At 37.0% G+C, this 115,343-nt stretch carries 105 protein-coding genes and 1 riboswitch (1 of these 106 only partly in view); of the genes, 59 read left to right on the top strand and 46 right to left on the bottom strand.

Annotation, left to right across the window (positions count from 1 at the left end; genetic code table 11):
* From pelA to CRO54_RS07605, 8 genes are all read left to right on the top strand, one after another.
* A protein-coding gene (gene pelA, locus CRO54_RS07640; protein WP_097130607.1) for a pectate lyase crosses the window boundary here: on the top strand, positions 1 to 670 show its 3' portion. The gene continues 362 nt to the left of window position 1, outside the view; 670 of the gene's 1,032 nt are visible here — the last part of the coding sequence; its start codon lies off the left edge, out of view; the stop codon is at positions 668 to 670.
* Between the two features lie 55 nt (positions 671 to 725).
* Positions 726 to 2,705, top strand: coding sequence for an alpha/beta hydrolase family protein (locus CRO54_RS07635; RefSeq protein WP_097130605.1), 1,980 nt, complete (start codon positions 726 to 728; stop codon positions 2,703 to 2,705).
* Positions 2,706 to 2,770: 65 nt separating this feature from the next.
* Positions 2,771 to 3,871, top strand: coding sequence for a hypothetical protein (locus CRO54_RS07630; RefSeq protein WP_097130603.1), 1,101 nt, complete (start codon positions 2,771 to 2,773; stop codon positions 3,869 to 3,871).
* 34 nt (positions 3,872 to 3,905) lie between these two features.
* On the top strand, positions 3,906 to 4,541 hold the full coding sequence (locus CRO54_RS07625) for a DUF4397 domain-containing protein (RefSeq protein ID WP_171047859.1): 636 nt from the start codon (positions 3,906 to 3,908) through the stop codon (positions 4,539 to 4,541).
* Positions 4,542 to 4,898: 357 nt separating this feature from the next.
* Positions 4,899 to 7,622, top strand: a complete 2,724-nt coding sequence (locus CRO54_RS07620; protein WP_097130598.1) for a DUF11 domain-containing protein — start codon at positions 4,899 to 4,901, stop codon at positions 7,620 to 7,622.
* Positions 7,623 to 7,662: 40 nt separating this feature from the next.
* The gene (locus CRO54_RS07615; protein ID WP_097130596.1) at positions 7,663 to 8,424 is read left to right on the top strand and encodes a hypothetical protein; all 762 of its coding nucleotides are present in this window, start codon (positions 7,663 to 7,665) and stop codon (positions 8,422 to 8,424) included.
* Between the two features lie 27 nt (positions 8,425 to 8,451).
* A complete protein-coding gene (locus CRO54_RS07610; RefSeq protein ID WP_097130594.1) occupies positions 8,452 to 9,375 on the top strand; it encodes a T9SS type B sorting domain-containing protein in 924 nt (307 codons plus the stop codon).
* 1 nt (position 9,376) lies between these two features.
* On the top strand, positions 9,377 to 10,360 hold the full coding sequence (locus tag CRO54_RS07605; RefSeq protein WP_097130592.1) for a PorP/SprF family type IX secretion system membrane protein: 984 nt from the start codon (positions 9,377 to 9,379) through the stop codon (positions 10,358 to 10,360).
* A 52-nt stretch (positions 10,361 to 10,412) separates the two neighbouring features.
* On the opposite strand, the gene CRO54_RS07600 is transcribed toward CRO54_RS07605, so the two are convergent.
* The gene (locus tag CRO54_RS07600; RefSeq protein ID WP_097130591.1) at positions 10,413 to 11,801 is read right to left on the bottom strand and encodes an MBL fold metallo-hydrolase RNA specificity domain-containing protein; all 1,389 of its coding nucleotides are present in this window, start codon (positions 11,799 to 11,801) and stop codon (positions 10,413 to 10,415) included.
* Positions 11,802 to 12,144: 343 nt separating this feature from the next.
* Here CRO54_RS07600 and CRO54_RS07595 point away from each other — a divergent pair, with 343 nt between their 5' ends.
* The 7 genes from CRO54_RS07595 (at position 12,145) to CRO54_RS07565 (ending at position 18,125) form a co-directional block, all read left to right on the top strand.
* The gene (locus CRO54_RS07595; RefSeq protein ID WP_097130588.1) at positions 12,145 to 12,624 is read left to right on the top strand and encodes a YMGG-like glycine zipper-containing protein; all 480 of its coding nucleotides are present in this window, start codon (positions 12,145 to 12,147) and stop codon (positions 12,622 to 12,624) included.
* A gap of 193 nt (positions 12,625 to 12,817) precedes the next feature.
* The gene (locus CRO54_RS07590; protein ID WP_097130586.1) at positions 12,818 to 13,195 is read left to right on the top strand and encodes a hypothetical protein; all 378 of its coding nucleotides are present in this window, start codon (positions 12,818 to 12,820) and stop codon (positions 13,193 to 13,195) included.
* Positions 13,186 to 14,037 carry a hypothetical protein gene (locus CRO54_RS07585; RefSeq protein WP_097130584.1) on the top strand — a complete coding sequence of 284 codons (852 nt, stop codon included), beginning with the start codon at positions 13,186 to 13,188 and terminating at the stop codon, positions 14,035 to 14,037. The genes CRO54_RS07590 and CRO54_RS07585 overlap by 10 nt, the downstream gene beginning before the upstream one ends.
* Positions 14,027 to 14,959 (top strand): tRNA (adenosine(37)-N6)-dimethylallyltransferase MiaA, encoded by a 933-nt coding sequence (gene miaA / locus CRO54_RS07580; RefSeq protein WP_097130582.1) that lies wholly within the window; start codon positions 14,027 to 14,029, stop codon positions 14,957 to 14,959. The genes CRO54_RS07585 and miaA overlap by 11 nt, the downstream gene beginning before the upstream one ends.
* Before the next feature lie 543 nt (positions 14,960 to 15,502).
* Complete coding sequence (locus CRO54_RS07575) at positions 15,503 to 16,027, top strand: hypothetical protein (RefSeq protein ID WP_097132304.1); 525 nt, start codon at positions 15,503 to 15,505, stop codon at positions 16,025 to 16,027.
* Between the two features lie 166 nt (positions 16,028 to 16,193).
* Positions 16,194 to 16,736: a DUF3347 domain-containing protein gene (locus CRO54_RS07570; RefSeq protein ID WP_097130580.1), complete on the top strand. Its 543-nt coding sequence runs from the start codon at positions 16,194 to 16,196 to the stop codon at positions 16,734 to 16,736.
* Positions 16,737 to 16,856: 120 nt separating this feature from the next.
* Complete coding sequence (locus CRO54_RS07565; protein WP_097130579.1) at positions 16,857 to 18,125, top strand: citrate synthase; 1,269 nt, start codon at positions 16,857 to 16,859, stop codon at positions 18,123 to 18,125.
* A gap of 186 nt (positions 18,126 to 18,311) precedes the next feature.
* On the opposite strand, the gene CRO54_RS07560 is transcribed toward CRO54_RS07565, so the two are convergent.
* From CRO54_RS07560 to CRO54_RS07540, 5 genes are all read right to left on the bottom strand, one after another.
* Positions 18,312 to 19,322, bottom strand: coding sequence for a hypothetical protein (locus CRO54_RS07560; protein ID WP_097130578.1), 1,011 nt, complete (start codon positions 19,320 to 19,322; stop codon positions 18,312 to 18,314).
* Between the two features lie 298 nt (positions 19,323 to 19,620).
* Entirely contained in the window at positions 19,621 to 20,178 is a 558-nt protein-coding gene (locus CRO54_RS07555; RefSeq protein WP_097130576.1) for a hypothetical protein, read from the bottom strand.
* 121 nt (positions 20,179 to 20,299) lie between these two features.
* Entirely contained in the window at positions 20,300 to 21,217 is a 918-nt protein-coding gene (locus CRO54_RS07550) for an EamA family transporter (protein WP_097130574.1), read from the bottom strand.
* 79 nt (positions 21,218 to 21,296) lie between these two features.
* On the bottom strand, positions 21,297 to 22,013 hold the full coding sequence (locus CRO54_RS07545) for a pyridoxine 5'-phosphate synthase (protein ID WP_097130571.1): 717 nt from the start codon (positions 22,011 to 22,013) through the stop codon (positions 21,297 to 21,299).
* Between the two features lie 135 nt (positions 22,014 to 22,148).
* Positions 22,149 to 22,502: a DUF6370 family protein gene (locus CRO54_RS07540; RefSeq protein ID WP_097130569.1), complete on the bottom strand. Its 354-nt coding sequence runs from the start codon at positions 22,500 to 22,502 to the stop codon at positions 22,149 to 22,151.
* A 149-nt stretch (positions 22,503 to 22,651) separates the two neighbouring features.
* Between CRO54_RS07540 and CRO54_RS07535 the strand changes: the two genes are divergently transcribed.
* Complete coding sequence (locus CRO54_RS07535; RefSeq protein ID WP_097130566.1) at positions 22,652 to 23,641, top strand: hypothetical protein; 990 nt, start codon at positions 22,652 to 22,654, stop codon at positions 23,639 to 23,641.
* Positions 23,642 to 24,038: 397 nt separating this feature from the next.
* Here the strand turns inward: CRO54_RS07535 and CRO54_RS07530 are convergent, their stop codons facing one another.
* The 6 genes from CRO54_RS07530 to CRO54_RS07505 all read right to left on the bottom strand — a co-directional run bounded on the left by CRO54_RS07530 (position 24,039) and on the right by CRO54_RS07505 (position 33,041).
* A complete protein-coding gene (locus CRO54_RS07530; RefSeq protein WP_097130564.1) occupies positions 24,039 to 27,167 on the bottom strand; it encodes an efflux RND transporter permease subunit in 3,129 nt (1,042 codons plus the stop codon).
* A gap of 111 nt (positions 27,168 to 27,278) precedes the next feature.
* On the bottom strand, positions 27,279 to 28,373 hold the full coding sequence (locus CRO54_RS07525) for an efflux RND transporter periplasmic adaptor subunit (protein WP_097130563.1): 1,095 nt from the start codon (positions 28,371 to 28,373) through the stop codon (positions 27,279 to 27,281).
* 3 nt (positions 28,374 to 28,376) lie between these two features.
* A complete protein-coding gene (locus CRO54_RS07520; RefSeq protein ID WP_097130561.1) occupies positions 28,377 to 29,636 on the bottom strand; it encodes a TolC family protein in 1,260 nt (419 codons plus the stop codon).
* Between the two features lie 482 nt (positions 29,637 to 30,118).
* Positions 30,119 to 30,433 carry an HPF/RaiA family ribosome-associated protein gene (locus CRO54_RS07515; RefSeq protein WP_097130559.1) on the bottom strand — a complete coding sequence of 105 codons (315 nt, stop codon included), beginning with the start codon at positions 30,431 to 30,433 and terminating at the stop codon, positions 30,119 to 30,121.
* A 297-nt stretch (positions 30,434 to 30,730) separates the two neighbouring features.
* Positions 30,731 to 32,092: a sensor histidine kinase gene (locus CRO54_RS07510; RefSeq protein ID WP_097132303.1), complete on the bottom strand. Its 1,362-nt coding sequence runs from the start codon at positions 32,090 to 32,092 to the stop codon at positions 30,731 to 30,733.
* 271 nt (positions 32,093 to 32,363) lie between these two features.
* Positions 32,364 to 33,041: a response regulator transcription factor gene (locus CRO54_RS07505; RefSeq protein ID WP_097130557.1), complete on the bottom strand. Its 678-nt coding sequence runs from the start codon at positions 33,039 to 33,041 to the stop codon at positions 32,364 to 32,366.
* Positions 33,042 to 33,436: 395 nt separating this feature from the next.
* Between CRO54_RS07505 and CRO54_RS07500 the strand changes: the two genes are divergently transcribed.
* Both CRO54_RS07500 and CRO54_RS07495 read left to right on the top strand, forming a co-directional pair.
* A complete protein-coding gene (locus CRO54_RS07500; protein WP_097130555.1) occupies positions 33,437 to 33,739 on the top strand; it encodes an ArsR/SmtB family transcription factor in 303 nt (100 codons plus the stop codon).
* Positions 33,740 to 33,748: 9 nt separating this feature from the next.
* Positions 33,749 to 34,777, top strand: a complete 1,029-nt coding sequence (locus tag CRO54_RS07495; protein ID WP_097130553.1) for an LLM class flavin-dependent oxidoreductase — start codon at positions 33,749 to 33,751, stop codon at positions 34,775 to 34,777.
* Between the two features lie 282 nt (positions 34,778 to 35,059).
* On the opposite strand, the gene CRO54_RS07490 is transcribed toward CRO54_RS07495, so the two are convergent.
* Positions 35,060 to 35,860: a DUF3667 domain-containing protein gene (locus CRO54_RS07490; protein WP_097130551.1), complete on the bottom strand. Its 801-nt coding sequence runs from the start codon at positions 35,858 to 35,860 to the stop codon at positions 35,060 to 35,062.
* Between the two features lie 24 nt (positions 35,861 to 35,884).
* Positions 35,885 to 36,133 (bottom strand): hypothetical protein, encoded by a 249-nt coding sequence (locus CRO54_RS07485; protein WP_097130549.1) that lies wholly within the window; start codon positions 36,131 to 36,133, stop codon positions 35,885 to 35,887.
* A gap of 268 nt (positions 36,134 to 36,401) precedes the next feature.
* Between CRO54_RS07485 and CRO54_RS07480 the strand changes: the two genes are divergently transcribed.
* From CRO54_RS07480 to CRO54_RS07465, 4 genes are all read left to right on the top strand, one after another.
* On the top strand, positions 36,402 to 36,584 hold the full coding sequence (locus tag CRO54_RS07480; protein WP_097130548.1) for a hypothetical protein: 183 nt from the start codon (positions 36,402 to 36,404) through the stop codon (positions 36,582 to 36,584).
* 277 nt (positions 36,585 to 36,861) lie between these two features.
* A complete protein-coding gene (locus CRO54_RS21180) occupies positions 36,862 to 37,038 on the top strand; it encodes a hypothetical protein (RefSeq protein ID WP_171047858.1) in 177 nt (58 codons plus the stop codon).
* Positions 37,039 to 37,179: 141 nt separating this feature from the next.
* Complete coding sequence (locus CRO54_RS07475; protein ID WP_097130546.1) at positions 37,180 to 37,812, top strand: N-acetylmuramoyl-L-alanine amidase; 633 nt, start codon at positions 37,180 to 37,182, stop codon at positions 37,810 to 37,812.
* Positions 37,813 to 38,851: 1,039 nt separating this feature from the next.
* Positions 38,852 to 39,658, top strand: a complete 807-nt coding sequence (locus CRO54_RS07465; RefSeq protein ID WP_097130542.1) for a carboxypeptidase-like regulatory domain-containing protein — start codon at positions 38,852 to 38,854, stop codon at positions 39,656 to 39,658.
* 179 nt (positions 39,659 to 39,837) lie between these two features.
* Here CRO54_RS07465 and CRO54_RS07460 read toward each other — a convergent pair whose 3' ends face one another.
* Positions 39,838 to 40,479, bottom strand: a complete 642-nt coding sequence (locus tag CRO54_RS07460) for a DUF6266 family protein (RefSeq protein WP_097130540.1) — start codon at positions 40,477 to 40,479, stop codon at positions 39,838 to 39,840.
* A 528-nt stretch (positions 40,480 to 41,007) separates the two neighbouring features.
* Here CRO54_RS07460 and CRO54_RS07455 point away from each other — a divergent pair.
* The 8 genes from CRO54_RS07455 (at position 41,008) to CRO54_RS07420 (ending at position 51,909) form a co-directional block, all read left to right on the top strand.
* Positions 41,008 to 41,259, top strand: a complete 252-nt coding sequence (locus CRO54_RS07455; protein WP_097130538.1) for a MerR family transcriptional regulator — start codon at positions 41,008 to 41,010, stop codon at positions 41,257 to 41,259.
* Between the two features lie 136 nt (positions 41,260 to 41,395).
* Positions 41,396 to 42,571, top strand: coding sequence for a PDDEXK-like family protein (locus CRO54_RS07450; RefSeq protein WP_097130536.1), 1,176 nt, complete (start codon positions 41,396 to 41,398; stop codon positions 42,569 to 42,571).
* Between the two features lie 51 nt (positions 42,572 to 42,622).
* Positions 42,623 to 44,077, top strand: coding sequence for a class I SAM-dependent DNA methyltransferase (locus tag CRO54_RS07445; RefSeq protein WP_097130533.1), 1,455 nt, complete (start codon positions 42,623 to 42,625; stop codon positions 44,075 to 44,077).
* Positions 44,074 to 45,282 carry a restriction endonuclease subunit S gene (locus CRO54_RS07440; protein WP_097130531.1) on the top strand — a complete coding sequence of 403 codons (1,209 nt, stop codon included), beginning with the start codon at positions 44,074 to 44,076 and terminating at the stop codon, positions 45,280 to 45,282. Before CRO54_RS07445 ends, CRO54_RS07440 begins: the two co-directional genes overlap by 4 nt.
* Positions 45,279 to 46,688 carry a KAP family P-loop NTPase fold protein gene (locus CRO54_RS07435; protein WP_097130529.1) on the top strand — a complete coding sequence of 470 codons (1,410 nt, stop codon included), beginning with the start codon at positions 45,279 to 45,281 and terminating at the stop codon, positions 46,686 to 46,688. The genes CRO54_RS07440 and CRO54_RS07435 overlap by 4 nt, the downstream gene beginning before the upstream one ends.
* Before the next feature lies 1 nt (position 46,689).
* Positions 46,690 to 49,173, top strand: coding sequence for an EcoAI/FtnUII family type I restriction enzme subunit R (hsdR, locus tag CRO54_RS07430; RefSeq protein ID WP_097130527.1), 2,484 nt, complete (start codon positions 46,690 to 46,692; stop codon positions 49,171 to 49,173).
* A 131-nt stretch (positions 49,174 to 49,304) separates the two neighbouring features.
* Positions 49,305 to 50,714, top strand: a complete 1,410-nt coding sequence (locus CRO54_RS07425; RefSeq protein WP_205943962.1) for a 3'-5' exonuclease — start codon at positions 49,305 to 49,307, stop codon at positions 50,712 to 50,714.
* 643 nt (positions 50,715 to 51,357) lie between these two features.
* Positions 51,358 to 51,909 (top strand): hypothetical protein, encoded by a 552-nt coding sequence (locus CRO54_RS07420; RefSeq protein WP_097130526.1) that lies wholly within the window; start codon positions 51,358 to 51,360, stop codon positions 51,907 to 51,909.
* A gap of 640 nt (positions 51,910 to 52,549) precedes the next feature.
* Here the strand turns inward: CRO54_RS07420 and CRO54_RS07415 are convergent.
* On the bottom strand, positions 52,550 to 53,902 hold the full coding sequence (locus tag CRO54_RS07415; RefSeq protein ID WP_138765780.1) for a hypothetical protein: 1,353 nt from the start codon (positions 53,900 to 53,902) through the stop codon (positions 52,550 to 52,552).
* 83 nt (positions 53,903 to 53,985) lie between these two features.
* A complete protein-coding gene (locus CRO54_RS07410) occupies positions 53,986 to 54,480 on the bottom strand; it encodes an SRPBCC family protein (protein WP_097130521.1) in 495 nt (164 codons plus the stop codon).
* A 198-nt stretch (positions 54,481 to 54,678) separates the two neighbouring features.
* On the opposite strand from CRO54_RS07410, the gene CRO54_RS07405 reads away from it, so the two are divergent.
* Both CRO54_RS07405 and CRO54_RS07400 read left to right on the top strand, forming a co-directional pair.
* A complete protein-coding gene (locus tag CRO54_RS07405) occupies positions 54,679 to 55,149 on the top strand; it encodes a DUF1572 family protein (RefSeq protein WP_097130519.1) in 471 nt (156 codons plus the stop codon).
* 485 nt (positions 55,150 to 55,634) lie between these two features.
* Positions 55,635 to 56,945, top strand: coding sequence for a glycine-rich protein (locus CRO54_RS07400; RefSeq protein WP_097130517.1), 1,311 nt, complete (start codon positions 55,635 to 55,637; stop codon positions 56,943 to 56,945).
* Between the two features lie 717 nt (positions 56,946 to 57,662).
* Here the strand turns inward: CRO54_RS07400 and CRO54_RS07395 are convergent.
* On the bottom strand, positions 57,663 to 58,865 hold the full coding sequence (locus CRO54_RS07395; RefSeq protein ID WP_097130515.1) for a serine hydrolase: 1,203 nt from the start codon (positions 58,863 to 58,865) through the stop codon (positions 57,663 to 57,665).
* A gap of 208 nt (positions 58,866 to 59,073) precedes the next feature.
* Positions 59,074 to 59,258: riboswitch (cobalamin riboswitch) on the top strand.
* Positions 59,259 to 59,428: 170 nt separating this feature from the next.
* Between CRO54_RS07395 and CRO54_RS07390 the strand changes: the two genes are divergently transcribed.
* From CRO54_RS07390 to CRO54_RS07375, 4 genes are all read left to right on the top strand, one after another.
* Positions 59,429 to 60,559: a YncE family protein gene (locus CRO54_RS07390; RefSeq protein WP_097130512.1), complete on the top strand. Its 1,131-nt coding sequence runs from the start codon at positions 59,429 to 59,431 to the stop codon at positions 60,557 to 60,559.
* A gap of 171 nt (positions 60,560 to 60,730) precedes the next feature.
* On the top strand, positions 60,731 to 61,855 hold the full coding sequence (locus CRO54_RS07385) for a PKD domain-containing protein (protein WP_097130510.1): 1,125 nt from the start codon (positions 60,731 to 60,733) through the stop codon (positions 61,853 to 61,855).
* A gap of 172 nt (positions 61,856 to 62,027) precedes the next feature.
* The gene (locus CRO54_RS07380) at positions 62,028 to 62,606 is read left to right on the top strand and encodes a DUF6580 family putative transport protein (protein WP_097130509.1); all 579 of its coding nucleotides are present in this window, start codon (positions 62,028 to 62,030) and stop codon (positions 62,604 to 62,606) included.
* Positions 62,607 to 62,999: 393 nt separating this feature from the next.
* On the top strand, positions 63,000 to 63,683 hold the full coding sequence (locus tag CRO54_RS07375; protein WP_097130506.1) for an SIR2 family NAD-dependent protein deacylase: 684 nt from the start codon (positions 63,000 to 63,002) through the stop codon (positions 63,681 to 63,683).
* A gap of 124 nt (positions 63,684 to 63,807) precedes the next feature.
* On the opposite strand, the gene CRO54_RS07370 is transcribed toward CRO54_RS07375, so the two are convergent.
* From CRO54_RS07370 to CRO54_RS07360, 3 genes are all read right to left on the bottom strand, one after another.
* Positions 63,808 to 64,425, bottom strand: coding sequence for an autotransporter outer membrane beta-barrel domain-containing protein (locus tag CRO54_RS07370; protein ID WP_097130503.1), 618 nt, complete (start codon positions 64,423 to 64,425; stop codon positions 63,808 to 63,810).
* Positions 64,426 to 64,481: 56 nt separating this feature from the next.
* Positions 64,482 to 65,144, bottom strand: a complete 663-nt coding sequence (locus tag CRO54_RS07365; RefSeq protein ID WP_097130501.1) for a YdeI/OmpD-associated family protein — start codon at positions 65,142 to 65,144, stop codon at positions 64,482 to 64,484.
* Between the two features lie 86 nt (positions 65,145 to 65,230).
* Positions 65,231 to 65,761, bottom strand: coding sequence for an RNA methyltransferase (locus CRO54_RS07360; protein ID WP_097130498.1), 531 nt, complete (start codon positions 65,759 to 65,761; stop codon positions 65,231 to 65,233).
* Between the two features lie 188 nt (positions 65,762 to 65,949).
* Here CRO54_RS07360 and CRO54_RS07355 point away from each other — a divergent pair, with 188 nt between their 5' ends.
* From CRO54_RS07355 to CRO54_RS07340, 4 genes are read left to right on the top strand one after another with little or no spacing between them, the layout of a single operon-like run.
* Positions 65,950 to 66,993 carry an aldose epimerase family protein gene (locus tag CRO54_RS07355; RefSeq protein ID WP_097130495.1) on the top strand — a complete coding sequence of 348 codons (1,044 nt, stop codon included), beginning with the start codon at positions 65,950 to 65,952 and terminating at the stop codon, positions 66,991 to 66,993.
* An 18-nt stretch (positions 66,994 to 67,011) separates the two neighbouring features.
* Positions 67,012 to 68,175 (top strand): glycosyltransferase family 87 protein, encoded by a 1,164-nt coding sequence (locus tag CRO54_RS07350; RefSeq protein WP_097130492.1) that lies wholly within the window; start codon positions 67,012 to 67,014, stop codon positions 68,173 to 68,175.
* A complete protein-coding gene (locus tag CRO54_RS07345; RefSeq protein WP_097130490.1) occupies positions 68,172 to 69,098 on the top strand; it encodes a glycosyltransferase family 2 protein in 927 nt (308 codons plus the stop codon). The genes CRO54_RS07350 and CRO54_RS07345 overlap by 4 nt, the downstream gene beginning before the upstream one ends.
* Positions 69,099 to 69,100: 2 nt before the next feature.
* Complete coding sequence (locus CRO54_RS07340; protein ID WP_097130487.1) at positions 69,101 to 69,877, top strand: polysaccharide deacetylase family protein; 777 nt, start codon at positions 69,101 to 69,103, stop codon at positions 69,875 to 69,877.
* Here the strand turns inward: CRO54_RS07340 and CRO54_RS07335 are convergent.
* The 5 genes from CRO54_RS07335 to ribD form a co-directional block, all read right to left on the bottom strand.
* Complete coding sequence (locus CRO54_RS07335; protein WP_097130484.1) at positions 69,867 to 70,361, bottom strand: GtrA family protein; 495 nt, start codon at positions 70,359 to 70,361, stop codon at positions 69,867 to 69,869. The two genes, CRO54_RS07340 and CRO54_RS07335, sit on opposite strands and share 11 nt — an antisense overlap.
* 4 nt (positions 70,362 to 70,365) lie before the next feature.
* Positions 70,366 to 71,238, bottom strand: coding sequence for a nucleoside phosphorylase (locus tag CRO54_RS07330; RefSeq protein ID WP_097130481.1), 873 nt, complete (start codon positions 71,236 to 71,238; stop codon positions 70,366 to 70,368).
* Positions 71,239 to 71,362: 124 nt separating this feature from the next.
* Positions 71,363 to 71,977, bottom strand: a complete 615-nt coding sequence (locus CRO54_RS07325) for an IMPACT family protein (RefSeq protein WP_097130479.1) — start codon at positions 71,975 to 71,977, stop codon at positions 71,363 to 71,365.
* Complete coding sequence (locus CRO54_RS07320) at positions 71,967 to 72,833, bottom strand: EamA family transporter (protein ID WP_097130476.1); 867 nt, start codon at positions 72,831 to 72,833, stop codon at positions 71,967 to 71,969. Before CRO54_RS07320 ends, CRO54_RS07325 begins: the two co-directional genes overlap by 11 nt.
* A 41-nt stretch (positions 72,834 to 72,874) precedes the next feature.
* The gene (gene ribD / locus CRO54_RS07315) at positions 72,875 to 73,918 is read right to left on the bottom strand and encodes a bifunctional diaminohydroxyphosphoribosylaminopyrimidine deaminase/5-amino-6-(5-phosphoribosylamino)uracil reductase RibD (RefSeq protein ID WP_097130472.1); all 1,044 of its coding nucleotides are present in this window, start codon (positions 73,916 to 73,918) and stop codon (positions 72,875 to 72,877) included.
* A gap of 250 nt (positions 73,919 to 74,168) precedes the next feature.
* Between ribD and prmC the strand changes: the two genes are divergently transcribed.
* Together prmC and CRO54_RS07305 are read left to right on the top strand one after the other, a co-directional pair.
* Positions 74,169 to 75,062, top strand: coding sequence for a peptide chain release factor N(5)-glutamine methyltransferase (prmC, locus tag CRO54_RS07310; protein WP_097130470.1), 894 nt, complete (start codon positions 74,169 to 74,171; stop codon positions 75,060 to 75,062).
* A gap of 92 nt (positions 75,063 to 75,154) precedes the next feature.
* On the top strand, positions 75,155 to 76,024 hold the full coding sequence (locus CRO54_RS07305) for an OmpA family protein (protein ID WP_420812682.1): 870 nt from the start codon (positions 75,155 to 75,157) through the stop codon (positions 76,022 to 76,024).
* Positions 76,025 to 76,074: 50 nt separating this feature from the next.
* Here the strand turns inward: CRO54_RS07305 and xerD are convergent, their stop codons facing one another.
* Complete coding sequence (gene xerD, locus CRO54_RS07300) at positions 76,075 to 76,974, bottom strand: site-specific tyrosine recombinase XerD (RefSeq protein ID WP_097130465.1); 900 nt, start codon at positions 76,972 to 76,974, stop codon at positions 76,075 to 76,077.
* A 139-nt stretch (positions 76,975 to 77,113) separates the two neighbouring features.
* On the opposite strand from xerD, the gene aroQ reads away from it, so the two are divergent.
* Both aroQ and CRO54_RS07290 read left to right on the top strand, forming a co-directional pair.
* Positions 77,114 to 77,530 carry a type II 3-dehydroquinate dehydratase gene (aroQ, locus tag CRO54_RS07295; RefSeq protein WP_097130463.1) on the top strand — a complete coding sequence of 139 codons (417 nt, stop codon included), beginning with the start codon at positions 77,114 to 77,116 and terminating at the stop codon, positions 77,528 to 77,530.
* 64 nt (positions 77,531 to 77,594) lie between these two features.
* Complete coding sequence (locus CRO54_RS07290; RefSeq protein ID WP_097130461.1) at positions 77,595 to 78,326, top strand: TlpA family protein disulfide reductase; 732 nt, start codon at positions 77,595 to 77,597, stop codon at positions 78,324 to 78,326.
* On the opposite strand, the gene CRO54_RS07285 is transcribed toward CRO54_RS07290, so the two are convergent.
* Both CRO54_RS07285 and CRO54_RS07280 read right to left on the bottom strand, forming a co-directional pair.
* Positions 78,321 to 79,340 carry a glycosyltransferase family 2 protein gene (locus tag CRO54_RS07285; protein ID WP_097130458.1) on the bottom strand — a complete coding sequence of 340 codons (1,020 nt, stop codon included), beginning with the start codon at positions 79,338 to 79,340 and terminating at the stop codon, positions 78,321 to 78,323. The genes CRO54_RS07290 and CRO54_RS07285 overlap by 6 nt on opposite strands.
* A gap of 31 nt (positions 79,341 to 79,371) precedes the next feature.
* Positions 79,372 to 80,241: a lysophospholipid acyltransferase family protein gene (locus CRO54_RS07280; RefSeq protein WP_097130456.1), complete on the bottom strand. Its 870-nt coding sequence runs from the start codon at positions 80,239 to 80,241 to the stop codon at positions 79,372 to 79,374.
* 37 nt (positions 80,242 to 80,278) lie between these two features.
* Here CRO54_RS07280 and CRO54_RS07275 point away from each other — a divergent pair, with 37 nt between their 5' ends.
* The 4 genes from CRO54_RS07275 to hemF all read left to right on the top strand — a co-directional run bounded on the left by CRO54_RS07275 (position 80,279) and on the right by hemF (position 84,652).
* Positions 80,279 to 80,881: a WbqC family protein gene (locus tag CRO54_RS07275; RefSeq protein ID WP_097130454.1), complete on the top strand. Its 603-nt coding sequence runs from the start codon at positions 80,279 to 80,281 to the stop codon at positions 80,879 to 80,881.
* Between the two features lie 65 nt (positions 80,882 to 80,946).
* The gene (gene corA, locus CRO54_RS07270) at positions 80,947 to 82,065 is read left to right on the top strand and encodes a magnesium/cobalt transporter CorA (protein WP_097130452.1); all 1,119 of its coding nucleotides are present in this window, start codon (positions 80,947 to 80,949) and stop codon (positions 82,063 to 82,065) included.
* 74 nt (positions 82,066 to 82,139) lie between these two features.
* Positions 82,140 to 83,366 carry an MFS transporter gene (locus CRO54_RS07265; protein ID WP_097130450.1) on the top strand — a complete coding sequence of 409 codons (1,227 nt, stop codon included), beginning with the start codon at positions 82,140 to 82,142 and terminating at the stop codon, positions 83,364 to 83,366.
* A gap of 389 nt (positions 83,367 to 83,755) precedes the next feature.
* Positions 83,756 to 84,652, top strand: a complete 897-nt coding sequence (gene hemF, locus CRO54_RS07260) for an oxygen-dependent coproporphyrinogen oxidase (RefSeq protein ID WP_097132301.1) — start codon at positions 83,756 to 83,758, stop codon at positions 84,650 to 84,652.
* A 53-nt stretch (positions 84,653 to 84,705) separates the two neighbouring features.
* On the opposite strand, the gene CRO54_RS07255 is transcribed toward hemF, so the two are convergent.
* On the bottom strand, positions 84,706 to 86,103 hold the full coding sequence (locus CRO54_RS07255; protein ID WP_097130448.1) for a sigma-54-dependent transcriptional regulator: 1,398 nt from the start codon (positions 86,101 to 86,103) through the stop codon (positions 84,706 to 84,708).
* Positions 86,104 to 86,255: 152 nt separating this feature from the next.
* Here CRO54_RS07255 and CRO54_RS07250 point away from each other — a divergent pair, with 152 nt between their 5' ends.
* From CRO54_RS07250 to pnp, 3 genes are all read left to right on the top strand, one after another.
* Positions 86,256 to 86,480 carry a hypothetical protein gene (locus CRO54_RS07250; RefSeq protein ID WP_097130446.1) on the top strand — a complete coding sequence of 75 codons (225 nt, stop codon included), beginning with the start codon at positions 86,256 to 86,258 and terminating at the stop codon, positions 86,478 to 86,480.
* A gap of 394 nt (positions 86,481 to 86,874) precedes the next feature.
* On the top strand, positions 86,875 to 87,159 hold the full coding sequence (gene rpsO, locus CRO54_RS07245; RefSeq protein WP_097130442.1) for a 30S ribosomal protein S15: 285 nt from the start codon (positions 86,875 to 86,877) through the stop codon (positions 87,157 to 87,159).
* Positions 87,160 to 87,273: 114 nt separating this feature from the next.
* Complete coding sequence (gene pnp / locus CRO54_RS07240) at positions 87,274 to 89,412, top strand: polyribonucleotide nucleotidyltransferase (protein WP_097130440.1); 2,139 nt, start codon at positions 87,274 to 87,276, stop codon at positions 89,410 to 89,412.
* Positions 89,413 to 89,579: 167 nt separating this feature from the next.
* On the opposite strand, the gene CRO54_RS07235 is transcribed toward pnp, so the two are convergent.
* From CRO54_RS07235 to CRO54_RS07175, 13 genes are all read right to left on the bottom strand, one after another.
* Positions 89,580 to 90,302, bottom strand: coding sequence for a LytR/AlgR family response regulator transcription factor (locus tag CRO54_RS07235; protein ID WP_097130437.1), 723 nt, complete (start codon positions 90,300 to 90,302; stop codon positions 89,580 to 89,582).
* Positions 90,303 to 90,382: 80 nt separating this feature from the next.
* Positions 90,383 to 91,027, bottom strand: a complete 645-nt coding sequence (locus CRO54_RS07230) for a hypothetical protein (RefSeq protein WP_097130435.1) — start codon at positions 91,025 to 91,027, stop codon at positions 90,383 to 90,385.
* 40 nt (positions 91,028 to 91,067) lie between these two features.
* On the bottom strand, positions 91,068 to 92,120 hold the full coding sequence (locus CRO54_RS07225; protein ID WP_097130433.1) for a cellulase family glycosylhydrolase: 1,053 nt from the start codon (positions 92,118 to 92,120) through the stop codon (positions 91,068 to 91,070).
* 4 nt (positions 92,121 to 92,124) lie between these two features.
* Positions 92,125 to 93,195, bottom strand: a complete 1,071-nt coding sequence (locus tag CRO54_RS07220) for an RCC1 domain-containing protein (protein WP_097130430.1) — start codon at positions 93,193 to 93,195, stop codon at positions 92,125 to 92,127.
* Positions 93,196 to 93,477: 282 nt separating this feature from the next.
* Positions 93,478 to 94,047 carry a hypothetical protein gene (locus CRO54_RS07215; protein WP_097130428.1) on the bottom strand — a complete coding sequence of 190 codons (570 nt, stop codon included), beginning with the start codon at positions 94,045 to 94,047 and terminating at the stop codon, positions 93,478 to 93,480.
* A 33-nt stretch (positions 94,048 to 94,080) separates the two neighbouring features.
* Positions 94,081 to 94,740 (bottom strand): hypothetical protein, encoded by a 660-nt coding sequence (locus CRO54_RS07210; RefSeq protein ID WP_097130426.1) that lies wholly within the window; start codon positions 94,738 to 94,740, stop codon positions 94,081 to 94,083.
* Between the two features lie 34 nt (positions 94,741 to 94,774).
* A complete protein-coding gene (locus CRO54_RS07205; RefSeq protein WP_097130424.1) occupies positions 94,775 to 95,377 on the bottom strand; it encodes a hypothetical protein in 603 nt (200 codons plus the stop codon).
* Positions 95,378 to 95,404: 27 nt separating this feature from the next.
* Complete coding sequence (locus CRO54_RS07200; protein ID WP_097130421.1) at positions 95,405 to 96,052, bottom strand: hypothetical protein; 648 nt, start codon at positions 96,050 to 96,052, stop codon at positions 95,405 to 95,407.
* A gap of 18 nt (positions 96,053 to 96,070) precedes the next feature.
* On the bottom strand, positions 96,071 to 96,706 hold the full coding sequence (locus CRO54_RS07195; protein WP_138765779.1) for a hypothetical protein: 636 nt from the start codon (positions 96,704 to 96,706) through the stop codon (positions 96,071 to 96,073).
* 38 nt (positions 96,707 to 96,744) lie between these two features.
* On the bottom strand, positions 96,745 to 97,407 hold the full coding sequence (locus CRO54_RS07190; protein WP_097130416.1) for a hypothetical protein: 663 nt from the start codon (positions 97,405 to 97,407) through the stop codon (positions 96,745 to 96,747).
* A gap of 29 nt (positions 97,408 to 97,436) precedes the next feature.
* Positions 97,437 to 98,183 (bottom strand): hypothetical protein, encoded by a 747-nt coding sequence (locus CRO54_RS07185; protein WP_097130413.1) that lies wholly within the window; start codon positions 98,181 to 98,183, stop codon positions 97,437 to 97,439.
* Between the two features lie 204 nt (positions 98,184 to 98,387).
* The gene (locus CRO54_RS07180; protein ID WP_138765778.1) at positions 98,388 to 99,047 is read right to left on the bottom strand and encodes a hypothetical protein; all 660 of its coding nucleotides are present in this window, start codon (positions 99,045 to 99,047) and stop codon (positions 98,388 to 98,390) included.
* A gap of 7 nt (positions 99,048 to 99,054) precedes the next feature.
* A complete protein-coding gene (locus CRO54_RS07175) occupies positions 99,055 to 100,071 on the bottom strand; it encodes a hypothetical protein (RefSeq protein ID WP_138765777.1) in 1,017 nt (338 codons plus the stop codon).
* A gap of 361 nt (positions 100,072 to 100,432) precedes the next feature.
* On the opposite strand from CRO54_RS07175, the gene CRO54_RS07170 reads away from it, so the two are divergent.
* The 6 genes from CRO54_RS07170 to CRO54_RS07145 all read left to right on the top strand — a co-directional run bounded on the left by CRO54_RS07170 (position 100,433) and on the right by CRO54_RS07145 (position 111,092).
* Positions 100,433 to 102,487 (top strand): tetratricopeptide repeat-containing sensor histidine kinase, encoded by a 2,055-nt coding sequence (locus CRO54_RS07170; protein ID WP_097130406.1) that lies wholly within the window; start codon positions 100,433 to 100,435, stop codon positions 102,485 to 102,487.
* 24 nt (positions 102,488 to 102,511) lie between these two features.
* Positions 102,512 to 105,628 carry a ligand-binding sensor domain-containing protein gene (locus CRO54_RS07165; protein WP_097130405.1) on the top strand — a complete coding sequence of 1,039 codons (3,117 nt, stop codon included), beginning with the start codon at positions 102,512 to 102,514 and terminating at the stop codon, positions 105,626 to 105,628.
* Positions 105,629 to 105,803: 175 nt separating this feature from the next.
* Positions 105,804 to 106,475 carry a ribulose-phosphate 3-epimerase gene (rpe, locus tag CRO54_RS07160; RefSeq protein ID WP_097130402.1) on the top strand — a complete coding sequence of 224 codons (672 nt, stop codon included), beginning with the start codon at positions 105,804 to 105,806 and terminating at the stop codon, positions 106,473 to 106,475.
* A gap of 5 nt (positions 106,476 to 106,480) precedes the next feature.
* Positions 106,481 to 108,919, top strand: coding sequence for a TonB-dependent receptor (locus CRO54_RS07155; protein WP_097130399.1), 2,439 nt, complete (start codon positions 106,481 to 106,483; stop codon positions 108,917 to 108,919).
* A gap of 151 nt (positions 108,920 to 109,070) precedes the next feature.
* Positions 109,071 to 110,138 (top strand): 3-phosphoserine/phosphohydroxythreonine transaminase, encoded by a 1,068-nt coding sequence (gene serC, locus CRO54_RS07150; protein WP_097130397.1) that lies wholly within the window; start codon positions 109,071 to 109,073, stop codon positions 110,136 to 110,138.
* 3 nt (positions 110,139 to 110,141) lie between these two features.
* The gene (locus tag CRO54_RS07145; protein ID WP_097130394.1) at positions 110,142 to 111,092 is read left to right on the top strand and encodes a D-2-hydroxyacid dehydrogenase; all 951 of its coding nucleotides are present in this window, start codon (positions 110,142 to 110,144) and stop codon (positions 111,090 to 111,092) included.
* Between the two features lie 126 nt (positions 111,093 to 111,218).
* Here the strand turns inward: CRO54_RS07145 and CRO54_RS21175 are convergent, their stop codons facing one another.
* The 3 genes from CRO54_RS21175 to CRO54_RS07135 form a co-directional block, all read right to left on the bottom strand.
* Positions 111,219 to 111,365, bottom strand: a complete 147-nt coding sequence (locus CRO54_RS21175) for a hypothetical protein (protein WP_171047857.1) — start codon at positions 111,363 to 111,365, stop codon at positions 111,219 to 111,221.
* 1 nt (position 111,366) lies between these two features.
* Entirely contained in the window at positions 111,367 to 111,912 is a 546-nt protein-coding gene (locus CRO54_RS07140; RefSeq protein ID WP_097130391.1) for a hypothetical protein, read from the bottom strand.
* 131 nt (positions 111,913 to 112,043) lie between these two features.
* On the bottom strand, positions 112,044 to 112,823 hold the full coding sequence (locus CRO54_RS07135; RefSeq protein WP_097130388.1) for an SAM hydrolase/SAM-dependent halogenase family protein: 780 nt from the start codon (positions 112,821 to 112,823) through the stop codon (positions 112,044 to 112,046).
* 104 nt (positions 112,824 to 112,927) lie between these two features.
* On the opposite strand from CRO54_RS07135, the gene CRO54_RS07130 reads away from it, so the two are divergent.
* Entirely contained in the window at positions 112,928 to 113,890 is a 963-nt protein-coding gene (locus CRO54_RS07130) for a PhoH family protein (RefSeq protein ID WP_097130386.1), read from the top strand.
* 448 nt (positions 113,891 to 114,338) lie between these two features.
* Positions 114,339 to 115,286 carry a phosphoribosylaminoimidazolesuccinocarboxamide synthase gene (locus CRO54_RS07120; protein WP_097130381.1) on the top strand — a complete coding sequence of 316 codons (948 nt, stop codon included), beginning with the start codon at positions 114,339 to 114,341 and terminating at the stop codon, positions 115,284 to 115,286.
* The last annotated feature ends 57 nt before the right edge of the window (positions 115,287 to 115,343 follow it).

Here is a 115,343-nt window from a genome sequence, read left to right as displayed (position 1 = left end):
TGCCAATGGCGGCTGGCCACAGTATTATCCTGATAAAAGTAGCTACAGGGCAGAAATTACCTATAACGATAATGCAATGATTAACGCATTGACTATCATGTTGAACATAGCTTATAGAACTAATGGTTTTGAGGCAGTTGATGCAAAATACATTCCTAAAGCTGCAGATGCAGTAAAAAGAGGTGTCGAATGTGTGTTAAAAACACAGTTTGTGCAAAATGGAAAATTAACCATTTGGGCAGCGCAGTACGATGAAAATAAGCTAATTCCTGCTAAGGCTAGAGCTTTCGAACCTGCTTCTTTAAGTACAGGCGAATCGGTTGGTGTAGTAAGATTTTTGATGAAGCTGAAAGATCCATCTGAAGAAATTAAGAATGCTATTAAAAATGCAGTTAATTGGTTTGAAGGTACGAAGATTGTTGGTCTGAAATATGATAAAATAGCAGAGAAGGATAAAGGTTTAGTTGCTGATGCGAATGCAGTTAGCTGGGCTCGATTCTATGATTTACAAACCAATAAGCCTATTTTTGGCGATCGTGACAACACAATAAAAGACAGGATTGAAGATGTGAGTCAAGAGCGTAGATATGGTTACGCTTGGTACGGTACTTTTGCACAGAATCTATTAGCAAAGGAATATCCGAAATGGTTAAAAGCGAATGGTGGCTAATATTTGAACTAAAACTTTAATGCCGTCATTTCGACGATAGGAGAAATCTAAGAACATGTTTAAGCAGGCTGCATTTTTCTTTTTGTTCTTGGGGTATTTTAGCGCCAATGCCCAAAAACAATACAACGTACTCGATTGGAAAACTGACGTAAGCTTAAACACTTACTTAGTGCAGCAAATGCACGAACAATACGGTCAGCGTAGAACAAATTTCAATGCAGCTTTAAAATCCAAGAAGCAAACCTTAGCCTATATCAAAACAGTAAGACAAAAAGCTAATGAAGTTTTTGGTAAGCTACCGAAAAAAGCAGCTTTAAATCCTCAAATAACTGGTATTGTTGAGCAAGATGGTTACCGTATTGAAAAAGTTATTTACCAGAGCTTCGAAAATCATCATGTAACCGCTAATCTTTATGTTCCTAATGGTAGCGGTAAATTTCCTGCTGTTCTTTTGTTCTGTGGACACGAAGATGTTTCAAAAGCCACCGAAAGCTATCAGAAGACAGCTATCCTCTTAGCAAAAAATGGTTTTGTAGTTTTTGTAATCGATCCAATTTCTCAAAGTGAACGAGTTCAATTAACAAACGAAAACGGAAAATCGTTAACTAGAGGCTCAACCACAGAACATACTTTACTCAACCTGTCGTCGAACTTAGTTGGCACCTCTGTTGCTGCTTACGAACTTTTCGATAACCAATGTGGTTTGGATTATTTGGTGACTAGAAAAGAAGTGGATGCGAACAAAATTGGCGTAACAGGAAATAGCGGTGGGGGCATGCAAACCATCTATTTTGCTGCTATCGATGATCGTGTGAAAGTAGTTGTACCATGTAGTTATTTAGCGAGTAGGGAAAATACTTTAGCGACTACAGGAGCTGCCGATGGTTGTGCGCAAATTCCGAATGAAGGTGCTCATTTATTAGAAATGAGCGATTATCTTATTGCTGCTGCGCCAAAACCTACGCTAGTTTTAGCTGGCCGCTACGATTTTATAGACTATAACGGAACCCAGCAGTCTTTTGATGATTTGAAGCGAGTTTATACCAGCTTAGGCGAACCTGAAAAAGTGTCGTTATTTACTTACGATGATGGTCATGGGATATCGAAACCTAAAAGAGAGAACGCGGTGCAGTGGTTTAGAAAGTGGCTTTATAACGATGATAGTGCTATAGTAGAGCCAGATTTAAAAGTACTGACAGACGGAGAATTATTTGCCACTGAAAAAAGTAAAGTGAATTTGAGTTTTCCAAACGAAATCACTGTTCAACAACATAACCGGAAACTATCTCAAGAGTACTTAAAAAATCGTGAGGATTTTGGGGGATTAACAATTGAAGCGAAACAGCAACATATCCGTAACTTATTAAACATTGATGTGAGCAATCAAAATATTTCATCAGAAAATGTTGGAGAAGTGAAGGGTAAATTCGCTCTTTTCCAAAAAGTTATTATCAGGAAGCAAAATGAAATTCCATTACCAGTTCTGGTTTATTATCCGCAAAAAGAGGTGAGAAAAGTAGTGATTTGGATAAGCGATGGGGGTAAGAATAAACTAGTAGATAGTGCTGCATTGATGCGAGAATACATCGATCAGCAAGATGTAGCTGTAGTTTTTGCTGATTTGCGTGGAACAGGGGAAACTGCTGATAAACCAGAACTTAACGATCCTAAATATTTCAGCAAAGATTATCGCAATGCGATGCTTGCACTGCATATCGGAAAGCCACTATTAGGGCAAAGAACCCAAGATATTCAAACGATTTTACAATTTATAGCTGCCGATCAAAAAATGAAACAGGCTAGTATAGAAGTAAACGCTAAAGGCAATTTAGGTTTAGTAGCTTTACATGCCGCTTTTCTAGATCATAAAATTTCATCAGTTAATCTTGATGATTGTATCGGCTCTTATAAAGAAATTTTGGAACAGCCTTTGGCAAAAGACAGATATGGTTTGGTGCTGCATGGTCAATTAGCCCATTACGACATTCCTGATCTAATACGTTGGATGACTAAGACTAAAGTCCAAATTAATTAAATTAAAAATAAATCGAGACTTTAGGTGCATAAAACAGTCTATAATTAAAAACAAATAAATTATAGATGACATTTACTCAATCGAAATTTAAACCAGCAATCTTTGCACTTGCAGGTTTGGCTATAATCGCCTTCTCATTCAAAAATGCTGAAAGAAAATCAGCAGATAAGTTATTTACCTACGAAGGCAAAACTTACAAACCAGGTGATACGGTTTTTGGTTTCAAGAATTATACAAAATTGGTAGTTGGTGATGATGATGCGCCGTTGTTGTTAGGTGTACCACATGATGGAGTAAATATTGGTAGTCCAGAAATTCCTGAAACTGGAACCACAGGTAGAGATATCAATACCTTGCCTTTGGCTTTCGAGATTGCAATGAATTTCAAATCAACTACTAAAAAAAGGGCTTGGATTGTAATCAATACCATTGGAAGAAAAAGGGTAGACCCAAATACTTTTCCAAACGAAGTGGATAAGAGGTATACCAACGAAGACGCAAAAAGTACGTATCTGAGCTATCACAGTCTTTTGGCTGCTGCTCGCGAAAGAATGGCAGAGGCGCAAAAAAATGGAAAAGGCGGGCTATTTCTAGATTTACATGGTCAGGCACACAGTTATCAAACGGCACAACCTTATATTTCCGTTAAAGGAAATGAATTGAGCAGTAAATTTATCGACCAAACAGAACTCGGCTATGGCTTAAGTGGTCACGCTATTTCACAGGGTGATGAATATTTAGATAAATTGGCTGATTCTTCTTCTATTGCAGCTATCGCTAAAGCAAACCCTAGTGTGCCATTTTCGCAATTAATTAGAGGTCCTCACAGCTTTGGTGGATTATTAGAAGCCGAAGGTGTAATCGCAGTTCCGGGGACTAGAATTAAAACCTTAGAGGTGAGCGAAGAGCTTTTCGGTATAGATGCTAAAGGAAATGCGAAAAAACGTCCTTATTTTAATGGAGGTTATTGCACACGCAAATATGGTACAGCGGTTTTGGGTAGTACAAAAGGATATCAAGATAATATTTCTTCAATTCAGGCAGAAACGCCAGGTATAACAGTGAGGAATAACGAAGCTATAAGAGAGATAGCAGGGGAAAGATTTAATAAAGCTATCGTGAACTACCTTAACAAATGGTACGGATATACTTATAAAGTTAGGTAATATGAGGCTGGCTGTAAAAAGGTTATGCTTATTAGTGCTTGCTTTAGTTATGTTCTCGGCTTGTAAAAAAGATCCACCAATATTAGAAGAGGGGATTGCTAAAGTTCGTTTTGTGAATGCATATATGAATGCCGATCCACAAGATTTTTATCAAGACCAGGAGAAACTAACTAATAACGCAATAGCTTATCTAGAATATAGTGATTATCTGACGGTGAAATCCGGACAGAGCGTAATATGGTCTAATAACGCGATAGAAAACAAAGCTACTGCCGCAGTTGATGGCATATTGTACAATGGTTATCAATACACTTTATTTTATTTTCAAACCAAAGATTCGAAACCTGCTATTGCCGGATATATTAATGAGGTTAAAACACCTGCGAGCGGTAAATTCAAGGTTAGATTTTTGAATCTGTCCACGTCTTTTAATGACAAGCCTTTAGTGATAACAGGTGCTAACACTACTGTTATTAACGCAGCCTTGAACTATGGTGATAATCCTATCTATACCGAGTTGCCAGTTAATAGCGAAATCAAGGTGGGTATAAAAGATAATAGCAACGTTACAATTCTAAATGTCAACGAATTTAAGGAAGCTAAATCGTATTCAATTTGGTTTGATACTACAGATGGCGTGAAAGTGAATTACCATGTAGTACAGCAATAATATTTGTAGTAAATAGATGTAGGCTAGGTCGTTGCAGTAAAATGCAACGACTTTTTTGTTGGGTAAAATTGGGGAATTGAAATGCTCGCTATAAATCTGTTTTAATGAAGTCTGTTGTTAAGTTTGTGTAAAAAAATCTACATAAATATTTGTTTTAATGTTGTTTTTAAATAAACTGTAGAAAAAATTTCACTGTGTGTGAAATAAAATATATTTTTGGGGAAGTCACTCCTATAGGTTTTAAAGCTTTGGCAGTAAAAATACAAACACAATAAAAGAATAGACACACAATTTGTTAAGATTTATACCTCTCGGAATAAAATACTTAAGCAATTCGTGCAGATGTTTTAGTTAGCTATGATAAAAAATGATGCGCTAAAATTTCCTGTAGATAAACAACGTGCTGTGCTGAGCAAATGCTTATGTGTAGTGAGAATTTTGATCTCTAAACTTTTTCAATTTAAACTTCCTTTTTATAACAATCTTGTTTTTGCATTCGGTTTTCTGCTATTGTTTTTTAGTAAAACAGTATTTGCCGAGGGAAGTAAAGATCTATACCCTGCCACTGCCCAAGGTAACAGAGCTTTTTTGTATGCTAATATAGACAATCAAAACTGGTTAGATAGATATCCTTTTAAAACTAGGGGTGCTCATTTTGTTTACGCAAAAAATGGAGAGGCTATTGCGGTAGCTTCAAGTGCTTATGGCTACCAGGGTGCTCAGATAGTAATAACACCACCAAATGGCCCATCAGTTATATATAATTATGATGGAAGTACAGGTCGTATTCAAAATCGAGCTCAAGAACTGCAGGGGCCTCGATGGAGTGGAGCTCCTGCAGCAGGCTATGCTCCTGTAGTTGTAAATGTCAATGCAGCTCAGGAAGGTATTTGGAGAGTAGAATTTTTGGCGCCAAGAGGTAATGGGAATAGTGATGATATCAGTGCCGCTGATGTAGCTGCTACTGCAAATTGGACGCAGCCAATGGCAAATACATCAAATCTTATCGCTGCTTGGGATGTGTCTGTAAGAAATGCTGCTAAAACTGCATGGTTAACCGGCCGTGTATACGCCAATGTTTTAAATCTGTCAATCAGTCCGAACTTTAGAGAGGAACGAGGTTTTTATGTAACAAATTACATTCTTACCGAAGATGGTAGGGCTTATAGGGTGCAAACCAACGGGAATAATGGTTGGGCTTTTACTTTTTTCTCTAATAATAACGGCTTTGCGGTTAATGGAGTTCCAACCTATAAAAGTTTAAATGCTTCAACAGTTGCCGCACTTTCGGGACTTCATGATCCCAGAACACTTGACGATCCATTAAATAAGACACATAAAATTTTTTATGGTAAGCCTAATCCAGACCTTCCGGAGACAGCAAATGCTTTTGTTACCACGGCCAATCAAACCATGTGGCTAAAGAAGGATGCCATTCTTCCAATTATTACCGATGTAAAGTTTATTGGTGTAGAAGGAACTGAAGGTAAAATTAGCCGTAAAGGTGCTAACATCAGCTTTAATTCCTCTACATCGGGAAGTTTCCAGATTGTAATTCCTATAGCAAGTGGCGCAAATCGTATTATTAACGGTGCGGCAGTACAGGGGTATAATGAGATTTTTTGGGACGGAAAAGATGGTAATGGTAATTTTTTGTCCGCTGGAGCTATCTCTCCATCAGTGCAAACTTTCCTAAGATCTGCAGAGGTGCATTTTCCTTATATCGACATGGAGATCAATCCTAATGGTATCATCATCGAGTTAACTGAAAATAATACGAATTATACTGTTGATCCAACTAAAACAAATCCGGCCGAATATAGCGATAAAGTCTATTGGGACGATTCTAGTATAGATAATGCTGGTAACGCTGGTAGAGGTAGCTCGAATCCATTTGTAAATTTAACTGGAATTAGTAGTAGATCAAATGGACATAAATTTGGAAGATATAGCACTAACACCAACGCTACCTATCACTTTGGTGATGCTAGGTCGATGGATACTTGGGCATATATAGAAAGTGATAGAAACATCCATTTGGTTAATATAGAGGTTTTAGAGGCGAACTTAAAAATAGAATCGATATCTCCAGATTTAAGCCAATATTTTTCGGGTAATAAAATTACTTACAACATTCGTGTTCAAAATGATGGCCCTTCGGCAGCTAATGGGTCGCGTTTGGCTATCAGTTTACCTGCAGGATTAACCATTGGTACTGTTACGCAAGCAAATGCTAGTACTGGCGTTACGGTGAGTAATACTGCAACTGTAGGGCAAACTTTCTCTGCCTTACTCAATCTGCCAAATCAAGGTGCTATCGATTTTTTAGTGGAAGCGACCTTTACGGGAAGTTTTAATCGAGTGTTCGACAATACCAAAGCGAGCATATTAAGACCTGCAGATTTAACTGATCCAGATGCTACTGGTAATAATGCTGCTGGACCCGTAGATGCAGATGAGGAATGTTTAAATGGCGCTACAACTGGTGTGGGCTTGTGTAATAACATCAAATACAATACAGTTAATGGCCAAGAGATATGCCAGGGTAGCAATATCACACCTATAATTTACACTTTATCTCCAGACGGTACTCAGTTTGAAAACTCAACACCTCTTCCCGATGGATTAAGTGCGCAAAATGCTGGAAATAACAGAACTGTAAGCGGAGCTTTATCTGCCTCGGGTATACAAACGTTTTTTATTAAAACACTGAACACAAAAAGAACGCAGACCAACGTAATTCTAAGGTCAAATGCTTTGCCAGATGCTACAGCCAACGGCCCGGTAAGTTTATGTGTAGATGCAACTGGTAATCCTGCCATAAGTTTCAAAGGATCTGGTAGTACTGTTTCTTACGAATTCAGCTACGCCATTAACAATGGTGCTGTGCAGACCGTAACCACACCAACTGGTTCAGATACTGCCACAATCGCAATTCCTGTAAATAATACTGGGGTATTTACCTATAAACTAATATCTGTTAAAGATTTGGCAACAGGCTGCAGCCAGACAAAAAATGTTGAGGTTGAGGTAACTATTTTCCCAAAACCTGCACAAGCACATATTCAGCTTATTCAATAAAGAAAATAAAAAAATTAAAGAACAATTAAATTAACAAAGAATGAAAACAACAATTACCCGCACTTTTTTAGCAACATTAGTTTTGTTGCTAAGCTTAACTTTCTCAAGTTACGCACAAACGTATTATAATCTTTATTTATGTGGTACCTCAACTGCAAAGCTCCACATGCCAGAAGAGACTACGCTTACAGCAAATTCTGGGGATGAAGTACATTGGTTTTTAGATGGAAATCCGGTAGGTTTACCAATTCCGTATACTGGCGCTAATAGTACTGACCTCACTGTGCCTGCAAGTTTACCAGTTGGCTTACATAATTATACTTCTGCTATTAAATCTAAAGATGGCTGTTTAGGTCCTCAATCTACTCCTTTTACCGTTTACAAATTGCCTAATAAAACCATAGCGCTAAGCGCACCAACTAATGCATCATATTGCGAAGGCAACGCTGGTTCTGCGGCTTCTTCGGTAATTACAGCTACGGCTACTCCTGATTCAGCATTACCAGACGGTGTGGGTTATACATATACTTGGTCGGCAACTCATAACGGTACGCCTGTAGTACCAATTACTAATATTGGTGCTTTAAGTGGTAATGCGCCTAATATCAATAACACGTTTACACTTAGTACAACTGTAATTGGTAGTTATGTTTTTAACGCTACAGTAACGTATGCTTTATTAGCAGGAAACACAGGTACATTAATGGCCAATAGCGCATGTGAAGCCTCTACAACAACTTCTCAGACTATTACAGTTATAGCTAAACCTAGTCAGCCTACAATTGTATTGGGAGCTAACTAAGCTGCTATTTAGGTTTTTACCTAAAGAATGGTTCTTCGTAGACTGATATATCTGATAGTGATACTTCTGCAGGTTAACCTTGCAAAGGCTCAAACCATACCTCATAGAGAGTTCGCTGGAACGCCCGTAACCCTTCGGTTGGCTAATCCAGATGCTAACTTTACTTATCAATGGTATAGGGATGGCCGTGCTTTGCCTGGGCAAACGAGTTCTACGCTGATCGTTACTGAAACTGGTAACTACCGAGTAATGGCAATTAATCAGGGAAACTGCGCTTCTGATTTGTCGGATGTGTTTTCTGTATTTTTTATGGATTCCGATTTGGAAGTAACTAAGAAATCTGACGCAAGAGCGGTTGGACCTAACGAGACTTTCGAGTACATCATTACGGCCATTAATCATGGAAATACAGATAATACGGCTGTTTTGGTGGAAGATGTACTGCCAAGTTCGCTTAGGTTTATTAGTGTAAATAAATCCGAAGAAGTAACTTACATCAACGGTGTTATTAAATGGAATATTCCATTGCTAGTTGTAAATGTACCACAAGAATTAAAAATACAAGTACAGGGCAAGATAGAAGGTTTAGTAGCTAATACTGCTAAAATTAGCAGCACTAGTGGCTTGTTAGATCCAATTCCAAGCAACAATCAAGATACTGACGAAAAAAACATTATTGGCAATATCAAAGTACCTAACGTAATTACTCCTAACGGCGATGGTAAAAACGATGTACTCAAGATAAAAGGAATAGAGCTCTATAAAGAAAATAGTTTTGCCATCTTCAACAGGTGGGGTAACGAAGTGTTTAGAAGTTCGGGTGGCTATCAAAACAACTGGAATGGCGACGGGTTAAGCGAAGGAACTTATTACTATGTGTTAAAATTAGTTTCTAGGGAAGGAATATCTAGTAGTGTAACAGGTTGGATTACTTTATTAAGAGATAAATAGGATGGAAAGAAGAAGTTGGTATATTATCTTTCTGTTAACGCTCACTGGCTTTGGCGGCTTTGCGCAACAAGATGCGCAATACAGTCAATATATATTCAATGCGGTTTATATCAATCCTGCATACGCGGGTTTTCGGGAGCGATTAAACTTCAATGCAACATATAGAAACCAGTGGACGGGCATAAACGGTGCGCCAAAGAGCTTCTCATTGGCCGTAGATGCGCTCATGCCTAACGAACGTGTAGGTTTGTCGCTAACGCTTGGTGCCGACCAATTGGGCGCTCAAAAGAACTTGTCTGCATTTGCTAATTATGCCTATCGCTTTCCTGTAGATGAAGATGAAACTTCCAAGCTGGCTTTCGGTTTGGGTGTGGGCTTCCAGCAGTTTGGTATCTATGGAGATATGCACGAACTAGGGGACGAGGGCGATAATTCACTGTCGCTAACTACCATGAGAAAGCTAGTGCCTGATGTACGTGCTGGAGTATTTTTTTCTACACCAAAGATGTATGTTGGAGCTTCGGTAAATAACCTTATTGGTAAGTATATTTTAGATAAGAAGAAGCTAGATTTCAATTTCCCAACGCCAGAACCACATTTCTACTTAACAGGTGGTGCTTTATTTCCAGTAGTAGAATATGAAATAGACTTTAAACCTGTATTTCTAATTAAGGATGATGCAGCTGGTCCAACAGTATTGGATTTAAATGCGTTCTTCTTATTCAAACAGAAGCTTTGGATTGGTGGTGGCTACAGGACAGGCATCAAACTTTACGATAAGCCTGCTGTAATCGGTAACGTAAGAAATCCTAATGCATTAATTGGCATGGCCGAATTTTTTGTGAATGATAACCTTAGGATAGGTTACTCTTACGACCATAGTTTGGGTGGTTTGGCAGGTTATAGCGGTTCTACCCATGAAATATCTGTCAGTTGGAATTTCTTGAACGAAAGAGAACGCCGTATCAATTTCTGTTATTTTTAACATTACATCAATAAGTTAGCGATCCAATCTTTAACTTATTGATGTTTTTCTTTTAAAGCTCATAGCCTACGCCGCGTTCTGGTATTTCAACTTCGTATCCTTCAGTTTCTAAAGCGGTCTTAAATGCCGAAAGACTATTGATTTCGCCATGCACCAAAAATACTTTCTTCAAACTATTTGATGACTGTTGTTTCACCACATCCATCAAGTCGTTGTGGTCGCCATGGCCACTCAGTAAATCTGTTTTAGCAATTTTGGCATAAACCATCAAATCTCTATTTCGTAAACGAACAATAGGGTCGCCACGCAAAAGTCTATCGCCTAAAGTTCCTTTGGCACAATATCCAATAAAGAGAATGGTGCAATAATAGTTTTGTATGTTGTAGTAAAGATGGTCCTGAATCCTACCGCCTTCCAACATTCCTGCAGAAGAAATAATAATGCAAGGGTCTAGGTAATTACTTACCGCTAAACTTTCCTGTTGTGTTTTTAAGTAGGTGAGGTTCTCAAATTCAAATTCATCGCCTTTGGCCTGATAAAAACTTTGTGCCTCTTCGTTTACATATTGGTGGTGTTTGCGATAGATATCTGTAGCATGGTTAGCTAACGGACTATCTACAAAAACTTCAACTGGAGGTAATAACCCTTTGCTAAAAATCTGGTTCAGTTTAAAAATAAGCGACTGTGTTCTACCGATACTAAAAGCAGGTATAATTAAACGCCCCGGGTTCTTAACGCAGGTTTCTTCAATTGTTTTAATCAATGTATCTTCCAACGAAGCATCTTTACTGTGGAAACGGCCGCCGTAAGTAGATTCACAAACCAGATAGTCTACTGGTGGCAAAGTATCTGGGTTTACCAAAACTGGATAGTTTTTCCTGCCAATATCGCCTGTAAAAGCAATTTTCTTTATGGTACCTTGGTCGTTAATAGTTAATATAGCTGCTGCGGCACCTAACAAATGTCCAACAGGCACAAACGTCAGTTCAATATCTCCATTAATTCTAAAAGACTTATGGAAACCAATAGTTACAAACCTATCTACGGTTTCCATTACATGTTTTTGCAGATACAAGGGCTGTGGTCCACTGTGATGTTTTTTCCTATTTCTAGGTTTCTTTTTTTGCTTACTCAAGAAAATATTAACCGAGTCGAACAATAATATTTCAGTTAAATCTGCCGTTGGTCCAGTGCAAAGAATTTGTCCATCATAACCCATTCTAATTAAAGTAGGTAAGTTGCCAGAATGGTCTATATGTGCATGGGTAAGTATAACGAGGTCAATGTTGCTTGGGTCAAAAGGGAAAAAAAGGTTCTGTTCCTGATGGTTTCCTTTCTCGTAATCCAGTCCGCAATCTATTAAGATGTTGTAGTTGTTGATTTGTAAAAGGTGCATGCTTCCGGTAACTTGTTGAGCAGCACCCCATATGGTTAATTTCATCTGTCGATATAAAAATTAAGTTTACAATATATGTTTTTGTATCCAATACCCGACAACACACGTGTATTTTTTTGTAGAATTTTTGCCTAGAGAATACTAGAAGATATTTTAGTTATCCACAAAGTTAAGTAGGAAATAATATTGGTTTTTTGATGTTATAGGCTGCTTTTTGTGATTTTAATGTGAATTAATAACTAAGCTAAAAAGTGTTGTTGTTTCGTTTGTAGTTTCGGTTTTGGCATAGTTTTTTACAATTATGGGTTGTTGAGATATTGAATAACGAAGCGACTATGATAAACTATTCCAGTGTAAATAGATAGCTTCTATAATTAAAACTAAGAATATGAAAAGGATATTAATGATAGCTGCAATTGGTGCAACAGTTTTGGCATCTTGCGGTAAAAGCGAAAAGCAAGTAGCTTTAGAGAAACAACAAGCATTAACAGCTTACAGAGATAGTATCAAATTAGATAGTTTTAAACGTGCTGCTGTTGAGACTGAGAAAAGAAAAGTAGAAGAACAACATCAGGCCGAGCTGACAGCAGCCAGACGTAGTGCCGCTAGGTCTTATAGCTCTGGCAATACGGTAACTTCAACAACTTCCTCTGGCGGTGTAACCAGTACACAAGCTAAGAAAAAAGGATGGAGTGATGCGGCAAAAGGTACTGCAATTGGTGCTGGTGTAGGTGCAATTGGTGGCGCTTTAATTGATAAAAAATCTGGAAGAGGTGCCATTATTGGTGGTTTGACAGGTGCAGGTGCTGGATATGTAATCGGTAGAGCCGAAGACAGAAAAAGTGGCCGTGTACAACCTAAGCAATAAACTCTATCATATATATAGTAACGCCCATGTCTCAGACATGGGCGTTTTTTGTTTGTAAATTTTTAACTTGAAATTAGTAATAGGAAATTAATCATTTCATCTGTGGCTAAATAAAACGAACATTTTCAAACTATGTGTGTTTTTTTAACAAAAACATTTACTTTGTGCATCAACTCATCTTAAATCTATAGCAATGAAAACAGATTTGATAGAAATTTTTCAAACCATTAGAGCCTCAATGCAGCCTTACGAAACGTTAGGGTTCAATTCTAGGATTAACTCTGATAAGGATTATGACCTTTGGAGCGATAAAAATGTGGTGCTCTTAGGTAAAAAACGAAATGAAATTTATTTCGCTGGCTTAAAGATTATGAAGAGTAGTGTCACACTTCATTTCATGCTCATTTATACCAATCCAGAAATGAAGGAATTGTTACATCCCGATTTGTTGAAGCTACTGAAAGGTAAATCATGCTTTCATTTCAAAAAACTGGATGAGGTGATGATGGAACACATTTCGCTTGCATTTGATATAGGTTATAAAGCATATAAACAAAACGAATGGGTATAAATCCGTTATTTCAGGAAGACTTCTTTTTACCTATTCAGGATAAATATCATGCGGTAGAAAACAGACATACGCATCCATTTTATATAGTTGCTATCAAAGGAACGGTCTACGTAAATTTAATTCCTTTAGGTTCTCCATTGCTACCACAGCAATTACTGTCATTACAAGTTGCTTATCAGCAGAAAGGTATTTTGTTAGTTCATTTGTGGGAAGACGTTTGGATAAATAAAAGGGAGCAGGTGTTGGGCAGGATTCATTCTTTTTGTGGTCAAAATAGAAGTTTGCATGGCAGAAAGGCGAAGGTGGTAGAAGTAGATGTGGCACAAGCTAAAAGCTTTTTAGAATCCCATCACTTACAGGGCTATATCAAAACAAAATACAGTTTGGGTTTAATGTTTGATGGCGAATTAGCTGCGGTAGCTTGTTTTGCGGCCTCTAGACCAATGAAAAGCAAAGGCGAACATTACAAATCTGCAGAGTTGGTGCGTTTCGCTACCAAAGCAGGTATCACCATTGTTGGCGGTTTGGGTAAACTAGTTAAACATTTTTTACAACTGGTTTCGGTAAATGATTTAATGACCTATGCCGACCGTGATTGGTCTTTAGGTAAAGGCTACGATAAATTAGGCTTTCATTTTTCTGGAACAACAGAGCCTACCGTATTCTATGTAGATACTATAACGATGAATAGGTATCAATCCCATCGTCTACCAAAAAAAATACTAACTGCCTTTAATGAGCAAAATATCTTAAATTTGGATGATTTTTTAACCCAGAACGGCTTCTTGAAAGTGTTCAATACGGGGAATCTCAAATATCATCTTTATACCAATGTCGGATAAGAATCTTTTGATTGTACTAGGCGCAACTGCAGTTGGAAAAACAAGGTTGGCTGTGCAGTTGGCTAAAGAATTTGATGGAGAAATCATCAGTGCAGATAGTAGGCAGGTTTTTAAGGGGATGGATATCGGTACAGGAAAAGATTTGTCTGAATATGAAATTGAAGGATTTCAGATCCCATACCATCTTATCGATATTAAACAAGCTGGCGAACGTTACCAAGTAAATGCTTTCAAAGAAGATTTTTATCAAGCCTTTCAAGTCATTACTCATCAACAGAAATTGCCGATTTTATGCGGCGGTACAGGCATGTACATTCATAGCCTGCTGCAAAATCATGAATTAACTGCAATTCCAGTAAATGAAGAACTGCGTAAGGAACTGTTGCCGCTCCATAAAGAAGGGTTAAGACAAAAACTAGAGAGCTTTCCTTTAGCACTTAGAAAACAAGCCGATGAAAGTTCTTCTAAACGATTAATCAGAGCGATTGAAATCGCATATTTCCTCAGTGAAAACGGTGATTTTACAGTTGAGGAAAGACCAGCTTTGAAACCTTTAGTCATTGGTCTATATAATGATGTAGACACACGTAGAAGGAAAATCATCTCACGATTAGAAGCACGCCTTGCTAACGGTTTAATAGAGGAAGTACAAAGTCTGCGATTAAAAGGTGTAAGCGAAGAAATGCTGGTGTTTTATGGCTTAGAATATAAATTTGTAATTGCTTATCTCAACAATGAAATTAATCTAGATACATTGAAAGAGCGTTTAGGTACCGCTATTTGTCAGTTCGCAAAAAGACAAATGACCTTCTTTAGAAAGATGGAAAAAGATGGTGTACTAATCAATTGGATTGAAGCAAAAGAAGAAAATGCATGGGTAGAAAGTGAAGCTTTAAAAATAGTAGAGCAGAATTTTTATTGAGAAACTGTTTAAATTTCAATGAAAATAAATACTTAGGCGGTTGGAGATACCCGCCTATAGTGAGCCTCTAGAGTTTGGTGTCCTCACCAAACTCAACCTGTCAAATATTTATTCCATTATTAAACAGTTTCTAAGTATTTCACATCTTTCAACATACTTGAGTATTATATTTTTAAAATAATCATGTTATAAACTTGTGCAATTGTAATAGGTTTGTGTAGTTTTTAGTACAGTTTTTAACTAAATCAATTCCTATTTTCTTGAATGTTTTTTTGTGTTTGTTTTAATATGTAATTGGTTGTTGTATAATGCTTTGTTTTGTGTTTTTGTACTTTTTGCTTTAAGTGTGGCATGTGGTTTGAATATTCAGTAGCAACTGGTTATTGTGAAAAATTGCAGTAAAAAGTTTAATGAATAATTAAAACATAATGAAAGCATCACTTGTTGATAGCATCATTACCATTAAAAAACAAAAACATAAACACAATGATATGGTCTACTAATGAGAGATTCATTATCATTAAAACACAAAAAGATAACACAATGAAAAACTATACTAAAATCTTGGCAAGTGCAGCAGCTGCAATAGCCTTGTTCGTAAGTACAAATGTCAATGCTCAAAATTCAGAGCCTACTAATCCATCTAGACAAAAACTAGGTATTGGTTTAAATATCGGTGCAGGAACGAAAGATGGCCTTGGGTTAGCAATTGGTGGAGATTTGCGTTATCAAATAGATATTGATAGACAACTATCTGTTCCAGTTTCTGCAGGTTATACTAATTTTTCTGTAAAAGATAATTACGGTGGTGGCAGTTTCGGCTATATTCCTGTTAAAGCAGGTTTAAAATATTTCTTTAGTAATTCTGGATCTGGAGCATATGCTATGGCAGAGGCCGGCGCTGGTTTTGGAACTAAAAGTGGAACTGGTACAGCTTTCGTTTATGCACCTACAGTAGGTTATTCTTGGAGTAACGGTCTAGATTTGGGCGCTAAATACGAAGGTTATTCAAATAACGGTAACATTGGTTATGCTGGTATTCGTTTAGCTTATGGTTTCAAACTATAATCGTATCGTTAACAAATTATAATCACAATATAATATTATTAGGCCTCGGTAATTTTATCGGGGCTTTTTTGTGGGTTTTAGAATTATAAATGCTATTTTGAGCACAAAACAGAACACACCTTTATTGGATTGTTTCCCAAATAGCAATCCTTAAAATAAAACACGTATGCAAGGGAAAAAATATATTGGCTTAATGGCAGTAGCATTCACGGCGTTAGTGGCATGTAACAGCAATAAGCAATCTACTGAAACAAAAGATACTACGGTTGTAGCCGCAGATACCTCACTGGTAAGTTCGCTAGCCTTTCAAGATGAAAAATTGCAGAATATTTACGCCGCCTATATCAAACTTAAAGATCAATTGGTAGCAACCAAATTAGAAACTGCAAAACCTGCAGCCACTGAACTAGCTACAGCTTTAAAAGGTTTTGAAGGTTGTGAGAATGCAGCTGCAATTGCTGGTAAAATTGCTGAAGCAAAAGATATTAAAGCACAAAGAGCTGCTTTCACAGATTTGAATGTAGAAATTATTCCTGTTTTTAAACATGCTGCATTAACTTCTGGAACTATTTACGTACAACATTGTCCAATGGCTAATAATGGTGATGGGGGAGATTGGCTTTCATCGGAAAAGAAAATCCAAAATCCATACTATGGAGATGAAATGATGGAGTGTGGAAGAGTAGCGGAAGAAATTGTGGCGAAATAGACGCTGAAACATTAGAATTCTATTAGAAAACGTAAAAAAGTGTAACAAGTGTATAATTGTTTCCGCTTAAATTTTAATAAAAGAAAATAACTACTTATAATTATATAAAATTTTAGATATATGTCAACTACTGCAGAAATTAAGATAGACGGACAGACTTACGAGTTCCCAATTATTACTGGAACTGAAGGAGAGAGAGCTATCGATATTTCCAAATTAAGAGATCTTACTGGTCACGTTACTTTAGATTTTGGATATAAGAATACAGGAGCTACAAAAAGCGCTATTACATTTTTAGACGGAGAAGAAGGTGTTTTAAAATATCGTGGTTATCCGATTGAAGAATTAGCTGAAAAAGCATCATTTTTAGAAGTTGCTTACTTATTGATCTATGGCGAACTACCTTCTAAAGAAACGGTAGAGAAATTCCAAAAGGATATCAGTATGCACACGCTGATCCACGAGGATATGAAGAAGTTTTTTGATGGTTATCCTTCAAAATCTCATCCAATGGCTCAATTGTCTTCATTAGTTTGTTCACTTTCTACCTTTTATCCAGAAAGTTTAGAAGCTAACCAATCAGAAGAACAAAAAAACGAAACTATCATTAAAATGCTAGCCAAAATGACAACCATTGTGGCTTTCATCTATAAAAAATCTTTGGGACATCCATTGATCTATCCTAAAAACAAATACGATTATATCACTAACTATCTTTGGATGACTTTCGGTCAGCGTACTGAAGATTTTGAACCAAATCCAGTAGTGGTTAGTGCAATGAATAAATTATTGATTCTTCACGCAGATCACGAGCAAAACTGTTCTACTTCTACCGTAAGAATCGTAGGTTCATCAGATTGTAACCTATATGCTTCTATCTCTGCAGGTATTTCTGCACTTTGGGGCCCGCTACACGGTGGTGCTAACCAAGCAGTAATCGAGATGTTAGAGCGCATTAAAGAAGATGGTGGTGATACCGATAAATGGATTGCAAAAGCAAAAGATAAAAATGATCCTTTCCGTATGATGGGCTTTGGTCACAGAGTTTACAAAAACTTTGATCCAAGAGCTAAAATCATTAAAAAGGCTTGTGATGATATCTTAGAAAGCTTAGGTATCAATGATCCAGTATTAGAAATTGCTAAAAAGTTAGAGCAAGCTGCACTAACAGATCAATACTTTATCGATCGTAAATTGTATCCAAACGTAGATTTCTACTCGGGTATCATTTACAGAGCTTTGGGTTTCCCTTCAGAAATGTTCACAGTTCTTTTCGCATTAGGTCGTCTGCCAGGATGGATCGCTCAATGGAAAGAAATGAGGGAAAATAAAGAGCCTATCGGCAGACCACGTCAAGTGTACGTTGGTGATGTAGATAAGCATTTGTAAACAAGTACTCTCTTTACAACCAAATATGTTAATGCTAAGCCGGTGGATTGCCGGCTTTTTTTGTGGGGCAAATTTTCTAATAATATTACAGGTATATTGAATAGTCTGCTTAAAAGTTATAAGATAACCAGATCGTTGCAAAAATTATGAAAAGAGAATTGAAAACTTGGCTTTTAGTTGTTAAGCTTAATCCAGCATAAAATAGATTCTGTAATACCCATACCCTGATACGTAGAATTCTTTTGAAGCTTCTGTTCTAGTTAAATTCTTTAGTTGGTTTGTATTAGTCAGGTTTCCATTGTGAACGGCAATCATACGATATGCTTTCAGCATTTTATCGTAAACGGCAGATATGATCGTTTTACCTGAATGCTCCAATAGTTCATTGCTGTAAAAAACTGGTACGTCGTTATTGTAAAAAAAAGCAATTTCATAAATATTTACGTAGCTATCAAAGTCATTATATCCATAACGTTTTTTGGCGACATTATCTTCTCTGGGCCAATTACCACCATTAATATAATCACGTATGATTGAGAAGCTAACTACAGTAGGTACGTGTTTACCACTGCTCATACTTGGATTCCATCTTGGCTCCGATGCCAAAAATACATCTATAACTTTCGATAGGTAAGTTTGTTTGGCTTGTTTAAAGCTTCCACTTTTATCAACCATTATATTTATCGATGTGATTGAAGATATAGAGTCTTTTAATAGTTTACCCTGAGTTATTTGCTCGTTAATAAAATCGTGTAATCTTTTAGAAAATGCTTTAAAACCACCTCTAGGTACAGCATAACCATGCATTGAAATAAAACTGTAAACAGTATCTTCTGTTTTGTATGCTATATCCACCATTGCACTATCTAATCGATCATCGAAATATAGTACACCTGTTAATTTAGTATTATCTTTTATTTTGAGAACTTTATTAAGTTTAATTGACAGAGACTTATTTGATTTTTCAGAAAATAATGAATTGACATCACTAGTAAATGAATAACCATCTGAATGGGAAGATTTGATTTCAAAGCTTTTTTGTAAGCCACGTATATTGGTTCCAGAAAAATGTTTTTCCAGTAGCGATTTAACATTAAAGAGAACTTGGTTTTCCTTGGATATCTCTTTCCCGATTTGAGCAAAAGATTGCGATATTAATGCAGTTAATATAAATAAGAGGAGCGTAGTTTTTTTCATATTTTAATAACGCTGGTTGTGGTTTCAACTAAAAGATTTAAAATCATTGAGCTTTTGCTGTCCTTTGCTTTGTGTTGCAATTTGAATAACGTTTAATGCTTCTAATCTTTATTTCTTTTTTTTTCTATTTATTTCTTTTTCTTCACTCCCGTTGCTAGTTGGGATTTGTAATCCCGATTCTACTATCAATGGATTTGTAATCCATATTTTATTACTAATAACTTATTGATGTTAGTACAAGATTACCGAGATGTACTTTCAATCTTTGCTCTTTATTCCTTGTTCTTTAATCCTTAATCTATTTCTTCACCTTCCAACCTTCTTCTTTATCATATTTTAAACGATAAGTTTTGGTAATAAATTCGCTATTTTCTTCTGGTTTCTTTTGAAAAGCAGCAAATGGTGTATTTACTTTTTTAAGCGATACGGTTACTTTGGCGGTTGCATCATTTACTTTAGAAAAGTCTACAGGTTTTTCTTCCGTCAATTCATAAGTTACGGCTTTAACTGTGGCTTTATCTGTTTCTTGCTTTAACACAAAATCGCTAGCTTTTTGGGTTAGCTTGGCGCTGTAAACATAGCTGCTATCTTTAGAAAGGAATTTCTTTTTAGAACTCAATAATGTTAAGGTGATGTAGCCTTCATTCGCCAACTTGCGATAATTTTCCAACTCCGCATATTCTTTTTCGGTATTGAATTTCAACTCGCCGAAGTCAAAACGGGTGGTTTTATATTCTGGATTGCCCTTTAGGTAAGTGATAATTACTTTTCCAGCTTCATCGGTATTGATGCTAGAACTATTTTTACAAGCAAATAGGACAGAAGTTATTAGGGCGATTAATATTGTTTTTTTCATAAAATCATTAATTTAATATATCAATATTACCCTCTCTGCCCTGTGGGCATCTCTCCCAAAGGGAAAGAAAATAATATAGCTAATTCTCTCCCTTTGGGAGAGATGGCGTAGCCAGAGAGGGCTATTTTCTTCTAAAGCTATTCGCTTTCTTTAAATTTTCCAAATTTGGTAGTATCATCGATGATAAAATAATCACGACACCAATCCATCTGATTAGGCTTACTTCTTCCTGCAAAACCAATGCCGACATACTCACTGCTACTGGTAATTCTGCTGAACTTAAGATAGAACTTAACGTTAATCCAATTTTTGGAATACCAGAAGCAAAACACAAAGGAGGGATTACTGTTCCAAAAACTGCTAAAATTAACCCCCATTTCAGTAAGCTGCCACCTAATGCTCCGTTAAATAGAAAAGTAGGAGGCAATACGATGAAAATCAATATACATGCGCCAGTAATCATCAATGCGCTCTTTTGTAAGGGTGGATATTCATTTCCGAGGTTACCATTCAACATCAAGAAGATGGCATAGCACAAAGCGGCAACCATTCCGTAACCAATACCCGCTATACTTAAATTTTCTGCCGATTGCTCAAAATATCCACTGGCTGCAATCGTACCTAGCAGAATCATGATAACTGCAAAAATTTGGAGGTTATTAGGTTTCTTTTTGAAGAAAATGAACTCCAAGAGTACACTAATCCATACAAACTGCATTAATAGAATAATAGCTACCGAAGCAGGAATCAGTTTCACACATTGGTAATACGTTAAACTTACTAAGCCTGTAAAGGTTCCAGCTAAAACAAGTTTAATCCAATGGGTTTTAATAACTGCTTGAGGTTTTTCAACGTTGTTTTTGCGCTGTACTTGGCGTTGAATAAAATAAACAATCCACAACATTGAAGCGCCAAATAACGCCTGTGTACCTGTTACATCGCCTAAAGTATAACCTTCGCCATAAGCCAGTTTTACAAAAGTAGATAAGATACCAAAGCTACAAGCGCCAAATAATACGAGAAGAATACCCTTTAACATAAATGAGTTGAAAGTTGTATGTTACGGGTTAAGAGATAGACAAGTTAACACCTGCAACTCACAACTCGTAACCCATAACTTAGTTAAGTTGTGCCAAATAACGTTTAATAGTTTCTTCCAAGCCTAGATAAAGTGCATCGCTAATTAGCGCATGACCTATAGAAACCTCTAGTAATCCAGGAATTGTTTGTGCGAAATATTTAAGATTGTGCAAATCTAAATCGTGACCAGCGTTAATGCCTATGCCCAATTCATTTGCCTTATGTGCTGCCGCCAAATAAGGAGCAATTGCTTTTTCTCTATTATTGTAGTATTGTTGGGCGTAAGCTTCAGTGTAAAGCTCAATTCGGTCGGTGCCTGTAGTTAAAGCATGTTCAACCATTTCTACCACTGGGTCAACGAAGATAGAAACGCGGATGCCTGCTTGTTGGAAAACAGCCACCATTTCTTTCAGGTAATCTTGATGTTTAATGGTATCCCAACCGTGGTTTGAAGTAATCTGACCTTCGGCATCTGGCACCAAAGTAACTTGCGCAGGTTTGTTGGCCAATACTAAGTCAACAAATTTCTGCTCTTTGCAATTGCCTTCAATATTGAATTCGGTAGCAATGACTGCCTTTAAATCAAAAGTATCTTGATAGCGGATATGACGCTCATCTGGACGAGGATGCACCGTAATGCCTTCCGCACCAAATTTTTCGCAGTCTAGTGCTACTTTAACCAAATCAGGGTTGTTGCCGCCTCTGCTGTTGCGTAGGGTAGCAATCTTATTGATGTTAACCGATAACTTTGTCATGGGGCAAAGATACGGTTTAGCCACAGATGCACAGATAAAAATAAATTGATTTGAGAATTATATTATATTTTGAGTATATAATTTTAAATAAATCTGTTTATCCCGAAAGGTCGGGACGGGTACTGTAGCTTTAAATTATTTAGACTTCGGTTTGTCGGTTTTCTTGGTTTCTACTAACTGTACTGACTTTGCTTTAAACCTTCCGTCAACTATTTCACCCGTTACGGTTGCTTTTCTAATGGCATTGCAAAAACCATCGTCAGCATGGGCATCTCCAAAATCGTCTATTTTTCTGCCGTCGACAAAATAAGGCGTTCCATCTATTCTCACCGCTAGGTCACAACCTTTGCCTGGCATTTTGAACATACATTCGCCACATGCAATTTCAACTTGTTTTTTCTCAATTTTAGTTGATTTAGCTGGTGTGTCTTGTGCGTCAGCGGTAAATGTAAACGCTGTCAATAGAAGGTATAAGCTTAGTTTTTTCATCTTGTTTAATGATTAGGTGCTACAAATATGCTGATTATAAGCTAGTAAGTAGCAATGATTTTTATCAAATTCTTTGGGCAAAGCAATCTTGCGTTATAAAAATAAGTTGAATACGAAACTTATATAGCCGTAAAAACGTAAATCATTATATGAGAAGATTAATACTGTCTATTTTGCTTGGTTTCATAAGTGTGGTTGTCTTTGCTCAGACGGCACAAATAGATACGTTGCGGGAAAAAAAGCAACAAGCTAACTTGGCTTACATATCGCTGTACAAAGAAAATAGCGAGCTGTCCTATACTTCGCCTGCCGGAGAGATTGGAGCGCCATCTTCCTATATTTTAAATGGTAAATTGACTACTTCCTATGTGGTGTTTGCTCCCAGAAGCTTGCCTGTAGCTTTTTCTATTAATCCAGATTTTACAGCACGGGTAAGAAACGAACGCTCAGCAGGAGTTCGCACCCCAAGTTTTAGGTTGGGCGGAACAGTTTATTTACGATTGGTAGAAGAAGTAAAGAATTACCGTTATGCTCAACTGAGTTATACGCATCACTCAAACGGTCAAGACGGAGATGCTGTTTTTGCAGATGGAACCATCAATACTAGCACTGGAAATTTTAATACCAATTACTTAACTACAGCTTATCGGTTTGGTTATATTACTGATGCAAAACCATCAACTGGACGTTATTATTCTTATAACCATAAAGTTGGCTTAGAGTGGCATAAATGGTTCGATTATGAGCCAGCGCTAAATGGCGATTATGGTTTTACACGCTTAAATTATGATTTCTCATTTCGTATTTATCAAATTTATAAAGGTGATAAGGGTGGTTGGAGAAAAGGAAGTTCAAATAAAGAAAATGCATCTAATACATTAGAAAAAGAAACTTGGCGTTTTAACGGGCAGTTTTCTTACGCCATAAATGAATACGATAATCATGGTTTTATAGCTCCTAAAAGAAGATTGAATATAGAGGTTACAGCTAATTATAGCTTGTCGTTTATGCAAAATGTTTTTATGATGGCCAGTTTTGGATATTATGGTGAAGACCCATATAACATATATTTTAAAGACAGGTATGCTTTTATGAGGTTTGGTTTGTCTAGTACTTTTTCGAGATACGGAATAAAGTAATGGTTCAGTTTAATAGATAGTGTCTTTTAACGCAAAGGTTTTTAAAGTTTTCGCGAAGAACGCAAAGTGTTGACATTTAACTTTGTCAATCTTTTAGACAGTAGGATAGTGGATTGACAAAGTTAGTTTTGATGCACAGGTATTGCTTTTTAAACCTGATTGTAGCGGATATACTTTTTGTTGGTGTCATCCTGAGCGTGTCGAAGGATTGATTGTTGTGAGTAGATGTTTCGACAAGCTCAACATGACAAGAATGAATGGCAGTGCCAACAAAACGGTAATAGCGGAAAGCAGGACTACGATTTGCGATGAAATGATAGCCTCTGCTTTTCTAAAAACCCTCTCTTCCGATCAATCGGGATCTCTCCCTAGTAAGGAGAGAGTAGCAAGTAAGTACCTACGCAATCACTTCCTGTAAATGTGTTGCTTTCTTCTTGTAACTCCAATAAAATACAATTGGATAAACGAATAAATTAAACAGCGTATTGGTAATTAAACCACCGATAACAACAACCGCCAAAGGTTTAGAAGCTTCAGAACCGATACCTGTAGATAAGGCTGCTGGTAGCAAACCGATAGCCGCCATCAATGCTGTCATAATTACGGGGCGCATCCTAGTGGCTATACCATCTTTAATAGAATCTGCAAATGTCCAAGTAGGGTGGTGCTTTAACTCTACAATGTTACTTTTAAACTTAGTGATGAGTATTACCCCGTTTTGTACACAAATACCGAATAGCGCAATAAAACCAATACCTGCCGAAATGTTAAAGTTAATGCCTGTGGCTAGCAATGCTAAAATGCCACCAACCATTGCAAAAGGAACATTATTTAACACTAGCAGCGCATCTTTAAAATTACCGAATAAAATGAACAGGATAAAGAAAATCAATAATAAACTAATAGGAACTGCTTGAGAAAGCTGCTTGCTTGCTCGCTGCTGATTTTCAAAGTCTCCTGCCCATTCTAAACGGTATGGCTTTGGCAACTTAATGGCTGCATTTACTTTTTGTTGTGCTTCGGCAATTACACTACCCATATCACGACCACGGATAGAGAACTTGATAGCTCCGTAGCGAGTGTGTTTATCACGGTAAATCATACTAGGGCCCGTAATTTTCTTAATCCTTGCAATTTCGCCCAATGGCACCTTAGATCCAGAAATAGTAGGTACACGCAAGTTGGCGATAGCGGTTTCGTCGTTTCTAAAATCTTCTGGGTAACGGATAATCAGGTCGAATTTCTTCTCGCCTTCGTAAATTTGGGTTGCTGCTTTACCGCCAATGGCCATTTCTACTACGGCATTGGCATCAGCTGTGCTTACGCCATATAAACCCATTTTACGCTGACTTAAATCTATTTGCAATTCTGGCTGACCTAAGTTTCTTAAAATCCCCAAATCTTCGATGCCTTCTACTGTTTTTAAGATGTTGTAAATTTTCTCTTCTTCTTGTTCAATAAACTCGAAGTTGTCGCCGAAAAGCTTCACTACAATAGAGCCCTTAACTCCAGAAACAGCTTCCTCTACATTATCTGAAATGGGTTGCGAGAAGTTTAAGCTAATGCCCGGAAATCCTTTCAGTTTCTCTTGCATGCGCTCAATCAGCTGCTCTTTGGTCTGCTTTCGCTTCCATTCTTTTTTAGGGCAGATATCCACATGGAACTCCATATTATAGAAACCAGTGGCATCAGTACCATCATTTGGCCTACCTGTTTGCGATAAAACCTGCTTCACTTCCTCAAAGCTCAGGAAGATTTTACGCATCTCGTTAGAAAGCTTTTTGGTTTCATCTAAGGAAATACTCAATGGTCCGGTAGCACGAACGTAGATAGAGCCTTCATCAAGGTTAGGTAAGAACTCGCTACCCAAAAACTTAAAACTGAAAATGCCGACAATTAAAAGAACAATAGACGTGTAAAATGCTACTTTCTTAAATTTAAAACACTTGTCGTATGCTTTTAAGGTGTATTTGGTGATGAACTCCAAAAAGATATTGTGTTTCTCCTTAACGTTTTTCTTTAGTAAAATGCTCGCCATGGCCGGCACCAAGGTAAAGGTTAGCAATAACGCACCTAATAAGGCAAAACTCAGTGTCCATGCCAATGGCGAAAACATTTTACCTTCTACTTTTTCGAAGGTGAAAATAGGCATCAAGCCGGTAATGATAATCAGTTTGGCAAAGAAAATACCTTTGCCGTTCTCTAAACAGGCTTTTTTTATCAGGCCGAGCTTGCTAATTTTGTTGAATTTCTCCATTCCCACTTTTCGGGCTTTCTGGTCCAGCACTACAAAAATACCCTCAACCATGACCACCGCACCATCAATGATAATCCCGAAATCGATGGCACCCATAGATAGCAGGTTGGCCGACATGCCTTTTAACTTTAAACAGATAAAGGCAAATAGTAAAGCCAGCGGAATCACTACCGATACAATCAAGGTAGTTCTCCAATCGGCCATGAAAAGGAATACGATAACGGTTACGAACAAAATCCCTTCGAACATGTTGCCCATTACGGTATGCGTGGCAAAGTTTACCAAATCTTCACGGTCATAGAAAGATTTGATTTTTACATCATCAGGTAAGATGTTGTTGTTGATTTCTTCAATCTTTACTTTTAGCTTCTTGATGACTTCGCTCGGATTTTCGCCCTTGCGCATCACCACAATTCCCTGCACTACATCTGGGTCGTAATCTCTACCCACCTGACCCAAGCGTGGTAAAGCAGCTTCGGTAACTTCGGCAATGGTTTTTACGTAAATAGGAATGCCATTATAGTTATCTACAACTACATTTTTAATTTCTTCAATGTTATTTAAAACCCCAATACCTCTCACTACATAAGCTTGTCCGCCTTGTACAATGACATCGCCACCTACGTTAATGTTACTTTTAGAAACGGCTTCGAATAATTCGGTTGCAGTTACATTATACTGTATTGCTTTTTGTGGGTCTACGGTAATTTGATAAGTCTTCACTTCTCCACCAAAACTCACTACATCAGCTATACCAGACACAGAAAGTAATTCCCTTTGTATGGTCCAATCTTGTATCGTTTTTAGTTCCTTAACCGACTTTTGATCGCTGCTTAATGTATAGCGGAAAATCTCGCCTGTAGGTCCATAGGGAGGTTGTACCTCGGGTTGTATGCCATCAGGCAAATCCGCTTCTTCAATGTGGTTATTCACCTGCACTCTGGCAAAGGCGTAATCTACATCATCATCAAAAGTGATTTTAACAATAGAGAGCCCAAATAGGGAAGAAGAACGGATACTGGTTCTTTTTTCCGTGGGGTTCATTGCGATCTCTAGCGGACGGGTAACAAATTTTTCTACCTCTTCGGCACTTCTGCCAGGCCACTGCGTAATAATAGTGACGTTGGTATTGGTCACATCAGGGAAGGCTTCGATAGTGGTTTTCTTGAAACTCAAGTAACCGGCTAACACCAAAATAAAGGTGGTGAAAAAGATGAAGTATTTATTTTTTAAGGAAAACCCAATGATGGTTTTAATCAGTTTATTCATGTTGTGTTTACTTATTCGTCATCTCGAACGTAGGTGAGAGATCTCCAGGCTAAGTAATACTAGCTGACAGATTTCTCCTCATACTTCGTCGAAATGACGGGGTATGGGCAATTACTTCAAACTCTCAAACAAGAAAACCTGCTTAGAAGCCACTACTTTATCTCCAGCGTTTAAGCCTTTGCTCACATAAGTACGGTTAGCGGTTTTACGACCAATTTCTATCTCTTGTACCCGTATTTTTTGTTTAGGGTCTAATACCAACACGTAGTTTTTGTTCTCATCAAAAATCACTGCTTTGGGATTAATAGAAGGTAGTTTGATGTCTGATTTAGCCGCCACCTTAACCGTAGCCATCATACCTGGTTTCAAGCTTAAATCTTTGTTGGCGATGCTTACTCTTGCATTAATTACCCTACTTTCATTATCGATGGTGTTGTAGATACGCTCAATTTTACCGCTGTAGGTTTTCTCAGGATAAGACAGTACTGAAACTTCCACTTCATCACCTTCCTTTAACATGGCAAATTCCGATTCGTAAATGTTAATCACTGCCCAAACGTTAGATAAATCTGCTACCTTAAATAAGGCATCTTCATTATCAGCACGCAATTGCATGTGACTGTTCACGTTCTTTTCAATCACAAAGCCAGCAATAGGAGAGCTTACCTTGTAGTCACCTTTGGTGTTGCCGCCATTAAGTCTTAAAGTAGTTTTAGCACGTTGCAATTCTGCTTTTTTAATGATTAAATCATTTTGTACTTCTTCCAATTCCTTTGCCGAACTCAAACCACTTTTGTACAATTCTTCTGCTTGTTTTAATGCTCTTTCGGCAATTTTTAATTCCGCATCGGCGCTAATTACTTCTTTATCGAAGCCAGCCATCTCTGCACTGCTCACATTAGCCAATACCTGCCCTTTGCTTACTCTGTCGCCAATTTTCACATTAACTGCACCTACAATACCGCTTACCATGGGGTAAATGGATGCCTGTAAATCTTCATTAGCGGTAATCTTTGCAGAAAAATTAAGGTCCATGCGGTTATTTGGTGATTGTACCGTATCAATCAATAACTTGCTGATCAACGAATCAGTAACTTCAAACTTGTCGTCTGTTACCGTAGTGTTAGTCGTGGTGCAACTCTGTGCAATCGTTCCAGCTAGCGCTAGGAGATATAAGTATTTTTTTGAGGATGAAATATAAGACATGCTTTATTTGAATAAGGTAGTTCCAGTAACAAAATTGATTTCTTCTTTAGCGTTGATACGCTCGTATTGTAGTTGATTGTATTGCAAGACGTTCTCTTTGTAAGACTCGTAGAAATCTAAAAACTCCAATAAACTGATGTTTCGTTTAGCAAAGTTCTTGGTCACTTCGTCAATCAACTTTTTGTAATCCTGATTAAAATCTTGGTCTCTACTGCCCATTAAGCTTTCGATTCGTTTGGCATTCTGATAAGCTTTAAAGACTTCATTAGACAATGCATTTTCTACTTGATTATAGGCCGTTTGTTGTGCCTCTATTGCTATTTTAGCTTTTTTGATTTCCCCTTGGTTTCTATTAAAAAGTGGAATAGGCATGCTAATGCCAATACCAGTGTATTTTTCAGGATAGCTCCCTTTCAAATCATAAACTAAGGATAGCTGCACATCAGGAATGGCATTGGCTTTTTGCAACTTTAAGTTTTGCTGTGCGTAGGTAATAGCCGTTTGTGCCGATTTTAAATCTACTCTGTTCGTCTTTGCAGAATCTAATAATAGGGCATAGGGAATTTCATTGGTTTTGCCTGCTATATTTTCTGGTGCAACAGTCTCAATAATGGTAGAAGCGTTGATTTGCGTTAACAGTTTCAGTTCTGCCGTTAAGTCATCTATTTCGGTACCAATTTGATGGTAATCTGCCTGTAAAGTGTAAAGCAACGATTTGATGCGGATGACATCTTTATTGGCGATATTGCCCAAACTTAATTGTTTGTTAGAAGCTTGTAGTAGTTGCTCGAGTGCTTTTACTTGTCCGCTGTAAATCTTTGCAGATTGCTGCAGCGAATGTAATTTAAAGAAATTACTGCGCAGCTGATAGCGCAAGGTCCTCATTAAATCGAAGTACTCAAATTCTTCCAGCTTAACAGCGGTATTGGCTAGTTTTATACTTTTGTTGCGTTTTCCGGCTAACTTAAATAGTTGCGAAACTTGTGTGTTGAATTGTCCTGTAGCAAATGAGGTTTCCAAAAAACGCTTGGTTTCATGGTTATATAGCAAATTCTCATGTGTGATTTCCGGATTATCGAACAGTTTGGCCGTAATTACATCGGCTTTTGCCTGTTCTATCTCGTATTTAGCCAGTAATAACTGGTAATTACTAGCAACGAAACGTTTCTCAGCTTCTGTGATACTTAGCTTCAGCGTATCTTGAGCTAAGATGTTTTGGACAAATCCTAGCCAGCAACAGATGAATAATAGTTTTATTTTCATTGTTGCCAAAGCTATTTTGATGGAATTAAACGCGAATTAAATCGAAATTAAAAAGTGATTAAAATGGTTTTGCACTGTTCAGTTCCCTCTCATTTTCAAGGAGAACCTGCCCCGACTATTAGGAAAAGGTTTGTTTAACCCTCTCTGGCTTTGCCATCTCTCCCTAAAAGGGTGAGACTAGTGCTTGGGAATATTTAGTGCTAGCCTGCCTATACCGTCATATCGACCGTAGTGGAGATATCTTTGAATTTGATGTTTCTCTTGAACAGTTTTACTCCTAGTAGTTACTTATGCTCTTCGGAGTTTGCAACTCGGAAGCTCTATTATAGGATATTCGATCCGAACTGATATAAATATTAAAAGGATTAAAAATCCTTGGATAGGTAGTTCGGGATTGCAAATCCCGAACAGCGTAGATGTAAAAACAAAAAAATCCGATTGTAAACCAACAATCGGATTTTTTACTCGCTATTTTACGCGAACTATTTGGCTTGCATCTTGCTAACAGCAGTATTCAATGCGCTTTTGATTTTTTCTGTGGCGCCTTTTAAAGCTAAGTCGTAGGTATTACCTAAATCGCTAGCTACAAGTGGCGGTTTACCATCTAAGCGAGCTTCTATTAAACATTTTTTATCGTTTAAGCCAGCCTTGCTACCGTTCTCGTCAGATAGATGTACATCTACACGAGAAAGATGATTGCTGTATCTGTCTAAGTCTTTAGTTAACTGTGCTTTAATCTGTGCTTCGTAAGGCTCGTGAATCGTTAAATTCTTATCGGCATTTAATTGAATATTCATATTTAGGTATTTAAGTATATCATCTTAACAAAAAACCTATTGCCTTGTTTTTGCAGAGCGATGATTTATCACTCCTTGTGTTTAGAATTAGTTCTTCCTAGCCGTCTTCTCGATTAAAGCGGAGAGATCTTTGGAAATGAATATTTAGAAGTGCCTTTCTATTTTTGTTTTCATTCTCTATGAAGAATCGGAGCAGGCAGCATACCGAGACCTAGTCAATTGCATTTAGCAACCGTAAATGGTGGAATGAATTACCTATGTTCCCTATGTTTCTATGTGGTTATTTCAACTAAGCATCTAAACAACCAACCAACTAACCAAAAAAGTTGTTCCTTCACTACCAGAAACAAAACTTAATTCTCCTTTAGCTAATGCAATGATTTTGTTCGCCATATATAGTCCCATGCCATTTCCTTTCAGCGCTGCATCTTTGGACGAAGTATAGAAAGGCTCATAAATACGGTTTTGGTCAGCTGCTGCAATACCTGTACCTTTATCTTGAATAGCAATATTCAGTTGTTGGTCGGTAACAGTTAAAGTGCAAACTACATCCTGTTGGTTAGAAAACTTAAAAGCATTGCCAATGATGTTGTTTAAAGCAATCTCCAATAGCGATTTATTAAAGATAAGTTTTAAACTTTCGCTGTCTGTTGGTAGGTTTTGCATTTGGATGTGCAGTTGCGCCTTACCGTTATTCTTCTTATTCCAATGCGTTTGCAAATCCCAGAGCAGTTCATCTACTCTAAAAGCCTCTGTTTGCAGGTTGCCCAATTCCAAATCTGCCTGTGCCAAGCTCATCAAGCTGTTAATGGTGGCGTTCATTTTATCGGCATCTTCTATCACAGACCGTAACGCTTTTTGATATTCTTCGGAATCCCTCGGCTGGCTCAATGCAATTTCTGCTTCCATCAATAAACTGGTAATTGGAGTCCGCAACTCGTGCGAAGCATTGGCAACAAAGGTTTTCTGTAGAATAAAAGCCTGCTCCAAATGGTCCATCAATTGGTTAAAGTTTTGTGCCAGTAGGTTAATCTCATCTTTATTGGTATTTTCCTGCACCCTAAAATCAAGATTGTTAGATTTGATTTTCTTCACCTCGGTAATGAACACGTCCAAGGGTTTAAGTATTCGTTTAGCAATCCATCTGGATGACAATAGTAAGCCTGCAGTAATGATGATAAACGTAACCGTCATGCTGGTTTTCAACTTTCCGATACGGTTATAGGTACTATTGTCTATGGCCGAAGCGAGAATCACAAAATCGCCCTGATTGTCTTTGTAGAAGATGCCAACCGTTTGTCGCACCCCTTCCTTGACACGGATTTTCTTTGCTTTCCGCACTTGGTTAATGAAATCACTCGTCCAAAATTGCTGGTTATCGGTAATGAAGCGAGGTTTGTTGTTGCTGTCGTAAATACGGACAATCTCTCCGTTTAAGGTCTCTAAATATTCTGTTTTTACTCGTCTAAGGGAATCTGCCGAAATCTCGTCCGCTTCTAGGTAGAGGTTGGCGTTAATAAAAGCCCTATCATTTAAGCGGTCGTAAAAGTCGCTTTCTAAGAATTTAATAAAGATGAAATAGACCACAAAAAGCACCGCTAAAAGTACCGTGGTGCTAATAAGCGTGAAGTATAAAGCTAGGCGGTCTTTTATTTTCATTGGCTCAAAGATATAAATATAAGTTTCAGAAGGGTAGGCTATTTGTCCTGCCAAAGCAAAGTCTTTCGTTTAACTAAAATCGGCCTTGGCCTGTTCGGCTAGCATTAATTAGCCTTAGTAGTAACTTTAGTAGAACAGGGCGCAGCCGTGGCTTTTTTGTCTACTTTTTCAGCTAAAGGAAAAAGTAGAACCCGCGGTAGCGACGAAAGAAAATTTAACTAAATAACATTATTAAATTAGCTACAATAGAACAAGTATACATAATTGAATCTTACTTAAAAATATAACCCATACCTATTTTAGTGTGGATGAGCTTTCTCTCAAAGCCTTTTTCTATCTTATTACGAAGGAAATTGATGTACACATCTACTACATTGGTGCCAGTATCAAAATTTACATCCCATACCTGTTCTGCAATGTATTGTCGCGAAAGCAAACGATTAGGATTGCGCATAAACAACTCTAGCAAATGAAATTCTTTTGCAGTAAGCTCTATGATGGTGCCAGCTCTCTTTACTTCCTTACTGCTAACATCAAGCACCACATCTTCAAAAGTAAGTTGATTCGGTTGACTGCCAGTACCTAAATTCTGTCGACGCAACATGGCTTCTATACGTGCTAGCAATTCCCTAAAATGGAAAGGTTTTACTAAATAATCATCGGCACCTGCTTCTAGACCATTCACTTTATCATCGATAGTACCTAAGGCGGTAAGCATTAATATGGGCGTTTGTACCTGCGCTTCACGTAGCTGTTTACAAATATCAATACCAGTAATTTGAGGCATCATTACATCTAAAATCAATAACTGAAACGACTGCGATTGGAAAGCTTGTAACGCACTGTTCCCATCGTGATAGATACTCACTTCATAGCCGTTCTCTTCTAAACCATTTTTTATAAGTGCGGCAATTTTATGGTCGTCTTCTGCTAAGCCTATCGTGTACATGGTTTCAAAAATAGTGTTTTTATTTGAAGGGATCAGAAATTAGGAATCAGGAATCAGTGGTCAGGGATCAGGAGTTAGTGGTTAGAAGGTAAGTAATTTTTATACACGCTGCCGTCATTCCCGCGTAGGCGGGAATCTTACAAAACACACTTTACTTTTCAAGGAGAGGACTAGGTTCAATAACCCTCTCTGGCTTTGCCATCTATTGATTTTATTATATTTATTTTAGCATCAATGAGCTTCGTTTCACTACGGTTCTCCCTAAAAGGGAGAGAATTGCATATAACAAAGGCATCGCACCAACAACTGATACCTGAACACCGATTCCTGTCCCCTGAATGTCATCTCTGTATTCTAAATTGGAATATCGGGAAATACCGATATATATTTGTACCATGAATCAAGTGGAGGTATTTAAAGCCTTAGGAAATAAGAACAGATTGCAGATTTTAAACTGGCTGAAATCTCCGGAAGAACACTTCGTAGATTATGTGCCTGCCTGTGGCGATGTAGATGTAGGGGTTTGTGTAGGCTATATTCAGAAAAAGTCTGGATTAACCCAGTCTACCATTTCCGAGTACCTTGCTGTGCTCAATAGGGTAGGCTTGGTATCTGCTACCCGCATTGGGCAATGGACTTACTACAAACGCAACGAAGAAACCATTGCTGCCTTATCCAACTTGATGGATACTTTATAGAAACAAAACATGAACGAAAAGAAATTATCAGCTACCGATAAATCGGTACAGGTCTTGCCATATTCTGTACTAGATTTGGCAGGCGTTATAGAAGGTTATGATATTGCAGACACGTTTAAAAATAGCGTTTCACTTGCGCAACATGCAGAAAAATTAGGTTTTAACCGATACTGGCTAGCTGAGCACCATAATATGATTAGCGTAGCGAGTTCAGCTACTTCGATATTAATTGGTCACATTGCTGGGCATACCAAATCCATAAGGGTAGGCTCTGGAGGAATTATGCTGCCAAACCATACACCACTAATCATTGCAGAGCAGTTTGGTACTTTAGCCACTTTATATCCTAATCGAATTGATTTAGGTTTGGGCAGAGCACCAGGAACAGATCAGCTAACCGCTTACGAAATTAGGGGAGAGCGTTTCCATTCGCCACAGCATTTTCCGCAAGATGTACGTAAACTACAACAATACTTGGGCGATGATAATTACGATAGCAAAGTAAGAGCAATTCCTGGTGAAGGAACCAATGTGCCCATCTGGATTTTAGGTTCTAGTACCGAAAGTGCGCATTTGGCGGCATCTTATGGATTACCTTATGCCTTTGCCAGTCATTTTGCACCTACCTATTTCTTTGAGGCTATTGAGATTTATAGGAAAAACTTCCGTCCATCTGAGGCGCTAAAGGAACCTTATGTGCTTTCTTGTGTAAACGTAGTTGCTGCTGATACTGATGCAGAGGCGGAAAGATTGTCTACTTCACTAAAGATGTTGTTTATGGGCATTGTAACTAACCAACGCAGGTTATTGCAGCCACCTGTAGATAGTATGGATGGTGTATGGTCTGATATAGAAGAAGCTGCGGTAGAGCAGATGTTAGATTTTACTTTTATTGCTGGTCCAGAGAAGTTAAAAGCGCAATTGCAGTCGTTTGTAAACCATACCAAAGTAGACGAGCTAATGGTGACATCTCATATTTATGATCATCAGGCTAGGTTAAGATCTTACGAGCTGGTTGCAGAGGTATTGAAAGGTTAAGGGTATTCCCTCTCTGCCTTCGGCATTTATTGATGTAAGTTTGTTTTCTTTCTAAGGGTATCAATGAACTTCGTTTCATTACGGTTCTCCGCTAAAAGGGCGAGAAGTGTACTTGGGAATGGTGGTGGTTGAAGTTAGTCGGTCATACCGTCATTGTACTACCATTCCTACATCGTCATTGCAAATGAAGCGTTGGCTTGTAGGGAAGGTCTGAAGCAATCTTTACAATTAGGTAAAGGCACCTTGCCCATAACTCGTAACCCACAACCCATAAAAATGCAATTATGCTTGTGCCGGCAAGAAGTACTTCGCACCCTCTGGTCCTTGAGCAAATACATACACAGCAACCACAATCATTAAAATGACCATTAAAATACCCATTGCTACCAATGTTAAGCCTAATGTTGCCAATACTCTCCCTACAATCTGCTTCATCGGTTTTTCTGGGTAATAGCCTTTAAAAAACCATACTAAGATAAACGGTACAATTAAAGTTGAAAGAGAAGTTGCCGTAGTAAAATAGCTCATATTATGCCTCAAAAGAAACAATATCGGATAAACAAACACGATGCTCACTAAGGTATAGGTAGAAAGTATATAAGCATTCATCACAACATGTTCGTAGTAATTAGCTTTCCATTTGTGAAATGCTATCCAAGTGGTCAATGCAAAAAGAGGAACCAAGCCTAGCATGATGAACGCATTGTAGCCAGTAGAAATCGCCATGTAGTCGTTCATGAAAGGAGAGTTCATGTGTTGCGATGTATAAAACTCTTTCATTATTGTGGCTAAGCCGATAATCTTAAAAGAGATAACGGCAGAAATACCACTCAACAAGAAGGTTAATAAAATAGGTTTATAATGATTTACTCTATCTCCTTCTATAAATCTCCTAGCTGTACCTCCGGGGCTTTTAGCTAAATTTTTTACCGTATAAAGAAAACCTTTATTCGTGTGAATAAGCACATATTGAATTTCGTCGATAACGTATTTTCTATCTATGCGTTTAAATCTTTTCTGGCCACAATTACGACAGAAATTTTCATCAATAGTGTAATCGCAGTGAAGGCAAGTATTCTCCATGTTGTTTTATAAGTCGTTTGGTTTTTATGGTTGTTTGCGGTTTTTCAATTCTGTTTGTAAAGGTTTTAGCTGTAAAAACAGTGGAAGCAAGGTGATGGGAAATACCATTAACGGGATAAATAGGGTGGCTTTAGCTTTAGCGATATAAAAGTAAATGGCTAAGCCTATCAATAGTACCCAAAAAATACTGAATGCAATCAATACTCCTTTTAATAAATCTCTTCTTTTAGTTAAATTTTCTGTGCTTAGCTCTGCTAAAGGGGTATTGGCCATTGTGGATATTGCGAAAATTAAGATAAAGCGCTCAAATGTTTGTTGGGTACAAATATAACTTATTTCTAAAAGTTGTAAAATAGCTCGACGAAATATTGATTACCTATGAATTAACTACCTCAGGATGCCAATGGCATAACTTATTCGTCTTATTTTCTCTTTAATCAACCTTTGTTTTAAATATTTACTGAAGTTTAAAATACCGTAATTAAGGTAAAACTTAATGCGTCACTAGGTGTTAAATATATACATAAATAAAGATTGATATATGGGATTCATAAAAACAGCATTAATTGGCGCCGCAGTATACGGCGTAGTTAAATATTTAACGGAGAAAGATGTATTTGGTAGAACGAGATTGGATGAAATCAAAGAGAAAGCCCCAGAATGGGTAGATAAGGCCAAAGCGATTACTGCAGATCTTAAAATGGGAAATACTCCTCAGTTATAAAACAATGGCCGCTTATTGAAGCGGCCATTGTTTTTATCTGTCATTGCACTAATTTCCCTACACTAGCGATACTATACCGTCATTGCACTACCGTTCTTACATCGTCATCCTGAACTTGATTCAGTAACTTCATAGTTTGATATACCATTCACAACCCGTCATCTCGACGTTAGGAGATATCTAGCGAGCTGTTTTTATATTTATCCACTCTATGCCGTGGGGCATTTTCTTTTTTCATTAAAGTATGATGTTTTCAGTTCTTACATCGTCATTGCGAATGAAGCGTTGGCTTGTAGGGAAGGAACGAAGCAATCTTTCCAGTTATGAACGTTACATTCCTGTAACCCGTAACTCAAAACCCATAACAAAAAGCTTAACGGTATTTCTACGTCATACGATGTCCCCTTTGGAAGTATATCCCAATTATTTGGGAGAACTGGAGAAGGAATTTTAACTTTCCGTCATATCGACGTTGGGAGATATCTAACGAGCTGTTATCTATCGCAACCTTTAATCACATTAATTGTTAACTTAGAACATCAATAATCGCAAAACCTCGAAAATAAGTAGATCACAACAACTAGTTTCCAGTTTCATGAACCAATCCACCCAAATTTCTACAGCATTTACCATCCTCACCTGCATCTTTTTTTTGCTTAGCCCTGAACAAACCATTGCTCAATCGAAGGTGCAGCAGCAACGCGATACCGTTAAGATTTTGCCTAAAAGCGAATGGAAGGGCGTAGAAGGTAAACCATACAAGCAACAAGTACCTGTTCAAATTACGGTGCATCATGAAGGAGGCAAATTGTTAACGATTAATGATGATGCCCGTCAGCGATTGAAGAACATACAAACTTGGGGAATGGGACCCGACCGCAAGTGGGCCGATGTACCTTACCACTTATTGATAGCTCCAGATGGTACTGTTTTAGAAGGTCGCAACCCCTTAACTGTTGGCGAAACCAATACCGAATATGATCCCACCGGGCACCTGCTGATTTGCTTCTTAGGAAACTATAACCAACAAAAACTGGATAATAATTTACTAAAGGTACTGACTAAACTGCTGGCAGACCAATGTATCAAATATGGGATCTCTCCACAAAAGATTTCTACCCATCGCGACCACAGCACGCAAACTACTTGTCCGGGAGAAGATATTTATGCTTATTTCAAGAATGGTTATATCGTTAAAGAAGTAGAGGGCTTGCTGAAAAAGAAATAGTCTGTACTAAGCTTGTTGATGTTTTTGCATCATGTGATGTTCCGCTCCTAATCCGTCATATCGACGTTAGGAGATATCTAGCATCCTGTTATCTAAATTATTTATTTACCCACTCTATAACGTGGGGGCATTTTCTTTTTTCATTAAAGTATAATGTTTTCAATTGTATTCAAGAGTGCTTCGCAGTTTCCATTGATGAAAAGAAACAAACCTGAAGCTTTAGCGAAAGCATGCCTACCTAATAAAAGCAATTAAAATATCGGGCATAAATCTAGGCTGCCTATTTTTTCTACAACGATGCTGCTTTGGGGAATTAGTAGTTACCGAAAAAATAGAATGCCAATTAAAGTAGAACGTAGACTTTATGCGTAGGCAAAAGCTAATGAATGGCTTCTTTCTCTTGGTATTGGCCTCTGTCCGTCATTGCGAATGAAGCGTTGCCTTGTAGGGAAGGCATGAAGCAATCTTTCCAGTTATCACCGATACGTTCCCGTAACACGTAACTCAAAACACGTAACTCAAACCCATAACCCATAACAAGAAAGCTACCGATATTCCTGCATCATGCGATGTCACGAGTGGGAGAGTGTACCCCGATTATTTGCTTCATATCAACCTCCATCTAAATGCTAAACAAAAAAGTGCTAAACAAACGACCCTCTTTTCCCTTTCTGCTAAAATCTTTGTTTTACAACGATAAACAGCATTTAAAACAACCCAAAAGGGCTTTCCTTGGGTCTCCTTCGCACGTTCTTTGGTAATGTTCCTTTTTCGCCAAAACGGATGCAAACATGAAGCGAACATGAACCAAACATGAACCGAACAAATAGCTAGTTAATTCGAAGTGTGAAATGACCTTGTTTTTAGAGGATTTATAGGATTGCCAAAAAATGTGTTACTCTTAATTGAAGTATGGATTATGCCGTCGGAACCCATCGCTCGGCGAAGCCAAATTCCCCAAAAGACTCCTGATTAATAATAACTAAGTCCTCATTTATGGAAAGCCCCAAACAAATGCATCTCCATATAAAGAAACGAGATGAACAACAAATTTACGCTTGATATTCCAAAGCCTTGTGCCCAGCGTTGGGAGCAAATGAGCCCAACTGCCGATGGTAAATTCTGCAGCCATTGCAGTACCGAAGTAATTGATTTCACTCAGATGACCACTGCGCAACTCCAATCTTACTTTAAAACCCATACGCAAAATGTATGTGGACGCATAGATACCTTCCAACTACATCAGCTTAATAATCCGCCAGCGCCATATCCTCACCAAACTAGGTTTAGCCTTAACTTGGCAATGGCTTCGGTAATGGCTTTGTTACTTAGCACCAAAACCAATGCCCAACAATTAGTGGCCAAGCCCCAAACCGCTCATCAAGTAGCTAAGTGTACGCAAAAAACTGTTGCCCAAATTAAGGCAACAGCTGCGGAAGGTACATTTCTAATTAAAGGTATCGTAAAATCATTGGATGATGGTTTGCCTTTAGCAGGTGCCGATATTAAGGTGCAGGAATTGAATCAGTCTGCCATTGCCGATCCAAATGGCTTATTCAAGTTGAATGTGAAAGGTTCGGCGCAGCAGGAGCTTACTTTAGTTGTTTCTTACTTAGGCCATGCTAGTGCCCAGGTTAAGGTTAAACTAGTACAAAAGCCTGAAATTTTAACGGTAAGCTTAGCTTCCGAACATATTATGCTGGGTAAAGTGGTGGTAACTGCACCAAAACCCGTGCGACAATATTTGATTACTGGGGCCATGGTTGCCGTTCCATCTGTAGCGGTTACCGAGCAATCTAAAAAGCCTTCTTTTTTTAAACGTATGTGGAGACTGTTTAGGGATTAGGAGCAAGGTAAAAAAGCTAGTATCCACATGATGGTAGATTTAAGATTTTCCGCTACTCGTTACTAATACCTAATCACTGATATCTATTCCCTCATTATTGACCAATAAAAAGTGACAGTCTCATCCCCAAGCTATTGCTTATTGGCATGCAAACCATCACTTTTTGTGGTACTATTAAATTACGCAACCAAAACAGTACCTGTGTAAAAACTGTCCGACACCTCTTTGCCATTGGCACTAAAAAAGGAAATGTACGTTTCTACTTCCTGGCCAGCAAAAGCTGGTACATTAATAGATAAAGTTTGGTCGGCACGGGTAACCCCATCATTTAAACTGTTGCAAATGGTCATGTTTAATTGCGGACAGTAAATAGCTATCACACACAAATCTGTACCTAGCGCCTTACCATTGCCACTGTTATCTGTCCAGTTAAAGGTCATTTGGGTACCGGCGGCAGCTGCCGATGGTGTAACAGCGGTTGGCAAGTCGCCACGACTAAGCAGTACCATATTGTAGGCAATGCTAAAATTAGGATATGTCCCACTAATGCCATTCTTAAGGTTGTAAGACAGCGCAGCGTTAGAAGCTGTCATTTGGTTTGCCAAACGCTTAAAACCAATTTCAATGATCGGGCTTAATTGCCTTACAAAACGCACCATTAACTGAAAGCGAGCTCGTTGCTCGTCTTGTTTAAAAGTACTGGTTTGCCTACGAGAAGTGCTTTTTCCTCTCATGTAATGTATGCCACGCCAGCTAGAGCCTACAACAGTACCTACCGTACCCGAAAATGCTCCTAAAATTCCTTGTTCTATTTTTCCCATCTTGTTTTTTGTTAAGGGTTAAAGAATTGGTTAATTGACCTAAAGGTAGAAAGGTGTTTTTTAAGTTTCTAAGGTTCAGTGGTTTGTGTACGTTTTTTGCTTGGTTTTGCCTGTATTTTGCTTAGCATTTACTGTTTTTGCACTACATTGCATTGATTTTGCCAGCTTTTGCAACGAAACGTCACTATTTTGCATCGTTGCTGCGATGCTTGTAGCTTACGCTTCGGAAAACAGTTCTTAAAAAAAATCAAATTTTACTTCATCAATAGCAGCTAAAAATTGTGTTTTAGATAGTTTAAAGGTATTTGTTTAGCTTAAAATTCCAAGCGATACCCTATTGAGCCTTATTCGGAATTTTCCGAAGCTGTTTCGAAGCTGTCTCGAAGCGGTATGGGAGAAAGTCAGCTTAAAAAGTTTTTTTTACCACTTTCTGTGCTACGAATTTTACGGAATTATTTGCACTTAACTGTTGAAGCTTAGTAAATTGTATCTCTCAAATCTTCTGTTTTTCATCTAAATCTATGTGTTATGCAAACTAAAAAGATTCATAGCGATGCTAGACGCTTAAACCAAATGACTCGAAATTTTGAACCTGCAATTCAATTGGTAAACAATATTTTAGACAAGTACGATGTGCTGCAATTATTGAAGATTAGCCCCCGTACGCTTAGTACTTATATTAAAGAGGGGTATTTGGAAAGGTATGTGATTAAAGGGAAAACATTTTTTCTTTATTCTGATATTTTGAAAATGTTGGAACGTTTTAGGGAGGTGAGGTAGGGATTAAAATGAGTCTTTACGGGAAACCGTAGAACTGTATTTTTGCGAATAGCTAAGTTTGGATATGTTTAATATCATTTGTTTAATAGTTGTTAATTCATAATTTAGCATCACATCAAATAGCAAACTCAATTGTATGTCTAACGCTCACTTTCAAAACTTGCTTAGCCAAGTTAATAACCTCTTTGCCCGTTACGAAAAAGTAAATGAATTAACAGGTAATAATTTTAACGTATTTAGAATACTTAAACTCGAATCATCTGAAGTTAGAATGCACTCTGCATTTTTAGCCGAATTACTAAACCCTAAAGGTAGTCATGGACAAAAAGACGCTTTCTTAAAGCTATTTATAGATATGTTTTGCTACAAAGGTAGGCAAATCGACACGCAAAGTGCCGAGGTATTTGTAGAGAAATATATCGGTACGGTTAATTATGAGGACCCCGACGGAGGAAGGATTGATATTTATATCAAAGATAAATACAATAACTACCTTACCATTGAAAATAAAATTTATGCTGGTGACCAAGATGGACAGTTAGCCCGCTATCATAAGCATGCAGCGCATTCAGACTTGTTTTATCTAACGCTGGAGGGAGAGATACCATCTGAAAAAAGCCGAAGAGGTCTTGAACAAGATAAAGATTTTAAATGTATTTCTTATAAAGAAAACATTATAAATTGGCTAGAGGCATGTAGAAAAGAAGTGGCTATTATTCCAATAGTTCGTGAAGCAATTAGCCATTATATTAATCTTATTAAATATTTAACCAATCAAACTACTAATCACAATATGGAACAGGAATTAACAGCACTTACAAAAACTAATTTTAAGGCGGCTTTTGCCATAGCTGGCAATTTAAATCATGCTATCCAAGAAATGGCAACTGATTTTGGAGAGGAAATGATTAATATTTTGAAAGAAAAGGGGATAGAATGTGATTATAATATTGATTTTGGCAGAAATTATACTGGTATTTATTTAGGGAAAGAGGAGTGGAAATATATTCGTATTGGCTTTCAATTTTGGGCTAGAAATCATAATATGATTTTTGGGCTTACCATCAACGGAACAGACAATTGGAGTCGACCTATGGAAATTCCGTTACAATTGAAGGAGCAATTGAAAAATTTGCCTAATAATGAAAAACGAAATAACAATTGGTGGCCTTGGTATAATCATATGGAGGAAACTTATGGTAACTGGAATAAAGCTGAAGCTTATGAAGCTATTTTAGATGGGCGAATGCGACAGATTTTTATTGAGAAAATTGACATGTTGATAGAGATGACAAAAGAAATTGAGCGTTAGATGAGGCTTAATTTTAATAACTTTACCTTTTGATAAAACACAAACGAAATAATGTTCGAACAAACTTTTAAAAATATTGATGATATACTGCATAAAGACGCAGGTTGTGGTAGTGAGTTAGATTATGTAGAGCAAACCTCTTGGATTTTGTTTCTCAAGTATTTAGATGATTTAGAAGTTGACCGTGCTACGGCAGCAGAACTTACGGGAAAAGCTTATACGCCAATCATTGCTACCGATTACCAATGGACAGTTTGGGCGGCACCAAAATTGGATAATGGCAAAATAGACCATAATAATGCGTCAACTGGTGATGATTTGCTTGATTTTGTAAACAATAAACTATTCCCTTATCTCAAAACATTTAAACAAAGTGCTGAAAGTGCTGATACCATTGAGTATAAAATTGGGGAGATTTTCAGTGAATTAAAAAACCGCATACAAAGTGGTTACAATTTGCGGGAAGTAATTAATCGTATTGATGAATTACGTTTTAGAACCCATGCCGAAAAGCATGAAATGAGCCATTTGTATGAAGCTAAAATACAGAACATGGGTAACGCCGGGCGTAACGGTGGCGAATACTATACACCAAGACCGCTCATTACTACCATTGTGAAAGTAGTGGCGCCTAAAATTGGCGATAAAATATACGACGGTGCCGTGGGTAGTGCAGGCTTCCTTTGTGAGGCTTTCGACTATCTGAAGAATAGTAAAGCACTTTCTACCAAAGAAACCGAAATACTACAAAAGCGTAGCTTTTACGGGAAAGAGAAAAAATCATTAGCCTACATCATTGGCATTATGAATATGATTTTACATGGCATAGAAGCCCCTAATATTATCCATACCAATACGCTTTCAGAGAACTTAGCAGATATACAGGAAAAAGACCGTTACGATGTTGTCCTAGCTAACCCGCCTTTTGGTGGTAAAGAACGTGCCGAAGTACAACAAAATTTCCCTATTAAAACTGGTGAAACAGCATCGCTTTTTTTGCAACACTTTATTAAAATTTTAAAAGCAGGTGGTAAAGCAGGCGTAGTAATTAAAAATACTTTTTTGAGCAATACCGATAATGCTAGTGTTGCCATACGTAAAACCTTATTGGAAAATTGTAACCTACATACCGTGTTAGATTTGCCAGGAGGTACTTTTACTGGAGCAGGGGTTAAAACCGTTGTATTGTTTTTCGAAAAAGGAAAACCAACACAAAATGTTTGGCTCTACCAATTAAATGCAGGTCGTAATTTGGGTAAAACTAATCCTCTTAATGAGAAGGACTTAGCGGACTTTGTCAATCTAAGTTCATCTAAAGCTGATAGTGAAAACTCATGGACGGTAAATATTAAAGATATTGACCAAAACACTTTTGATTTAAGTGTAAAAAATCCGAATAAAAAAGAAGAAACTGCTTTACGCCAACCTCAAGACATTTTAGAAGAAATGAAAGCTCTGGACAAAGAAAGTGCTGAAACCATTAACTCAATTTTGGAATTGATATGAGAAAAGGTTGGGAAATAAGGAAGTTAGAAGAAATTTGCGAATTATCAGCTGGTGGCGATGTTCCCAAAGATAATTTTTCAGAAACTCAAACTGAAAAGTATCAAATTCCAATTTACGCAAATGGTGAAAAAAATAATGGACTTTATGGTTACACAAATACCGCAAAAGTTTTAAAACCTAGCATTACCGTTTCTGCAAGGGGCACAATTGGCTTCGCTGTAAAAAGGATTAAACCATTTTTTCCAATCGTCAGGCTAATTGTTGTAACACCAAATGATTTAAAAGAATTAAGTTTAGACTATTTAGATTACGCCTTAAGAAAAATTGATTTCAAACATAGTGGATCTTCAATTCCTCAATTAACTGTACCTATGATTAGGGATTATGAAATCCCTCTTCCTGAAATAGCTGAACAAAAACTTATTGTTTCCATATTAGATGAAGCCTTTGCTGTTATAGCCAAGGCAAAAGCTAATGCAGAAAAAAACCTTAAAAATGCCAAAGAACTTTTTGAAAGCTATTTGCAAGGAGTATTTGAAAATAGAGGAGAGGGTTGGGAAGAGTTTACAGTTAAGGAATGTATTGAAAGCAATATTATTTATAAACCTCTTGATGGTAATCATGGGGAAATTCATCCGACAAAAGCTGATTTTGTTGACTCGGGTATTCCTTTTATCATGTCTCGAGATATGAAAAATGGAGGAATAGATGAAATTGGATGCAATTTTATTACAGAAAAACAAGCTAAGAGTCTTCGAACAGGTTTTGCTAAAAATGGGGATGTGCTTTTGTCACACAAAGGAACTATTGGAACAGTTTCAGTGCTAAGCACTACCAGAGATTTTATTGTTTTAACACCACAAATAACCTTTTACAGAATTAAAAACAAAGAAAAATTGATTAAAGAATTCCTTTACTACTATTTTCTTAATCCAAGTTTTCAGAAAGATATGAATTCAGTTGCACAAGGAGGTTCTACAAGAGCTTATATTGGAATTACAAAACAATTAGAACTTAAGATAATAATTGCTCCATTTAAACAACAAATAAATATTGTTAACAAATTAGATGCAATACGATTTGAAACGAAAAAACTAGAAGCAGTGTATCAAAAGAAAATTACTGATTTGGAAGAACTGAAAAAATCAATTTTACAAAAAGCTTTTGCAGGAGAATTAAATGTTAAAGAAGCTGTGATGGTATGAAAATAAAACACCACGAAATAGAGATACCTGAAGAAAATCCATTCGTCAATTGCAAACTGGAAAGGGAACCCTATGCGAAAGTTTTAACCAGCATTGTAAATACTTATGCAGATGGTTTTGTATTGGCTATCAATAATGAATGGGGTACAGGTAAAACTACTTTCGTAAAGATGTGGCAGCAACAGCTTAAAAATGAAAGTTTTCAAACTATATATTTTAACGCTTGGGAAAATGATTTTGACAGCAACCCTTTGGTAGCGATTATGTCGGAGTTAAAAACTTTGACAAAAGCTGATAATAAAGAGATATTTAAATCAGTTGTTGAAAAGGGAGCGGTTTTAGCTAAAAATGTCGTTCCAGCGCTAGCAAAATCTCTAATTAAAAAATATGTTGTAGATATTGATGACATTTCACTTGATGCGATTGAAAATGCGACAAAGGGAGCAACTGAATTATTAGAAGAACAAATAAAAGATTACGCCAATAAGAAAAAAACTATTCATGAGTTCAGAACAGAACTTGAAAAGTTTATTCAAAAATCAGACAATAACAAACCTCTTGTTTTTATTATTGATGAATTAGATAGATGTAGGCCAACTTATGCAGTAGAAATACTTGAACAGTTAAAGCATTTTTTCTCCGTAGCGGGCATTGTGTTCGTGCTATCTATTGACAAAAAACATTTAGCAAGTTCTGTAAAAGGTTATTATAGAAGTACAGAGATAAATACCGATGAGTATTTAAGAAGATTTATTGATTTGGAATACACAATACCTATTCCGCCTCAGAAAGCTTTTTCAAATTATCTATTTGAATACTATGGATTCGATGAATTTTTTCTGTCTTCAGGCAGAAGTAGATTTCCTGATTTCAGAGAGGATGGCAATGCCTTGTTAAAAATGGCGGAGACATTATTCACTACTTCAAATGCGACACTAAGGCAACAGGAAAAAGTGTTTGGCCAAACTCGATTGATTTTAAAGAGTTTCAATTCAGATCAGTATACTTTTGCTCATCTAATGTTTTTTTTAGTTTATCTCAAAACAATGAAATTAGAAGATTACAGTAAAATAGATCGTAATGTATTTTCTTTACAAGAGTTAAGTGATTTGTTTGCGAGCTTAATGCCTACAAATGTTAGTTCTTATGGAATTAACTTTATATATGTACAAGCATTATTGCTCTACTTTTATAATAATAATAGAGAGTATCAAAACAGGGAAACATTGTATGAAAAAGATAATGAAGGAAAATTTGTGTCTTTGATAAATGCCAAGTTAGAAAATAAAAGATCAACATTGGGAGACTGCTTTAAACACATAAATGAGCAATGGAATTTTAATGATGGAAGTTTAAAGTATTTATTGAGTAGAATAAATCTGACCGAACCAATTTTAATGCAATAGTATGAACGAAGCAGAAACCCGAGCAGAATTAATAGATCCTAGGCTAAAAGCTTGCGGTTGGGGCGTTGTAGAAGGCTCTAAGGTGCTACGTGAGCACAACATTACTGCTGGTAAAATACAAGCAGGCGGCGGTAGGGGTAAACGTGATATTGCAGACTATGTATTAGTTTATAAGGGCATTAAGCTTGCTGTTGTAGAAGCTAAAAGTGAATTGTGTGAAGTTGGTGAGGGTGTAATGCAAGCCAAGAAATATGCGCAGAAACTGCAAGTAGAAACTACTTACAGCACCAATGGTAATGAAATTTACCAAATCTGCATGAAAACTGGTGAAGAGGGTTTGGTTACAGACTACCTTAGCCCAGAAGCCTTATGGAATAAAACCTTCCCTAAAAGTGAGGAAACTGATTTAGCTGAAGTTTGGCGAGAGAAATTTGCTAACGTACCTTTTGAAGATAAGGGCGGCACTTGGCAATTACGTTATTATCAAGAAATAGCAGTACAAAGGGTAGTTGAGGCTGTAGCTAATGGTGAAGACCGTATTTTACTTACACTTGCCACAGGTACTGGAAAAACAGCCATTGCATTTCAAATTGCTTGGAAATTGTTTCAAACCCGTTGGAATTTATCTGCAAATACTACTAACTATGTGGCACGCAGACCACGCATTCTATTTTTAGCAGACCGTAATATTTTAGCAGACCAAGCTTATAATTCCTTTTCTGCTTTTCCAGAAGATGCGCTAGTTAGAATAAAGCCAAGCGAAATAAAGAAAAATGGAAAAGTACCTACTAACGGTAGTATTTTCTTTACCATTTTTCAAACTTTTATGACAGCTAGTGCAGCATCGATTGCCAAAGATTTAGAAGAAACATCAGCTTTTTCATCAGCTGCCGAGCCTGTAGAAGTTTATCAAACCAGTCAGTTTAATTTTGGGCAGTACCCTGCCGATTATTTTGATTTAATTATTATTGACGAGTGCCACCGTGGGGGAGCTAATGATGAAAGCAGCTGGAGGGGAATTTTAGAATATTTTAAACCTGGGGTACAATTAGGCTTAACGGCAACTCCTAAAAGAAAAGACAATACAGATACTTACAAGTACTTTGGTGAGCCAGTATATGTATATTCGTTAAAAGAAGGCATTAATGACGGCTTCTTAACGCCGTTTAAAGTGAAGCGTATAAAAACTACGCTGGATGACTATCGTTACACTTCTGATGATACGATAGTGCAAGGTGAGATAGAAGAAGGAAAGCTTTACGAAGAAAAGGACTTTAACCGCACCATAGAAATTGTAGCAAGAGAAGAAAAAAGGGTTAAGATATTTTTAGACGAAGCCGACCAAAAGGAAAAAGCCATTGCTTTTTGTGCTAACCAGCCACATGCTGCGTTGATTAGAGATTTAATTAATCAAAATTCGAGAGGTAAAGACCCTTTTTATTGTGTACGTGTAACTGCTAATGATGGAGCAGAAGGGGAACGTTTCTTAAGAGAGTTTCAAGACAATGAAAAAACATTGCCAACTATTCTTACCACTTCGCAAAAACTATCTACAGGAGTAGATGCAAGAAATATTCGTAACATCGTTTTGTTGCGCCCAGTAAATTCTATGATAGAGTTTAAGCAAATTGTTGGTCGTGGTACTCGACTATTTGATGGCAAAGAATTTTTTACCATTTATGATTTTGTAGATGCTTACAAGCATTTTAGCGACACCGAATGGGACGGCGAACCACAGGAAGAAGAACCTTGTAAAGTTTGTGGGCAAAACCCATGCGATTGTGCGTATACGCCACCAAAGCCTTGCGCTGTTTGTGGCGAAAGATCCTGCGTTTGTGAAAAGGCTGCTCCGCAACCTTGTGAGAAGTGCGGTCAAAGTCCTTGTGTGTGCAAGAAAAAAGTGAAGATTAAACTGCGAAATGGTAAGGAGCGTGAAATACAACACATGATTTCAACCTCGTTTTGGAGCGCTGATGGCAAGCCAATTTCGGCAGATGAGTTCATGGATAATTTGTTTGGGGAATTACCTAAGCTTTTTAAAGATGAAGAAGAGTTGCAGAAAATGTGGAGCAATCCAACCACTCGTAAAGTGCTGTTAGAGAATTTAGATGCCGCAGGTTTTCCAAAAGATGATTTACTGACATTGCAAAGGTTGGTAGATATGGAGAAAAGCGATTTATATGACGTATTGGAATATGTTTTTAATGGAAATCATGTTGCAGTTACAAGGGAAGCAAGAGCTAAAGCAGCAGAAGCTACCATTTTTACGCTAATTAATGATAAACAGCGTGAGTTTATTGCTTTTGTATTAAGTAAATACATAGAAACAGGTGTAGACGAACTTGATCAAGATAAACTGCCAGTATTATTACAGAATAAATACCAGTCATTACAAGATGCTAAAGAGATTTTAGGAGACGTTGCGAATATCAGCAAGCTTTTTATAGAGTTTCAAGCGCATTTGTATAAGGAAGGGGTTGCGTAATGAAAAAATTAAATTTATGCTCTCAAAATTAAGTTCATCTAAACATGAAAAAATACTTTCCTTTTTAAACCTAGAATTAAAAAAGAATTGTATTAACAGACTAACGCATATTTTAAGTCTACAAAAAGCTAATGGAAATACTATATAGTATAATAAATGAACTGTATAGAGGATTGTGGTACATATTTGTTTCGACACCCGCTATAATTAATGAAGAAGGAGCCAGTAAAACTTTACTTATCTTATTTAGTTTAGTGTCTTTATTTCAGATTGGGTTTTGGTATTCTGCATTATTAATAATGTTTTTTCCCGATTTAAGAGAAAAACGTAAGTTAAACGTTGTAAAATATGTAGGTGTATCAATAGCTATGTTTTTTATATGTTTAGTTGAATATGCCATATTCGAAAATCTATATATTGGATTTTTATTAGGATTTATAATTTCTCCATCACTATTTATATACAATTATTATCCTAAAAAAGAAAAAACACTCAGGACATCGGGGTTAATAGGTTCCTTAATAGGTTTGCTTTTAGGTATTATATTTACTAGTTTATTTGTTGAAGATCCACAATATTTTGCCTACCCAATTTTCGCTGGTTTAGGTGGTTTTTTTGGATGGATTGTAGCTTTTTATCTTATTCTGTGGATAGTTCATATATTCAATATATATACAAAAAAAGAAGCCGATTACTTTATAAGCGTAGAAAGGGCTGCGACATTAAAAAGAAAAAAGGAATTGGAAGCTAAACAAGAAAATGAGCGTTTAACACGTTTAAGAGAAACTGAGCAAAAAAAACAACAAGAGATAGCTATAGAAAGAGAGAGGATTTTAAAGGAGCGTAACGCTTTTTATCAAAAAGCTAATGAAGATAGAGAGAAAAGATTAAGGGAAGAACGTAATCGTGTTGAAAAAGCTAAAAATATTCATACCTATGCTAAAAAATCAACAACACTAAAAAAATATCTTTTTTTCGATACAGAAACCTCTGATTTACCAAAGAATTATAATGCTCCTCCAAGTGATACGAGTGATTGGCCAAGATTGGTTCAATTAGGATTTGCCATATATGACGAAAATAGAGTTCTTCTTCAAAAGGAGTGTTGGTTAGTAAAGCCAAATGGCTTTCTTATTTCTGCCCAAGCAACTGAAATCCATAAGATAACGACTGAAAAAGCAATGAGGCAAGGACTGGAATTATCTCTAGTTTTAAATAAGTTTAATGAAGTATTAAAAATAGCAGACTATATTGTATGTCATAATGTTTCATTTGATGAGAATATAATGCTTGCTGAAATGATAAGAACTGGTAAACAAAACTATTTTAATGGCAAAAATAAGGTTTGCACAATGAAGAACACCACTAATTATTGTAAAATTGTTTCCTCTAAGGGGTATGGTGGTTATAAGTGGCCATCATTAAGTGAATTACACTTTAAGCTGTTTAATTCCAACTTTTCCAATGCACATAATGCTATTGCTGATGTAGAAGCTACTGTTAGGTGTTTCTGGAAATTGAAAGACTTAAAAGTATTTTAGAGTTAAATAAAGTTATCATTTAAAATGTTGGTAGGGAAGAAAGGTTGAATAAGGATTTAGGGACGAAGATTTTTTGGTTATTTGATTGGGGTTGAGATATCGCTAACAGACTTGAAGCTATCTCCTCATGCTTCGTCGATATGACGAGGAGGAAAGAATGACCAATAATAAAACTCCAATAAGCATATATTATTAAATTGAAGTAGGCTAATTAGTTAACCTTGGTGTATTCTTAAATTAAATGATTTACCCTGTGGTTGGTGTTATCACCAATCATTTTATAGATAATAGAGTTATAAAAATGGATTACAAATCCATTTTTATGTATGTACGGGATTATAAACCGAGCGATAGCGAGCTCACAGCGTAATCCAGACCAGCATGGATTATAAACCGAGCAATTGCGAGCTCACAATGTAATCCAGACTAGCACGAGTAAAAATTTTAAAAATCTCTCTGCAGTGTTGTTTTTATCATTACGACATCAACTCATAGAGAAGTCTATAATTGTCTACAGAGCCGAAATCAATCTTATACGTATTTTAAAAATAATAAATTGAGGATGAGTTTGCTATAATTAAGTTGGGTTGCGATAGAGGTAAAAGGCTCAATTTTTGAGTCCAGCACCATAAAATTTAATAACATGGTATATACTTTTAAATCATTTACGGCGCAGCTCTGTCTGGCAACTATCCTTATTTTTTCATTGTTATTCCAATCTTGTTCAGAACCTGCGGATAAATTTTTCGACACTGCTGTGCTGAATACAAATATGATCAACGATTTTGCTACGCCTAGATTGGCCAAACACATCAGCGACAATACCATTGAATTTGCGGATATTCCTTCGAGTAAAACAAAAGGTGATGAAGCCGTAAATGATGTGAAGAATAAGATTTTGTACTTGGAGAAATCTTTGAAGGATATTAAGGGACTATCTGATTCGGATAAACTTAGGAAGGCTATCAAGGAGGAATCTGTAGCACTTTACGTATTTGTGATTCCAGTGTATCAAAAAGAATATATGGCCTATGCTAAGCTTTGTGATGCGAAAGCTTCAAAAGAAGAAAGGGAGCAACTAGCGAAGTCTATTGAACAGAAGTATTATGCCGATTTTGAATTGAAGTTTAGCGCTTTGTTAACTAAGGGTAAGGCTTTTGCAGAGCAGCACAATATTCCTGTAAACTGGAATTAGATTTTACTTTTTAATAGTTATGGATTACAAATCCATTTTTACGTGGGTACGGGATTGCAAACCGAGCAGTCGCGAGCTCACAGCATAATCCCGACCAGCACGAAGATGCGAAATTCAAAGATTCCTCCGCTGCGGTCGGAATGACGGAAATAGGTGCGTCATTGCGAACTGAAGCGTAGGTTAAGCGGGGAGAGTGAAGCAATCTCTCCAATCCTTGCCCTGGTTCATCAATCATTTTTCAGATATTATAATTATGGATTACAAATCCATTCTTAAGTGGGTACGGGATTACAAACCGAGCAGTCGCGAGCTCACAGCGTAATCCCGACCAGCAGGGACGAAAATACGTGCGTCATTGCGAACTGAAGCGTAAGGCTAAGCGGGTAGTGTGAAGCAATCTCTCCAATCCTTGCCCTGCGGTTGGTGTGTTCGTCAATCATTTTCAGATATTATAATTATGGATTACAAATCCATTCTTAAGTGGGTACGGGATTACAAACCGAGCAGTTGCGAGCTCACAATGTAATCCCCGACCAGCAGGAGTTATTGGGGATGGTAAGGGGAGGAATAGTGCTCAATGAACTTTATAAACCTCACTACGTTCTTAATGAAGAGGAATAGTTACAGTTATAAACTGCCACTAAAGTTCACTCCACTTTGTAGCCAGCGGTTCATTGATTTTCATGCTTTTGTAATTCAACGTAACTTTATTCTTGCCATCGCTTGCAATGGTTGTAAAGGGCATTTTAATACCACCCACTGTTTTAATATTGCTGTAAGTACTCATCTGCTTCTTTTTGCCTATTTGGTAACTGTCGCCTATGATGCGGTATTCGCTATCGATTAGGTAAACGAATTGGTTCCCATCAACTTCAAATGACACTGCGTAACCGTCTTTGGTAGCGCTTACCCTACCTTTGCTAAATGCACTGTTGTTTTGTTCCTGTAGGCCCAGCACTCCAATGTAATCGTTATATTTTATCTCTTGAAGGCGTTCATTGTCGCTGATGGTTTTTTTTCCGTTGTTCCATGTCCAGCCTCCATTGGGGCCTATCTGTTCTACCACAATGAGCTTATCTCTGTTAAACATTTCGTTACGGAACCTATTGCCAGTTAAATCATTATAAGACACGAGTTTGATGCCGTTAATTTCTGCTTCGATAGTATAAGTTTTAATGTCGTCTAGTGCCGCACCACCATATACTTTTTTCACTTCTTTCAATATTTCTGCAGCACTAGGGAGCTTTGCGTTTGTTTTCTCTTGATCACTGTTAGTTTTATCGCTTTCATTATCCGTAAAGTAGAAACTGCCATCTATCACGGCCATCGCTTTGTTTTTTGCATCGCCTGCACTGGCAAAGAAACTATGTGTTGTGCTATTGCCATTCTCATAACTGAGCGTTAGTAAGCCATCTTTTAGTACATACTTCCCCTTTCCATCGCTTTTGGTATTGGTACCACCACCAATGTTGTCGCCAGCAATTACTGTGGTAGACTGTCGGTCTGTATCGAAATTGCCTTTTCCATCAAAATTTAACGTTTGCTTTGTGCTGGTGCCGATGTAGGTAGTGCCAGTAGCCATGCCACCGCTACCATTGATGAATTTGAAATGATATGAACCTTTAGGGATGCTATTGTCTAAATCCATTTTGAATAGCACATAAGTGCCAGCATCCAAATTTCCTCCTTTTGTAATGGTGAAGTTGTCTTTATCGCCGTTGACATAGGTAAGGTAGAGTTCTGATCCTTTAATTTCGTACGTGCCCCTTACCGCAGTTTTCCAATCTTTCTTATTGAGTTGATCGGTAAATGTGTTGTCTTTACGGAATAGAAATACTTCATCTGTTCTGTTCATGCCTCCGCCTAGTGGGTTAAGGCTTAGTCTTACACCTGCATAAACGCCGCTAAAGTTATCCGACGATTTGCAGGAAGTGGATACGACTATAGTTAGGCAGCATAAAATTTGGAGGATAAGATATTGAAAGTGCTTCATCACATCAGGTTAGGATCATTACTTTGGTATTTAAAAGCTGCTTTTTGGATCAGCAAAAATGACATCATTTTATTAAGAAGGAGCTATCCCTTGGCTAATAATGCACCAAGATTTTCTAATCCTGCGGTAAAGCCATCCTTGAAACCCATGTCTAGTGTCTTTTGTAAATCTTCTGGATTATCGTGTTTAATCACAATGTTGACTAAAGTTTGGTCGCCATCTTTAGTGAAGGTATTAGTCCAAAAAGAACGCGGAAGTTCATTGTCAACTTTACCTTCCTCATCGCAGAAACTATCTAGGAACGAGTAGCTTTTTAGCTCATCTATAGCTTCGTAATCTTCCCTGCTCCAATGTTTTTCATTTTCAGGGGATACCATTGCATATAACCAAAATCCGCCGATGCTAAAGTCCATTGCTTTAGTTTCTATGCGATAAGGTTGTGGCGCCCACCATTGGTCTAGCAGTTTGCTTTGTGTCCATGATGCCCATACTTTTTCTAAGGGTGCGGCAAATGCACTATTTACGGTTACGATACTGTCTTCTTTGTTGATGCTGAAGTTTGATACTGACTGACTCATTGCTGGTAGGTACTTGGTTTTATTCTTGATTTTATAATAAAGTATTTAATAAGGGTTTTTGTTTTAAAAGATCTGAAAGAGCAAGGAATAAGGAGCAAGGAACGAACCACATTAGCTCGCTCTACTCGGTTTGCGATAGCTGCTTAGTAACTTAAATAACTATCCACTATTCACCAGCATTTTGCTTAAATTTAACCTATGAACTACAGCAAGCAACTTGCCAATCGTTTTAGAGAGGTTATTTTAAATGGCACTTGGATAGCTAATACCAATTACAAGGATCAATTGGAAGGTTTGGATTGGCAGTTGGCTATAAAGCCAGTGCAACACCTCAATACCATTGCTGCTTTAGCGCAACATGTACACTATTACATCAAAGGGGTAAAGGAAGTACTGCAGGGAGGCGAGCTAACGATTAAAGACCAGTTTAGCTTTGATTTTCCTGAGTTAAACTCCCAAGCACAATGGGATGCCTTTCTAGTATTGTTTTGGCAAGATGCGGAAGAGTTTGTTGTACAGGTAGAAGCATTATCGGAAGCACAGTTAAGCGAGAATTTTGTGGAAGAGAAGTACAGTACCTACTTGCGTAACATAGAAGCAATGATTGAACATAGTTATTATCATTTGGGCCAAATAGTCTTGTTGAAGAAGATGTTGGATCATAATTGATTATTATATTAACATAACCTCACTAATCATTTTCTAGGTATTATAATTATGGATTACAGATCCATTTCTACGTGGGTACGGGATTACAAACCGAGCAGTCGCGAGCTCACAGCGTAATCCCGACCAGCAGAAAGATGCAAATTCAGAGATTCCTCCGCTGCGGTCGCAATGACGGAAATAGGTGCTTTATTGCGAAGCGAAGCGTAGGGTTAAGCGTGAAGCAATCTCTACAATCTTAGCTTTTTCAGAAAAGCTTATTGGCCATTAAGTTAAGTATATAATACACCTTACATCATGCAAGCAGTACTTTTTTTAGGCTATCAAATTTAGATGATTTATTCCATTTAGTTGTGAAAAAGTGGGTTTAGTTTGTAATTTTAGCAACGTGTAAACTAAGAGGTGATTGATGTAACCCCTAAGCCATTAGGGATCAACATTTTCATTCGAGGTTTGTAATTGAAAATATTTTTAAGCTAATAGATTTTATGAAGAAACACTACGTTCTATTTTTAGGAATGGCATTCTGCGCATTCCCAACCGTGTCACTGTTGGCACAAACTGTAAGGAATTTTACTTACACAGGGTCGGTTCAAACTTTTAACGTCCCAGCGGGGGTAACATCCGTTACTATTACGGCGATTGGAGCAGGAGGAGCTTTAAGCACAACAAACGCCACCGCTGGTAATGGGGCTTCGGTAACTGGTACCAAAATAGTGGCGCCAGGCGATGTTTTAAATATTTATGTGGGAGGTAAAGGGACTACGGTTACCAATGCTGGGTCTGTTGCTACATCTGGAGGTTTCAATGGCGGCGGTAACGGCGGTTATGATGCAGCTACAGCTTACAGTCCCCAGTTGCACGGAGGCGGTGGTGGTGGTGCCTCAGATGTTAGGCTTAATGGCACTGCACTAAGCGATAGGATTATTGTTGCTGCTGGTGGAGGCGGAGCAGGTCCAAACGGTGGTAACGGTGGTAATGGAGGTATCAACAGCGGAGCTAACGGGACAACGAGTAATCCTGAAGGCGGTGGCTACGGAGGAAGCCAGTTTGCCGGAGGTATTGCTGGACTCTATAGTATTTATGATTCAACTGATGGAGCTTTGGGTATGGGTGGAAACGGAAGTACGGGAGCAACGATGAGGGTTGGCGCTGGCGGTGGCGGTGGCGGTTATTATGGCGGTGGTGGTGGTACCACCCGTTATAATAGAATTAACGATACTGGTTCTGGCGGCGGCGGTGGTTCATCTTATATTGTAGGTCTTACCGATGTTGCCACAGTTGCTGGTCTAAATGCTAATGAAGGCTCGATATCAATTACTTATGATGGTGCTGTACTACCCGTAAAACTAACTCATTTTTCTGCTAGCCTTAATAAGGCGGGCTTGCTAAAGGCAGAATGGAAAACAGCTTCTGAAACTAATAATAGCCATTTTATACTACAAAGCTCTGTAGATGGTAAAACTTGGGAGAATTTAGTTCGTAAAGATGCTGCTGCTAATGGCGCTACAGGGGCATCTTATCAGGTAGAAGTAAATTTGGCTACACTTAGCTTGGCAGGTTTTGGTTTGTTAGGTATCCTGTTATTGCCTTTTTCTAACAGACGCTACCGTATCCTAGCCATAGTGGCGGTATTTGCATTGTTTGCTGCTTCTTGTGCAAAAGATAGCAGTTTGAACCAGGTTAACCTTGAATCTGGAAAAATCGGTAAAGATAGTACTGTTTATTTAAGACTGGCGCAGGTAGATTTAGATGGAACTACTACTTATAGCGATCCTATATTAGTAAAAGCTAACTGATAGCTTAAGAATTTAAGTTAACAGGGCAAATGGCTACAATCATTTGCCCTGTTTTTTTTACCCAATAATCAATGAGGAGATTTACGATTGCTCCGTGGTTGGTAATATCATTAATCATTTAATAGATAGTGGGATTATAATTATGGATTACAGATCCATTTCTACGTGGGTACGGGATTACAAACCGAGCAGTCGCGAGCTCACAGCGTAATCCCGACCAGCAGAAAGATGCAAATTCAGAGATTCCTCCGCTGCGGTCGCAATGACGGAAATAAGTGCGTCATTGCGAACTGAAGCGTACGGCTAAGCTGGGAGAGTGAAGCAATCTCTCCAATCCTTGCCCTAGTTCATCAATCATTTTTCAGATATTATAATTATGGATTACAGATCCATTTTTACGTGGGTACAGGATTACGAACCGAGCAGTTGCGAGCTCACAGCGTAATCGCTACCAGCATGGTAGGCCATTGGCGTACTTTAAAAAAGTTAGGCACTATGTGTCCTCCCTTTGGAGCGCTTTTCCCGATTTATTCGGGAGGGTAGGGGGAGGAATGATGGGCAATGAGCTAATGAACGAATAGATTAATTTAACGCACATTGAGTTCAAAAATTCCTCTACTACGGTCGGAATGACGATGGAGGGTGAGGCAGTGAGCTAATGAACCTAATGAACCTAATGAACCAATTACAAATAAACTAATAAACCAAGCCTAATTCCTATTTCCTTTGCAACTCATATTCATAAATACTACGACCTAGATTTTTCATAAAAGGGTAGCAAACGGTTTCGTATTCATATTTGCCATCGTTGTAGATACCGTCTTCGTTGCTTTGTACTACTGCAGTGAGGAAGAACTCAATTTTGTTCTTAGCATCTACGATATAGGCATTGTCGATAATGAAGCCATAGCTATCACCATATTTGTTGAAGATTTGGATGCTAGGGTCAATCACCGCATTCTTTTCCCTGCCATAGAACAGCATTTTGGCATAAGCCGGCCAAAACTCTTTGGGGTCGTATTTAGGCTCATCGCTTTCTGTTGGCAATTTGCTCATGTAGGTGTAGATAAACTGATAATCTGCTTTAGTAAGCTTAAAACGTTCTTTAGCGGGGTAAGCTTCTGGAGTCATTAAACGCTTCATTAACTTTTGCTGGTCGGCAATGGTGAACACGTTTTTGTTGGCGAAACTGTAGGGTTTGTTCACCAATTGTTCATTACTATCCATATAACCAATACCTACAATGAGGTTGCTGAGTGGCAACGGATAATCCTTGGTATCGTATTGGGCAGCTTGGGTGTAAACGAGCTTTTCGCCATTGTAGAAACGGATAGGATTGGTGTTCTTTTCTCGTTCGCCACCATCGCCTATGGCTAAACGGTTAAGGATACGACTATCGCTCATGCCGTACTTTTTGAGTTTGGCATTCATTTCAGCCCTGCCGATAAATTCAAATAAGCGGTTGTAGGCATCGTTATCGCTGGTAAGCAATATCTTTTTGATGTAATGGGCAATGGTAGGTTTGCCATTAGCCGCACTGGTATCTTGTGTTACAGGAGTTTGTCCTGTAAATGCAGTATCGGTAATCATGGTGCTGTTGGCCGTTAGTTCAGCTACTTTTAGCTCATTGATTTTCTCTAGAGCAAAGATAACGGCAGCAAGTTTTACCGTGCTTGCCGGGTAGAAATAGTGTTGAGGGTTAATGCGATAACTAAAGGTTTTGAAGCTAGGCTTGTTGCTTTTGTCGCGGTTAACCTGCGTGTACATAATTTGTACTTCGTTTTTATGGGGATGGTTTAAGATGCCCGAAAATAACTCTGGTTTGCTTGCTAAAAGTTGTTTAAGAAATAGGGTGTCGGTTTGCTGTGCCATAGTGCTCATGCTAATCAGTAACAATAGAAAAGTGATTGCTTTTTGCATAGTTGTAGGGTTGATAGGTAAAGATAGGGATATAAGTAGTAAGTGTTAAGTAGTAAGTTATAAGTTGTAAGTTTTAAGTGGAAAGTAATACGTTTTACGTTTCGGATTATGCTGTTACCCCATTGAACCCAATCAAATCATCGGATACCAAATTAACGAATAGCGACTATCAAAACGACAAACGAATAAAAAACTCACCTTTTTTACCTACCTTTGCAGCGCTTTTGGTTTCCGAGTAATATCGGGATTAAAAGGGAATACGGTGTGAATCCGTAACTGTCCCGCAGCTGTAAGCTCTGTAACTGTTACCATTCTCAGCCACTTTCTAATCGTAGAAGGGAAGGCGGTACACAGGGAGTAAGTCAGAAGACCTGCCTTTAGCGTATTAAAGATTCATAGCTTTCGGGGATTGAAGCTAGGAGTGATGTGCCAGTATTTTACTTGCTCCTTAATTTCTGTTTGTTGTGGTGTATACCATAAATTACAATCAACCAAACAACCTTTGCGAAGGCCTTGTTGCTTGTTTTATGGTTTGTTGTGAAAAGAATTAAAATTAAATAAATATGAATACAAAGAATTACTTGAAATTTAATCTTGTTGTTTTAACTGCTTTTGCGATGCTGCTAAGTGCTTGTAAAAAAGACAGGGTAGAAACGGTATATGAAAGAGAAGTGGTTACGAAAGGCATTTATGTGCTAAACGAGGGTACCATGGGCAGCGGTAACAGCAGTATTAGCTATTATGATCTTGATAAAAAGACAGTAGTAGCTGATTTTTATCAACAAGTAAATGGTAGCAAGTTAGGAGAAACCGCTAACGATTTGAAAATCTACGGAAGTAAAATGTATTGCGTGGTTAGTGGCATTCAGGGAGAAGCTAAATCTTTTGTTGATGTGATGGATGCTGCTACGGCTAAAACCATTAAGAGAATTTCATTTAATAACGTAATTGAAGGCCGATTGCCAAAAGATATTACATTCTATAAAAATAAAGCTTATGTTTCTAGCTACGATGGAACAATTAGTCGTATTGACACCACCACTTTAAATATTGATGGGCAACTTCAATTAATGAATGGAACTGAAAATGCAGGAGGTTTAGAAGGTGCGGCAATAGCTAATGGAAAACTTTACGTAAATAACTCTGTTCATCCGAGCTATCCAAATAGCTTAAAAGATAAGGTAACCGTAATTGACTTAGCTACTTTTACTAAGACAAAAGATATTACAGTAACTCTTAATCCTGTAAGGATAGCAGTAGCAGCAAACGGAGATTTGTTAGTTGTTTCTTGGGGTAACTTTGGTAATATCGCAGCATCTTTGCAGAAAATAAGTACTGTAACTGATGCCGTAACTGGTACGTATACACCAAATGCTAATGCCTTGGCAATAGGTCAAAATGCTGCATATTTATCTACAGGTTGGGGCACTGAGGTGATTTCTTTTAATGTTGGAACTGGTACAGCTGGTGCAAGTTTTGTTAAAGGACCTGTTACCCTTGGTAGTGTGAATGGGATTACAGTGAATCCTCTTGATCAGAGTGTTGTTGTAGCTGATGCTGTAAGTTATGGTAATAGTACAAGCAAAACTTATGTACTAGATAAGGATGGAAATTTAAAATATAGTTTCGATACTGGTACTACTCCTAAAACAGCCGCATTTAATTATCGTACTAGGTTTATTTCGAACAATTAAGAATTTCGTTAATCGTTCTTCGTCTATAGTTTATCGAAGAACGATTAACGAATATAGAACAACGAAATCGATCAGCAACTTGTAGTCAAATCTTTCGGAATTCTGGCCTTCCAGACCATTTACCATTAACTATTAACTTTCCGCTATTAGCAACTAGCGAACAACAAAGACATGAATAAATATTTTTTACTTTCCTTCGTACTTCTAGCCTTATTATTTTCTTGTAGTAAAGACGAGAAAGAGCTGTTTCCAGATTTAAGAATGGCAGTGACCGATAAGGTATCCACGGTTGCCGTAAATACCGAGAAAACGTTTGCCGTAAACATCGCCGATGGCAAAACTTTAAGCAACGAATGGATTTTGAACGAGGTTGTGGTAGGTAAAGAAACAAGCTATACCTTTAAACCTACTCTAGCTGGTGATTACACCTTGGTATATAAGGGAAGCAATCATCTAGGAAGTTTCTCTTACACTTATCAAATTAATGTGCCTGTACCTGTAATTGAGCCTGGAGCCAATAGTAGTAAATACATTAGCAGGGTTTTCGAATACTTGCCAGCACCCGGACAACATATTAACCAAGCTACAGTTGGTTCTCCAGAACAAGCGCAAAAGTTAGTAGGAAGTATCGCTAATTCAGTTTCTTTAGGCGGCTTTGGTGGTTACATCATTTTTGGTTTCGACCACTCTGTTAAAAACCAAGAAGGTGCAGATTTTGGTGTTTATGGTAATCCCTTCACACCTTCTTTCCATTTTTCTGAGCCTGGAATTGTAATGGTGAGCCAAGATAAAAATGGAAATGGCTTGCCAGATGATGAATGGTTTGAGTTGGCAGGTAGCGAGTATAGCAAAGCAACCACCATTAAGAACTACGAGATTACCTATACCAATCCAAAGGCTGCTGCAAATGTAACTTGGACAGATAACCAAGGTAAGTCTGGCGAAGTAATCAATATCTCAAGAGGTGCAAGAAACTACTATCCTTTATTTGCTGCTAATCAAGACAAAATTACGTTTAAAGGAACATTGTTGCCTTCTACTTTAAGTACTAGTGGTTTGATCACGAATGCTCCTTTCGAATGGGGGTATACTGATAGTTATTCTTCTGGAGATGATTATGCGACTAAAGGATATAACAGTTTTGACCTTTCTTGGGCGGTAGATAAAGACGGTAAAAAGATTACTTTAAAGACGGTAGATTTTATTAAGGTTTACACTGCGCAAAACGTTAATGCTGGTGCTCTAGGAGAAATCTCAACAGATATTAAGGGTGCAGTTGATTTGAGTATTAAGTAAGAACGTCTGTAGAACAACGACGAACGAGCAACAATTACGGGTAAAGAAGTAGATAGAACTACTACTTCCCGTCTTTAGAACTTTCTTGATTACAACATCAATAACCATTAACCATCACTATCTTCTTTTTCCTAAATAGTTTGTTAACTTTGTACCTCAATTAGAATATCAGATGGAAAGAAAATCAAACGCTAGATTACTTGTATTGCTCACTTTTGTTGCCTTTATTATAGGTTTAAGAATGGTTGCGCCACTTTCTCCAGATTTTAAATGGTTTGCCAATTTCTCTGGTGTAGGTGCGGTTGCTATTTTTAGCGGCAGTTATTTCAAGAATAGGTTTTCTGCCTATGTATTGCCAATGCTGGTTTTGTTGCTTAGCGATTTAGGTTTGGCCATGACCATGGGCGTTAACTACGGTTTTTACCAAGGTTGGTACTATACTTACATTGCCTTTGCTTTAATGGTATTGTCAGCACAATTGTTGGTGAACAAAGTAACTGTAACCAACGTATTTGCAGCGAGTTTAGTTGGTGTATTTATCCATTGGATTATTTCTGATTTTGGTGTTTGGTATGGTTCTACCTACTATCCGCAAACTTTAGCCGGTTTTTGGACTTGTTTGGTAGCTGCAATTCCTTTCGAACTTAATTTCCTTTACGGTACCCTAATTTACTCGGTAATTATGTTTGCAGGCTTCGAAGCATTGAAATCTAAATTCCCTTCTTTAGCACTAAGAACTGCGATTGCGTAGTTGTTTGAATATAGATATTGAAAGCCCTTTTGTAGCAACGCAAAAGGGCTTTTTTATGGTTAGCCTCATACCTAAGCAAGTTCGGTACAGGTTAGCCGGCTGAGCCTAATACTTTTTTCCGAACGCTTAAAGCGCTGTCCGGATTCGAATTTATTAGGTGAAGATTTGCCTGACCTCGAAAAGGTCATAAGATGATAGCAATTAAGTTTTTGGTTAGTTCGACCCTGATTGGGTCGTATTGTGGAATGGTCATGTGTAGCTATAAACGTTCAAATCCTACGGATTCTTGATTTGTTAACTCAGTAATCTGAGACTCTACCTTGTGCTGCTTTAATTACTGCTAACCTATTTGATCTGTGGCTAACCTTTGTCCTAATTTCTTAATTTTAAAGCATGAAAAAGAAGTTGGTAGTATTAACAGGTGCGGGTATCAGTGCAGAAAGTGGTTTAAAGACTTTCAGGGATGCAGATGGTTTATGGGAAGGCTACAATGTGCTCGATGTAGCTACGCCAGAGGCTTGGGCTCGTAACCCTGAATTGGTGCAGCGTTTTTACAACGAGCGCAGGAAGCAGGTTTTAGCTGCCCAACCTAACGATGCACACTTGCTATTGGCCAAATTGGAGGAGCAGTTCGATGTGGCTATTGTTACGCAAAACATAGATGATTTACATGAACGAGCGGGTTCTACCCATGTCACTCATTTACATGGTATCATTACCTATGCCCAGTCTTCCCGACGAGCTTCTTTAGTATATCCCATCAAGGGTGATGAAATTAAAATGGGAGAATTGTGTAAGTGGGGTTCTCAGTTAAGACCACATGTAGTCTGGTTTGGCGAAGCGGTGCCAATGATTGAAAGAGCTGCTGAGATTTGTGCAGAAGCAGACCTCTTCGTTTTGATAGATACTTCCTTAGCGGTTTACCCAGCTGCTGGCTTAATAGATTATGTTCCTCATACTGTTCCCAAATATATCATCGACCCTAAAATACCTCCCATTGCTGGCTTAAGTAATGTAGTTAAAATTGCAAAAAGTGCCACAGAAGGGGTGAAAGAATTGGTGGAGTTGTTGAGTTGAGGGGTGGGTTATGAGTTGCAAGTTACGGGTTACTAGTTACGAGTTGTGGATGGCAAAACTTAAACTCAGAAAAGCAAAATACCAGCTGTTTCATTAAAATTAGTACTTCGTTGAACTTATTTAGCTACTTGTTAAACAGTTTGCTCAAATTAGGTTTGATACCAAACGTTAAAGGAACGGTCGTAAGGTTTCTATTTTGTATCTTTTTAAACCCGTTCATATAACTAGCTTCTGTAAAAATAGATAAGCCACCCAAGCTGTACTCCACACCTGCACCACCTTCTGCAATGGGTAAAAGGTGACTTTCATTGCTCATGTGAACTTGCAAGGTAGCTTGGTTCACATCGGATTTAGGTGTTAAGATATAACCACCGCCTGCGCCAGCGAATCCATAAAATGCAAATTTCCCAACCATCTTTCGGTAGCCCAAAGCCACATTTAAAAGGTAAGTAGTCGCCCTTCCATTTTGGGTGGTATAGGTAAACCCTTCATCAGGTGTTTGCGCTCCATAAGAAAATGCATGTAAACTTACTTTTGGATAGAGAAATAAACCGCCTTCACCTAAACCTAAATTTAGCCCTAATGTGGTAGATATCTTAGGTCCGAAAACGTCCGATGCATCGCCAATGGGCATTGAAGTGCCAATACCGCTCACTGTATAAAGCTTATCTGTTCTGGTTTGCGCCAACACAGCCGAGGTTAATGTGAGAGATACGATAAGAAAAGCAAATAATCTACCCATAAAATGTCTTTTATTAAGAACATGGGTTAGAGCTTTTTTGTTTGGATTGTATCTTTTTACTTCTCAGATGGATTCTTTTTCTTCTCCAAAAGCTTGTTTATCATTTTACTGATTCGGTCTAGCCTAGTTTTCTCTTGTTTGGCGGTTACAATCCACAATACGTACTCTTTTCTGTGCGAGTAAGCGAGCTGTTCATAATAGGCTAATGCTGTGGGATGTTCTGCTAGGGAAGCTTTTAAGTCGTCTGGCAGGTGAACTATTTTGTTAGCTACATCAATGTATTTTCCATACTCATTATTGGCAATTTCGGCATTGCCCACACCAGATTTATTTTGGCTAGTAGCTGTTTTGATGCGAATGCCCGTCCATATTTCGTTAACTGCTGCCGAACCACAAGGAGCCAGGTGGTACTTCGATAAATCATCCCATGATTGCATCAGGTTTAAATCGGCTGCCAATGCAGTTTTTGCTTTAGGGTAGAAAATCCAAGCGATGGTTTGATCGTTAACAGATGCTTGGATTGATTCCAATGCTACAAACATATCAGCTTTAGTAATTGCAAAAACGAGGTAAGCATCACTGTTTGGCTTCGTTTGATAACTAAACTCAACCGTGTTGGGGATATCTCCAAATATAGCGGCCACATTTTCTGGTGCATTGATTACACTCACTTTAAAGCTCGGTTTAATCTGTAGCTTCTTTAAGAATTGATTCTCCATGTTTGGTTTGGTTATGGTTTTTGTAGTTATGGTTCTGGTTGTTTGCCGTGTGGGCTCGTAACTCAAAACCTGTAGCTGGTAACTGCTTATAATTTCATTTTAGCAAAGAAATCCCAAAGTACAATTCCCGCTGATATTACAATGTTGAAGGAATGTTTGGTGCCAAACTGTGGTATTTCAATACATTTATCTATTTGCTGCATTGCTTCGTCGCTCACACCATTTACTTCATTGCCAAATATCAATACATATTTTTCGTCTAAAGTAGGTTGGTTTTTATTGAGCATTACGCTGTTTTGCGCTTGTTCAATCGCAATGATTTGATAACCTAATGATCTGTATTTTTCAATGGCAGTTAGCGTATCGTCCATATGTTCCCATTCTACAGATTGTGTTGCACCTAAAGCTGTTTTCTCAATTTCGCGGTGCGGTGGTTGTGCGGTAATACCACAAAGCACTACTTTTTCTACAGAAAAGCCATCAGCAGTTCTAAAAACAGAACCCACATTGTGCATACTGCGTACATTATCCAACATAATTACTACAGGAAGCTTTTCTTGTGCTTTGAAACCTTCTATATCCACTCTGTTGAGCTCGTCTAATTTTAATTTTTTCATTTTTAATGCTGTCGTTGTTCGGTAGTAGTTGCTCGTTAATCTAGAAACGAAATACGAAATTCCTTGCTCTTTGTTTCTTGCTTCCCGCAGTTTCGGGATTTAGCTCCACTCAACCTTAATCTTTGCTCAAGTGCTGATATTTAATTATTATTGTATTCCTTAAAAAAAGAAGGCCTAAGATAAGAATAATGAAAGCAAACCAAATAACTACAGGGATATTAGTCGATGAAAAAGAAGTAATAGCGGTAGAACTTAGCAACAGTCAAGGCACTTACGTTAAATTGTTTAACTACGGTGCGATCATCAACAAATTTGTAGTTAAAAATGCCAAAGGCGAAGCTCAAGATATCGTTTTAGGTTTCGATGATTTTGAAGGCTATATCAGCGAAGATTACTTGGCAAACTATCCTTATTTTGGTGCAGTTATAGGTAGGTATGCCAATAGAATTAAAAATGGTGAATTTACAGTAGAGGATGTGACTTATCAAGTGCCTCAAAATAATGGGAATGATTGTTTGCATGGTGGTGACGCCGGTTTTGATAAGAAAGTTTGGGATATTATTGAGCTGACGGAAACACCCAACCCATCGGTGGTTTTTCACTACTACAGCGAAGATGGAGAAGAGGGCTTTCCTGGAGATTTAGCGGTACAATTAAGAATTACGCTCACCGAGAATAATGAGCTGATTTTAACCTATCAGGCTGATACCGATGAAGCTACGCCAATTAACTTAACCCATCATAGTTACTTCAATTTATCGCCAAATGGAGGTGACATTAAATCTCATTACCATCAAATGAATGCTGCTAATTGGTTGGAGCAGGATGATAATTTTGTAGTGACTGGTAAGCTCATTCCAGTAGAAGGAACTGCTCACGATTTTAGAAAAGGCAAAGTTTTTAGCGAAGGTTGGGACGAGGTAAACGGCTATGATCAAACTTACGTATTGGATAAAACTTACGGTGATTTAACTTTAGCAAGCAAGACCTCAAGCGAAGAGAGCGGCTTAACCCTTTCAGTATACACTACAGAGCCGGTAGCACATTTGTATACCGCAAAACATTTGAATGTGAAAAATGGTAAAGGCGGAAAATCTTACGGGGAATTCGGTGCCTTCTGCGTAGAGACCCAACATGCGCCTAATTCTATCAATATTGATGAATTCCCAACAACTATTTTGCAGCCTGAGCAAATCTACCATCAAACTACAATTTATAAGGTTACTTTATAGCGTCTCAATAGCTCTGCCATGAATTTTCTGAAAAAACTAATCAACGATAGGAGATTTATATTTTTCGTTTGGATATTGCTAGCTATTATCGCGGGTTTAAAGCAATATACTAAAGGTTCTTATAACAACTACCTCATTTTTAAGCATGTTTATATTCATGCTATAGAACGTTTAAATCTGTATCTAACCTATCCAGAGCAATATGGAGATACCAATCATTATGGTCCATTTTTTTCTTTACTAATTGCACCTTTTGCTGTTTTGCCAGATGCTATTGGGACTATACTTTGGCAAATAGCTAATACTGTTTTTTTATATTTTGCTATTAAACAGCTGCCTTTAGCTTACAGAAAGGTTAATGCTGTTTATTGGATTATCGCCCACGAACTATTAACAGCTTTGTTCAGTTTTCAATTTAATATTTCTATCGCAGCCATTATTGTGCTAACCTTTGCATTGATAGAAAAGCAAAAGAATTTTTGGGCGGCTATGTTAATTATGCTCGGTACTTTTGTGAAGCTGTATGGTATCGTAGGTTTAGCATTTTTCTTTTTCGTAAAGAAAAAATGGACTTTCATTGCTTCTTGTGTGATATGGGCATTGGTGTTTTTCGTATTGCCAATGGTGTTTTTTTCTCCGGGTTATATTTTTCAATGTTACCAAGATTGGTATCAATCATTATCAGAAAAACAAGCGTTAAATGCAAGTCTAACTTCTATGCAAGATATTTCGTTAATGGGCATGGTAAGGCGTATCACTGGTAATATTAGTATTCCTAATCTTCCATTTTTGGCAGGTGGATTAGTGCTTTTTGCTCTTCCTTATTTACGTGTCAAAGCGTATAGCAACCTGGATTTTAGATTGCTGTACTTAGCCTCTACCTTAATATTTGCGGTTATCTTTAGCAACTCATCCGAGTCGCCAACTTATGTAATAGCCTTTACTGGTGTTGCAATATGGTTTATGGTTCAAGATAGACCTTACAGCTCTTGGTTAGTTGTGTTGTTCGTATTTGCACTATTGCTCACTAGTTTTTCTCCTTCAGATTTGTTCCCTAAATTTGTCAGAGAAAATTATATCAAACCCTATTCTTTAAAGGCACTGCCTTGTATACTCGTGTGGTTAGTGATTTCTTATCAGTTGATATTTAAGAAGTTTGACCAGGTAAATGCAAATACATGAAAAAACTGATTTCTATAGTTATCCCTGCACACAATGAAGAAGAAAACATTGTGGTAATTGTTTCTAGAATAGAACAGGTTTTTGATGCGCTTTCCTATAATTATGAGATTATTGTAGTGGATGATGGTGGCTCTGACGGAACATTGAATGTAGTTCAGCAAATTGCTGCAAATGACCCGAGGGTGTTTTACATAGAGTTATCTAGAAATTTCGGTCATCAATCGGCTTTGAAAGCTGGTTTAGATAGGGCACATGGCGATTGTGTGATTTCTTTAGATGCAGATTTACAGCACCCACCAGAGTTGTTTGTAGAAATGATTCAGAAATGGGAAGAGGGATATGATGTTGTTTACACTAGAAGGGAAGAAGACCCAACTTTGCCCGCCAGCAAACGAAAAACATCTAGATATTTCTATCAGTTGTTAAATGCTTTATCAGAAACAGAAATAGAACAAGGTACCGCTGATTTTAGGTTAATGGATGCTAAGGTGGTACAAATATTTCGTGGATTTACAGAAAATGACCTTTTCATAAGAGGAATGGTAAAGTGGTTAGGCTTTAAGCAGTTTGCGATAGATTACATGCCAAGTAAGCGTTTTGCGGGAGCAAGCAAGTATAACCTGCGTAAAATGAGGAAATTGGCTGTGCAGGGGGTGACATCATTAAGTGTTAAGCCGCTTCATATGGCTGTTTATCTAGGTTTTTTTATTTCTTGCCTATCGTTGTTATATATCCCTTATGTAATTTATGCTTATTTTTTTACTAAGCATGTGAATGGATGGGCTTCAATAATTGTAACTGTAGCCTTTTTTGGTGGTTTGCAATTGGTGATTTTAGGTATTATCGGTATTTACATCGGTAAAATGTTCATGCAAGGAAAAAATCGTCCAACGTATATTATTAGATCTACCAACATTAAGTAAATATGGTATTATTGAGTTTTGATATCGAAGAATTTGATATGCCCTTTGAATATGGCAAAGAAATTTCTTTTGAAGATCAGATTAACATTTCTGTAGAAGGATGCCATACTATTTTAGATTTATTGGCTAAGCATGGCTTTAAAGCTACATTTTTTTCTACAGCAACGTTTGCCATCAATGCGCCAGATGTAATTCAGCGCATCAAAGTTGAAGGACACGAACTAGCTTCGCATACTTATTACCACTCTAAGTTCGAGAATAAAGATTTGCTTGCTTCTAGGTTGAAGTTGGAAGAGCTTTCTGGCTTACCTGTCAAAGGTTTTAGGATGCCAAGAATGGCACCTGTAAGTGAACAAGAAATTGAGGATGCTGGTTATATTTACAATAGTTCTATTAACCCTACTTTTTTACCGGGTAGATATAATAATCTACATATTCCCAGAACAGCTTTTAAGCAAGGTAAGGTGATTCAGTTGCCCGCCTCTGTTACGCCAATATTTAGAATCCCATTGTTTTGGCTATCCTTTCATAATTTCCCATTGTGGTACTATAAACACATCTTTAATAAAGCTTACCGTAAAGATGGTTACGTCAACATTTATTTTCATCCGTGGGAGTTTTTTGATTTGAACGACAAGGAGCGATTTGGCTTTCCTCGTTATGTAAGCAGAAACAGCGGAGTTAAAATGACCGAAAGACTGGATAACCTAATGGCATGGATGAAGAAAAATAATTATCCAACCCATACCATTTCTGAGTTTATAGCCACTATTGCTTAACCGTTTTAAACGTAAAATAAGTCTGGCAGAAATAAGCGTAAAGTGATAAAATCACAATGATGAACGCCTGTGAAGGCGTTGCCCAAAATTTAAGATAACCTACCAAAAAGTGTAGGAGTAGGTAATCAAATACAATACTCGACACCGTTACAAAAGCATAACGAAACAACTGTACACTGCCTTGTAGGTTAGATCGTTGGAAAACGACAAACTTATTGAGCGTAAATCCTACGGGAAAACTAATAGATAAGGCTAGCAGATAGGCAGCAATGTATCTAGTTACTGGATATCCCAAAAAATTGATGACTTCTCCTTCGAATATGAAATTATAAGCGACGTAAAAAAGCATGAGGTTTAAAGCAGCGTTGCTACCTCCACAAACTGCATAACGAAAGGTTTGTAAATCAAATACCTTCCTGAACGGAGGATAAAAGAAATCGATAATTGGAAGTAGAATATTCCTTAAACCTGTTGCAAACCCCATTGATTTATATGCGCTCTAGTATCGTTTTAATGGCTTTTTCTACGATGATGTTTGGATTGCTGCTAAACTCAAATTTTACACGGCTGGCTAAAATAGCATTAATGGATAAAGCTTTATGGCCAAGTGTTTTCGCTAAAGCATAAATGCCAGCAGTTTCCATTTCTAGGTTGGTAATTCGGTTATTGCCGCTTTTAAAACTATTGAGTTGACCAATGAAATTAGCTACCGCATTTTTTGCTCGCACTTGTCTTCCCTGTGGAGCGTAAAAGCCTGGTGCTGTAGACGTAATTCCAGTTGGCATGTCGTGAGCGAACTGTTTAATTAAGCTTTCGTCTGCTTTGGTTAAATAAGGTTTAATGCCTGCCAAGCCCGCAAAATGTGAATTCACATCGGTTAGTAAAGTTTGTTCCTCTAAGCTTAGTTCTTGTTCGTAATAATGCATCAGTGCATCGAAACCTAGGCCATAGGACGAAGCTAAAACAGTTCCCATAGGGATATCAGGTTGTACAGCTCCAGAAGTCCCAATTCTAATGATACTTAGCGATTTTAATTCTTTCTTTATGGTTCTGGTTTCAAAATCGATGTTCACCAAAGCATCTAATTCATTAAAAACGATATCGATGTTATCGGTACCAATACCTGTAGAAATAACCGTAATTCTTTTATCGCCAATATAACCTGTATGTGTAATGAATTCACGTTTGCCTTTCTTTAGCTCAATACGGTCGAAGTATTTGCTTACTTCAGGTACACGGTCTAAATCTCCTACGGTAATTACGGTATCCGCAATATCCTCGGGAAGTAAATTCAAGTGGTAGATACTTCCGTCTGGATTGATGATTAAATCAGCTTCTGATAATTTAGTTGATTGGTTCATTAGTTCATTTGGTTAATTGTTGAAACCGGTTATTTGTTTGAAATCGTGATTCGGTTAACTGTTAATTGCAAACTGATAACTGTAAACTACTTTCTACTGATCCCTGACAACTGATCCCTTATTTTTAAACAGTGCCTAAATATACAGTTTTCAAACCTTCGATTTTATCTAATTTGCCCATAACGATATTCAGATTAGCTTTTCTGACTTCGAAAGTTAGCTTGCAATACGTGTCGAAATTTTGGTTTAAGATGTTCAATTGCTCTTCTTTTATCACACGCATTACGTCGTTCATCAGTAAATAATCGAATTCTAATTCATAAACGTCATTTACTGTTTTGGTTACAATCTCAGCGGCATTTAGTGCTTCTACAGTAGCTGTTTTATAAGCATTGATTAAGCCAGTTACGCCTAATAAAGTACCACCAAAATAACGCACAACTACTACTAAAATATTGGTTACATCAGCAGACAGCAATGCATTTAAAATAGGTCTGCCAGCTGTTCCCGAAGGTTCACCGTCATCGTTGAATTTATGTACGTTTCTATCTGGTGTTAAGCGTAGCGCCCAACAAAAATGTCTGGCTTTACTATGTTCTGCTCGTAGTTTTGCTGTCAGCTCTTTAACTTCAGTCTCACTTTTTATGGGATAGGCATAGGCAATAAATTTACTGCCTTTGTCCCTAAAAATGCCTTCGCTTATTTGTGTAATGGTTTGATAGGTGTCGCTAAACAGCATAAATTTTGGATAGTGTAATGAGGATAATCGAAACAAGCGCTAATATTAAACCTAGGTAATTCCATCTGCTTAACCTTTCTCTAAAAACGAAGATGCCAATTAAAGTTCCTGCAATGATTACGCCCATGTTCATGGCTGCAAATACCGTAGAAGGGTTGTCATACATTTCCTTATGTGCCCTTAGGTAGAACAGGATATTGCCAAAGTTGAAGATGCCAAGTATACAGCCACAGAAGAAATTAACTAATTGCAGTTTGGTCTTTTTACGCCATACCAAGAAAAGCAGGTAAAGCAAAGAAAGCACAAATGCAATACAGTAGATGATAAATAACGATGTAGTGTAAGGAATAACGGTGATTTGACTCACCATTTTGAAGAGTACGTCAACAATGCCAAAACCCAAGAAAACCAATAACAGATAGAGCCAGCTTCTTTTACTGGTTACACGGTCGCTCTTTCTGTACATGGTAAAAATAATAGCAGCAAAGCCGAACACAATTCCTACTTCCTTATATCTGTCGAAATTTTCTTTGAACAAGAAATAAGCCGCACTCAATGAAATAAATAGAGATAAACGTTGGGCAATATCTGTTCTCGCCAATCCTGCGTTGCGCACCGATAAACCTAAAAAAATGAAAATACATGGCATTAAGATGCCTAACGTCAAGTAAATAGGAGAGATGTTAGCGACAGTTAGCGTAGAGAAATCAGGTTTGAAACACATCAAACTGAGTCCGATAGCAAAAAAATAGTTCCAAGTAATGGCTTGCGTAAGGTTAATTTGGTAACGCCTTGCCAGTTTAAACAAAACGCCAACCGTTACACTACAAATGATACTCAATACCAAATAAACCATGTTGTTTCTATAAAATCTTAGTAGTTAAATGTTTTAATCATTCAGCGTTTCAAAATCTGAAGGCTGTCATTTCCAACAACGATATCTTCAATTAGTTTGGCGTTAATTGTTGGCGCCTCTATACCTTGCTTCCATTCCGTTTTACTGGTAAATATACGGGCTTCATCCCATAAATTAGCAGCAATAAACTGACTTAAAATATTTGCTCCGCCTTCTATAATTACCGACTGGATATCCATTAGATAGAGCTGGTAGGCTATTTTCTGTGGTAAATAGAAGTGCATGTCTTCCATTTGCACATAGTGGATATTGTCGATCACTTCGGTTTTTACTTCGTTAAAAATAATTGTTTTGGCGGCATCATTGAAAATGTGATAGTGGAGTGGAGTCTCCAGATTCTTATCTATCACTAATCGGATAGGATTTTTGCCCGTGACTTCTCTCGTGTTCAGTTGAGGATTATCAGCCAAGACTGTATTTTTTCCCACTAAAATGGCATCTTCTTCGCTGCGCCAATGATGGGTTAAAGTTTTAGCTTCTGCACCGGAAATCCATTGTTGAGATTGGTCTGCTGGAGCAGAAAAGCCATCAGCAGTCTGTGCCCATTTAAGTATAAAATAAGGCCTGTGCTCTTTAATTCTGGTAAAGAAACGCCTATTTACAATTTTGCACTCTTCATCTAAAATACCCGACACTACTTCAATGCCAGCATTTTTAAGCTTTTCGATACCTTTTCCATTCACGCTTTCGAAAGGATCCGTGTTGCCAATCACTACCTTTTTGATTTGATGTTTGATCAATAAATCTGCACAAGGAGGAGTTTTTCCAAAATGTGCACAAGGTTCTAGTGTAACGTAGGCTGTAGCGTTTTTAAGCAGGTGGGCGGCTTGATTTCCGTAGGTTTCAATTACGTTTTTAATGGCATTCACTTCTGCATGTGCTTCTCCAATTTTTTGATGGTAACCTTCGCCGATAATTTGGTCTTCATGGACGATCACACAGCCCACCATAGGATTTGGACTGACATTTCCACTGCCTTTTAATGCTAATTCTAGACAGCGATGCATATAAAACTCATGTTCCATCTTTGCAAAAATAGACTTTATTTTGGCATTTGACTGAGTGAAATTTTAGAAGCTTGCAGGATTTGAACTCATAGAAATCAAAATTGAGCCACGTAGAAACATAGGTTGGTTGTTAAGGCGTTTATGCTCCGGCTTTGAATTGAGTGTGTTGAATGCTGTTGTTGAAGTTTGTTATAATAAGCTATGTCACTATGTGTTTAAATAGATTTTTGGCTAAATTTATGCACTGATTAGATACATACAACAAAAGATGAAGTTAACCGAGCTAGCCATTTTATATCAAGAAAAACTAAGTGCATTGTACGACGAAGATGAAATACAATCATTGTTTCTGATTGCTTTGGAGGATGTTCTCAACTATAAAAAGACAGACTATATTTTAAATAAGCAGGAGCTAGTTCCAGATACAGCATTACTTAAGCTGAACAATATCTTGCTTGGTTTAGCTAAAGGGACACCAATTCAGTACATTATTGGGCGCACGGAGTTTTATGGCCTGAAATTCAAGGTAAATTCATCTGTGCTGATACCTAGGCCAGAAACGGAAGAGTTGGTGAAGTGGATATTGGAAAGGTGTCAGTCGACAGCGGTTAGTGGTCAGGATAGCCAAGTTGTCAATCTAAATTCTAAAGTCGTGAATATCTTAGATATTGGAACTGGTAGTGGCTGTATTGCAATAGCACTGAAAAAACATTTGCCTAAAGCCTATGTTTCTGCAGTAGATGTTTCTTCTGCTGCTTTAAGTACTGCTAAGGACAATGGGATACTAAATGAGGTAGGCGTAAGTTTCATTGAAGATGATATCCTTGATTACAAAGAGACATATCCTGTTAAGTTTGATATCATCGTTAGTAACCCACCGTATATTAAAGAAGACGAAAAACCAGAAATGCATGAAAATGTATTGGCTAATGAGCCTCATACTGCGCTGTTTGTTAGTAACGAAAAACCATTGATATTCTATGAAGCTATAGCCGATTTTGCCTTGTTGCATTTAAAAAAAGATGGTCAGTTGTTTTTTGAAATCAACGCAAATTTGGGCAGGGAAACCATTCGGATGCTAGATTTAAAAGGTTTTACAGACATTAGATTGAGGCTGGATATGCAGGGAAAAGAGCGAATGATTTTGGCTATTAAACCTTAATTTTCTTTAAATCGTTTCATGTGATTTTAATCACAAATAAAACTTTTTGGCGTAACTATTGTTGGTAGATTGTTTTTAAATCAATTAAAGCAATTCTTATGAATCAATTAAAATCAATATCAGCGATATTGGGCGTTGTATTATTAGCGAGCTGTGGTGTTAGTAAAAAGAAATATGCCGAACTGCAAGGTAATTTTAATCAGGTACAACAGCAATATAACGATATCAATGGTAAGTTAATTAAGACAGAATCTGAACTTTCTAACGCAAAGACAAGGATCACTAGCTTAGATGATGCAATTGCAAGAGAACGTGCTAATGCAAAAGATTTACAGGAAGCATTAAATAAATGTTTAAGTGCAAGTAGCCAAGGTAATGTGAACATCTCTAAATTGGTAGATGAAATCAATACTTCTAATAAATACATCAAAGAACTAATTGCCGCTAAAAACAAAAGCGACTCACTTAATATGGTGTTGACTAATAATTTAACCCGTTCATTAAGCAGGGAAGAAATGAGTGATGTAGATGTACAAGTGCTTAAAGGTGTTGTGTATATTTCATTGTCTGATAATATGTTATATAAATCAGGTAGCTACGAAATTTCTGATAAAGCAAGCGCTACTTTAGGTAAGATTGCTAAAATCATCACCGACTATAAAGATTACGAAGTGTTGGTTGAAGGTAATACCGATAATGTGCCAATTAAAATGGCCAACATTAGAAACAACTGGGATTTAAGTGCTTTACGTGCTTCGTCTGTTGTACAGAGTTTGCAAAATAACTATGGTGTAGATCCTAAACGTTTAACCGCAGGTGGTAGAGGCGAGTACAATCCAATTGCAGGAAATGACACGCCAGCCGGAAAAACTAAAAACAGACGTACACAAATTATCATTACGCCTAAGTTAGACCAGTTTATGGATTTAATAGGTAAATCGGCAGAAAAACCAACTAACTAGTTTGGTTTGTATATACCAGAAAAGCCATCCCAATTTCGGGATGGCTTTTTTTATGCCCTAGGATGAAATTCGGTAATTACCGTTTTCAAATAATCTCTGTCTAAATGGGTGTAGATTTCGGTAGTGGTAATGCTGGCATGTCCCAACATTTCTTGAATGGCTCTTAAATCGGCACCTCCTTCAATTAGATGTGTTGCAAATGAGTGTCTTAAGGTGTGTGGACTGATTGTTTTTTTAATGCCTGCCGCTATAGCTAAGGATTTGATTAAGTTGAAAATAGATATCCGAGAAAGCTTGGCCCCGAAGCGGTTCAGGAAAATATAGTCTTCGTTCCCTTTTTTAATCGTTGCATGAACTCGTACTTCCTCAATATAAATTTTGGTAAGTTTTAAAGCGGTAGCACCAATGGGTACAAGCCGTTCTTTATTACCTTTTCCTACCACTTTTATAAATTCCGATTCTTCGAAAATGTTGGAGATTTTCAGTTCAGTTAATTCGCTAACCCTTAACCCACAACCGTATAAAACCTCCATGATTGCTTTATTACGCATTCCTTCAGGTTTAGAGGCATCAATAGCATTAATTAAAGCATCAATTTCATGAAAGTTTAAAGTATCTGGTAATTTTCGGGCAATTTTTGGTGTTTCTAATAAAGCCGAAGGGTCGTCGGTAAGGAGTTCTTCTTGCAACAAATAATTGAAAAACGATTTGATGCCCGAAATTACCCTAGCTTGTGTGCTAGCCTGTGCGCCGAGCTCATTCAACCAAACCAAGAACGCTCGTAAATCTTTTAGTGTAATTGCATTTAAAGTTATCTCTTTATCGTGGGCTTCAAAGTACTGAAAAAGCTTTTCTACGTCATTGGTATAAGCTTGTATACTGTTCTCCGATAATGAACGCTCTAGCTTTAAATAAGCTGCAAATCCTTTTAAATATGGTCGATTGTTCATTATTTGAGTTCTTTTTTATAACATTGCGTAAGGCAATTTAGCTACAAAAATACATTTAGCTAATAACTGTTGGCCACAGATACACAGATTTATTTAATGACTCGTGTGTATGCATCGGCAAGAAATAAATTTAATGTAAATGAAGATACAAATCATCAACGGACCAAACTTAAATCTTTTAGGCTTACGCGAGCCTAGCATTTATGGATCAGAAAGTATTGATGCTTTCATTGAGAAGCTGAAAGAACAATATAGCATTATCGAAATTGATTACTACCAAAGCAACGTAGAAGGGGAGCTCATCAACAAACTACACGAAGTTGGGTTTGCTTACGATGGAATTATTTTGAATGCTGGTGGTTATACGCACACTTCGGTTGCCATTGCCGATGCTATTGCTGCCATTAAAACGCCAGTGGTAGAAGTTCATGTTTCAAATATCTACGCTAGAGAAGAGTATCGTCATGTATCCTTAACTGGAAAAAACTGTAAAGGCGTACTTACCGGTTTTGGTTTGAATGGTTATCGCTTAGCTTTGGAAAGCTTCTTAAAATAGTATTTTTGCTTGATGGCTAGAATTTATTTTCAGCTATCACTTCAATCATCAACAACAACAAATTATGAAAAAAATAATGCTCTCTTTGCTGCTGTGTTTAGGTATGAACATTTTGCTGGCTCAAACAGTTACTACTAAAAGTGTTAAACTAGACCAAAATTCAATTGTTAGGGATGAAAAAGGAAATATTTATCCTTATGCGGTTTGGAAGAAGTTAACAGATAATGGAGATTATGGGATTAGAGTGAATGGTAATCTGAGTTCGGACAATCCTGAATTTATCGTTTATGCACTTACTGAGGAGCAAAAAGCTACCATTAAAATAAAGAAAGAAGAGCGTGCAGCTACTTTGCCAAAGCCACGTACAAGTGAAGTTTTTAAAGATGGGGAGAAATTCCGTTTTGATAAAATGAAGGATTTGAATGGCGTAAAGTATGACTTTAAGAAAGATACAGGTAAGGTTGTTGTGTTTAACTTTTGGTTCATTAATTGTCCGCCTTGTAAAAAAGAAATTCCAGAATTGAATGAGTTGGTAGCGAAATACAAAGAAAATAAGGACATAGTATTTATTGCGATAGCATTAGACGATGCTTACGCTTTAACCAGCTTCTTAAAATCTATTCCATTTAACTATGGCATTATCCCAGATGGAAGATTTTATGCTGATAAGCATGGCGTTAAGGCATATCCTACGCATGTGGTAGTAGGAAAAGATGGTCTGGTTAAATTTAGTACCATCGGTTTGGCAAGTAACACTGTTTATTGGGTAGAAAAAACAATTAAAGAACAATTATAAGCCTTTCAATTCGCTAAATTTTTTCTTCTTGCCGATAAAGTATTTCCAAACAATACTTCCTTTTAAAACTCCCTGATGTTTATGGAGTGAGATTTGTGTGCTACTACGCTTAGCTGCTGTTTTAAAGAAAGCTTTAAAGAAATGGTAATGCGCTTTGTTAATAGAAAAAGCAAAACCAAACTGTCCTTTAAATGCAAATTGGAATAAAGCCAATAAATCTATCCATAAACGAGCAAAAACTTTGTAAACTGCCTCCCCAAAAGGGAGGTTTTTTTGCATGATGATGAGGTTGTTCCTGAAGTTGAGGTAGCTTTTAAACGGGCTGCTGGCATTTAAAGTGCCGCCACCCACATGATAAACTTCAGCCGAAGTACAACAAACCACCTTGTAACCTTTGTTCTTTAAACGCCAGCATAAATCGATTTCTTCCATGTGGGCGAATAGGTCGGCATCTAAGCCACCAATCTCTTTCCAAGCATTGCTTTTAATAAAAAATGCAGCGCCACTGGCCCAAAAAATTGGAATATTGGTATCGTATTGACTATGGTCTTCTTCCGTATTTTCAAAAACTCTTCCTCTGCAAAATGTAAAACCGAAGTTGTCGATAAAACCACCAGCAGCACCAGCATACTCAAACATAGCTTTGTTTTGTTGCCATTTGATTTTTGGTTGAGCAGCAGCAATACTATTGTCGCTTTCCATTAAATCAATCACCGGCTTTATCCAATTTTCAGGAACTTCTACGTCAGAGTTTAGCAATACAAAGTAATCGGCTTCTACTTTTGCCAACGCTTGATTATAACCTTCTGCAAAACCGTAGTTTTTATCGTTAATAATAATTTGAACCTTTGGGTAGTGCTGCGTTAAAAAGGGAACGGAGCTATCGGTAGAAGCATTATCTGCCACAATAATCTGCAGGTTGCTATAATTGGTTTTTACAACGCTCGGTAAAAAACGTTCTAAGAAGTGCTGTCCGTTCCAGTTTAAAATTACTACCGCTACGCTAGGTTCCATTAAAAGATTGTATTAATATAAATAAGTAAGATTAGAGGTTTGCTTTCCATCTGTTGTGGCTCCACAGCCAGTCTCCAGGTTCTCTCTCTATGGTCTTAGTCAAGTTTTTGAAAAACAATTCTGTGATTTCAAACTTTTCTGTTCCCTTCGGATTTAAACACATGGGAATGCATTCTATCTCGTAATGGCCTCTTTTGAGCCTTCTCACATCAAAATAAAATATTGGGCGATTGGTTTGTAGCGCAATCTTTTCCAAACCTAAAAGAACTGCAGTAGGTTGGTTTAAGAATTCTGTAGTATGATGAACATCAGTTCCTCTAGGGCTTTGGTCGCTTGCGAAACAGAACAAAGTTGTATCGTTTCTTGTTCCCACCACTTCTCTCAAGGTTTGTTTCATTGGTACAAAGATATTTCCAAACTTAGTTCTAAGTGCATTAAACCACTTTTCAAAAATCTTATTGTTAATTGGTTTGTAAATTACGTAAGATTTGGCAGAAAACTTCATTCCTACTGCCATCATGCCTAATTCCCAATTTCCATAATGTCCTGTGCAAGCCAAAGCACTTTCACCTCTTTTAAAGTATTCTTCAGCTAATTCGAAGTTTTTCATTTTAACTCTTTTCAAAACTTCAGCTTTGGTAATAGAGCTCATTTTTACAATTTCAACCATGATATCGGTCAAATTTCTATAAAAACGTTGCTCTATTTTGATGATTTCTGCTACGCTTTTTTCGGGAAATGAATTGGTCAGGTTTTTACGAACTACTTTTCTTCGGTATTTAACCACATAGTAAATGAGGTAATACAGCACACTAGAGATACCAAATAAAAACCAAAGTGGTAGAAATGATAAGAGGTGTAAAAAAAATATCCCTATGTGCAAAAAACCTTTTTTAATCATTAATTTTGGCTGCTGAATTGCAAACTTAAAATATCAGATGCAAAATCCAGCTATATTTCCATTATTTTATCTTCCACCAGTTAGTTATTTTACACTTTTAAAAGAGAATAATTTCGAATTTAACTTAGAAAAGTTCGAGCATTTTCCGAAACAGACTTATAGAAATAGAGCAACTATTGCATCGCCAAATGGCAGTTTAGATATGGTTATTCCAGTAACTAGGGGTTCTAAACTTCATACACCTTACAAAGACGTTAAAATTAGCTACGAAGATCGTTGGCAGCGTTTACATTGGTTAAGTATGCAAACTTGTTATCGAAGTTCGGCTTATTTCGAATTTTATGAAGATGGCTTAGCTCCATTTTATGAAAAAAGATATGACTACCTTTTCGATTACAACTATGCTATGCTTACTTGGCTTTTTAAACAATTGAAGCTATCTGTAAATTTGACTTCTACAGAGAGTTATGAAACTAAAATCGAAGTAGATTATAGAAATGTGATGACAAAAAAAGAAGTTCCTTCTGTTCAAACAAAGCCCTATTTTCAGGTGTTTAGCGACAGAAATGAGTTTATTTCTAATTTGAGCATTGCAGATTTGCTCTTTAATCAAGGTCCTCAGGCTAAGAATTATTTTTAGTTTTATCTTCGAAGCATTTAAACCCTCGAATTGAAACTGATTACTTTGGACTGAAAACTAAACATATGTCGAAACCGATACGTTTTAAGCATAAAAAAAAGCGATATGTACTTCCAGAACCAGGTACTACGCCAGGTTTTATTTATATCGATGGAAATTCGTTAAAGCCAAAAATCACTTTATATAGTTTCAGTACAGAAGCTATTGATGTCGTTCAGCTTACTAGTCTGCGTGATATTGCCAATAAAACTAAAGATAAAGATTTTTCTTACTGGGTAGAAATTAAAGGACTTAACTCTGTTGAGCTTTTTAATGTGTTTAGTGAAGAGCTGAAAATCCATAAGCTAGTATTGGAGGATATTACTAGAACTTATCATCGTCCAAAATTTGAAGAATACGATGGCTACAATTTTGCCATTAGCAGAATGTTGCGACTTGGAGAAGATAGTGCATTAGAGAACCAGCAAGTATCGTTCATACAGACTAAAAATGTACTTTACACTTTCCAGGAAACTTACGAGGATTGTTTAGATGCTGTTCGTAATCGCTTGAAAGAGGGAAAGGGCAATATCAGACTGGGTGGTACAGGTTATTTGATGTATGCATTAATGGATATGATTGTGGATGCTTACTTTTCTGTACTTAACCAGTGGAGTGAAGATATGGATGAGCTAGAAGACAGGTTGCTTTCCCGTCCGGATAAATCAGTGATGTACGAAACGCAGTTGGTGAAAAGAAACCTTATTTCGATGAGAAGGGTAGTTTGGCCAGAGCGAGATAAAATGAACGATATCTTGCGTACCGATAGCGATTTGATTTCCGAACAAACCAAGATGTTTATCAAAGATGCTTATGATCATTGTGTGCAATTGATGGATATGGTAGAGAGCATGAAAGAAATTGCATCAAGTAATATCGATATGTACCTTTCTATCATCAGCAATCGCATGAATGAGATTATGAAGGTGCTTACTATCATATCGTCTATATTTATCCCTTTAACCTTTATTGCGGGTATTTATGGTATGAACTTCTCCAAGCAAGATCCTGTTACCGGAAAAATTATGCCCAACAATATGCCAGAGCTTTACCAAGCGCACGGCTACGAGTACACCTTGTTGGTGATGGCTTTTATTGCTTTAGTACAAATCATCTTTTTTTGGAGAAAAGGCTGGTTTAAATAGTATAACCATCTGCTAAATATGGATAGTTTTTTGCTTCTATTTTTTGTAGTTTAGTGCATTAAACTAAACTATAAATGAACCAACAAACTAAAAGCAAGAACATTGCTTTAATTATTCTTGTAGCCTCGCTGGGCTACTTTGTAGATATCTACGATTTAATTCTATTTTCTGTAGTACGGGTAAAAAGCCTTAAAGATTTGGGCGTTGCCGATGAAGACATGCTCAGCGTTGGCGCAACTATCATCAATAGCCAAATGTTTGGGATGTTGGTGGGCGGTATTTTATGGGGCATACTTGGCGATAAAAAAGGAAGGTTAAGCGTACTTTTTGGCTCTATCATCACTTATTCGTTAGCTAACATTGCCAACGGTTTTGCAACCACGGTAGACCAATATACTATTATCCGTTTTATTGCAGGCGTAGGCTTAGCAGGAGAACTTGGCGCAGGTATTACACTGGTTGCCGAAACCATGAGCAAGAAAAACAGAGGCTACGGAACTATGATTGTAGCTTGTGTGGGTTTGCTGGGTGCGGTAATGGCGGCTTTAATTAGTGCCCGCTACACTTGGCAAACCAGTTATTTTATTGGTGGTGGTATGGGCTTATTGTTGCTATCGTTGCGCATTGGCTTGGTAGAATCGGGTATGTTTAAAGAAACCACTGAAAACGAAACTGTACAGCGTGGTAACTTCTTCATGCTGTTTAATAATTGGTCTAGGTTTAAGAAATATTTGTGCTGTATCCTTATTGGGTTACCTTTATGGTACATTGTAGGGGTGCTTATTACTTTTTCACCAGAGTTTGGTAAGGCATTAAATTCTACTGGTGTTTTAGATGCAGGTAAAGGTATTATGTACTGTTACATTGGTATTTCTATTGGTGATGTGGTGGCTGGTTTGCTTTGTCAGATATTAAAATCTAGAAGAAAAGTGATGTTCATTTTCTTGATGCTGACAGCTATTTCAGTAGGAGTTTATCTGTATTCTTTTGGATTAACGCCAGAAGGTTTTATTCTATTGAGTTTGTTATTAGGCTTTTCGTCGGGCTACTGGGCAACGTTTGTCACTATTGCTGCAGAGCAATTTGGCACCAATTTAAGAGCAACAGTTACTACTACGGTTCCAAATTTTGTACGAGGTTCGTTAATTGCCATTACTACAGGTTTCCAGTTCTTTAAGGATAAATTGGGGATTTTGGAAGGTGCTATGTTAGTGGGCGTAATTTGTATAGTTATTTCTTTGATCGCGTTGAGTCAGTTAAAAGAAACTTTCAGTAAGGATTTAGATTATGTAGAGCATTAAATGATGTGGTGATACGATAATTAGCTGATGTGATAATCAGCTAATGTTGTGATTGAATAATGAGAAAGCTGCTAGTTTAGACTTACGATTCTGTTTTAAGGTGAAGTTGGGCTTCGCTATTTAAAACTTCGTAAGTCTTTTTTAAGGTGCTAGGTTTTTGTGTTTCGTACAGGCTTTAGTTTGTCAAACCCGATTGGAGCGAGCACGAAGCTTAGCGTAGTAAAGTGTAAAGCAGGGCTTTCGTTGGATTGAAATACTTCAATTGCTTTTTAAATGGTAATTCGTAAATCTAAAATCGTAAATCATAAAGTGTCAACCTAATGTACTATCTAACATTCCTTTTCAGTTAGCGTGCTATTAAGCTTAAATTTGGGCATACAATGGAGGAAATCATGTTTAAGGATAAAGTTGCTGAGGCGTATAAACAAATACAGGATAGTATTTGCAAGGGTTTGGAAGTTGCAGATGGAAAAGCATTATTTGAGGAAGAATTATGGGAACGTGAAGGCGGAGGTGGTGGTAGAACGAGAGTTTTGCAGCACGGTAATGTGATTGAGAAAGGTGGTGTTAATTTTTCTGCCGTGTACGGAAAGTTGCCAGAAGCGGTTAAAAAGTCTTTTAAGGTAGAGAACGATGAGTTTTTTGCGACTGGTGTTTCTATCGTTTTACATCCAGAAAATCCTTTTGTGCCAATTATTCACATGAACATCCGTTATTTTGAGATGGATGAGCAAACTCGTTGGTTTGGTGGAGGTATAGATTTAACCCCTCATTATGTGATACCAACAGATGCTAGGTTTTTTCACTATCATTTGAAACAGGCTTGCGATGAGTTTAAAGCGGAGTTTTATCCTCGTTTTAAAGCATTGGCTGATGACTATTTCTTCATCAAACATCGTAACGAAACTAGGGGAGTAGGTGGTATTTTCTACGACCGATTAAAGCCTGAAAATACAGCGTTGAGCTACGAACAGTTGTTGGATTTTTCTTTAGCCGTAGGCAATACTTTCTTGCCAGTTTACAGCGAGTTAATAGATAGAAATAGAGATAAGGAATACACGGATTTCCATAAAGAGTGGCAATACTTACGTCGTAGTAGGTATGCAGAGTTCAATTTGGTTTACGACTCGGGAACTAAGTTTGGCTTAGAAACTAACGGTCGGATAGAGAGTATTTTAATGAGTTTACCACCAACTACCAAGTGGAATTATAATGCACAGGCACAACCTAATACTGAAGAAGAAGTTACGACTAATTTATTGCGAAAAGGAGTTGATTGGGTTTGATGTTGGTAGGTTGTTGAAGAGAAAAGGAGCCGATTTCGGCTCCTTTTTTTTGTTTATTCTGCTCTTTTTAAGCCAAATTTTTCAATCTTGCTGTATAAGTGACTTCGTTGGATGTCAATATCATCTGCAGTTTTGGAAACATTCCAATTGTTTTTTTCTAGCTTAAACTTGATGTATTCTTTCTCTGCAAAATCTTTGTATTCTTGAAAGTTGCTGAAACCATCGTAGTTAAAGCTACCTCCGTTTTGGCTTCCATTTCCACTCTGGTGACTTGCGCCTACGTTTGTTCCCCCTCCTGGATTTGCAAAGACTACTACATCTTGCTCGGTAATGGTCTTCTCACTTAAGATAATTAAACGCTCAATCATATTGCGCAGCTCACGAACGTTACCGGTCCAAGGCAGTCTTTTCAAAGCTTCCATTGCACCATCAGTGATTTTCTTTGCAGGCATACCGTACTCGCCGCAAATTTCTTCTAAAAAGCTTTGTGCAATTACTGGAATATCATCTGTGCGTTCTGTTAAATGAGGAACGTGAATGTTAATTACGTTTAGACGGTGGTACAAATCCATTCTAAAATTGCCTTCTTCAATTTCTTTTAAAAGGTCTTTATTGGTTGCCGCTACAATCCTTACGTTTACATCAATTTCTTTTTCGCCACCAACTCGTGTAATTTTGTGCTCTTGCAAAGCACGTAATACTTTAGCTTGTGCCGACATGCTCATGTCTCCAATTTCATCTAGAAATAAAGTGCCACCATTAGCCAATTCAAATTTTCCTAAACGTTGTTTTACCGCCGAAGTAAATGAACCTTTTTCGTGACCAAATAGTTCGCTTTCTATCAATTCAGAAGGAATAGCTGCACAGTTGACCTCTATTAATTGGTTGTCAGCACGGTTAGATTTTTCGTGAAGCCATCTTGCCACTAATTCTTTACCACTACCGTTCGCTCCTGTAATTAGTACTCTTGCTTCGGTTGGAGCCACACGTTCAATAGTTTCTTTGATTTTTCCAATGGTATCAGAATTGCCTAAGATGTCACGGGTTTTGCTCGCTTTTCTTTTTAAAACCTTGGTCTCGGTTACTAATGAGCCACGGTCTAAACCATTACGGACAGTGATTAATAAACGATTTAAATCAGGTGGTTTAGAGATAAAGTCGAAGGCGCCTTTTTTACTGGCTTCAACAGCAGTTTCTACCGTGCCGTGGCCAGATATCATGATAAATGGTAGGTCTGGTTTAATGCCAAGTGCGGTTTCCAACACTTCCATTCCATCCATTTTATTCATTTTGATGTCGCAAAGAACTAGGTTGTAATCGTTCTTTTTGATAAGTTCCAGTCCATCGATTCCATTATCTATATCATCAACTTCATAGTTTTCGTATTCAAGTATTTCTCTAAGCGTACTTCGTATCGCTCGCTCATCGTCTATAATTAGCAGTTTTGCCATATCGGGGTTGGGGATTTTCTAATGCGAATATATTGTTTTTTGCTGAATGTATAGTTTTTTGTACAATCCGTTTTTATAACGATGATAGTTGAAAGTTGTTTGTTGATATATGATTTTTTTATCGATGAATAACAAATTTTTTAAATCATCCAATGTTTTTGTATTTTTGGGTAATGGGCAGATTGAAAATATATGATACAGATATGTCTCGCGAAAGCATATTGGCTGAAAGAGAGGCTTTGTATTTGAGTAAATCTGCAGAGCAAAAAATCTATGCCTTGTTACAGCTTAACTACGTTGCTGTTCAGTTAAATGGAGGTAAACTATTAAAACAACCTCAAGGTAAGGGTATTCTTATCCGTAAGATAAATGTTTAAACTTACGGTTCGAAAGTCCTTTAACTTTGTCAATATTAATTTGCGATATGTTTAGAAGCGTGACACTTTTGTGTAGTGTCTTTGATAAATAAACCTGATAGGAGTGGAAATACTTTTTGTGGCAAAATCGTAGAAATCTCGTAGGTTTTTAAAACCTACGAGGTTTTGCGCACTGACGTTAACAAAAAGATTGCAACGGATAGCAGGGCTGCAGTATCCAAGAACTAATTACTGTTGATTTTCAAAAAAAATAATGAATAAACAATTCATTAACTCAAGCAGTTAGCTAACCGAAACAATTTGACAATTAATCAATTCAACAATTTTTCAAATCAGAAAAATACAGTATCTTTGCGGCACAATTAATTAATTTTAACTTTAATATTATTCAAGAATGTATTTAAGTACAGAAAAGAAAGCCGAAATTTTTGCAAAACACGGCGAAGTAGCAACCAACACTGGTTCTGCAGAAGGTCAAGTAGCATTGTTTACTTATCGTATTGCCCACTTAACAGAGCATTTGAAAAAAAATCGTAAAGATTTTTCTACGCAGTTAGCTCTACAAAAATTAGTAGGTAAACGTCGTGGCATTTTAGCTTATCTTCACAAAAAAGATATTAACCGTTACCGTGCTATCATCAAAGCTTTATCGCTTAGAGATATCATCAAGTCGGTGTAATGTTATAAAAGCCATCGCCAATAGGCAGATGGCTTTTTTGGTTTTAATACTCGAAAAAATAAATATAAACTCGATCTGTTCGAAAGAGGAAAAACAGATCACAACAATTTGTAAATGAATGTAATAAAAAAATCGTTCGATTTGGGCGATGGAAGAATTGTAGAAATTGAAACAGGTAAATTAGCGAAACAAGCTGATGGTTCTGTAGTAGTTAAAATGGGCGATACGATGTTGTTAGCAACTGTGGTATCAACTGTAGGTGCTAAACCAGGTACCGATTTTTTACCTTTATCGGTAGATTATCAAGAAAAATATGCGGCTACTGGCCGTATTCCAGGAGGATTTTTACGTCGTGAGGCAAGATTATCTGACTATGAGGTATTAATCTCTCGCTTAGTTGATAGAGCTTTACGTCCTCAGTTCCCTTCAGATTATCACTCTGATACGCAGGTAATGATTTCATTAATTTCTGCGGATAAAAATATAATGCCAGATTGTTTAGCAGGTTTAGCAGCATCGGCAGCATTGTCGGTTTCTGATATTCCTTTCAACGGTCCAATTTCTGAAGTACGTGTTGCTAAAATTGACGGTAAATTGGTAATCAATCCATTTGCTAGCGATTTAGAGCGTGCTACACTTGAATTTATGGTTGCAGGTTCTGCTAACGATATTTGTATGGTGGAAGGTGAGTGCGATGAAATTCAGGAAGAGGAGATGGTTGAAGCTTTAAAATTTGCACACGATGCAATTAAAGTTCAATGTGCTGTTCAGGTTGAATTAACTGAAGCTACCGGCAAAACTGTAAAACGTGAGTACAACCACGAAGATCATGATGCTGATTTAAAAGCTAAAGTTTACGCTGATACTTACGATAAAGTTTACGCTATCGCTAAATCTGGTTCTAACAAAGATGAGCGCAAAGCTGGTTTTACTGCAATTATCAACGAGTTTTTAGAGGCTATGCCAGAAGAAACTGAAGATTTGACTAAAGCAATGGCTAAACATTATTATCATGATGTGCAGTACGATGCAATTAGAAGTCTTTTGTTAGATGAAGGTATTCGTTTAGATGGTCGTAAGACTACAGAAATTCGTCCAATTTGGAGTGAAGTAGGTTATTTACCTGCAGCTCACGGTTCGGCGGTATTTACACGTGGTGAAACTCAATCGTTAACGTCGGTTACTTTAGGTAGCAAAGACGATGAGCAAATGATTGATGGTGCTTTCATCAATGGTTATAACAAATTCTTATTGCACTATAATTTCCCTGGTTTTTCAACTGGTGAGGTTAGACCTAACAGAGGTGCTGGTCGTAGAGAGATTGGTCATGGTGCATTAGCACAACGTTCGTTGAAAAAAGTACTTCCAGAAGGTGCTGAAAATCCTTACACTATCCGTATTGTATCTGATATTTTAGAATCTAATGGTTCTTCATCAATGGCTACGGTTTGTGCGGGTACATTAGCCTTAATGGATGCAGGTATCAAAATTAAATCTCCTGTATCAGGTATTGCGATGGGTTTAATTACTGATGAAAAAACTGGTAAATATCAAATCCTTTCAGATATTTTAGGTGATGAAGATCACTTAGGAGATATGGACTTTAAAGTAACTGGTACTGAAAATGGTATAGTTGCTTGTCAAATGGATTTAAAAATCAATGGTTTGTCATATGAAGTTTTAACTAAAGCTTTATTACAAGCTAAGGATGGTCGTTTACACATCTTAAACGAGATGAAGAAAACGATTGCAACACCAGCTGAAGATTACAAACCACATGCACCACGTATTGTTTCTCTAACTATCGAGAAAGAATTTATTGGCGCTGTAATCGGCCCAGGTGGTAAGATTATCCAAGAAATGCAACGCGAAACTGGTGCGTCTATCTCTATTGAAGAGGTTGATAACAAAGGTATCGTAGAAATTTTTGCTGATAATAAAGCTGCTATTGATGCTGCCGTTTCTCGTATCCGTGCTATTGCTGCTAAACCAGAGATTGGTGAGATTTACCAAGGTAAAGTAAAATCTATTATGCCATTTGGTGCATTTGTAGAGGTTATGCCAGGTAAAGATGGTTTGTTACACATCTCTGAAATTTCATGGGAACGTTTAGAAACTATGGATGGTGTATTGAAAGAAGGTGATAAAATCGAAGTTAAATTGTTAGACATCGATAAGCAAGGTAAAATGAAACTTTCTCGTAAAGTGTTGTTGCCTCGTCCTCCAAAACCAGAAGCTGCGCCTAAAGCGTAAAAAAATATCTAATAGTCCGCAAGTCGGAAAGAAGATAAATATAAAGCCCTTTCAGTTTACTGGAAGGGCTTTATTATTTAGGATAAAAGGCGTTACATATGGCTTGGATGTTTCAATCGCAAGTTTCGAAATGCATGTTAAAATTCTAAACCGTAGAAATTATTCGTTTAAAATAAGCGCTGTAGTAGGAGGTCTTTCTTTTGTGGTGAGACTTCGATTTCTGCGCCATCAGATAATTCCAATGTACCTCCATCGCCTTTGCGGTATTTTATTACGTAATCTAAATTGATAATTACGGACCTGTTAATTCGCATAAAGTGCTCATCATCTAATAAGTTCTCGTATTCTTTTAAAGTTTTAGATACTACAATTTTCTTGTTATCTGTTAATAAAAATACGCTATAGTTACTCATTGCTTCCACTCGTAAGATGTTCGATTTTTCTACCAAATAAACGCCTTCTGCAGTAGGTAGAGCTAATCTGTTGGTTTGTTTCTTCTCCAGCTTCACCGATTTGTACATTAGTTTTTCGGCAACTCGTTTTCTTAACCTAGTAATTGCGGTTTGCAAATCATCTTGATCAACAGGCTTTAGTAGGTAATCTACAGCACTAATTCGCAAAGCATCTAGGGTGTAGCTATCATAGGCAGTGGTAAAAATAACTTCAAAATTAAATGTGCCTAAGCGTTCTAAAAATTGAAAGCCATTCATTGCTGGCATTTCTACGTCTAGAAATAAAACATCTATATCAAGTTTTATAATTGTATCTAGCGCCTTTGCTGGTTCGTTAAAAATGCTTACTACCTGCAATTCATCTTCAAAAATATCAAGTTTATGGGCAAGCAATTTGCTTCCCCTTACTTCATCGTCTAAAATTGCTGCTTTTAACATGGTATTTACTTTACTTAAATTTCGTGTATTTATTTATAAAATCATATTATAAATATTTATGTACTAAGCATTTTCATAATTTAGAAAGTGTATTTGATTCCAATACCACCGTTTTCTGCTGAAAAACCAATATTTTTACTTATAACGTAGCCAGGAACCCAGTCTGCGCTAATGGCCAATGGTAGAGATTTTATTTTATATTCTAACCCGATTACTCCAGATGCGCCGAAAGTGGTTACTCCCGCAATATCGTTATCTTTCCAGCTAAAATGATTGACATAACCACCGCCACCTATGTACCAACGTAAGCCATCTACATCTTTGATGTTATTATGATATTGGTACAATGCAGTAAATGCGATATTGCTACCTAATCCGCCAGCGCCGTTGTACCTCACAATACCTTCTAATGCATGCTTATCCTTGAGAAAAACTTTACCAGTAGCAGAAACACCATAGATAAATTTTAAACCTAATGCTGCTTTATAGCTAGCCAGGCCACCAGTGTTTGATTTACTTTGTTGGGTAACTTTGCTACGTGACTTTACGGCAGTTTTCTCACTTGATTCTACAGGTTTACTTGTTGTTTTACTAGTGGTAACAGTTTTGATTGGTGTCGTTTTTTTTGTAGTAGTTGTTTTACCTGTTGACTTTTTAGTTTGTGCTTGGGCAAATGTGGCAGTAATGCTTAACGCACTTAAACATATAATAAATAAAATTTTCATAATTGATTGCTTTAAGATTTTAGTGATATATAATGTAGTGCTATAAACAAGCTTTTTTGGACGTGTTTTTAATGGAGTTTACATCATCAACGGCGATAACCTTGCCTCCATTTTGAAGACCGGTAAACAAACCATTTGGTGTCATGCTTAATTGATTATTGGCACCTGGGTTATTATTAAAACCCCACCACCAAGCCAAATATCCAAATTCGTTATCTTGGCACAATTTCATAATTAGGCGGTAATTAATGTTGTAAGCCAAGCCATTCTGAATATCAGCAATTGCTATTTCGCCGAAAACGATAGGTAAACTACTTTGCTTAAGCGCAGCAAAATCGGCTGTTATTTTGACATCAGAATAGTTGCCATAAGCACCATTTGTTGGCCAGTAAGCATGTACGCTAAATATTAGATTATGTAAAGGGTCGGCATCTATCAACTCTTTGCCTTTAAACAAAAAAACGGCATGGTCTTTTCCATAATTTGAAGCATCAATCATGAGTGGGCAGGTATAGCCTGCATCTCTTAAACTTTTGATGGCAGCTAAATTAGCATTGCTATAAGTTGCGTCAGATGCGCTACCGTTATCTGGCTCATTTGCGATATTTATGATAATTGATTTCTGGTATTTTATCAATGTGGATTTGATATCTGATTTTGTCCACCATTGGGTAGCTTTAGGTAGATCGTTAGTTACATTTGCCGAACCGGTATAATCATGTAATTCTAGTATGGGGATCATTCCTTTACTTATACATGCATTGATTGCAGTTTCTATTTTTGCGCCGGTAATTGCGGTCATGGCACCACCGTTACTCCAATCTTGATATTGTTGTGTAAGTACTATTCTTACAGAATTGGCGCCTGTTTTTTCGATTTCTTCTATTTCCTTTAGACCGAAATTTACAGCATAAACATTGCCCATATTTACGCCTCTCAATACGATTTTGTTACCACATTTATCGGCAACATATTTACTGTCTACCACATGCAAACCTTGCGTTACATCATCTGGTGCTTGACGGTTCTTTTTGCAACCGATACAAAATGCGATAGCAAAAATTAATACTAAACTTATTTTAAATGTTTTCATGATCTTATAATTCAATTTTTATAAAATTTGATCTATCTAACCTTGCACCATCACCCACTTCACCAGTACCATTTTTTCCTGTTGCCCAGACAGTGTTGTCTGTTTTTAGTATTACGGAATGCCTTGTGCCGGCAGCAATTTCCTTAACGTTTGTGGTAATTTGTTTAGGTCTATTTATTTTTATTGTAGTACCATCGCCCAATTGCCCGTTGATATTATGTCCGGTAACCCAAAGTGTAGCATCTGTTTTTAGAATTAGTGTATGGCTATCTATTATGCTTACATCTTTTACATCAGTCATAACTTGTTGAGGTGTTTTTATATTGGTGTAGGTTCCTATTCCTAGTTGACCATCAGCGTTGTTTCCGGTAGCCCAAAGACTGTTGTTGTTTTTTAAAATCATTGTACATCCAATGCCGGTAGATACCTTTTTAACGTCAGACATGATTAATTTGGGAGCACTCGTTCCAATCTCGGTTCCATCTCCAAATGCACCTGAAGAATTATTTCCAACTGCCCAAAGGGTAAAATCAGTTTTTATGAACATAGAATAGCTGGCGCCCGCACTTATCGCTAGTACATCGTTAGCGATTTGCCTAAATGTGCTAGTGTTAATACCAATGCCGCCACCACCATTGCCGCCAGAAAACCAGAGTGTTGCATCAGTTTTTAAAATGAGTATATGATAACCCCAGGTGCTAACTGCTTTTACGTTGTCCATAATTTGTTTAGGTAAAGGGGTACCTTTTATTGTTCCATCTCCAAATTGCCCAAATTCATTACTGCCAACTGCCCATAAGGTATGGTCTGTTTTCAAAACCAAATCATGTGATACGCCTAATGCCACAGCTTTTACATTGTTCATGATAAACTTTGGCTTACTTTCAAATGCTAATACGCCATTGTCGAACCTATTTACGCCAGCTAACCAAAAACTTCCATCGGTTTTTAAAAAAGCACTATTACCAAACCCTGCAAAAATGTTGACGACTTCAACTGCTTTTACTTTGTCTTTTTTACAGGATGAAAAGCTTAACAGCAATAAAAGCACAGGTATTATTTTAAAATTTCTCATAGCTTAAAATTTGAAATGTTTAAATTGTTAACCAAAAGAACAACTCTTTCTAGAAGCATTTTTTGATAATGAGTGAATGGGTGATTCTGATGAGCGAATAAGGTTATGGCTTAGCGAAGCGCTTAAAGAATGTGAAATTATAGCAGCTTAATAGCTAGGTTTATGGTGATGTTTAGAGTAAAATAAACCCGACAGACAGCGGTATGCCATTTTTCATGGCATTTAGCAAAGGGCGGGACTATCGGAACCAAAGCACTACGGGTATTGCTTTTCAAAAAAAAATTAGTTTTTAGTTCTAATTTTCCTCTTAATCTCCTTTGGTGGAATGGGTTGTGGATTAAGAATTACCTTGTCTTTGGGGTGAACTTTTATGGGACCTAACTTTTGAGCTGGAATTTTATTGGTTTGTATCTGATTGAGATGGATATTGGCATACCACATTGCCGATTTTTGACCAGTGTGTATTTGATAAATCGAGAGCATATAAGTGGTTCTTTGGTGGTCTACTCTAGCATTTGGTGTAGAATGAGGCAAAGGTTCAATGCTTAACCCTGTAATTTCCCAGGCGCCCGTTTTACTGTTGGGTATTACATGTTTCCTTATGGTATTGATTTGCTTACTATCATCTCCTTCCAAATAATAGTTCATTTGAAAATCGGCGATAATAACTGAGGTTGGATACCATACGCTCTTGGGTATTTGTGTAAATGGAACACCCTTAATGTTAAAGGGAAAATTAACGTTTATTGTGCTTGCGCTGAGGTAACCTGATACTTGCGGAGGTGTTAAGTTTTGTGCAAAGCCGATGTGGCTTAAGCTCATTAAAATGAGGTATAGAATGTATTTTTTCATGACTTGAGTTTTTTAAAATTTAATTAATTGATTTTATTTACTGAAGGTTCCATTTACACTAGTATTGCTGTTGCCATACTGCCTATAACCTTCTAACTTCCCGTCAGATAACACCCAAAAGCTATCTACCCGATTGGTTACATCGTAACTATAAGCCGCTATATTTTTAAATAATTGATAGGTTTTGTTCGGCGGCGGCAAATTAATGGAAGCTTCGCTATAATGGGTATCTGTAAACTTCACACTTGCTACTGTGGTCAAAAAACTACCCTCAGATTTCCAGCCACCATTATAGGTGTTTCCATTTAGCGGATTTTCGTTGGGAATTTTAATTAACTGGTATGAAGTAGTTATCCCGCTAAGTTTCTTCGATGCGATGAGATTATTTTCAATCTTAAGTTCCGAATTAACCCTTCCATCGTAAAGTAATTTTAAAACGCCATCTGCATAGCTATAACCAAAACCACTATCAGGAATTTGCCCACCTTCGTTAAAAACAATTGATTTACTTTGAGCTTCGAAACTTGTTACACTAACATTTACTACCCAGTTGTTATTATTTGTTTGCCTTGTTACAAGTACATATTGTCTGATGTCAAACGGTTCATTTATTTCCTTTGGAGCAATGCTATCTTTTTTGCATGCTGTAAAGCTTACTACGAATAGTAATAATAGTACATTTAATGTTTTCATATTTTTAATATTTAGTTATGAAAAGACGTATGCCTTACTGTCTCATAAAAGTACCCCAAGCATAACCCTGATTATAATGGGCACCTTCGAGCTTATTATCGATAATAACTAGAAGAGTATGATAAGCCCCATTCTGCTTTTTAACCGCTAGATTATTAATTAAGGTATAATTAACAACAGATGATTGATTATTCGTTGTTTCGGTAACTTGGCTTGCTGTGAATTTGAACTCAGTAGTATATGCCAAATTTTGCCATATACCTTTAAACGTTTTGCCTTCTAATTGATTGGTAGCAGGTATTTTCACTAAATCATAAGTGTTTATAATTGCTGGTCCAGCATAAGACTTAATGGCTCCATTTTCAATAGTGAATGAACCTATCACTTCGCCATTACTAAAATTAAATTTAAAAACCCCATCTATAAAAGTGTATTTGCCTGTACTAAAGCCATAAGCCGTTAAGGTTGCTTTATCATCAGCATCAATTGTTATGATATACGGGTTGCCAGAAGAAAATTTACCGACAATACTGTATTTGGTAATATCAAAAATTTCGGGCTTAGGGTCTTTCTTTTTACAGCTCGCAAATCCTATAATTACCAATATTATGGCGAGCATTTTAAATATGTTTTTCATGATTGTTAATTTTAAAGTTGTGGTGAGTTATTGTTTGTTAAAATCGCCAATAGCAATATTCCCACTTTCATACTTTCTTGAGCCTTCAAGTTTTCCATTTATCAATATCCAAAGGGTATTTACGTTATTGATACGGCTATATGCACCAATGTTTTTCAGCGATTTATATTCATTGTTTGGAACTGGTAAATTGAGTGAAGCTTCTGCATAATGGGTGTCGGTAAATTTCAATTTGGAAACTGATACAATCAAGCTTCCTTCATTTCGCCAGCCTCCATTATAAGTGTTACCATCTAATACATTGCTCTTCGATATTTTAACTAATTGACAGCTATATGGCTGAAATTTTACTGAATGGGAAACGATTTTTTGATTTTCAATTTTGAATTCTCTTTCCACTGTTCCTCCTAAATAGATTTTTAAAACTCCGTCTTCAAAAGTATATTTTGGTCCTTCTAAGTATCCCAATAAGGTATACCATATGGCTTTACCTTGTAATTCAAATGTGGTAATCAAATGGTCGTTGTCGTCAACACCTAAACCTTTTTCTACCAATACGTAATCAGTGATTGCAAAAGGTTCTTGCGCCGGCTCAGGTGTATCCACTTTATCTTTTTTGCATGCTGTAAAACTTCCAAGTATGAACAGTATCCTAATTATTTTTAGTGTTTTCATGGTTGTATTATTTAAGTTTTATTGCAATGTTAATACACCGTAGTAATGAGCATAATTTGTTGTGCCCATACCGCTTATTTGCGAATAGTAGAGTTTTCCGTCGCCGATGGTCATGAGGTGTAAACGACCTTCGTTACCAGTTCTGGCAGTGGCTACGCCATTGTTTTGCAAAGTATAATCTGCACCAGTGCCAGTTTGCCCAAAACCATCAATACTTACAGTAAATTTTTTGTCGGTGGTGTATTTTATTAAGCACGATTTTCCGTTGGCCAGCCCGTTGGTAGCCACTGTGCCTTTAAATGTTTTACCCGCAAAGGCATCGGCATCGGGTATTTTTTGTAAATGATAAGATCTGTAGTTTGCATTGTTACAGCTGGTGACTACGTCGTTGGCTATGGTAAAAGTTAAGCTGCCTATTTTAATTACGCCATCGGTGTAGGTGTAATTTGGGTTATCAGAATTGTAGCCCCCTTGCGAAGTAGTGTAGGTTTTGGCATTGGCAAAGAAACAGTACACATAACTGGTTGGTGATGAACCACCACCGATAGATGCTTCTTCTCCGGTAATATAATATTTTGTGGGGTCAAAACTGTCTTCCAGTTGAGTGCTTCTATCTTTTTTACATGCCGTAAAGCTTCCAAGAATTAACAGCATTATAACTATTTTTAGGTTTTTCATGATTGCTTCTCATTTTATTGTAATGTTAGCACCCCGTAGTAATGGGTGTTTTGAGTTGATTGTGAATAGTAAAGCTTACCATCGGCTAAAGTCATGAGATGTAGCCTGCCTTCGTTACCTGTGTTTGCCGTAGCTACACCATTGTTCTGTAAAGTGTAGTCTGCGCCATTACCAGTTTGTCCAAAACCATCGATACTTACCGTAAATTTGCCCGCAGTAGTAAATTTGATTAAACACGATTTGCCATTAGCAAGTCCATTTGTAGCTACTGTACCCTTAAAGTTTTTGCCTGCAAAAGCATCAGCATCAGGTATTTTTTGTAAATGATAAGTAATAAGCGCTGGGGCGTCGCTGCTGGTAATGACGCCGTTCGCAATTTTAAGTGTGTAAGATTGATTATTTTCGTGGGTAATGCGTAAATTACCATCTGTATATGTATAACTACCAGAATTAGAAGAGCCCACAGAGGAACTTGTAACTTTCATTAGTGTTCCGAAAGTGTACACATATCCATTACGTGTACCATAGGTTTCGTATTCTCCGGTAATATAATATTTTGTAAAATCTATCTTATCGTCGTCTTTTTCTACAGCCTTATCTTTCTTACAAGATGCCAACACAAACAATGCAGAAAATATGAGGAGCGTTTTAGCGAATAGGTTACTTAAGTTTTTCATCATCTTTTTATTTAATAAGTAAATCTGTCTTATTGCAGCCAGGCCACCATTTTAGTGTACATTTTATCGGTCCAATTGCCGCCACAATGACTATTGCAATTGTTATCGGTTACACCTTCGCTTTTAGCTTTAATCGGAGAATTGGCTGGGATTTGATCGTAAAGTGCTTTGCCGTTAAAGTTGTTTTCGAAATTGCCACTGCAATTAATGGCAAAAATTGGAATTTTGAAGTTTTGTGCGTTCCAAGTTCCAGTTGCACCACAAGCACCCAACAAACCTTTGGTGTAGCTCAACGTAGTGTTTAAAGAAATATCGGTAAACAGCATAAACGAGGTGTAAGAAAACCCAGCAACTACCGATCTATTTTTATCGATACCGTATTTGCCCGAAATGCCCACAATGGCTTTGTTAAAATCTTCGCCCATTAATTTAGCACGACTGTTCCAATCGGCACCAGCAGCTGGCTTTTGATATTTGACAATAGCAGCTGCATAACCATTAGCGGCTGCTTTTTCGCATAATGCAGTTTCCGATGCTCCATTAATAGCTCCTTCTGACGGATTATTTTCGTCGTTGCCACTGCCCACAACTAAGATTCCTTTAAAACTGGTTGTGCTTACATCTGTAAATATTTTATAGGTAATACCATTTACGGTTTCGATCACCTGTTTAATATTCCCTTTAACCACCTCTTTTTCTTCAGCAGGAGTTTTATCTTTTTTACACGATATGGCAATCAAGAAGATACAGAATGATATAGAAAGTAATTTTTTCATTGTTCTAAGATTTGAGATTATCTAATAGTTAACTACTCAAACTTAGCTAGCTCAAACCTTACATTTTTTGATAATGATTGGATTATACTTTTAACTGAGCGAAGTGTAACTATCTGTGAGTGAATTTGATTTTACGTTAATTTTAAAGCATAAAATGGGTTAAACGTATCCACGCTTAACCCAACTATCAACTAACAGGAAACGTTAATTCTTATTCCATAGAATTTGTATGGTTCGCTTATTGTAAAAATCGCTAGATGTAAAGCCTTCGCTAGCTTTTGCTCCAGCAATGCCACCTACGGTAAAAGTTGCTGCGAGGTTACAATTTTCATCGTAGTATTTAAAAGTGTTAGAACAATCTTTGCAGTTCACTTTTTCCTTTGCTATAGCGTGTTCAAAATGATACAAGGTTTTATCTTTTATACGTACTTGCAAAACCCGTGTTACACCAACCCGATTTAAAGAATCTACATTGTCAACCGCCTTTGCAATACAGCTAGGTGCAGGTTCAAACTTTTCTAAATACTTGATGTTAGGATAACCGCCAGTTTTACCAAGCTCAAAAGCAGTATAACCGTAACGTATGTACACACTAGATCCTCTGCCCATGATAAAACTTGCTATTTGGTTGCAATTGCTATCGTAAAATACGGTGCCGTTTGGGCAATCCATGCATTGTCTCTTACTCACGATAGCAAATTCGTAAACAATTCTATTGCCTTTCAAATTGATTGTTCGTACAAACTTGGTTGTAGTGAGCGTATTTGCCGTATTCAGATTTTTTATACAAGTTGGTATTTCTTGGGCCATGCTGATGTTGCCCAGCATCAAGAACAGGATTTTTAGCAAGATGAAGTTTTTCATAACACCTTTATTTAACTGCAACTGTATTCATACGGGTTACATTAACTTTAATTGGTCTTACAGATTTGCCGTTAGCGTCAATTAAACTTGCGGTAATCGTGTACGAATTCGCCCAGCAAGAGTAACCATCAATTTTTCTGATAAATTCGATTTCATCAGTAGCCCAAAGTCCACTTTCGCCAAAGCCAGCCATTCGTTTGCTTCTAATGGTGTAAGTTGCCCAATGTGCGTCGTTAACTGTGGTGGTGTTTTTATCCACACCTGGAAAAAATACAGGCCCAAAGTTTTGAATGGTAATGTTCGATTTACTTCTATAGCCGAAATAACGTACTTCTACTTTTACATTCGCCCCATCTGGCGCAATCCCAGCAATGGTGAAGCGATCACGAGCAACGTATTTGTTATTGGACGGAGCTGCAATTTTAAAAGGTAAATTATCGCTACCGCCTTTAACTATCCCTTCATCTTTTTCAGGCTGTCCCGACGATTTTTCTTCTTCGTTATGCTTTGCAGGAACCTTCATAGGAGCCATAATCATCGTTAATTTTGGAGATGCGAAGTATTCGATCTGCTTGCTATCATATCTGTCAGTTCCCCAAGTTTGCGAGACAAAAGCAAATATTCTCCTATTGCTTGTTTTACTGTCAAACAATACTTCTATTACCGGGCTTTGCCATACACCTTTCTCATCTGCTTTAATACTAAAGTGTTGAGGTTTATGCTTCGGTGTACTTACTACTAGAACTGGTTTTCCAGATGAGCTAGTTGGTTCTCTATAAATAGGAGTTACATACAGGTTAATAAAAGTATTAGGTTCTGCTTTGCCAACCATCACAAATGGCCCATCTATCGTAGATCCCGCAACAGGAGAAGTCATTATTGGCTTAACCTTTCCTTCCATAGGATCTACTTTTTTCTTCCTGATTAATTTTGGGCCTACTTGGGCGTCAACGTTAAAGCCCATCATAATTAAAAGGCATAATGTTACCGTTGCTCTTATTAAGCTGTTGATGTTCGCTTTCATGATCATAATTTTTAATTGATTAGAATTGAATTTTTATCCTTTACCAAATTTATCAACCTAATTATTAGGGTTTTGATGTAATGATTGTAAGTGGTATTTCAATGAGCAAAGTGTGGCTGGAAATGAGTGAAGTTATACAGAAAGCTAATGCTATGAAATTCAATCTCTATTTAGCTAGTCGAAAACAAATCGAATTTCAGATATAAACTAGCGGTGCTTTTAGGTGCTCTAAAACCGTCTTGAGCGAATAGGCATTATAAATGAGTAAACAACCAGTATAGCTTAGTTAAATTTGCAGTTAATTTAATAATGTTAAGGTATTTTGACTGATGAAATCTAATTCATTTTTAGATACTTTGCTATGATACCGACATACCACTTTTTTGATAGGAAAATCATTACCTTATTGAGTATATTTATTTTGCTGATTAACATTTCAGTTAGTAATGCGCAAGACACTACTTCGTTAAAACAGCAATTAAAAGTTGCCAAAGCAGATACCGGTAAGGTAAAACTGTTTAATCAGCTTTGTAATTTGTTGGAGGATATAAATCCTGTTCAGGCACTAAGTTATGCTAGTCAAGCTCACGAGCTCGCTAAAAAAATAAAATATAATGACGGTATTGCTCGTGCACTAATCAATATCGCGGCTTTACAAATGTATTTAGGAGAGAATGACAAAGCATTAAAAAGCAACCAGTCCCTTTATCAACTGTGTAAAAAAAATGGGGATGAAGTTGGGATGGTTTCTAGTTTAAATAATATTGGTGCGGTTTATCAACGTACAAGTAAATATGTAGAAGCTGCAAAATATACTTTTAGAGCGTTGCATATAGCAGAAAAAGTTAAAGATAGCAGTCTTATTGCAGTTTGTCACAGCAACATAGCCACCATATTTACGCAACAACATGATTTTGAAAAGGCAATCATTTACGCAAAAAAAGCTGATTTCATTTTTAAAAAAATAAATGAGCCCTCAAACGAAGCAAAAAACCTAGAAACTTTGGGAAATTGCTATGCTTTTAATGGAAATACCGTAAGTGCTAAACCATATTATACCGCTGCATTAAATATATACGAAAAGTTAGGGAATGAAATGGGCAAAGCATTGATGTACACCCAAATGGTAGATTGCTTTGCGGATGAACCATTAAAACAAATCGAGTATCTTCAAAAAGCAAAGGCAATTTGGGACAAGATAGCTCCGCTTCATATCAATGCAATTGCTAATACAGGTAATTTTGGATATACGTTATTTCAGATTGTTCAAGATCCCGCCAAATTAGCATTAGTGCAGCGTAAACTAGGGCTAAACAAGGCGCAAATGCTTGCTGATGCAAACAAATATTTTAAAAAATGCATTGCAACTAGCAAGCAAGGCAACCAAACGGAATTGATATCTCTGTTTACCATAGAATATGCTAAATTCTGCGAATATATTGGGGATTACAAGGAAGCGCTTACTAACTTAAAATTACATTATAAGGCGCAAGATTCGCTTCATTCTCAAGAAAGCAAAAACAAAATAGCAAATCTGGAGGCTCAATTTGCTTTCCAGAAAAAGGAAGAAAAATACAAGCAAGCACAAGCGCTTTCAAAAATTAAAACCCAGCAAATTTACCTCTATGCAGGTTTAGTGGTGATATTGATGATTACCATATTTATTTACTTCTTAAATCGATATCGAATTGCTGAGTTGAGAATGAAAAATAAACTTCAGAAAAGAGAAGCAGAAGAGCAAGCAAAAGAACTGTTGCACCAAAGTAAATTATTTGAAAGCGAGTTAAAAGCAATTCGTTCACAAATGAATCCACATTTTATTTTCAATGTGCTAAACTCCATCGAATCCTATATCATGGATAATGATAAGCAAACCGCTTCTAGGTTGATACAAAAATTTGCTTCTTTAAGTAGGTTGATTTTAGAGAATTCTACCAGAAGTTTGGTTACTGCCGATAGGGAATGGAAAGCTTTGAAGTTGTACACCGAACTTGAAGCGATGCGCTATAACAATTCCTTCAGTTTCAATTTCGATGCTGATGAAGCTTTGCAACTAAAAACTTTGCTCTTACCACCAATGCTTATACAGCCATTAATTGAAAATGCAATTTTACATGGCATTATTGTTAATCCTAAACCAGGTGCTCATATAGAAGTTCAACTTAAAAAACATCACGAAGGTATTTGTATTACGGTAATGGATAATGGAAATGGAATTGCGAACGCAAAGAAAGCTACTGTAAAAGTAGGAATAAAAGAAAAATCTATGGGTTTAGCGTCTATAAGAGAAAGAATTAATATTATTAATGCTCAAAAGCGAGATTTTTTTGCAAGCTTTAAAATAAGTTCAAAAACGGAAGGTAGCGGAACAATTGCTGAAATTTTTCTTCCTCATTTTGAAAATGCCTTGGCTTAATGTTACACAAGACCTTGTAGGTAGATGGGAAACAAAATCATTTATAGGTTTAAAGCGCTGTTAGCCATCTGTTTATTTTTGGTTCTTATCCCTTTTTTTACACTCGCACAGTCGTTTCCAAATTTAAAGTTTAACCAAATTACTGTAAAAGACGGTTTAAGTACCAATGCTGTAAAATGCACCTATGAAGACCGAAATGGAATTATTTGGATAGCCACAAACAAGGGATTAAATCGATATGATGGCACTGGAATCAAGGAATATAAGCATAAGTTAGGTGATAGTACTTCTATCTGTAATGATGCTATCAATACCATTGTAGCTGATCAAGAAGGGCAACTTTGGCTAGGTACTGCAAAAGGTCTTTCGCGTTTTAATCCAATAACAGGAAAAGCTGTCAGTTTTTTTAATAATCTATCGAATAAAAATAGCTTGGCATCTGATTTTAATTGTGTGCCTTTTATAGATAGCAAGGGGAATTTGTGGTTGGCTACCACGGAGGGTGTTCAAATGTTTGATTATAAAAGAAAACGTTTTACCAATTACACCACTATATTAAATGGTATAAAACAGGATGTTGCCGCTTTTCACAACATTGCAGAAGACAAGCAGCAAAGGTTGTGGGCTCTAGGTTATAATGGCTTGTACACCGTCAATCAAAAGACTAAAATAGTAAACTATTATGGCGAGCAAGACCATGTTTTAGCATTTCACCAAAGTACTGATGGAACGATTTATATTGGCGAAGCTGGCAGTGGATTGAAGTATTTCCCGCCAAATAGCCATAAAATCCATCCAATCGATATTCCTTCGTTTAAGGCTACTGGTACACGTGTAAATAGTATCATAGAATGGACTGATAACTTTAAACAGAATTGGCTATGTATTGCCGTAAATGGTGGTTTTGTTCTTAAAAATTTAAAAAATAATCAACTGAAAGAGTATGTGTCGAACGAGTTGAATCCTTCATCCTTAAGTGCTTTTCATATTTTTCATTTGGCTAAAGACCGTCAAAATAGATTGTGGCTGTCAACAGATAACGGCATCAGTATTATCGATCCTAATTATCAAAATTTCGAAAATATCCCTATATATCAGCAGGTTAAATTAAGTAATCCGAAATTGTTGGGCATACCTAATAACATGCTAGAAACAGCAGATAAATTTTATGTCACCTGTTATTATGCAAAAGGAATTTATGTATTTGATAAGAGTTGGAAGTTTTTGTCGCACATATCGCAAATACCAGAAAAAGCAAATAGCTTCTTGAGCAAGTCTATAAATAGTATTTATCAAGATGATAGAAAGAATTTTTGGTTTAGTACAGATTCTGGTTTAGTTAAAAAAACAGGTAATCGCTATCAGCTATTTTTTCCGCCGTTAGATTTAAGCCTCAAAGAAAATCTTGCAGTTTCTAAGCTTTACAAAAGAAGTGATGGTAATTTTTGGATTAGGGCAAGGCAGAATGGAATCTATGTTTTTAATCCCAAAACAGAAAAATTTGTTAAGCATTACAAATCTGATGGTAAAAATATTGACGGTTCGGTTTATTCATGTTTGATAGATAGACAGGGCGATTTTTGGATAGGTGCAACTAAAGGAATCAGCGTCTATAATTCAATAACTGATAGTTTTAAGAAAATTGTAATTAAAGATATTGATGGCAAAGAATGCGACGTAAGTTGGGTAACAGATATTGTTCAGGATAAACAGAATGTGATTTGGGCTGCCTCTGATGTAGGTTTGTTAAAGATTAATAAAGCTGATAAAATCGGATTGTTGATTGATGAAAGGATGGGCTTGCCAGAAAACTATGTGAAGCGAGTATTGATGGATACACTGGGATATTTGTGGATTCCATCGCAACAAGGCATTATTAAATACGATAGAAAAAAGCAATTTACCTATTTCAATTTCAACAACGGTCTACCTTTTCAATACGAAGGGCATGGTTTTTTTGAAACTGATAAAACCGGACATTTCCTGTTAAGTTATAGTGGATATGTGACAAGGTTTAATCCTTACTACGTAAAGTCAAATATGACTGTTCCGAAGGTAGTTTTGATGGATATCAATGCCGATGGACGGGAAAAAAGTATTGTTGTAGAAAATAAACAGAAATCAATTACGCTTGAGGCAGGTACCAAAATTGTGAATATTCACTTTGCAATTAATAGCTACACAGCGCCACAAGAAAATAGATTCTACTATAAAATAGGTCAGGACGAACAATGGCAACAGGTAAAAAATGGAGACATTGCGTTGGGTAGCATGCCTCATGGAAACTATATGCTGTACATCAAAGGTTGCAATAACGATGACGTTTTTAGTTTGGAAGAGCAACTTGCCATCACCGTTTTGCCTTATTGGTACCAAAAAAAATGGTTTGTTATACTTTGCATATTTGCAGTTGTATTGGTTGTAGCAGTATTGCTGAAAAGAAGGATAAACTTTATCCGTAACCAATTTGCTTTTCAACAAAGGCTGTCAGAAAGTGAACTGAAAGCCATCCGCTCGCAAATGAATCCACACTTTATTTTTAATGTACTTAACTCCATTGAATCTTATATTTTAGATAATGAAAAAAATGCCGCTTCTAGACTGATACAGAAATTTGCATCGTTAAGCAGGTTGATCCTTGAAAATTCTTCTAGAAGCTTAGTTACAGCAGAAAAGGAGTGGAAAGCCCTTGTTTTATATACAGAATTGGAATCGGTTAGGTACAACAACTTATTCAGTTATGAATTTTTGATAGACAATAAGTTGAATCTAAAAGAATATATGGTACCTCCGATGTTAGTGCAACCATTAATAGAAAATGCAATTTTGCATGGGCTTATTGTTTCCCGAAATCCAGATGCTCATTTACGTGTTCAAATTCAACTTCAAAATCAAAGCATTTGTATTACGGTAGAAGATAATGGGGTAGGCTTTCATCATAAAGCTAAATCAAATACAAAAATTGGAATAAAAGAAACTTCTATTGGCTTGTCTTCTATTAGAGAAAGGATTGAGATGATTAACGTGCAAAATAAGCAACCTGTAGCAAATTTTGAGATAAGTGCTGGTAAAAGTGGTTTGGGTACAGTTGCTACTATTTGTATTCCGTTAATTAGTTCTAGTACGGAGGATTCTTATTAATTGATTCTTTTAAAGTGTATAAATAGGTGCTGTTATAAAAGAATTTGTAACTTGCAGTAATTGTTTCGTCTTCGTAATTAAGTAAGCATTTTACCATTACGAGGAGGCATAACGAAGCAAAATCAGCCTATTTATAAAAGATTGCTTTGTGCCAAGCAATGACCAGCATGCTAAAATGAAACATCTAATTGCCCCATCCATATTATCGGCAGATTTTGCCAATTTACAACGTGATATAGAAATGATTAACGAGAGCCAAGCAGATTGGTTTCACGTTGATGTGATGGATGGTGTTTTTGTGCCAAATATTTCCTTTGGATTTCCAGTGATTACGGCAGCAAAAAAAAATGCTAAAAAACCTTTCGATGTACATTTGATGATTGTAGATCCCGACAGGTATATCGCTGAATTTGCAAAAGCAGGAGCAGATGTAATTACCGTTCATTACGAAGCTTGTACACATTTGCACCGTACTATCCAATTAATAAAATCGGTTGGATGTAAGGCTGGTGTTGCCTTAAACCCACATACGCCCGTTAGTTTGTTGAAAGATGTGTTGCAGGATATCGATTTAGCTTTGGTAATGTCGGTAAACCCAGGCTTCGGTGGACAACAGTTCATTCCTCAAACCTTAAATAAAATAAGCGAATTAAAACAAATGGCTTTGCAAGCCAACCCAAACTTGTACATTGAAGTTGACGGTGGGGTAGGTATTAACAATATTGGTTCGCTAATTGAAGCTGGAGCTAATGTTTTTGTAGCTGGTAATGCTGTTTTTGCTGCTCCAAGTCCAACGCAAATGATTGCCGATTTAAAGAACGTTCAGGTTAATACCCAATACATCTAAACCTAATGGCTAAAAGAACGCTTTTTTTTCTGCTTCTATTAATTTCTTCATTTTCAGTAACTGCACAACAATTGGTGGTCAAAGTTAGTGGAGTAGTTTATGATGAAAAAAATCAACCGCTACCAAAAGTAAGTGTCTCTTTGGTGGGACTGGCCGCTACGGCTGTTACCGACGAACAAGGGAAATACAGCATTCAATCTAGGTTAGCCAACTTTAGTTTAAGGTTTAAATTGGTGGGTTATAAACTAGAAACAATTAAATTTAGTGAAAGCAGAGGTGCTGAAGTTAATAGAGATGTTGTGCTAAAACCTGATGTAAAAGAACTTAAAACGGTTAAAGTAACCAGTAAGCAAACGCAACTCAATAATGCACAAAGTGTTGGTATTATAGATGTTGCGAGTTTGCCCACAGTTTCCATGAATTTTGAAGCTGTTTTAAAAACGCTCCCAGGCGTATCTACCAATAATGAATTAAGTTCTCAATACAGTGTGCGTGGTGGCAATTTTGATGAAAATCTAATCTATGTTAACGACATCGAAATTAACAGACCAATTTTAATTAGAAATGGTCAGCAGGAAGGTTTAAGTTTTATCAATCCAGATTTTGTGAGCAGTGCCCGTTTTTCTGCTGGAGGTTTTAATGCAAGATATAATGATAAGCTTTCCTCGGTTTTAGATGTGAGGTATAATAAACCAGACAGTAATGAGTATATCCTTACCGCCGGTTTAATGGGGATATCCGCTACTGCGAAAACAGCCTTTAAAAACAGTCATTTGCTGCTTGGTTTTAGGCGAAAAGATAATAGAAACATACTAGGTACGCAAGATACTAGAGGCAGCTACAGGCCAAGTTTTAATGATTTTCAGGCATTGTATCAGCATAATTTCAATGCCAAATTTAGTGTCAATACTTTATTAAATTTTAACTCGGGAAGTTTTAGATTGGTGCCAGAGAGTAGAGAAACGCAATTCGGTACCATTAATAATCCAATTCGTTTAAAAGTAGATTATGAAGGGCAGGAAATTGATGATTATTATACTTACGGTGGTGCGGTAACGGGGCTGTTTACTCCGAATAAAGATGTTTCGATCAAATGGATTAATAGCTATTTTGAAATTGTAGAGCGTGAGAAATTTGATATTGATGGGAACTACGTTTTCGAAGAAATAGATAATAACTACGGCGACGGAGGTTTTGGACCGATTAGAAAAAATAGGGGTTTAGGAAGTTATTACAGTTATGCCCGTAACAGTTTGAATTCTACCATTGCTAGCACCGAACTTAAAGTAGAGCATCGAGTAGGAAAGCATGATTTTACTTATGGTGCTAGGTTTGAGCAAGCCAAATATGTAGATGAGATGAACGAATACAACTATATCGATTCTGCTGGTTACATCTTACCAACTAACACCAACTCATTTACTTTTGAGAATGCCATTTTCTCTAACAATAAGCTAAGAATAAATTCTATTTCAGCTTATTTACAAGATAGTTATGCCATTTCTAGTCAAACAGACGTACAGTTTGGGGCACGCATCAACTATAATGATTTAAGTGGTGAGGTTTTGGTTAGCCCAAGGTTATTGATGTTGTACCGACCAGAGGAATATAAACTTTGGCGATTTACAGCAGGTATTTACCGCCAAGCACCAAATTATAGAAGTATAAGGGATTTAGATGGTTCGTTGTTCTTGAATCAAAAATCACAGCGTTCTTATAATGTTTCGGCAGGTTACGACGTAGCTTTTACAGGATTAGGTACACGATTAAAGTTTACGTCAGAAGCTTATTATAAGTATGCTGATAGGATGATTCCTTATACTATAGATAATGTTAGAGTTAAATATTTGGCTAGTGAAATAGCAAAGGGACACACGTACGGAGCTGATTTTTCTTTAGGAGGTGAGTTAGTTAAGGATTTGATGTCTTTCTTTAGAGTTTCGTTCATGAGTGCAAATCAAGATGTAATTGGAGACAGCTATGTAAAGAGAATGGCTAATGGACAAAATGAAGTTGTTTATCCTGGTTATTTAAAAAGACCAACCGACCAGAGAGTGAATTTTTCAATGTTCTTTCAAGACAGGTTATTTAAAAGTCCAACTTATAAAGTACACTTGAATTTGTTATACGGTTCTAGATTGCCGATAGGTTCTCCACAAATTGCCGCTTATACCGATGATTTCAGTATTCCGGCTTATCGAAGAGTAGATATTGGTTTTTCAAATGACTTTTTAGATGTCCAAGCGGTTAAGAAACCTCGCTTCTTGAGTAAATATTTTAGTTCAGTAGTTGCTTATGCAGAGGTCTTCAACTTGTTGAATATCAATAATACAGTATCTTATCTTTGGCTAAAAGATGTGAATAACGTTAACTACGGAATCCCGAATTATTTGACTGGCAGACAGCTAAATTTCAAGATGATTTTCAAATTGAAAAGCAGTTAATTAAAGTTAATTTCCTATAACTTTCGGTTAATATAGTAGCGCTGTATTTTTTGTTTTTCTTAAATGTTTGTCATGTTAGTTATTTAGTTGGTAAAAAAGCTGAATAATTAATGTCAAAGTGTTAATTTTACACCAATCAAAAACAATAAAAATGAGACATAATTTTGGAGCAGGTCCATGTATTTTACCGCAAGAAGTTTTTAAGCAAGCTTCTGCTGCAGTACTAGATTTTAAAGACGGATTATCAATTTTAGAAATCTCCCATCGCTCACCTGAATTTGATGGTGTAGTAGAGGAAACTGTAAAGTTGGTAAAAGAACTTTTAAATGTACCTTCCGGATATTCCGTACTATTATTACAAGGTGGGGCAAGCCTACAATTTTCTATGGTGCCACAAAATTTGTTGCCAGAAGGTGGAACCGCTGCATACTTAGATTCGGGTGTTTGGGCAAGTAAAGCCATCAAAGAAGTGAAACATTTTGGTAAAGCTCATGTGGTAGCTTCTTCAAAAGATGCCAACTATACTTTTATCCCTAAAGATTATGTAATTCCGGAAGATAGTGCTTACTTCCATTATACTTCTAACAATACCATTTACGGTACTGAGTTGTTCGAATTACCAGTAACTAAGGTGCCTGTAGTTTGCGATATGTCTTCAGACATTATGAGCCGCGAAATTGATGTAGCTAAATATGATATCATTTATGCTGGTGCGCAAAAAAATATCGGTCCTGCTGGTTTAACTTTGGTAATTATCAAAGACGAAATCTTGGGTAAAACAGGAAGGTCAATCCCTTCGATGTTAGACTATAAATCACATATCGATGGTGGTTCAATGTACAATACACCTCCAGTGTTTTCTATTTATACGGCAATGTTAAATCTAAGATGGTTGAAATCTAAAGGTGGTGTTGCTGAAATGGAGAAAGAAAACATCGCTAAAGCAAGAGCATTATATGCGGAGATTGACAGGAACCCACTTTTCAAAGGAGCTTGTGCCGTAGAAGATCGTTCTCGTATGAATGTTTGTTTTGTAATGGAAGATCCTGAGTTAGAAAAGCCTTTCGCAAAATATGCTGATGAAAATGGTTTTGAAGGCTTAAAAGGACACAGAAGTGTAGGCGGTTTTAGAGCATCAATGTATAATGCGCTACCGATTACAAGCGTACATGCGCTAATAGATTTAATGCAAAGTTTCGAAGAAAAACATAAAAAATAAGAAATGGCTAGAATACTTGCCAATGATGGCATAGATCCAATAGGAAAAAAATTATTAGAAGATGCTGGGCATACTGTTGAAACACAAACAGTACCTCAAGATCAATTGGTAGAAGCATTACAAAACTATGAAGGTTTAACAGTAAGAAGTGCTACCAAAGTTAGAAAAGAACTGATCGATGCTTGTCCTAACCTTAGTTTAATAGGTAGAGGCGGCGTTGGTATGGATAATATTGATGTTGATTATGCAAGATCTAAAGGCATTGCTGTAGTAAATACTCCTGCGGCTTCATCTTTGTCTGTTGCAGAATTAGTATTTTCTCACTTGTTTACAGGTGTACGTTTTTTACAAGATGCTAACCGTAAAATGCCTGTAGAAGGTGCTTCAAAATTCAACGATCTTAAAAAAGCTTATGCTAAAGGGGTTGAGTTAAGAGGTAAAACAATCGGTATTATTGGTTTTGGTAGAATTGGTAGAGAAACCGCCGCTGTAGCTTTAGGCTTAGGAATGAATGTATTAGCTTACGATTTGTTTCCTTTCAATGGTAATATCACTTTAAACTTGACTTTAGGTATCAAAGTAGAGATTCCAGTAACTACAGTTTCTTTAGAAGAAGTAATTGCAAACAGTGATTTTATCTCTTTACATACGCCATTTGCTGATAAACCTATTTTAGGTGCTGCTGAGTTTGCCTCAATGAAACAAGGTGTTGGTGTTGTAAACTGTTCACGTGGTGGAACTATTGATGAGCCTGCTTTAATCGAGGCTTTAAACTCAGGTAAAGTTGCTTTCGCAGGTTTAGATGTGTTCGATAATGAGCCAACTCCCGCTGCTTCACTTTTGGCACATCCAAAAATTTCGTTAACGCCACATATTGGTGCTGCTACTAACGAAGCTCAAGAGCGTATAGGTACTGAATTAGCTGGTTTGATCATCGATCACTTTAAAAGCTAGTTTATACATATAATGAAAGAAGGCTCATTGTTATTTACAACAACGAGCCTTCTTTCATTATAAACATTAAGAAGTTAAGATTGATTAAGGCTGCTTAATGTCCCTTAATTCCTTAATGTTTAAAAATCATTTCATCGAATTTGTCAGTGCCCAATATCTAAACCCCAATACTCCTTTTTGAATTGTACTCAATTTCATAGGATCTTTTTTATACAAAGAAGGCATCACCAAGTTGTTCAATTTTACTAATGCCTTAAAAAATGCTCTTTTCATGCTACAAAACTTTTATTCCACTTTGTGGTTCCTTAGATTTAATGATTTTGTTTTTTCGGTAGATAATAAAAATGCAAACTGCTGTAGAAATAACAAACAGGGCTAATAAAAGTTGTAAGTAATCTGAGCTTTTGCCTGTTTTTTGGTTATAGCTAAGCAATTCTTCGTTTTTTACCTGTAAGTCTCTAATAGTTTTTTTATAGCTGTCTATCCTTAGCTGACTATTGTCTACATTAGATTTTACCTGCTGAAATTGAATGTCTTTATAGTCTAGCAGTACTTTCAGTTCTGTGAAAATATTATTGTCGTTAATGGCAATTTGTCTTAAAATTTCATTTGAATTTTTGATGTCTCGTTTAGTTTGGAAACCAAAAATTCCTGTTCTGGCATTTAGGCTTTCTTCATATTGACCAAATCGAGCACTTCTCTCAGCCAGCATTGCGTTAATTTTATTGCGCTGTAGCTCGTAAGCAGTGCTATCTTGAGCAAAAATATGGGTGGTGAATAAGCTTACGAAGAGTGTAAATAAAATGGCTTTTCTAATCATCTTTTTATTGTTTGATGATTGTATAGCAAAGTTTGTGCCTTTAAAGTTGCCACAGATACACAGATATAATAATTTATAAAAATAATAGAATGATTTCTGTGCTAGATAATTTGTGTATCTGTGGCTAATTTCTAAGGATGAAACTCGACCCTAACAATATCATTGAGATGCAAGCCCAATAAGCCACTTGCTTTTCCTTTGTTAATCGCTATTTCTAAATGGTTACTAATCCCAAACAGACATAGCTTTTCGCCTTCTGGAACTTCGTTATAGTGCCAACTCAATTGCGTAATGGTTTCACTTTTCCTAAAGTATAAACTGAAATCGCGGTTACGCTGAACTTTAGTGAAAAGATCTTTGGTAATATTGGTAATTACGTTGCTAAAAGTATCAATGAAAATGACACTTCCTCTAATGATATCTCGTTCTATTACAGGATGCAACAACATACGTTGTTCAATATCATCGGCATGTATGCCAATTTCTTTCAATTTGCCACCTTTAGTTAAGTGTACTGCAGCTTTTACTAAAATATCAACTAATGGAAAATGTAGAAACTTTAAGTCCTGCATAATATTCAATTCCACTAATTCATCAGGTTTGTCGTCAAAAAGAAGTGAGAAGATGCCATTGTCAGCACCTACAAAATAATGGTCTTTGTAACGCAGGGCGATATATTTGGTATTTTCATTAAAAACTGAATCTATACCAATTAGATGTACTGTGTTTTTTGGGAAATAGGTATAAGAGTTCTTTAATACAAAGGCAGCATAAGAAATATTAAATGCTGGCACTTCGTGGGTAATGTCTACAATATTAACGGTTGGGTGGATACTCAGGATACTGCCCTTTAAAGCAGCCTGATAGAAATCCTTCGAGCCCAAATCTGTCGTTAATGTTATGATCCCCATTAAATATTAAATATTTATTCTTATTCTTGTGTATAGGCAAATAGCCTACAAATATTCAAATTTAAATCGAATTACACAGGGCGTAGTACTAAAAAAACAATATTTTGAACGAAATAAAACTAATTATAGAGACTAGCGACCAAATTCAATTTTGGGGCGCTAACAACGAGCACTACGAGCAGATCAAAGCCGCTTTCCCAAAGCTTAAAATTGTAGCAAGAGGTAATGAGGTTAAGGCTTTAGGAGACGAAGCTGAGTTGAAAAACTTTGAGAATAAAATTAATGCATTGTTGGCTCATTTAGAGCAATTTAGGACATTGGGTAATAACGATGTTGATGCTATCTTAGGTGCAAAAAAGTCAACCGAACCAACTCCAGAAGCGACAGCAGCTGCACCAGTAGGTAGCGGCGAAGTTATCGTTTATGGAAATCATGGTTTGATGATTAAAGCCCGTACAGCTAACCAACGCAAAATGGTAGACAGCATCAATAAGAACGATGTGCTTTTTGCAATTGGTCCAGCAGGTACTGGAAAAACGTATACGGCAGTAGCATTGGCGGTTAGGGCTTTAAAGAATAAAGAAATCAAACGCATTATTTTAACTCGTCCAGCGGTAGAAGCAGGAGAGAGCTTAGGTTTCTTGCCGGGTGATTTAAAAGAAAAGGTAGATCCTTATTTACGTCCATTGTATGATGCATTGGAAGATATGATACCTGCAGAAAAGTTAAAGCTTTACCTAGAAAATAGAACCATTGAAGTTGCTCCACTGGCATTTATGCGTGGCCGTACCTTAGATAACTGTTTTGTGATTTTAGACGAAGCACAAAATTCAACAGATTTACAGTTAAAGATGTTTTTAACTCGTATGGGTCCAACAGCTAAATTTATTGTCACCGGTGATGTAACTCAAATCGACTTGCCTAAAAAAGCACAGTCTGGTTTGCATAACGCACTTCGTATCTTAGGCGATATCAAGGGCATAGATATTATTTATCTAACTGGAGAAGACGTGGTACGACATAAATTAGTGAAAGCAATCTTAAAAGCTTACGGGGATATTCAGTAATGAAGAGTATTGGCCTCAATAATAATTTGATATTCTCAATTGAACCTTTGGTTAATAGCGTTAGATTAATAGTTTCAGAGGTTGATCATGAAATCGCTTGCAGGAAAGAGACTATTAAAAATTTGAATAGCTTTCTTGAGGGCGATAACGAGAACATTTTTAAAGGCAGGCTTCAGCTTTCTAAATTAGATCAAGATATAGAGATCATTATAAATAAAATTCCAATAGGAAAAATACCATTGTATAGTTTTAGCAAATTGTTAAATGAGGCTTAGTTCTTTTGAATGGTTATGCAAATAATTATAAAATATTAATACGAAAGTCCGAAGATTGCATTTTAAAATTCGGGCTTTTGTTTTTCAGTATCCAATTTCTGAAAACAGTTTTGGGAAATGCGAAGGCCTCTCATATCTCAATACTCATATCTTTTTATTATTTTTATACCCTCATGAAAGCAGTAAAAGAAACCCAATTTACTTTTCCAAAACAAAGTAGTTTTTATAAAGGCAAAGTACGCGATGTATATACTATTGATAACCAACTAATGGCAATGGTAGTAACCGATAGAATTTCAGCATTTGACGTTGTTTTGCCAGAAGCAATTCCTTTTAAAGGGCAGGTGTTAAACCAAATTGCAGCAAAGTTTTTATCGGCAACAAAAGATATTGTACCTAATTGGGTATTGGCTACGCCAGATGAAATGGTCACTATTGGTCGTATTTGCGAGCCCTTCAAAGTAGAAATGGTCATTAGAGGATATTTAGCTGGTCATGCAGCCCGCGAATATGCTTTAGGCAAGCGCCAAGTTTGTGGGGTTGCTTTGCCAGAGGGATTAAAGGAAAATGATAAACTACCTCAGCCTATCATTACACCAACTACTAAAGCTGCTGTAGGACATGATGAAGACATTTCTAGAGAAGATATTTTAGCGAAAGGTATTGTATCCCTAGCTGATTATGAAAAATTAGAAGCTTATACGCGTGCTTTGTATCAAAGAGGTGTTGAAATGGCTGCAGAACGTGGTTTGATTTTAGTAGATACGAAATATGAGTTCGGTAAAGTAGGTGATGATATTTATCTAATTGACGAAATCCATACGCCAGATTCGTCACGCTATTTTTATGCAGAAGGTTATGCGGATAGGCAGGCTGCCGATGAGCCTCAAAAACAGCTTTCAAAAGAGTTTGTGCGTAAGTGGTTAATTGAGAATGGTTTCCAAGGTAAAGATGGTCAAGTGGTACCAACAATGACCGAAGAAATTGTGGAATCCATTTCGGATAGGTATATTGAACTTTATGAGCAGATCACTGGAGAGCAATTTGTGAAAAATCCTTCAGAAAATATTTTGAATAGGATAGAAGAAAACACGAAAACTGCTGTTGAGAAATTGATTTAATAGTGATAAGTATTACATTATAAGTTTTAGGTACTAGTCAACCAAAAAACTAACAAC

This window comes from Pedobacter xixiisoli (genome assembly GCF_900215335.1).
Taxonomy (GTDB): domain Bacteria; phylum Bacteroidota; class Bacteroidia; order Sphingobacteriales; family Sphingobacteriaceae; genus Pedobacter; species Pedobacter xixiisoli.
The sequence above is the reverse complement of the archived record's forward strand: the minus strand, read 5'-3'. Positions and strand labels throughout refer to the sequence as shown.

Bases quoted from the DNA above. Each gene is read 5' to 3' on its own strand.
- CRO54_RS07635 (WP_097130605.1), top strand. From the start codon at position 726: ATGTTTAAGCAGGCTGCATTTTTCTTTTTGTTCTTGGGGTATTTTAGC.
- CRO54_RS07630 (WP_097130603.1), top strand. From the start codon at position 2,771: ATGACATTTACTCAATCGAAATTTAAACCAGCAATCTTTGCACTTGCA.
- CRO54_RS07620 (WP_097130598.1), top strand. From the start codon at position 4,899: ATGATAAAAAATGATGCGCTAAAATTTCCTGTAGATAAACAACGTGCT.
- CRO54_RS07615 (WP_097130596.1), top strand. From the start codon at position 7,663: ATGAAAACAACAATTACCCGCACTTTTTTAGCAACATTAGTTTTGTTG.
- CRO54_RS07610 (WP_097130594.1), top strand. From the start codon at position 8,452: ATGGTTCTTCGTAGACTGATATATCTGATAGTGATACTTCTGCAGGTT.
- CRO54_RS07605 (WP_097130592.1), top strand. From the start codon at position 9,377: ATGGAAAGAAGAAGTTGGTATATTATCTTTCTGTTAACGCTCACTGGC.
- CRO54_RS07600 (WP_097130591.1), bottom strand. From the start codon at position 11,801: ATGAAATTAACCATATGGGGTGCTGCTCAACAAGTTACCGGAAGCATG.
- CRO54_RS07595 (WP_097130588.1), top strand. From the start codon at position 12,145: ATGAAAAGGATATTAATGATAGCTGCAATTGGTGCAACAGTTTTGGCA.
- CRO54_RS07590 (WP_097130586.1), top strand. From the start codon at position 12,818: ATGAAAACAGATTTGATAGAAATTTTTCAAACCATTAGAGCCTCAATG.
- CRO54_RS07585 (WP_097130584.1), top strand. From the start codon at position 13,186: ATGGGTATAAATCCGTTATTTCAGGAAGACTTCTTTTTACCTATTCAG.
- miaA (WP_097130582.1), top strand. From the start codon at position 14,027: ATGTCGGATAAGAATCTTTTGATTGTACTAGGCGCAACTGCAGTTGGA.
- CRO54_RS07575 (WP_097132304.1), top strand. From the start codon at position 15,503: ATGAAAAACTATACTAAAATCTTGGCAAGTGCAGCAGCTGCAATAGCC.
- CRO54_RS07570 (WP_097130580.1), top strand. From the start codon at position 16,194: ATGCAAGGGAAAAAATATATTGGCTTAATGGCAGTAGCATTCACGGCG.
- CRO54_RS07565 (WP_097130579.1), top strand. From the start codon at position 16,857: ATGTCAACTACTGCAGAAATTAAGATAGACGGACAGACTTACGAGTTC.
- CRO54_RS07560 (WP_097130578.1), bottom strand. From the start codon at position 19,322: ATGAAAAAAACTACGCTCCTCTTATTTATATTAACTGCATTAATATCG.
- CRO54_RS07555 (WP_097130576.1), bottom strand. From the start codon at position 20,178: ATGAAAAAAACAATATTAATCGCCCTAATAACTTCTGTCCTATTTGCT.
- CRO54_RS07550 (WP_097130574.1), bottom strand. From the start codon at position 21,217: ATGTTAAAGGGTATTCTTCTCGTATTATTTGGCGCTTGTAGCTTTGGT.
- CRO54_RS07545 (WP_097130571.1), bottom strand. From the start codon at position 22,013: ATGACAAAGTTATCGGTTAACATCAATAAGATTGCTACCCTACGCAAC.
- CRO54_RS07540 (WP_097130569.1), bottom strand. From the start codon at position 22,502: ATGAAAAAACTAAGCTTATACCTTCTATTGACAGCGTTTACATTTACC.
- CRO54_RS07535 (WP_097130566.1), top strand. From the start codon at position 22,652: ATGAGAAGATTAATACTGTCTATTTTGCTTGGTTTCATAAGTGTGGTT.
- CRO54_RS07530 (WP_097130564.1), bottom strand. From the start codon at position 27,167: ATGAATAAACTGATTAAAACCATCATTGGGTTTTCCTTAAAAAATAAA.
- CRO54_RS07525 (WP_097130563.1), bottom strand. From the start codon at position 28,373: ATGTCTTATATTTCATCCTCAAAAAAATACTTATATCTCCTAGCGCTA.
- CRO54_RS07520 (WP_097130561.1), bottom strand. From the start codon at position 29,636: ATGAAAATAAAACTATTATTCATCTGTTGCTGGCTAGGATTTGTCCAA.
- CRO54_RS07515 (WP_097130559.1), bottom strand. From the start codon at position 30,433: ATGAATATTCAATTAAATGCCGATAAGAATTTAACGATTCACGAGCCT.
- CRO54_RS07510 (WP_097132303.1), bottom strand. From the start codon at position 32,092: ATGAAAATAAAAGACCGCCTAGCTTTATACTTCACGCTTATTAGCACC.
- CRO54_RS07505 (WP_097130557.1), bottom strand. From the start codon at position 33,041: ATGTACACGATAGGCTTAGCAGAAGACGACCATAAAATTGCCGCACTT.
- CRO54_RS07500 (WP_097130555.1), top strand. From the start codon at position 33,437: ATGAATCAAGTGGAGGTATTTAAAGCCTTAGGAAATAAGAACAGATTG.
- CRO54_RS07495 (WP_097130553.1), top strand. From the start codon at position 33,749: ATGAACGAAAAGAAATTATCAGCTACCGATAAATCGGTACAGGTCTTG.
- CRO54_RS07490 (WP_097130551.1), bottom strand. From the start codon at position 35,860: ATGGAGAATACTTGCCTTCACTGCGATTACACTATTGATGAAAATTTC.
- CRO54_RS07485 (WP_097130549.1), bottom strand. From the start codon at position 36,133: ATGGCCAATACCCCTTTAGCAGAGCTAAGCACAGAAAATTTAACTAAA.
- CRO54_RS07480 (WP_097130548.1), top strand. From the start codon at position 36,402: ATGGGATTCATAAAAACAGCATTAATTGGCGCCGCAGTATACGGCGTA.
- CRO54_RS21180 (WP_171047858.1), top strand. From the start codon at position 36,862: ATGAAGCGTTGGCTTGTAGGGAAGGAACGAAGCAATCTTTCCAGTTAT.
- CRO54_RS07475 (WP_097130546.1), top strand. From the start codon at position 37,180: ATGAACCAATCCACCCAAATTTCTACAGCATTTACCATCCTCACCTGC.
- CRO54_RS07465 (WP_097130542.1), top strand. From the start codon at position 38,852: ATGAACAACAAATTTACGCTTGATATTCCAAAGCCTTGTGCCCAGCGT.
- CRO54_RS07460 (WP_097130540.1), bottom strand. From the start codon at position 40,479: ATGGGAAAAATAGAACAAGGAATTTTAGGAGCATTTTCGGGTACGGTA.
- CRO54_RS07455 (WP_097130538.1), top strand. From the start codon at position 41,008: ATGCAAACTAAAAAGATTCATAGCGATGCTAGACGCTTAAACCAAATG.
- CRO54_RS07450 (WP_097130536.1), top strand. From the start codon at position 41,396: ATGTCTAACGCTCACTTTCAAAACTTGCTTAGCCAAGTTAATAACCTC.
- CRO54_RS07445 (WP_097130533.1), top strand. From the start codon at position 42,623: ATGTTCGAACAAACTTTTAAAAATATTGATGATATACTGCATAAAGAC.
- CRO54_RS07440 (WP_097130531.1), top strand. From the start codon at position 44,074: ATGAGAAAAGGTTGGGAAATAAGGAAGTTAGAAGAAATTTGCGAATTA.
- CRO54_RS07435 (WP_097130529.1), top strand. From the start codon at position 45,279: ATGAAAATAAAACACCACGAAATAGAGATACCTGAAGAAAATCCATTC.
- hsdR (WP_097130527.1), top strand. From the start codon at position 46,690: ATGAACGAAGCAGAAACCCGAGCAGAATTAATAGATCCTAGGCTAAAA.
- CRO54_RS07425 (WP_205943962.1), top strand. From the start codon at position 49,305: ATGGAAATACTATATAGTATAATAAATGAACTGTATAGAGGATTGTGG.
- CRO54_RS07420 (WP_097130526.1), top strand. From the start codon at position 51,358: ATGGTATATACTTTTAAATCATTTACGGCGCAGCTCTGTCTGGCAACT.
- CRO54_RS07415 (WP_138765780.1), bottom strand. From the start codon at position 53,902: ATGAAGCACTTTCAATATCTTATCCTCCAAATTTTATGCTGCCTAACT.
- CRO54_RS07410 (WP_097130521.1), bottom strand. From the start codon at position 54,480: ATGAGTCAGTCAGTATCAAACTTCAGCATCAACAAAGAAGACAGTATC.
- CRO54_RS07405 (WP_097130519.1), top strand. From the start codon at position 54,679: ATGAACTACAGCAAGCAACTTGCCAATCGTTTTAGAGAGGTTATTTTA.
- CRO54_RS07400 (WP_097130517.1), top strand. From the start codon at position 55,635: ATGAAGAAACACTACGTTCTATTTTTAGGAATGGCATTCTGCGCATTC.
- CRO54_RS07395 (WP_097130515.1), bottom strand. From the start codon at position 58,865: ATGCAAAAAGCAATCACTTTTCTATTGTTACTGATTAGCATGAGCACT.
- CRO54_RS07390 (WP_097130512.1), top strand. From the start codon at position 59,429: ATGAATACAAAGAATTACTTGAAATTTAATCTTGTTGTTTTAACTGCT.
- CRO54_RS07385 (WP_097130510.1), top strand. From the start codon at position 60,731: ATGAATAAATATTTTTTACTTTCCTTCGTACTTCTAGCCTTATTATTT.
- CRO54_RS07380 (WP_097130509.1), top strand. From the start codon at position 62,028: ATGGAAAGAAAATCAAACGCTAGATTACTTGTATTGCTCACTTTTGTT.
- CRO54_RS07375 (WP_097130506.1), top strand. From the start codon at position 63,000: ATGAAAAAGAAGTTGGTAGTATTAACAGGTGCGGGTATCAGTGCAGAA.
- CRO54_RS07370 (WP_097130503.1), bottom strand. From the start codon at position 64,425: ATGGGTAGATTATTTGCTTTTCTTATCGTATCTCTCACATTAACCTCG.
- CRO54_RS07365 (WP_097130501.1), bottom strand. From the start codon at position 65,144: ATGGAGAATCAATTCTTAAAGAAGCTACAGATTAAACCGAGCTTTAAA.
- CRO54_RS07360 (WP_097130498.1), bottom strand. From the start codon at position 65,761: ATGAAAAAATTAAAATTAGACGAGCTCAACAGAGTGGATATAGAAGGT.
- CRO54_RS07355 (WP_097130495.1), top strand. From the start codon at position 65,950: ATGAAAGCAAACCAAATAACTACAGGGATATTAGTCGATGAAAAAGAA.
- CRO54_RS07350 (WP_097130492.1), top strand. From the start codon at position 67,012: ATGAATTTTCTGAAAAAACTAATCAACGATAGGAGATTTATATTTTTC.
- CRO54_RS07345 (WP_097130490.1), top strand. From the start codon at position 68,172: ATGAAAAAACTGATTTCTATAGTTATCCCTGCACACAATGAAGAAGAA.
- CRO54_RS07340 (WP_097130487.1), top strand. From the start codon at position 69,101: ATGGTATTATTGAGTTTTGATATCGAAGAATTTGATATGCCCTTTGAA.
- CRO54_RS07335 (WP_097130484.1), bottom strand. From the start codon at position 70,361: ATGGGGTTTGCAACAGGTTTAAGGAATATTCTACTTCCAATTATCGAT.
- CRO54_RS07330 (WP_097130481.1), bottom strand. From the start codon at position 71,238: ATGAACCAATCAACTAAATTATCAGAAGCTGATTTAATCATCAATCCA.
- CRO54_RS07325 (WP_097130479.1), bottom strand. From the start codon at position 71,977: ATGCTGTTTAGCGACACCTATCAAACCATTACACAAATAAGCGAAGGC.
- CRO54_RS07320 (WP_097130476.1), bottom strand. From the start codon at position 72,833: ATGGTTTATTTGGTATTGAGTATCATTTGTAGTGTAACGGTTGGCGTT.
- ribD (WP_097130472.1), bottom strand. From the start codon at position 73,918: ATGGAACATGAGTTTTATATGCATCGCTGTCTAGAATTAGCATTAAAA.
- prmC (WP_097130470.1), top strand. From the start codon at position 74,169: ATGAAGTTAACCGAGCTAGCCATTTTATATCAAGAAAAACTAAGTGCA.
- xerD (WP_097130465.1), bottom strand. From the start codon at position 76,974: ATGAACAATCGACCATATTTAAAAGGATTTGCAGCTTATTTAAAGCTA.
- aroQ (WP_097130463.1), top strand. From the start codon at position 77,114: ATGAAGATACAAATCATCAACGGACCAAACTTAAATCTTTTAGGCTTA.
- CRO54_RS07290 (WP_097130461.1), top strand. From the start codon at position 77,595: ATGAAAAAAATAATGCTCTCTTTGCTGCTGTGTTTAGGTATGAACATT.
- CRO54_RS07285 (WP_097130458.1), bottom strand. From the start codon at position 79,340: ATGGAACCTAGCGTAGCGGTAGTAATTTTAAACTGGAACGGACAGCAC.
- CRO54_RS07280 (WP_097130456.1), bottom strand. From the start codon at position 80,241: ATGATTAAAAAAGGTTTTTTGCACATAGGGATATTTTTTTTACACCTC.
- CRO54_RS07275 (WP_097130454.1), top strand. From the start codon at position 80,279: ATGCAAAATCCAGCTATATTTCCATTATTTTATCTTCCACCAGTTAGT.
- corA (WP_097130452.1), top strand. From the start codon at position 80,947: ATGTCGAAACCGATACGTTTTAAGCATAAAAAAAAGCGATATGTACTT.
- CRO54_RS07265 (WP_097130450.1), top strand. From the start codon at position 82,140: ATGAACCAACAAACTAAAAGCAAGAACATTGCTTTAATTATTCTTGTA.
- CRO54_RS07255 (WP_097130448.1), bottom strand. From the start codon at position 86,103: ATGGCAAAACTGCTAATTATAGACGATGAGCGAGCGATACGAAGTACG.
- CRO54_RS07250 (WP_097130446.1), top strand. From the start codon at position 86,256: ATGTTTTTGTATTTTTGGGTAATGGGCAGATTGAAAATATATGATACA.
- rpsO (WP_097130442.1), top strand. From the start codon at position 86,875: ATGTATTTAAGTACAGAAAAGAAAGCCGAAATTTTTGCAAAACACGGC.
- pnp (WP_097130440.1), top strand. From the start codon at position 87,274: ATGAATGTAATAAAAAAATCGTTCGATTTGGGCGATGGAAGAATTGTA.
- CRO54_RS07235 (WP_097130437.1), bottom strand. From the start codon at position 90,302: ATGTTAAAAGCAGCAATTTTAGACGATGAAGTAAGGGGAAGCAAATTG.
- CRO54_RS07230 (WP_097130435.1), bottom strand. From the start codon at position 91,027: ATGAAAATTTTATTTATTATATGTTTAAGTGCGTTAAGCATTACTGCC.
- CRO54_RS07225 (WP_097130433.1), bottom strand. From the start codon at position 92,120: ATGAAAACATTTAAAATAAGTTTAGTATTAATTTTTGCTATCGCATTT.
- CRO54_RS07220 (WP_097130430.1), bottom strand. From the start codon at position 93,195: ATGAGAAATTTTAAAATAATACCTGTGCTTTTATTGCTGTTAAGCTTT.
- CRO54_RS07215 (WP_097130428.1), bottom strand. From the start codon at position 94,047: ATGAAAAAATACATTCTATACCTCATTTTAATGAGCTTAAGCCACATC.
- CRO54_RS07210 (WP_097130426.1), bottom strand. From the start codon at position 94,740: ATGAAAACATTAAATGTACTATTATTACTATTCGTAGTAAGCTTTACA.
- CRO54_RS07205 (WP_097130424.1), bottom strand. From the start codon at position 95,377: ATGAAAAACATATTTAAAATGCTCGCCATAATATTGGTAATTATAGGA.
- CRO54_RS07200 (WP_097130421.1), bottom strand. From the start codon at position 96,052: ATGAAAACACTAAAAATAATTAGGATACTGTTCATACTTGGAAGTTTT.
- CRO54_RS07195 (WP_138765779.1), bottom strand. From the start codon at position 96,706: ATGCTGTTAATTCTTGGAAGCTTTACGGCATGTAAAAAAGATAGAAGC.
- CRO54_RS07190 (WP_097130416.1), bottom strand. From the start codon at position 97,407: ATGAAAAACTTAAGTAACCTATTCGCTAAAACGCTCCTCATATTTTCT.
- CRO54_RS07185 (WP_097130413.1), bottom strand. From the start codon at position 98,183: ATGAAAAAATTACTTTCTATATCATTCTGTATCTTCTTGATTGCCATA.
- CRO54_RS07180 (WP_138765778.1), bottom strand. From the start codon at position 99,047: ATGAAAAACTTCATCTTGCTAAAAATCCTGTTCTTGATGCTGGGCAAC.
- CRO54_RS07175 (WP_138765777.1), bottom strand. From the start codon at position 100,071: ATGAAAGCGAACATCAACAGCTTAATAAGAGCAACGGTAACATTATGC.
- CRO54_RS07170 (WP_097130406.1), top strand. From the start codon at position 100,433: ATGATACCGACATACCACTTTTTTGATAGGAAAATCATTACCTTATTG.
- CRO54_RS07165 (WP_097130405.1), top strand. From the start codon at position 102,512: ATGGGAAACAAAATCATTTATAGGTTTAAAGCGCTGTTAGCCATCTGT.
- rpe (WP_097130402.1), top strand. From the start codon at position 105,804: ATGAAACATCTAATTGCCCCATCCATATTATCGGCAGATTTTGCCAAT.
- CRO54_RS07155 (WP_097130399.1), top strand. From the start codon at position 106,481: ATGGCTAAAAGAACGCTTTTTTTTCTGCTTCTATTAATTTCTTCATTT.
- serC (WP_097130397.1), top strand. From the start codon at position 109,071: ATGAGACATAATTTTGGAGCAGGTCCATGTATTTTACCGCAAGAAGTT.
- CRO54_RS07145 (WP_097130394.1), top strand. From the start codon at position 110,142: ATGGCTAGAATACTTGCCAATGATGGCATAGATCCAATAGGAAAAAAA.
- CRO54_RS21175 (WP_171047857.1), bottom strand. From the start codon at position 111,365: ATGAAAAGAGCATTTTTTAAGGCATTAGTAAAATTGAACAACTTGGTG.
- CRO54_RS07140 (WP_097130391.1), bottom strand. From the start codon at position 111,912: ATGATTAGAAAAGCCATTTTATTTACACTCTTCGTAAGCTTATTCACC.
- CRO54_RS07135 (WP_097130388.1), bottom strand. From the start codon at position 112,823: ATGGGGATCATAACATTAACGACAGATTTGGGCTCGAAGGATTTCTAT.
- CRO54_RS07120 (WP_097130381.1), top strand. From the start codon at position 114,339: ATGAAAGCAGTAAAAGAAACCCAATTTACTTTTCCAAAACAAAGTAGT.